Below are 113,857 nucleotides of genomic sequence, written 5' to 3'. Positions count from 1 at the left end.
GACGGAGCGCAGTTCGATCTTGTCCGGGTCACCGAACAGATCGCGCGCGATCTCCCTGGCCAGATCGATGTCGAAGCCCTCCAGCCGTCCGGTGGACGGGTTGCGGAAGCCGAACATGTAGGTGTTCTGGTCGACGCCGACGCGCAGCCTGCCGTTGGCGACGATCGCGGCCATCGACGAACCGGCCGGCATCGCGCCGGGACGCGGTTGCGCCGTCGGCGCCAAAGTCGCCTCGGTGTCACAGGATCCGGTGCCCTCCGCGGCGGGGGCCGCGGTGATGGCCTCCGCGCCGGGGATCGGCGGGGCGACGGCGGTGGCCGGGATGGTCGACGGCGCCGGGGCGTCGCCGCAGCCGGCGACCAGGACGGCCACCGCGGCCAGGACCACGGCCAGAAGGGGACGCCGGGTGCTCACAGGAACTCCTTCAATCGGGGCCACAGGCCGGTGACCACCGCGCCCGCCGCGGCCAGCAGCAGGAGCAGCGTGCCGAACGGGCTGAGCGTGAAGGTGGTTCCCGCGGCGTCGACGCCGTCGCGCAGATCGGTGCGGGCCTGGGCCAGCGCGTCGCGCAGTTCGCGGTCGAGCCGGGCGAAGCTGGTGGCCGAGCTGTCGGGACCGGTGCCGATGGCCTGGGTGACGGCGCCCGCGTAGTCGGCCTTCTCGTAGGCGGTGCGCTGGGCGTTGTGGCCCGCGTTCCAATTGGTCAGTGCCCGAGCCGCTTCCGAGTCGCCCGCACCGGCCGCGGTGAGCCGCTGTTCGAGGTCGCGGGTGTGGGTGTGGAAGGCGTTCTCCGGCGCGGTGATGTCGCCCCGGGTGATCAGGGCGAGTGTCTCGTCGGTACGGGCCTGCTGGGCGAGGATGCGCGCGCTCGCCAGGTTCTCCACCCGCGCGCCCGCCCCGGAGTCGCCGGTCTCGAGCAGTTGCGCGGCGGTCAGGGTGGCACCGGCCGACCACACCAGCGCCAGCAGCGCGGCCGCGGCGGCCAGGGCCACCCCGGGGTTCACCAACCGGTTGGTGCGGCGCAGCAACAGCACCGACCCGGCGCCACAGGCGACGAGGACAAGCAGCAGGAGCACGATCGAGGTCAGCGGCAGCGCGCCGATGCGGTGCTGGTCCTCGCGGACCGCGGCGAAGCGGGCCTGGTTGAGCTGTTCGGCGTTGGGCAGCAACGAGGTCTGCATGAGGTCGGAGGCCTGCCGCAGATACGCCGAGCCGACCGGGAAGCCCTGGCGGTTGTTGGCCCGCGCGGTCTCCACCAGGCCGGTGTAGGTCGGCAGGTCGGCGGCGATGCGGGCCACGATCGCCCTGGTCTGGGCATCGGTGGCGCCCGAGGTCGCTTCCGCCAGTGCGGCAGCGGCTTCGGCGAGCGCCTGCTCGTAGGTGTCGCGCACCTGGGGAGATTCGACGCCGCCGGACAGGAACGCCGTCGCCGCACCGGCGTCGGCGGCCGAGAGCGAGACGTAGAGGCTCTGCGCCGCGAAGGCCAGCGGCTCGGTGCGGTCGAGCACCTGCTCGGTGCGGCCGATCTTGGCGTCGAGCTGCTGTCCCACTGTCGATCCGGCGATCAGGCAGGCCACCGTGGTCACCACGAGGACCGCGCCGATCACACCCGGTGTCGTCGCGGCGAAACGCCGCACCCACATCCCCGCGTCTCGGATGGTCGCCGGTAGGCGAGATCCCACACCGTCCTCCTTCGTCTCCCCGGGCGGTGTCTTCGATCGCGATAGTACGGGAGGCGCTGGAAGTTCGCCCGGGCGACCGAAACCCGCTGCGCGCGAGCGGATCGGGCATCGATCACCGTGACGAAAGAACGGGGTCCGTCACCGTGAAGTGACGGACCCCGTTCGGGTTCGGGTGGTGCCGGAACTCAGGCGCCGACGGCCTGCTCGCCCGGCGCGACGGTCGTTCCGGTCTTGCTGAACCGCAGGACACCGTCCTCGATCGGCGCCTTGTGCATCAGCGTGCGGTCGCGGTAGTAGTTGTTGACCAGCTTCCAGGCACCGCGGGCGCCCTGTCGCGGCATCGCGTCGTTGCCGCGCTGGATGTAGCCCGAGGTCAGGGCGCCACCCATCAGCGACTCGTCGGCGATGTCCTCGGGGTTGGCGTGCACCTCGTAGGTGGTGTAGCCGCGGTCGCGCATGATGTTCAGCACGCGGCACAGGTAGGCGGCGGCGAGGTCGGCCTTGAGCGTCCAGGACGCGTTGGTGTAGCCGATGATCATCAGGAAGTTCGGGATGTCGGAGTACAGCACGCTCTTGTAGGCGACCGTCTCGTTGAACTTCACCGGCACGCTGTCGATGGACATCGTGATGCCGCCGAGCATCTGCACGTTCAGGCCGGTGGCGGTGACGATGATGTCGGCCTCGAGCTCCTGGCCCGACTCGGTCCGGATGCCCTTCTCGGTGAACGTGGCGATGCGGTCGGTGACGATGTCGGCCTTGCCGCTCTTGAGCACCTTGAACAGGTCGCCGTTGGGCACCACGCACAGGCGCTGGTCCCACGGGTTGTAGCTCGGGGTGAAGTGGCGCAGGTCCACGTTCTTGCCGACCTGCAGGCGCACCTGGGCCAGCATCAGCTTCTTGGCCAGCTCGGGGTTGGTGCGGGAGAGCTGGAAGCTGGCCCGCTGCAGGGCGATGTTGCGGGCGCGGCCGATCTTGTAGGCGATCTGGTCGGGCACCCGCGACTTCTTGAGGCCGATGGCGACCGGGTCGTCCGAGGGCAGCGCCTGGATCCAGGTGGGCGAGCGCTGCAGCATGGTGACGTGCGCGGCCTTGTCGGCCATCGACGGGATCAGCGTGATCGCGGTGGCGCCGGAACCGATGACGACGACCTTCTTGCCGGTGTAGTCCAGGTCCTCGGGCCAGTGCTGCGGGTGCACGATCCGGCCCTGGAAGTCGTCCTGGCCGGGGAAGGTGGGCTGGTAGCCCTCGTCGTAGTTGTAGTAGCCGCTGGCGCCGACGAGGAAGTTGGCGGTCCAGGTCTCGGTCTCGCCGGTGGCCTCGATCAGGGCGGTGACGGTCCACAGCGCGGCGGCGCGGTCGAAGTCGGCGGTGACGACCTTGCGGCCGAAGGTGATGTGGTCGGTGACGCCGTATTCCTTCGCGGTGTCCTCGACGTACTGGCGGATGCTGGCGCCGTCGGCGAGCACCTTCGTGCCGATCCACGGGCGGAAACCGAAACCGAAGGTCAGCATGTCCGAGTCGGAGCGGATGCCGGGGTACTTGAACAGGTCCCAGGTGCCGCCGATGTTCTCGCGGCGCTCCAGGATCGCGTAGCTGCGTCCGGTCTGCTCGCGGGTGAGGTGACAAGCCGTGCCGATTCCGGACAGGCCCGCGCCGATGATCAGTACGTCGACATGCCGCGTCATTGAGGAAACTCGTTTCGTAGGGTCGTCGCCGCCCGGGCACCGTCGCCCGAGCCTCCGCCGAGGTTACGTGTTTCGCATGGTTACGTCTAGTTCGGTCGGGCCACGTCATGGCGTGTCGGGTGTTGCGCGCACGGTGATCCGAATCCGTGACGCCGTCGCCTTCGCCGGTCAGAGTCGAGGACGGATTCCCCTCCCTACGACGAAAAGGCGGACATGACCGAGCGCGGACTGTCGTTCCACTGGTTCCTGCCCACATACGGCGATTCGCGCGGGCTGGTCGCCGGCGGACACGGCAGCTTCATGTCCGGTGATCGCCCGGCCACCCTGCGCTACCTCAACCAGCTCACCGCGGCGGCCGAGGACAACGGTTTCGAGGGCGTGCTGACCCCCACCGGCGCCTGGTGCGAGGACGCCTGGCTCACCACCGCCATGCTGGTGCAGACCAGCGAGACGCTGAAGTTCCTGGTGGCGTTGCGCCCCGGCCTGATCAGCCCCACGCTGGCGGCGCAGATGTCGGCGACCTTCCAGCGCCACTCGGGCGGCAGGCTGCTGCTCAATGTCGTCACCGGTGGCGAGCCGCGCGAACAGCAGGCCTACGGCGACTTCCTGGACAAGGCCCAGCGCTACGCCCGCACCGGCGAGTTCCTGCACATCGTGCGCGAGCTGTGGGAATCGACCGAGCCGATCAGCTTCACCGGTGAGCACCTGCGGGTGCGCGACGCGCTGCTCAGCGCTCGGCCCGACCCGATTCCGCCGGTCTTCTTCGGCGGCTCCTCCGGCCCGGCGGGCCCGATCGCGGCGCGCTATGCCGACACCTACCTGACCTGGGGTGAGCCGCTGGACGCGGTGGCGAAGAAGCTGGACTGGATCCGTGGGCTGGCCGCGATCGAGGGCCGCACCGTCGACTTCGGTCTGCGCATCCACGTGATCAGCCGCGACACCGCCGCCGAGGCGTGGGCCGAGGCCGACCGGCTGCTGGCGGGCATCGCGCCGGGTGAGATCGAGCGGGTGCAGGCGAGCCTGGCCAAGAGCGAGTCCGAGGGCCAGCGCCTGATGGCGCAGCTGCACAACGGGCGCACCGACGGCCTGGAGATCGCCCCCAACCTGTGGGCCGGGGTCGGGCTGGTCCGCGGCGGCGCGGGCACGGCCCTGGTCGGGTCGCACGCGGAGGTGGCCGAGCGGCTGCTCGAGTACGCCGCGCTCGGGATCGACCACTTCATCCTGTCCGGGTATCCGCACCTGGAGGAGGCGTACTGGTTCGGCGAGGGTGTGCTGCCGATCCTGGAGCGCAAGGGCGTCTGGCGGCATCCGTCGCGGCCCGCCGCGGTGCCGGTGGTGGCACCGTTCACTGCGGCGGCCAGCAGCTGAGACGGCACGGTCAGCGCGCCGCGCCGAACCAGCGGGGCAGGTGGACCAGCAGGTCGTGCTGGTCCACCCCCGCCCAGGCGACGTGGCCGTCGGGGCGCAGCAGCACCGCGGGGACGTCGAGTTCCGCGCTGACCTCCACCACATGGTCGACCCGGTCGGCCCAGCCCGCCACCGACAGCCGACCGGTCTGATCGAGCAGCACCCCGCGCCCGGCGTGCATGCGGTCGTAGAGGCGCCCGTCCGTCAGCGCGATGTCGCGCAGCCGCTTGCCGAGGAGCTCGTGCCCGTCGCCGACGTCGTAGCGGATCCCGATCGCGACGATCTTCTCGATCAGGTACCGGTTCACCTCCTCGAACTCCATCAGCTCCGCCAGCAGCCTGCGCACAGCCTGCGCGCCGGGGTCGAGCGAGACCAGCGCCATCTGCGCACGGGTGTTGTCCAGGACGTCGGCGGCCACCGGACGACGTTCGGCCTCGTAACTGTCCAGCAGGCCGGTCGGCGCCCAGCCCGCGACCGCCGCGGCCAGTTTCCAGCCCAGGTCGACCGCGTCCTGCAGACCCAGATTCAGGCCCTGACCACCCAGCGGCGGATGGATGTGCGCGGCGTCGCCCGCCAGCAGGACCCGGCCGACGCGATAGCTCTCGGCCAGCCGGGTGGCGTCACCGAAGCGCGACAGCCAGCGCGGCGCGTGTGCGCCGAGGTCGGTGCCCGCGGTGGCCACCAGCTGCTGTCGCAGCTCCTCGAACGACGGCGGAACGGTCCGGTCCGCGGCGACACCGGCCGCGGGCACGACGACGCGGTACACGCCGGCACCGAGCGGCATGGCACCGAAGCGCAGCTGTGTCTTGCGCACCTCGGCGTTCACCGCGGCCAGCGTCTCCGTGGACGCGGTCAGCCGCAGCTCGCCGAGGAGGGTGTCGACCCGGCTGGGTTCACCGGGAAAGGCGACGCCGAGCAGCTTGCGCACCGTGCTGCGGCCCCCGTCGCAGCCGACGAGGTAGCGCGAGCGCAGCCGCGTGCCGTCGGCCAGCTCGACATCGACGCCGTCCTCGTCCTGCGTCAGCCCGACCACCTCGGCACCGCGCCGGAGCTCCGCACCGAGGGCCAGCGCGTGCTCGGTCAGCAGTCGCTCGGTGACCGGCTGCGGGATGCCGAGCACGTACGGATGGGTGGTGTCGAGGCCGGTGGGCTGGGGTTTCCCGATCCCGGCGAAGAAGCCGCCGAGCGGGTGCGTCGTCCCCACGGCGAGGAATCGGTCCAGCAGGCCGCGCTGCCCCAGAATCTCGAGACTGCGAGCGTGCAAGCCCATCGCACGCACCACCGGGGTCGGCGCCGGATCCCGGTCCAGCACCAGCGTCCGGACGCCGTGCAGCCGTAGCTCGCCCGCCAGCATCACCCCGGTCGGTCCGCCGCCCGCGACGATCACGTCGATCATCAATGCCCCCTTGTTTTCGCTGGTCATGACTTCGGCAGGCGATTGTGCAGGAGGACCGGGGTCTTGCCGCAAGCCCCGGGGTGGGTTATAAATTGAGTGTGGCAAGGGGTGGTTTTCCCTCCTTGCCATTGGTTTGTCCGCACCCCGGATGTCTCCCCGGAGCCGTGCGCATCGCCCCCAGCCACCCTCGGCCACGGCACGGTTGCGCCGTCACGATGGCAGTCGATGCATCTTTGCGGCCACTGCTGGTGACCGCTGATTCCTCCTGCCGACACCGCCGAATATGCCCGGGACCGCGCCGACTCTCGTCCACCACGAAACCGCCATACTTCGTGCACTGCCTGCGGCGATACACGCAGTGCATCGCACAATCGCACTCCCCCAAACGTTTTCGGCAGTGAGTGCACGCGGCGTTCCACGTGAATCAGCCCGTCAGCGCGGGATTCGACTGGATCCCGATACGCTCGGCTCGTGACCCTCACCGTCGGTTTCGATCTGGACATGACCCTCATCGATTCGCGTCCCGGCGTCGCCGTCGCGATCGACACCCTGGCGCGGGAATTCGACCTGCCGATGGTGGGCAGCCACTTCGCCGACCACCTCGGACCGCCGCTGGCCACCCTGCTCGCCGACGCGGGCGCGCCCGACGATCTGATCCCCCATCTGGTCACCCGGTTCCGCGCGCTCTACCCCGATGTCGTCCCGCACATCCCCGCCCTGCCCGGCGCGACGGCCGCGCTCGACGCCGTGCGCGCCGGTGGCGGCCGGACGCTGGTCGTCACCGGCAAGTACGAGCCGAACGCGCGGCTGCACCTGGACCACCTCGGCTGGGAGGTCGACCGCCTCGCCGGCGATCTCTGGTCCACAGCCAAGGCCGAGGTCCTGCGCGCCGAGTCCGCGGCGGTCTTCGTCGGCGACCACGCCGGTGACATGCGCGGCGCGAAGGCGGCCGACGTCGTGGCCGTCGGCGTGACGACCGGCCCGTACGACGCCGACGGCTTGCGGGCCGCCGGCGCCGACGTCGTCCTCGACGACCTCACCCAATTCCCCGGCTGGCTGGCCGGTTTCGCGGCCGGTCGGGGCTAGGCCACCGGAACCGCCTGCCCGCGACGGGGTTTCCCGGCCGGAACCCCCGCGTGATCCCGGCCGTTGTCGTGACATGTCGACCGACCCCTACTGGAATCACAACACGCAGTACCACCCCTGGATCCTCGATCAGGTCCCGGCCCACGCCCGCACCGCGCTCGACATCGGGTGCGGCGACGGCCTGCTCGCCCGCAAACTCGCCACCCGCTGCGACGCCGTCCTCGGCGTCGATATCGACGACGAGGTCATCGCCACCGCGCCTGCCGCCCCGAACGTGCATCTCGAACAGGCCGACTTCCGCGATCTCGACGACACCTTCGACATGGTCACCGCCGTCGCCACCCTGCACCATGTTCCCGTCCGCGACGGCGTCGCCGCCCTGCGGCATCTCGTCGCCCCGGGCGGCACCCTCGCGGTGGTCGGCCTCTGGAAGATGCACCCCCTCACCGACATCCACTATCTCCCACTGCTGCCCGCGATCCGCGGGCTGGACTGGTGGCGCCGCGACGCGCTGGGCGGCCCGAACGCCACGGTTCGCGACCCGCGGGAAACGCTGGCCGAGATCCGTGCGGTGACCGGGGAATTGCTGCCGGGCGCGCAGATCCGCCGTCGCCTCATGTGGCGGTACACCCTGGTCTGGCGCAAGCCCGGTCAGCCCCGATAGGCCGCCACCAGACCGCCGTCGACGATGATGTCCTGCCCGGTGACATAGGACGCCTCGGCCGATCCGAGGAAGGCGACCAGGGCGGCGACCTCCTCGGCCGTGCCGAACCGGCCCGCCACCACCCGGCCGGCCGCCACGGCCGCGAAGTCCTCGGTCATCGCGGCCGCGGACATGGGGGTATCGATATAGCCGGGGCTGATCGAATTCACCCGGATCCCGCGCGGACCGAGTTCGGTGGCCAGGGTGCGGGCAAGGTTGTGCACGGCGGCCTTGGTCGCGGCGTAGAGGGTGAGCGCGCTGTCGCCGCGGTGCAGGGTCCACGACGCGTTGAGCACGACCGAACCGCCCGCGGCCAGCAGCGGCAGCGTCTTCTGGACGGTGAAGAAGACGCCTTTGACGTTCACCGCGACCGCGTGGTCGAAGACCTCCTCGGTGATCTCGGCAAACGGCGCGAAGGTGCCTGCGCCCGCGTTGGCGAAGACCAGATCGAGCCGCCCGAAGCGGGCCGTGAGCGTGTCGGTCAGCGCGTCCAGTGCGTCGAGATCAGCCGTGTCGGCGGCGATTCCGGTGGCCCGCGGTCCCAGGTCGGCGGCCGCGGCGCGCACCCTGTCCTCGGTGCGGCCGGTGACGATCACCTGGGCACCTTCGGCGATCAGCCTGCGCGCGGTGGCCAGGCCCATGCCGCTGGTGCCGCCGGTGACGAGGGCGACGCGGTCGGTGTAGCGATTCATGCGAGTCCTTCGGTGAGATGGTCGGCGACGGTGCGCAGCCAGGCCGACCGGTGGTTGCCGACGAGGTGGTCACCGCCGGGAATGCGGAGGTAGCGGCCCTGCGGTGCGGCGCGGGCCAGGGCGGCGCCGTCGGTGACGCCGGGGATCACGTCGTCGGCGCCGTCGACCACCAGCAGCGGGCAGCGCACGCGCGGTGCCAGGTCGGTGAGGTCGACGGTTCCCGCGAAAGCCTTGGCGGCGGTTCGCGATCCGGCCCGGCGGGTCATCAGGTCGCGGACGGGGTCGGGCAGGTGCCGCCAGTCCAGCCGGTAGGGTCCGCTCACGGTGGCGGCCACGACGATGCGTGGGTCGCGGGCCGCAGCCGCCGCGACGTAGAAGCCGCCGAGGCTGAGACCGACGACGCCGACCCGTGCGACGCCCAGGGTGTCGATCGCCGCGGCGACGACCGCCGGGTAGTCCCGGTCCAGCGCCGAAGTGGCGACGGCGGCCCCCTGCGCTGGGCCGTCCATGGCGAGAACCCGGAGGCCGCGGGCCACGAGCGCGTCGGCGAGGACATGGAATTCGTCCTTGCTGGAATCGAGGCCGGGCACCACGATCACCGTGCCGACGGCGGCGGGACCGCGCAGGATGCCCGTGAAACCGGGGCCGCTACACCGCCGGGTGGTCGGATCCAGCAGGGAGTAGCCCTGTTCGGCCGCCGAATCCGCGGCGGCAGCGGCGGTGGCGTGGCCGTCGTCGGGCACCAGCGTGGCCAGGTGCGACCAGCGGGCCGCCAGGAGCAGGTGGTGGCCGCGCGTGATCGCCGAGCCGGGGGCATTCCGGTGGCGGTCGGCGGCCGCTACACAGGTGGGCGCCCAGTCGGCGGGCGTGCCGATATCGGCGCAGATCCGCCGGTAGTCGTGCGGATCGATGCCCGCCGCGGTGGCCCGGCTGAACAGGGCGTCGACCAGTTCGGCGCTCATCGGCCCGCGCTCGTGGTCAGGACGGCCTTGCCGCGTACCCGGCGTTCCCGCAGGTCGACGAGCACGCGCGCGGTTTCGGACCAGTCGGCCACCACGCCGATCTCGGGATGCAACCGCCCCTCGGCGACCAGCCGCACCAGGGTGGCGAGATCGCGCCCGTACGGTCGGCCCGCGTAATGGAAGTGGCGGATCGTCGCGTTCTCCGGCCCGGCGAAGAAGTCGAAGAAGTTCAGCGTGACCGGGGTCCGACTGGCTTGCCCGAACCAGATCAGGGTGCCACCGGGCCGCAGCAGCGCCAGGCTCGCGGCCGTCGCGGCACCGCCGGTCGACTCGAGCACGAGGTCGAACGGGCCTGCCGCGTCGGCGATCTCGTGCACCACCCGGGTCGCGCCGAGCGTGGACAAGTGTTCGCCCCGTTCGGGCGTCGCGGTGAGGACGGTGACGTCGGCGCCCGCGGCGGCGGCCAGCTCGGTGACGTAGTGGCCCACCCCGCCGGAGGCCCCGGTCAGCAGGATGCGCGCGCCCGCCACCGGGCCCGCCGCCCGCAGCAGCCGCAGGGCCGTGATCCCGGCCAGCGGCAGGGCGGCCGCCGTCACGACGTCGAGCGCGTCGGGTAGCACGGCGAGCGCGTCGGTGGGCACCGCTACGTAGTCCGCCCAGCCGCCGAGCGCCGGATGACCGACCACCCTGGTTCCCATCGACGGACCCGAGCCGTCGGCCGCCGCCTGCACGACCAGTCCCGCGATGTCCTTGCCCGGCAACAGCTCCGGTCGCGGATCCTCCAGCAGGAACGTCTCACCCCGGTTCGGGGCGAAGGCCGCGACGCGCACCAGCGCCTCGTCGGGCCGCGGCACGGGTTCGGCCGCCTCGGTGAACGCGACCGGCCGCCCCGGGTCGCCTGTCGGAATCAAACGCTGCATGACCCCAGCGAACCGCCGCCCCGCACCGGCCGACCAACAACCCGGCGACGATCCCGACAACGATCGGTTGTCGCCGCTGGCAGTACAGCTCTCCGGCTAGGGTGGACGACTGTGGATCTGGATCTCGCGACGGTGCGCGCGTTCGTGTTCGTCGCCGAGGAACGGCATTTCGGCCACGCCGCGGCGGCACTCGGGCTGAGCCAGCAGGCGCTGTCCAAACGGGTCGCGCGGCTGGAATCGACCCTCGGCGTGCGACTGCTGGACCGCGACCATCAGGGCGTGCGGCTCACCGAGGACGGCGCGCGCTTCCTGCCGGGCGCGCAGGACACCCTCGACGCCAACGATCGGGCCGTCGCCGCGCTGCTCGACGAGCGGCGTCCCGTGCGTGTGGACGTGTGGGGCCACCTCTACGCACCGCTGCGCACGCTCGCCGGGCTCACGACCGCACCGGGCGCGCCGCCGCTGGAACCCGGGCACGGTCGTGACCTGCCCGCCGTCGCCGCGGCGCTCGCGCACGGCGATATCGACGCGGGATTCGGCCGGGTCCATCCCCCACTGCCGCCCGGCCTGACCCATCGGCTGATCCGCCTCGAACCGGTCGATGTCCTGCTCGGCGCGGACCATCCGCTGGCCGCCGCGCCCGAACTGCGCCCCGACCAGCTGCGCGACAGCGTCCTGCACACGCCGGCGACCCTGGACCGCCTCGATTTCCTGGCCCGCTTCGCCGAGCGTTTCGGGATCGGCGAACACCGCGCCGCCCCGAATCTCGGCCTGGCCCCGCTGCTGTCCGCGCTCGCCGCCGATCCCCGCGGCTTCGTGCTGCTGCCCGCCGACGTCGAGACACCCGAGGTCCCCGGTGTCCGCGCGATCCCGCTGGTCGATCCGACACCGCTCTACGCGTGGTCGCTGATCTGGCGCACCGGCCCCGCATCTCCGCAGGTGGACGCCCTGCTAGCCGCCCTGGTGCGGACGGCGGGCGAGCGCCGCTGGCTGGAATACGATCCGGCCGGCGACTGGCTTCCCGCCGCCGACTGACCAGCGCGCGACGGGCGCAACGGTTTTCGGTGCGCCCGTGCCGGGTGATACAGTCCGCCCAGTTTTTGTACGGGGAGGGTTTCGCACAGCGTGACGATGAATCGCACCAGATGGATCGTGGCGGGGATCTGCGCCGTGGTCGTCGCCGTCGTCGCCGTGATCGTGGTGGTCGTGGTGACCAGGGACGAGAATCCGCGCGAGTTCGTGGCCGAGCGCTATCAGCGGGCCCGCCAGCTCGATCAGGTCAACGACGGCCTCGCCTTCACCGCGGCCGCCGCGCCCGCCGCCGTGGCCGCGGCCATCGCGAAGGCCACCGACCCCCGCGATCGCCGCAATACCGGCGACAACCACTACCTGCGCTTCGACAAGGACCTCGTCGCGGTGTCGCCGCACGCGGGCGGTTCGCTGGTGCTGGTCGACAGCCTCGCCAACGGCACCCGCCGCCATCACACGCACACCAGCACCTACGGCTGGAACAGCGGTTCCGCGGCGGGCGACTTCCGCGGTGGCGGCAGCGACCAGGGCGGCAAGTAGTACATCGTCACACAGCACAGGAGGACACACATGCTCGCCGACCTGGCGGCGGACGCGGGTGCCGCGCTCGCCTACTCCGCGGTGGGAATCGTGTTGATGGCCGTCGGTTTCGGCGTCGTCGACCTGCTCACCCCCGGTGATCTGCGCGCCCAGATCTGGCTCGAGCGCAACCGCAACGCCGCGACGCTGCTCGCGTCGAACCTGTTCGGCGTGGGGATCATCGTGGCCACCGCCATCTGGACCTCCGAGGGCAAGATCCTGCAGGCGCTACTGGCGAGCGCGATCTACGGGGTGATCGGCCTGGCCGCAATGGCACTGGCGTTCGTGCTGCTCGACGCGCTCACCCCGGGCGATTTCCGGGCCGTCGTCGCCGATCCGGAACCGCATCCGGCGGTGTGGGTCACGGCGTCGGCGCATGTCGCGGTCGCGCTGGTGGTGGCCGCGGGCCTGACCTGATGCCGGTGCACCGCCTGGCCAGGGCGGCGCTGCTGGCGACCGTGTTCGTCTGCGCGGCCTGCGGTCTGGTGTACGAGCTGTCGCTGGTCACCCTCGGCAGCTATCTGATCGGTGACACCGCGGCGCAGGCCTCGATCACGTTGAGCGTGATGGTGTGCGCGATGGGTGTGGGCGCGCTGGCCGCGAAACCGCTGCGCCGCCAGGCCGCGGCCGCGTTCGTCGCGGTCGAACTGGCGCTGGCCGTGATCGGCGGGCTGTCGGTGGCGGCGCTGTACGCCAGCTACGCCTGGCTCAATGTCTACACCGGGACCCTGGTGCTGGCGGCGGCGGTGATCGGCATGCTGATCGGCGCCGAGATCCCGCTGCTGATGGAGTTGCTCCAGCAGATCCGCAGGCAGGAGGCCAGCGGCGCGGTCGCGGACCTGTTCGCCGCCGATTACGTCGGCGCGCTGCTGGGCGGGCTGGCGTTCCCGTTCCTGCTGCTGCCGGTGTTCGGGCAGATCCGCGGCAGCCTCGTGGTCGGCGTGGTGAACGCCGCCGCCGGACTGGCGTTGGCGTTCTTCTTCTTTCGCACGCAGATGACCCGCACGGCCCGGCGTGTGCTGGTGGTGGCGACGGTCGTCGTCGCGGGCGGGCTCACGAGCACCTATCTCTACGCCGACCGGTTCGAGGCCACCGCCCAGCAGGCGCTGTTCGCGCATCCGATCGTGTGGCAGACCCGCACGCCCTATCAACAGATCGTGCTCACCGAGTCGTTCTCGCCGTTCGGCACCACCGACACCCGGCTCTATCTCAACGGCGGACTGCAGTTCTCCTCGGTCGACGAGTACCGGTACCACGAGGCGCTGGTGCATCCGGTGCTGGCGGGCGCGCATCGCTCGGTGCTGGTACTCGGCGGGGGTGACGGCCTGGCGCTGCGGGAGATCCTGCGGTACCCCGATGTCGCCGAGGTGACGCTGGTCGAACTCGATCCGGCGATGATCGAGCTCGCCCGCGCCGACGAGCGCCTCACCACGCTCAACCAGCGTTCCTTCGACGACCCCCGGGTGCGGGTGGTCACCGCCGACGCGTTCGCCTGGTTACGCGGTGCCCCCGGTCTTTTCGACGCGGTGATCGTCGACCTGCCCGACCCGGACCAGACCTCGGTCGCCAAGCTGTACTCGCAGGAGTTCTACGCGATGACCGCGAACGTGCTGGCGCCCGGCGCCCGGCTGGTGGTGCAGTCCGGGTCGCCGTTCTTCGCCCCGCGCTCGTTCTGGACCATCGACGCCACCCTCCGCGCGGCCGGGCTGCGCACCACGCCGTACCACGTGGACGTCCCGAGCTTCGGCGATTGGGGCTTCGTCCTCGCCGCCGTCGGCGAAGCCCCGGCCCCGGCCCTGCGCTCCCCCGGCCCGCTCCGCTCCCTCGACGACCGCACCCTCACCGCCGCCACGGTGTTCCCGCCGGACCGCCGGGCGGTCGACCCGCAGGTGTCGACCCTCATGCACCCGGTGATCCTGGATCTCCAGCGCCAGGAATGGCGCTGACACTCAGGCAGTTCCGGAACAGGCCAGGTGGGTGCCAACCACGGCGAGCCCCAGGCCGGCCACCGCCGCCGACAGCGCGGGCAGGGGTTCCCGCACCACGCGCGTCGCCGTGCGCCGTGCCGCGGAGACCATGCACTCGACGCGCTGTCGCACCGGCATCCGCTCGGTGGGCTGCGCCTCACCTGGCGCGCGACCACGCAGGCTCCGGCGGAGGACACCGACGAGGGTGAGGACGAGGGCGGTGATCAGCATCGTCTCCTCCTGCCGCTCACCGGGTTCCGGCCGGTGCGGCGGTTGCCGCCCGGCGCGCACCGGGCGCGGTGACGAGGCCGAAGGCGATCAGGCTGTCGGCGGTGTCGCGGATGGTGTCCTCGATCGGGCGCATGGTCCAGCCCAGTTCGCGCCGGGCCTTGTCGGCGCTGACGTTCTCGGTGCGGCCGAGCACCGGGATGGTCAGCCGGACGCTCTTGTCGAACACCGCGACCAGCCGCACCAGCCAGTTCGGCAGCACCCTGGTCGGCACCCGGAAGCCCTGCGGGGCGAATTGCCGGTCGAGTATCGCGGCCAGCTCGCCCATCCACAACGGCTCGTCCGCGCAGATGTACCGATTGCCCACCGCCGCGGGCACTTCCATCGCCAGCCGGTGCGCTACGGCCAGGTCGCGCACGTCGACCGGGGTCCAGCCGGTGCGCACCGAGCCCGGCACATCGCGGGTGAGCAGCCGGCGGATCGGTTCGTGCGAGGTGCTGGTCGTCGCGTCGAGCAGCGGGCCGAGCACCATGCCGGGATTCACGGAGACGAGTTCGAGTCCGCCGTCGAGTGATGCGACGTAGTCCCAAGCGGCACGCTCGGCGAGGGTCTTGCTCTTCTGATACGCCGGAACCCGCTCGACCACCGACCAGTCGGCCTCGGTCCGGACGGCGTCGGTGTCGTGCCCGTAGGCCACCGCGGCGACCGACGAGGTGAGCACCACGCGGCGCACGCCGGCGGCCGCGGCGGCGCGCAGCACCCGCAGGGTGCCGTCCACGGCGGGGCCGATCAGCGCCTGCTCGTCGTCCGGCGGCGCGGACGGGAACGGCGAGGCGACGTGCAGCACGGTGTCGCAGCCCGCCACCGCCTCGGCCCAGCCCGCGTCGTCGTCCAGGGTGGCGGCGACGAACTCGAGATCACCGCCGGTGCGGCGGGCGAGCTCGGTCAGGTGCGCGCGGCGGGCGTGCGCGTCGAGGTCACGCACGGTCCCGCGGACGGCGTAGCCGTGCTCGAGCAGTTCGGCGATGCAGTGGCCGGCCACGAAACCTGTCGCGCCGGTGACCAATACCCGAGTGGTCATGGTGTTCACCCTTCGTCCTTCGGGGGGCGCCCGCCCATCTGAGCGGTGCTCAAATAATCTAAGCACTGCATAGATTTCCTGTCCAGTGCCGATTCCCGCGAGCGTCTCGCTTACGCTCGGAGGGTGAAGCGCACCCGTTACCACCACGGCGACCTGCGGGCCACGCTGATGGACGCCTGCCTGCGCCTGATCGAGAGCGAGGGCCTGGCCGCGGTCAGCCTGCGCCGCGTCGCCCGCGAGGCCGGGGTCAGCAGCGGCGCGCCGTACCACCACTTCGCCGACCGCGCCGCGCTGCTGTCGGCGCTGTCGGTGGACGGCTTCGAGCGGCTCGCCGCCGACCTCACCGCGACCAAGGCCGCGGCGGGCTCCCCGCTCGACGCGCTCACCGCGCTCGCCGAGGCCTACGTGCGGTTCTCCCGCGACCACCCGGCGCAATTCCGGCTGATGTTCCGGCCCGAGCTGTCCCAGCCCGAGAAACACCCCGACGCGGGCGAGGCGGGCGACACCGCCTTCCACGTCCTGGCCGACACGATCGACGAGGCCGTCGCGGCGGGTGTGCTGCCCGCCGACCGCGCCGAGACCCTCACCGTCGCCTGGTGGGGCCTGGCCCACGGCCTGGCCTCGCTGTGGCTGGACGGGCACCTGGTCAAGCGCAGCGAGCAGATGGGCACCACCGCGCCCGCCCTCGTCGACACCATCATGCGCGCCTTCGCCGACCTCGTCGCCGCCCACTCCGCCGACGGCTGACGCGCCATCGCGTATTCCCCCGGCCGAGCCCGCGCGCTCACCTACAGTGGGGTGCACCGTCATCCGTCGTGTGTCACCCGAGCAGGAGAGCCGATGTCTGCCACCGCGAAACTCGATCCCGTGGTCGAAGCGTTCGTCGACGCACTCAACGCCCAGGACACCGACCGCTTCTACGGCGTGCTGACCGAGGACGCGACCATGTCCGACGACGGGGTCGAACGCGACCTCGCCCAGTGGACCGAGGCCGAGATCTTCAGCAGCAACGGCCGGCTGGCGGTCGAGTCGGTCGACGGTGACGGCCTCGAGCTCACCGCCGACTACACCAACAGCCGCTGGGGCTCGATGCGGACCACCTGGCGGTTCGTCCTGCGCGACGGACTGATCAGCCGATTCGAAACCGGACAGGCGTGAACGACCGACTCTTGCTGACCCCGCGCTACGGCGAGTCCTCCCTCGCCGACCTGCTCCCCTCCGCCCTGGCCTGCCTCGGCGTCGACGGCGAGACCGACCGGCTCGGCCTCGATCTCGACGTCGACCACGTGTGCGTGCTGCTCGTCGACGGGCTCGGCGCGCAGGCGCTGGCCGAGCACGCCGACATCGCGCCGTTCCTGTCGAGCCTGCCGCCCGCCACCATGACCGCGGGCTTCCCGAGCACCACGGCCACCAGCCTCACCACCCTGGGCACCGGACTGCCGCCCGGCGAGCACGGCATCGTCGGCTATCTGCTGCGCCTGCCCGAGGAGCAGCGGCTGTTCAACAGCCTGCGCTGGCAGCTCAACGGCGCCGGCCCCAAGATCGACGCCCTCGCCACCTTCCCGCCGGAACGAATCCAGCCGCACCCCACCGTCTTCCAGCGCGCCGCCGCCGCGGGCGTCGCCGCGATCCAGGTCGCGCCCGGCTACCAGGACGGCTCGGGCCTGACCAGAGCCGGGTGGCGCGGCGGCGGGTTCCGGGCGACCTTCTCCGTCGGCGACCTGATCGACGGCGTGCTCGACGCGCTCGGCTCGGCCCCGAAAACCCTGGTCTACACCTACCATTCGGAACTCGACACGACCGGGCACGCGCGGGGTCCCGCCTCGCGGGCCTGGCGCTTCGAGCTCGCCCACGTCGACCGGATCGCCGCCGAACTGGCCGCGCGCCTGCCCGCCCGCTCGGCGCTGATCGTCACCGCCGACCACGGCATGGTCGAACTCACCGAGCGGATCGACTTCGACACCCACCCGCAGCTGTCCGCCGGCGTCGCCGAGCTCGCCGGTGAACCCCGTGCCCGCCACGTCTACACCGCCGACGGCGCGACCGCCGACGTGGCCGGCACCTGGGCGGACGTGCTCGGCGCCGACTTCCTGATCCACACCCGCGCCGCGGCGATCGAGGCGGGCTGGTTCGGGCCGACGGTCACCGCCGAATCCGCCTACCGGATCGGCGATCTGGTCGTGGCGGCGCGCGGGGACGCCGGGGTGATCCGGTCCGGCGCCGAACCGCTCCAGTCGATGATGGTGGGCCATCACGGCTCGCTCACCGCCGCCGAACTGCTCGTTCCGCTGCGGATCCACCGCGGCTGAGACCGACCGCTTAGGCTGGAGCCCACTCGACGCGCACCCGCGCGGCGCGACCCTCAGGAGGAACCATGCACGCCACCACCCGAACCGGTGCCGTCGCCGTCGGCGTCGCGGTGCTGGCGGCACTGGCGAGCGGCTGCGCCGAGGTCGAGAAGGTGCTCAACCAGGGCGGCGACACCACCTGCCGCGACTACATCAACCAGGAGTCCGACACCAAGCGGATCACCATCGCCAAGGCGATGGAGGAGCGCAACGGCTCCGCACCGTCGGGCGCCCAGGTCGACTCGATGATCGTGCAGGTCGACCTGCTGTGCGCGGGCCAGCGCAATATCGACACCCCGATCAAGAACGCCGACATCCCCGGGCTGTTCCTGAACAAATAGCCGACCACGGCGGCGTCAAGCCGCCACGACAGGGCATGCACCGGCGACCTGGTCGTCCTCCGGGAAACGGTGCACACCGCGGTGGCCCAGCTGATAGACAGGAAGGCGCCACCGACGAGCAGGGAGTGAACGTGGGCGCACACGACGACCCGATCGCCGGCTCGCCCAGGCCGGACCGGCTCTCGGACTATCGCGGCGCGCTCGAGAAGCAGTGGAACAAGCTGGCCGCGCCCTCGCGCCCGCTGCACCTGCCCCGCGACACCGGGCCGGTGCGCGAGGAGGTCGCCAAGTCGTGGCAGCGGTCGCTGCACACCGTCGACCCGGCGCAGACCGTCGCCCCCGGTTTCAACGACATCAGCGATCGCTGGTCGGAGTCGCCGCTGCGCAGGCCGGTCACCGAACTCGCCGGTCAACTGCGCGGCATGGCCGAGGAATCCGGCTATCTGGCCGTCGTCAGCGACGAATCGGGCACCATCCTGTGGACCGCGGGCGATCGGACCCTGCGCCGCCAGGGTGAGGCGGTGAACTTCGCGCCCGGCGGGGTGTGGGACGAGAGCCACATGGGCACCAACGGCCTGTCGCTGGCGCTGCACGACGACAAGGCCGTCACCGTCTTCTCCGCCGAACACCTGGTCGCCGCGCTGCACGGCTGGGTCTGCTACTCCGCGCCGATCCACGGCCCCGACGGCCGACAGGTGGGTGTCCTCGATCTGTCCTCCACCTGGGAACGCTCGCACCCGATGGTGATGACCTCGGTGCGGGCCCTCGTCACCGCGGTCGAGACGATGCTGCGCGCCGAGGCGCCGGCGCCCGCCCCCGGCGTCCGGCTCGAATGTCTCGGCGCCGCACGGTTGTTGCGCGACGGCAGGCCGGTGCCACTACCGCCGCGCCAGCTGGAGATCCTGGCCCTGCTGGCGCTCGAACCCGAGGGCTACACGCCCGAACAACTGCACGCCGCGGTCTACGGCGACCGCGCGGTGTCGCTCAACACGCTCAAAGCCGATGTCTCGCACCTGCGCCGGGCCACCCGCGGCGAGATCGCCAACCGGCGCTACATGCTCACCGGTCCGGTGTCCTGCGACGCGGTCGACCTGCTCGCCGCGATCGAGGGCGGCGACCTCACCTCCGCGCTGTGGCTCTACCGCGGGCCGCTGCTGCCCGGGTCCGACCTGCCCGGCGTCGAACAGTGGCGCGCGCACCTGGACGTGGGCATCCGCAACGCGGTGCTCAACAGCGACCGGGCCGAGCACGCCGTCGCCTTCGGCCAGCGCTGCCCCGGCGACATCGCGATCCACGAGCACGCGCTGCTGCTGCTCCCCCGCGACGACGTCCGCAGGGCCGTCGTCACGGCCCGCCTGTACACCGCGCGCCAGGGCTGACCTGGGCGAACTCGCTCACCAACCTCGTACCAACCTTCGCCGACCATAGTGTGTTCCACCACGCAGAGGTCGCGAGGAGCGAGACGCATGATCTACGGCAAACCCGGATCGGATACCGGCATCGTCAGCTATGCCGCCCGATACGACAACTTCATCGGAGGTGACTGGGCCGCCCCCATCGAAGGCCGCTACTTCGACAACACCTCGCCGGTCGACGGGGAGATCTTCTGCGCGGTGGCCAGGTCGACGGCCGCCGATATCGACATGGCCCTCGAGGCCGCGCACCGCGCCACCGACCGCTGGGCCGCGACGCCGGCCGCCGAACGCGCCGACATCCTCACCAAGATCGCCGACCGGATCGAGAACAGCATCGAGCCGCTGGCGGTCGCCGAGACCTGGGACAACGGCAAGCCGGTCCGCGAGACCCTGGCCGCCGACCTACCCCTGGCCGTCGACCACTTCCGCTACTTCGCCGGCGTCCTGCGCGCGCAGGAGGGCTCGATCTCCCAGATCGACCCCGACACCGTCGCCTACCACTTCCACGAGCCGCTCGGCGTCGTCGGTCAGATCATCCCGTGGAACTTCCCGATCCTGATGGCCGCGTGGAAGCTGGCGCCCGCGCTGGCCGCGGGCAATTGCGTGGTGATCAAACCCGCCGAGCAGACACCCGCGTCCCTGCTGTTGGTCGTCGAGCTGATCGCGGACCTGCTACCGCCCGGAGTCCTCAACGTGGTCAACGGCTTCGGCGTGGAGGCGGGCAAACCGCTGGCGCAGAGCCCGCGGGTGGCCAAGATCGCCTTCACCGGCGAGACCACCACCGGCCGGCTGGTCATGCAGTACGCGAGCGAGAACCTCATTCCGGTCACTCTCGAACTGGGTGGCAAGAGCCCGAACATCTTCCTGCCCGACGTGATGGCGGCCGACGACGACTACCTCGACAAGGCCGTCGAGGGCTTCGTGATGTTCGCCCTGAACCAGGGCGAGGTGTGCACGTGCCCGTCACGCGCGCTGATCCACTCGTCGATCTACGACGAATTCCTCGCCCGCTGCATCGCCCGCACCGAGGCCGTCGTGTCAGGTCATCCACTCGACACCGAGACGATGATCGGCGCGCAGGCCGGCAACGACCAGTACGAGAAGATCCTGTCCTACCTGGACATCGGCAGAGCCGAAGGCGCCCGCGTGCTGACTGGAGGGGAAGCACGCAAGGTCGACGGACTGCCGGGTGGGTACTACATCGAACCCACCATCTTCGAGGGTGAGAACACGATGCGGATCTTCCAGGAGGAGATCTTCGGACCGGTGGTCGCGGTGACCCGTTTCGACACCGTCGACGAGGCCGTCCGCATCGCCAACGACACCCTCTACGGCCTCGGCGCGGGCGTGTGGACCCGCGACATCAACACCGCTCATCGACTGGGCCGCGGCATCAAGGCGGGCCGGGTCTGGACCAACTGCTACCACGCCTATCCCGCGCACGCCGCGTTCGGCGGCTACAAGAAGTCGGGGTTCGGCAGGGAGAACCACGCCATGATGCTCGGGCACTACCAGCAGACCAAGAACCTGCTGGTCAGTTATTCGACCACGAAACTCGGGATGTTCTGATGCAGAACCGGATCCACCGTGTGGAGATCACCGAACGCGCCCAGACCCTGTTGCGCCGGTTGATCGAGGACAACGGCCCGGTGTTGTTCCGCCAGGCGGGCGAGTGCGGTGACGACGACGTCGCGCCGGTGTGCCTGTCCGCCAAGCAGTTCCCGATCGAGAAGGCCGACGTGCTGCTGGGCAGGCTCAGCTGGCACACCGAGTTCTGGATCAGCCCCGAGCAGTTCGAATGCTGGAAGGACACCCACCTCACCGTCGACGCGGTGCGCGGGCAGGCCAGCGCCGAATCGCTGGAAGCGGGCCAGGGCATGCGTTTCGTGCTGCGCGCCCGCCAGCTCACCGCGGCGGAGAACGCGGCCCTGGCGGCCGCCCCGCCCCCGCGAACCGGCGCCGACCGCACGCTGTAGCGGGCGCCCATCGACCTGACCTGGTAGGACCTTCCCGGCGCTGCCAGGTCACGGCGAGCCCCCGCCGACTGGGCCATCGCGGCTCAGCCGGCGGGGTGAGCTCGCCGTCTCCCGTGCCGGTCCGCACATAGCAAACACGTTCCGGCGCAAACCAAATCACGTCTCGCTCAGCGAGACATGCAGGTCAAGACTGCAACGATTCCGTTACGTTATAGCGATGTTCTTAGCGAGACTCGGTGTTCGAACCCGGATTCTGGCGATCGCTCTCATCCCCAGTCTCACGCTGGTGGTGGTCGGCGTCGGAACGGCGGGCTACCTGGTCGACGAGAGCAACAAGGCCGAGACCTGGGCCTCCGAGATGCAGGCGGCGGTTCCCTACACGCGCGAACTGATCGAGGCCGTGCAGTCCGAACGCCAGCTCACCCTGGCCCACCTGGCCGGTGACGAGACCGCCCAGCTCGCGCTCGCGCCCGCACGCGCCCGGCTCGACGCCGCCTTCCGCGGCCTGATCGAGGTCTCGGCGGGCATCCGCGCGGTCGACGATTCCAACATCGGCGACGACAAGGGCGGATTCACCACGCTCGGTACGCATCTGGCCGGTGTGCGCGGTGGCGCCGACGCGGGCGTGCTGCCCGCCTCCGACGCGTTCATGTTCTACAACCGCCTGCTCGACGTCTTCACCGAGGGCACCAAGGTCGCCGAGCGCGCCGCTCCGGACGCCACCGTCGCCTCCGGCGTCGCCGAGGGCTTCCGCATGCTCAATGCCGCCGAGGCGATGTCGCGCAGTACCGCGCTGGCCATGCACATCGCCACCGCGGGCGGCCCGACCACCATCCCGGTCGAGGACTTCATCCGCCTCAGCGGCTTCTACCACGTCGAGGTCGCCAATCTCGCCGCCGAACTCGACGACACCCGGGGCGCCCCGATCACCGCGCTGATGGCCTCGCCGCAGTGGCTGCAGCTCACCGCGCTGGAATCCGCGCTCACCCAGCGGTTCACGACGCCGAGCGGCACCGGCACCTCGGCCAAGCCGGTCTCCACCACGGCGCCGCAGGTGAACATGACCGAATGGCAGACCGCGGCGGCCGACGTGAACCGGGCGCTGCTCGATACGTACGGCACGCACAACCGCTACGTCCAGAAGCTCGCCGAGGACACCGCGCAGCGCGCCGAGGTCACCGCGGCCATCGCCGGCGGCGGCGTGGTCGCGCTCAGTGTGCTGGTGTTCCTGATCGCGGTGATCCTGGCCAACCGGATCATCCGCCGCCTGCGCAGGCTGCGCACCGAAACCCTCGCCCTCGCCGACGAGCAGCTGCCCGCCACCATGCGCGCGCTGCGCGAGGGCGGCGACATCGACGCCGTGCAGACCTCCCCCACCCTGGACTTCGGCAAGGACGAGATCGGTGAGGTCGCCCAGGCCTTCGAGCACGCCGCCTCGGCCGCGCTGCGCGCCGCCGTCGACGAGGCCCGCACCAGGGAGGGCGTGCGCGCGGTGTTCCTCAACATCGCCCACCGCAGCCAGATCGTGGTCCACCGCCAGCTCGAGATCCTCGACGAAGCCGAACGCCGCCAGGAGGATCCGGCGCTGCTGGAGACCCTGTTCCGGCTCGACCACCTGGCCACCCGCGAGCGCCGCAACGCCGAGAACCTGATCATCCTGGGCGGCGGCAGGCCCGGACGCCAGTGGCGCAAGCCGGTTCCGGTGATGGATGTCGTGCGCAGCGCCATCGGCGAGACGCTCGACTACGCGCGGGTGCGCGTCACCAAGCTGCCCGAGGTCGAGGTCGTCGGCACCGTCGTGGCCGACCTCGTGCACCTGCTCGCCGAGCTCGTCGACAACGCGACCGCGTTCTCCCCGCCGCAGTCGCGGGTCGAGGCGGGCGGCAACATCGTCGGCAAGGGCGTGGTCATCGAGATCACCGACCAGGGCATGGGCATGAGCCCCGAGGACCTGGCCCGCTACAACGACATGCTGGCCGATCCGCCGGACTTCGGTGTCGGCACGCTGTCCTCGGATTCGCGGCTGGGGCTGTTCGTGGTCGCCCGGCTGTCGACCTCGCACGGGGTCTCGGTGCGGCTCAGCGAGTCCGACTACGGCGGCATCCGCGCGATCGTGCTCATCCCGCTGTCGCTGCTGGCCGGCGACACCGACACCTCGATGATGCCGCCCGTCACCACCGGTCCACTGCGTCGCGGGCTGCCCGCGCCCACCGCCGAGCCCACCCCGATCGCCGCGATCGAGTCGGCTCCGGCGCCGAGTGCGGTGGCCACGCTGGTCGCCGAACCCCCCGCGCCGCCGCGCCCGGTGGCGACCGAGCCGGAACTGCCGCCGGTGGAGACGCACGACGCCGACGCGCGACCGGCCCTGCCGCGGCGCCAGCGGCAGACCAACCTGGCGCCCGAGCTCACCGAGGAACCGGCGGCGACCGAGCCGCCGCGCGCGCCGGAGCGGCCCCGCTCGGCCGAACAGGCGCGCGACATCATGTCCGCGATCGAGAACGGCACCCGGCAGGGTCGCAAACCACTGTCCACATCGAACAAGGACGAACAGGAAGGCTGAGGTGAACTCTTCCCACCCAGGTGATCTCAACTGGCTGCTCGACGATCTCGTCGACCGGCTGGCCGGGGTCCGCTACGCGGTCGTGCTGTCCACCGACGGGCTGCTGCTCGGACGCTCCTCGCAGATGCAGCGTGAGGACGCCGAACACTTCGCCGCGATGTCGTCGACCCTCTACGGGCTCGCGCGCAGCGCGGGCAGCCGATTCGACGGCGGTGGCGTGCGCCAAGCGGTGATCGAGCTCGACCGCGCCGTCCTGTTCGTCACCTCCGCGGGCGACAACGCGTGCCTGGCGCTGCAGGCGAACGAATCGGCGAACCTCGGCATGGTCGCCTACGAAATGAACCTCACCGTGCAGCGGGTCGGCAGCTACCTGTCGACCGAACCGCGGCACGGACTGGCGGAGCTATAGGAAGCAGCACCATGACTCGACTCGGCGATCCGTGGTTCGACGACGCGGCCGGACCCCTGGTCCGCCCGTACGCGGTGACCCGCGGCCGCACCATGGGTGCGGCGCACGACCTGGACATGCTCACGGTGGTGGTGGCGGTGCATCCCGCCCCCACCCTGCGGCGCCCGGAACCCGAATACGCGACGATCGCACGGTTGTGCAAGCGCGCGCAGACGGTGGCCGAGGTCTCGGCCGTGCTGAAACTTCCTCTGGCGGTGACCAAGATCCTCGTCGGTGATCTCATCGGCGAGGGCCACCTCATCTTCCGGGCTCCGGTGACGGCCGAGGCCGGCGCCGGAGACCTCAACGTATTGCGAGCGGTTCTGGATGGCATCCGAAAACTTTGACCCCACGGCACCGGGCGGGCAGCATCTGGCCGCCTCGGTGAAGATCCTCATCGCCGGCGGCTTCGGCGTCGGCAAGACCACGATGGTCTCCTCGATCAGCGAGATCGCGCCGTTGCGCACCGAGGAGCTGATCACCGAGGTCAGCACCGGCGTCGACGACCTGTCGGGGGTGGAGCAGAAGTCGACGACCACGGTCGCGCTGGACTTCGGCCGCATCACCATCGACCGCGACCTCGTGCTGTACCTGTTCGGCACTCCCGGCCAGGACCGGTTCTGGTTCCTCTGGGACGAGCTGTGCCGCGGCGCGCTCGGCGCGATCGTGCTCGCCGACACCCGCAGGCTGAGCAATTCGTTCGCGGCCGTCGACTTCTTCGAGCGGCGTGGCCTGCCGTTCCTGATCGCGGTGAACTGCTTCGAAGGCGCCCCGCGCTACACCGTCGACGAGGTGCGCGACGCCCTCGACCTCGATCCGAACACCCCCGTGGTGCTCTGCGACGCCCGCGACCGGCCCTCGGCCAAGGCGGTGCTGACCCACCTGGTCGAGTACCTCATCGAACGCGCCACCCGCACCCCGGTGACCACCTAGCGAACAGGTCCACCGGGGGGCGGTCCCGGCCGCTCTCCCGGGACCGCCGCAGCCGGTAGCAGCCGCTCGGCAATCCCCCACCGAACCGCGGTGTTCGATCGAGAGCCCCCGACGACGGCCTCCAGCGCCGCGCGCGCCCGATCCCGCGGCGCGCAGATGTGGTCCGGGCCACTTGGCCGGAAATGCTTCCGCTGCCATCTGGAACGAGTAATAATCTGGAATGTGTCCACCACATCGGACTTCGAGCGCATGCTCCGCGCGGCTTCCCTGCGCGTCACGGCACCGCGTCTGGCGGTGCTCACCGCCGTGCACCAGCATCCGCACGCCGATACCGACACCATTCTGAGCCGGGTCAGGGACACCCTCGGCGCGGTGAGTCACCAGGCCGTCTACGACGTCCTGCGCGCCTTGACCACCGCGGGTCTGCTCCGGCGGATCCAGCCCATGGGCACCGTCGCCCGGTACGAGACCCGGGTCGGCGACAACCATCATCACCTGGTGTGCCGATCCTGTGGCGTGATTGTCGATGTCGACTGCGCAGTCGGCGATGCGCCCTGTCTGACCGCTATCGATGACACCGGTTTCGTCGTCGACGAAGCCGAGGTCATCTACTGGGGCCGCTGCCCCGACTGCACGACATCACCATCACTCTCCTGAAAGGATTCACCGTGCCCGAGGAACATCCACCTATCGCGGAAGCCAACACGGAACCCGGTGACAATGGCTGCCCCGTGACATCGGCCCGACCGTTCGCCTCCGCCGACGCCCGTGGCAGCAACCGTGACTGGTGGCCGCACCAGCTCAATCTCACGATCCTGCAGAAGAACCCGCCGGTGGCGAACCCGATGGACGCCGACTTCGACTACGCGGCCGAGTTCGCGACCCTCGACCTCGCCGCGGTGAAGCAGGACATCGAGCAGGTCATGACGACCTCGCAGCCCTGGTGGCCCGCCGACTTCGGCCACTACGGCCCGTTCTTCATCCGGATGGCGTGGCACTCGGCCGGCACCTACCGCGTCGGCGACGGCCGCGGCGGCGCCGGTTCGGGCATGCAGCGCTTCGCCCCGCTCAACAGCTGGCCCGACAACGCCAGCCTGGACAAGGCCCGCCGCCTGCTGTGGCCGGTCAAGAAGAAGTACGGCAAGAAGCTGTCCTGGGCCGACCTCATCGTCTACGCGGGCAATGTCGCGCTCGAGTCGATGGGCTTCCCCACCTTCGGTTTCGGCGGCGGTCGCGTCGACGCGTGGGAGCCGGAGGAGGACGTCTACTGGGGTCCGGAGAGCACCTGGCTCGGCGACGAGCGCTACACCGGTGAGCGCAACCTGGAGCGTCCGCTCGCCGCGGTCCAGATGGGCCTGATCTACGTGAATCCGGAAGGCCCCAACGGCAATCCGGACCCGATCAAGGCCGCGATCGACATCCGCGAGACCTTCGCCCGGATGGCGATGAACGACGAGGAGACCGCCGCGCTGATCGTCGGCGGGCACACCTTCGGCAAGACCCACGGCGCCGGCGACGCCGACCTGGTCGGACCGGAGCCCGAGGCCGCCCCGCTCGAACAGCAGGGCCTGGGCTGGAAGAGCAGCTTCGGCACCGGTGTCGGCGCCGACGCGATCACCAGTGGCCTGGAAGGCATCTGGAACAGCACCCCGATCACCTGGGACAACAACTTCCTGGAGACCCTCTACGGCTACGAGTGGGAGCTCAGCAAGAGCCCGGCGGGTGCCCACCAGTGGATCCCGAAGGACGGCGCGGGCGCCGGTACCGTGCCCGACCCGTTCGACGCCACCAAGAAGCGCACCCCGGTCATGCTGACCACCGACCTGTCGCTGCGCTTCGACCCGATCTACGAGCAGATCACCCGCCGCTGGCTGGCGAACCCGGCCGAGCTCACCGACGCGTTCGCGCGCGCCTGGTACAAGCTCACCCACCGCGACATGGGTCCGGTCGTGCGCTACCTCGGCCCGCTCGTCCCGTCCGAGGAACTGCTCTGGCAGGACCCGGTGCCCGAGCACACCGGCGCGCTGATCGGTGACACCGAGATCGCGACCCTCAAGAGCCAGATCCAGGCCTCGGGGCTCACGGTCGCGCAGCTGGTGTCGACCACCTGGGCGGCGGCCTCGTCGTTCCGTGGCAGCGACAAGCGCGGTGGCGCCAACGGCGGTCGGCTGCGGCTGCAGCCGCAGGCGGGCTGGGAGGTCAACCAGCCCGACGAGCTCGCGCAGGTCGTGCGGACCCTCGAGGGCATCCGGGAGACGTTCAACGCCACGGGCGGCGCCCAGGTGTCGTTCGCGGATCTGGTCGTCCTCGGCGGCGCGGTCGGCGTCGAACAGGCCGCGCAGGCCGCGGGCTACGACGTGACGGTGCCGTTCACGCCGGGCCGCACCGATGCCACCCAGGAGCAGACCGACGTCGAGTCCTTCTCGGCGCTCGAGCCCAAGGCCGACGGTTTCCGCAACTACCTGGCCAAGGATGCCCGCATCCCGGCCGAGTACCTGCTCGTCGACAAGGCGAACCTGCTCACCCTGAGCGCGCCGGAGATGACGGTGCTGATCGGTGGTCTGCGGGTGATCGGCGCGAACTACCAGCAGTCCCCGGTCGGCGTGCTGACCGCGGCGCCGGGCACGTTGACCAACGACTACTTCGTCAACCTGCTCGACATGGGCACCGAGTGGGCGCCGTCGGCGTCCGACGACAACGTCTACGAGGGCAAGGACAGCGCGACCGGCGCGGTCCGCTGGACCGGTAGCCGCGTCGACCTGGTGTTCGGCTCGAACTCGCAGCTGCGCGCCGTGGCCGAGGCCTACGCGACCGACGACGCGAAGGAGAAGTTCGTGCGCGACTTCGTCGCCGCGTGGACCAAGGTGAGCAACCTGGACCGGTTCGACCTGGCCTGATCGCTTCCGGCAGCACACCCCGCGACCCGCTCGGGTCGCGGGGTGTGCTGTCGCGGGATCAGGCCGTTTCGGCGACCTCGGCCAGCCGGTCCACCGACGCCAGCAGCTTGTCCGAGGTGGTGGCCTTGGCCCTGACCTCACGCAGTTCGTCGTGCAGCCGCGTCCAGTCGTAGGTGTGGGTCACCCGGGTGGTGGTCTCGTCGATCGGCTCCAGCTCCCAGCGCCACAGGTGCCCGGGCGGGGTCTTGCCGCGCTCGGAGGGGTTCCACGCGATGCGACGGCCCTCTTCGAACTCGACGATGTGGTTGTCGCGGTCGGCGCCGTTGGTCAGCGTCGTGGTGAACACGTCGCCGACGGCCGTGACCCGCTGCCCCGCCGCGGCTTCGGCGAGATTGTCGTTGCCGTCCCAGCGCGGTTGCTGGGCGGGGTCGGCGATCAGTTCGAAGAGGGCGGCGGCGCTCGCCGCGATCTCGCGGGAGGCGTGGACGATGCGGGGCGCGTCGGTGGTTTCGGTCACGGAGCCGATGAAACCAGCAGCTCACCCGCCCGGGCAAGGATTCGGCTCGAGCCCACGCCTAACTCACGCGCGACACCGTGAACACCGGGATCACCCGGCTGGTCTGCTCGCGGTACTCGGCGAACCCCGGCATGATCTCGACCATCCGGTCGAACAGCGCGGTGCGCTCCGGGTCGTCGACGAGTTCGGCCTTGCCCGTGAAGGTTTCGGTGGGCAGCTCGACGGTCAGCTCCGGATTCGCGACCAGGTTGTGGTACCAGGCGGGGTGCTTGTCGGCGCCGCCGTTGGAGGCGATCAGCACGACGCGGTCGCCGTCGGGCAGGAACACCAGCGGATTGGTGATCGCGCGACCCGACTTCGCGCCGGTGGTGGTGATGATCACCATGTTGTCGCGGCCCTCGAACATGCCACCGACCCGGCCGCCGTTCGCCCGGAATTCGGCGATCACCTGGTCGTTGAATGCGCTCATCGTCGTCCTTTCGTCGCTGCGGTCCCCTGCCCCAACCATCCTGGCGCGCCCCGCATTCCCGCCCGTCCTCGGCATATGCGCCGAGATGGTGACCTCGACTAACGTTGCGGAGTGCTTGGACATTCACACGCGACCAGTGGGGCGCTGGCCTGGGCGGGAACCGCCGCGGCGCTCCCGCTCACGGTCGCCGCTTTCCCCCTGTTCGACAGCGACACAACACGATTCGGGATCGCCGAACTGATCATGGGCACCCTGCTGACCGCGGGTGCCGCGCTGCTGCCGGACGCGGATCATCCGAGCGGAACCATCTCGCATGTACTCGGCCCGGTGTCACATCACCTGTGCCGCTTGATCTCCTGGCTCTCCGGTGGACACCGGCACGGTACCCACTCGCTGCTGTTCGTCGTCGTCGCGGTCGCCGCCACCTGGGCGGGCGAGCACTACCTCGGCAGGCCGTTCACCCTGGGCCTGGTGTTCTTCCTGCTCGCGCTGGCGGTGCGGTCACTGCACCTGTGTCCGCCGGGGAAGAGCGTGCGAACCTACGGCACCGTGATCGTGCTGGCCACGGCGGGCACCTTCGCCGTCGACCACTGGATCGTCGACCGGCCGGCCTGGCTGCCGATCTGCGTCGGCCTCGGCTGCCTCGCGCATCTGCTCGGCGACTGCCTCACCGATCGGGGCTGCCGCCTGCTGTGGCCGTTCCCGCTGCGGACCCGGGTGCCGCTGATCGAGCGGACCGGCAACCGGGTCGAGACCTGGGTCATCTCACCGCTTTTCGTGCTCGGCACGATGGGCGCGCTCTGGTACGCGATCATGCATCGACCGTGAGCTGATCCGTCGCGAGGACGGCGGGACCCCTCCCCGCCGTCCTCGCCTTTCTTTCAGCGGTATCGCTTCCCCAAATACATGTTTTGATGCGCATATCGACGTATCAGCATGCAGATTGTGACAAGTGAGCACGGCGAGCCCCGGCTACTGGCGTTCCTCCCGAATCGGCCCCACGCGCGGCACATTTCAGTGCACAGTTGTACTCTCAATCCCGTGACCGAGCAGCTCCCCCAACCCCAGGCCGAGGTACAGGCGCTCACGCGCCTGGCCGGCGACGAATTCGTCGGTGCCGTCGACGGCATCGCGGCCATCCACCGCGCCATCTCCGACCGCGTGTTCGCGGCGGTGCGGCTCGGGGTCGGTCCCGCCGCGGATCCGGTGAAGGTGGTGCACGACGCGATCACCGACGGCGTCTACGCGGTGGTCGGCGGGACGGGATTCGTGGTCGGCGAGGTGGCGAGCGCGGTCCAGGTGCCCGGCGTCACCGCACCCTCGCGGACCGTCTGGGGCGCGGGCGTCCTGGCCGCCCTCCAGGGCCTGATCGGGGACACCCTCGAGGACGAGGCGCCGATCCTGGCCTCCCCCATGACCTTCCGCGTCGACGGCGCGCCCGTCCCGCCGGAACAGCTGGCCGCCCACGTCGCGGTACCGACGACCCGGCTGGTCGTGCAGCTGCACGGACTCGTGGAGACCGAGCACGCCTGGCGGCTCGGCGGCCGCCCCACCTACGGCGACCGGCTCGAGGACGACCTCGGCTACACCCCGATCCTGGTGCGCTACAACACCGGCCTGCACATCTCCGAGAACGCCGCCCAGCTCAGCGCGCTGCTGGCCCGGCTGGTCGCGGCCTGGCCGCTGCCGGTGCACGAGATCTGCCTGCTCGGTCATTCGATGGGCGGTCTGGTCGCGCGCGGGGCCTGCCACCTGGCCGACGCGGCGGACGAGGCCTGGGTGCGCGCGGTCCGGCAGGTGGTCTGCCTCGGTTCCCCGCATCTGGGCGCCCCATTGGAGCAGCTCGCGCACTACGCCGCGGCGGCGTTCGACCTGCTGCCGGAGACCCGTCCGCTGGGCAGGCTCCTGCGCAGGCGCAGCGCGGGGATCCGCGACCTGCGCCAGGGTTCGCTCGTCGACGAGGACTGGCGCGACCTCGACACCGACGCGCTGCGCGCGCGGGCGGTCCGCGAGGTGCCGTTGATCGCGGGCGTCGAGCACTACTTCGTCACCGCGACCGTCACCCGCAGCCCCCAGCACCCGCTGGGACGGGTCATCGGTGACGGGCTCGTGCTCACCGGCAGCGGGTCGGGCCGCGGCCGGACCCGCCGGATCGGCTTCGACGGGGTCAACGGCCTGCATGTGCCCGCGGCCAACCACTTCAGCCTGCTCAACCACGACGCGGTGTACGAGGCGCTGCACAGCTGGCTGACGAGCACGCCCCGCAGAGCGGCGCGGGTGGATACGCTGTGGCCATGACTCTCGACCACGGCGACCCCGGCGACGCACCCTCCATCCCGCTGCCGACCGCTCCCCTGGCCAACGAGGCCCGCCCCTCGGCGGCCGAGGAGGCCAGAACCATCGCGGCGGCCACCAACACCGGCACCCTGGCCAGTCTCACCGCCGACGGCGCGCCGTGGGCGTCGTTCATCACCTACGGACTGCTCGACGGCGCGCCCGTCCTGAGCGTCTCGCGACTGGCAGAACACGGCCGCAACCTGGCCGCCGACCCGCGCGCCAGCATCGCCATCGTGACCCCGGACATCCCGGCCGATCCGCTGGCGGGCACCCGGATCACCCTGGCCGGCGTGGTGGAGCGACCGGAGGGCGCCGAGGCCGAGGCCGCCCGCGCCGCCCACCTGGCCGCCATCCCGGCCGCGAAGTACTACATCGACTACAGCGATTTCACCCTCTGGGTGCTGCGCGTGCAGCGGGTGCGCTGGGTCGGCGGGTACGGCCGGATGGACTCCGCGTCGGCGCAGGAATACCTGGCCGCACAGGCCGATCCGATCGTGCCGCTGGCCGCCCCCGGCATCGCCCACCTCAACGCCGACCACGCCGATGCCCTGCTGGCCATGGCCACCCGGCTCGGCGGCTTCCCCGACGCGACCGCCGCCGCCTGCGAACGCGCGGATCGCTACGGCCTGGACCTGCGGGTCGAGACGCCGCGCGGCGTCGCGCGCACCCGGGTCGGCTATGCCGCGCCGCTGTCGGAGATCGGCGAACTGCGCTCGGCGACGGTCGAATTGACGCGGCGGGCGCGCGCCACCGACTAGGCCTCGTACAGCTCGAGCGGCAGATCGTCGGGATCGAAGAAGAAGGCCATGTGCTTGCCGGTGTACTCGTCGGTGCGCAATTCCTCGGTGCGGACGCCGCGTTCACGCAGGGCGTCGAGCGCGGCGGGCACATCGGCGACCACGAAGGCGAGATGACGCAGCCCCGCCGCCTCGGGCCTGCTCGGGCGCGCGGGCGGATCGGGGAACGAGAACAGCTCGATCCGGCAGCCGCCCGGCAGCGCGACATCGAGCTTCCAGGAATCCCGGTCGGCCCGGTAGTGCTCGGCGAGCACCGTCCCGCCGAGGGTTTCGGTGTAGAAGCGCTTCGAGCGGTGGTAGTCGGTCGCGATGATCGCGACATGATGGATCCCGAGAAATTCCATCCTCAGGTCCAGAGGGCGGCGACGAGCACGTTGACGATGGCGAGGCCACCGGCGGCATCGGTCATCCAGTCGACCTGCTTGCCGCGCTTGGCGTCGGCGCGGCCGATCTCGGCGAGCGCGACGACGGCGACCGAGATGGCCAGCTTCACGGCCAGCTTGGTCGTGTCCGGGTCCTTGCCCAGCGAATCGACGGCCGAGGCCAGACCCGCCAGGACCAGGCCGGTGATGAGCTGGGCGCGCGCACCCCACACCATCAGCTCCGAGACGACCGGCCGGGACGCCGCGAAGCCGCCGACCACGGCCGCCATGCCGAGCAGATGGGTGACAACCACCAGGTTGTAAACGAATTCCATGAATGGCGAGCGTAGTTCACACGAATGCGGCCGGCGCCCGAAGGCACCGGCCGTTTCCCGACGAACTTTTCCCCGTGTGTATTACAGCCCCTGTTCCTCCAGCACCTTCGAATCCTTGCGGACGCCGAAGGCGGTGATGATCTCCATGATGCCGATGACGATCAGGAAGATGCCGACCACCAGGGTCAGGGTCGCCAGCGACTCGATCGGCCACACGATCAGGATGATGCCGGCGATCGCGCTGATGATGCCGTAGAAGATCTGCCAGCCGCGCCCCGGCACGCCCTTGTCCGACATCGCGGCGAACAGCACCGCGACGCCACGGAACAGCCAGCTGATGCCGATCCACAACCCCAGCAGGAAGATCGAGGTCAGATCGTCGCGGAAGCAGAAGATGCCGATGATCAGCGACAGCACGCCACTGATGAAGGAGAGCACCCGGAAACTGGTGCTGGGCAGATGGGTGAAGGCGGCGATCAATTGGAAGATGCCGCTGACAACCATGTAGATACCGAACAGAATGCCCGCCACGAGCAGTGACGGACCGGGCCACACCAGCACGATGATGCCGAGGACCACCGCGAGGAGGCCGGTGACCAGAATTGTTTGCCAGGTTTTCTTGGCAAGAGCCGCAACGGGACTCTCCAGCACGGTATTTGTCGTCATGACGAGATGTTATGCCCGGTCGCTCTCGTTTTCCCGACATTAGCTGGAGCCGTGATCGTGTCGCGATCACCCGCTGTGCGACGACCTGGGCCGAGACCACTCCGCGTGACGACCGACACGTCGTTGCATGCGCGAACGTTTGGTCCACACAGGACCCGGGTAGGTCAAGAAGGTGTCGGTTGTACTCGTGCTGCAAGCTCGGGGCCTCGGTGATGTGCTCGCCGCGGTCCCGGCTCTGCGTGCTCTGCGTCGGGCCGAACCTCGCAGCAAGATCGTGCTGGCGGCGCCGCATCGATTGGAGCGGATCGTCGACCTGATCTCCTCGGTCGACGAACTGGTGCCCACCGCCGATCCGGCCGCCTTGATCTGGGACGGGCCCGCGCCCGAGCTGGCGGTGAACCTGCACGGCGCCGACGGCGCCAGCGCGCGGGCGCTCGCCGACACCGGCGCCGCGCGGATCATCGGTCACCGGTCCCCCGCCTCGCCCAAGCCCGCCGGTCCCCGCTGGGACCCGGAGGCCCACGTCGTGGATCGGTGGTGCCTGCTGCTGGAAGCCGAGGGCATCGCGGCCGATCGCCGCAATCTCGGGCTGGTGCCGCCGGTGGCGTCGATCAGCCGCCGCGACTGTGTCGTCGTGCATGTCGGCGCCGGCGCGCCGGCGCGTCGCTGGCCGCCGGAACGGTTCGCGGCGGTGGTCCGGCATCTGCTGGTGCTCGGCCGCGACGTCGTCCTGACCGGCGACCCGTTCGAACGCGAGATCGCGGTCCAGGTCGCCGTCCAGGCCGGGCTGCCCGACGATCGCGTGCTGGCGGGCAGGCAGAACCTCACCGATCTGGCGGCCACGGTCGCCGAGGCCGCCCTCGTGATCAGCGGCGACACCGGTGTCGCGCACCTGGCGACCGCGTTCGGCACCCGCACGGTGCTGCTGTTCGGCCCGACCCCGCCGCGTCGCGGTGGACCGCCCGCCCACCTGCTCGGCAGGCACGCGGTGCTGTGGGCGGGCCAGGTGGGCGACCCCGAGGGCCGGGTCCCCGACCCGGGGCTGCTGCGGATCGGCGTGCCCGAGGTGGTCGCCGCGGTCGACGCGCAGCTGGACAAGCAGGACTGGGCGGAGTCGACCCGGTTGCGTTACCGCCGGGTGGGCTGACCGGGCTCCGCGGCCGCACGCAGGGCGGCGGCGTGCGCGGCCAGCGCGCTGGGCCAGAACTGCTCGAGGTAGTCGCGGGCGTCGCTGAGACCCCGCGGGTCCAGGGAGTAGAGGTGCCGGTTGCCGTCGCGGCGCATGCTCACCAGGTGCGCTTCCCGCAGGACGCGCAGGTGCTGGGAGGCCGCCGAGCTGGTGATTCCGGCGGCCGCGGCGAGGTCGGCCACCGACCGTGGCCCCGACGGCAACGCCTCGAAGATCACGCGCCGGGTGGGGTCCGCGAGCGCGGCGATAGCCCGAACTCCGTTAGCGTCCACTGAATCAGTGTCCCTGGGAAGCCGTGGTTCGGCAATGATCTTGCGTCCTGGGGATTCCCCCCGGTCGCCCCTCGGAATTTCCGCATTCGTTATGGTGTCGTTATAGATCAACTGGCGTTATAGCGCATCGTGATCGCAGCCACATCAGTCGCCGTCGAGATCACGGTTTCGCTACGTTCGAAACATGTTCGTGACCAACCCGTTATCCGCTCGAGTCTCCGACGCCCTCGCCGGCCGCTGGGGAGGCGTTGTCGCGGGTGCGGTGGCTTTGTCCGCACTCGTGGGAACCTCGGCCGCCGCCTTCGGCGGACCCGAGACCCCGGTTTCCGACACCAGTATCACCGCCAGCGCCACCGAAGGCGTGCACGCGGGCCAGTCGCCGTACCGCTTCACCGCCTACACCCCCGCCGAGGCCCAGGGCCCGCAGGGCGAGACCCCCGCGTCCGCCCCGATCCCGTGGGAGGAGCACCGCGAGGCCGTCGCGCTCGCGCTGCCTCCGCTGCCGACCCTCGCCCCGCCCCCGCCGCCGCGCCCGCACACCGTGCGCCCGGTCAACGGCCGGTTGACCTCGTACTTCGGCGCCCGCTGGGGTGCCGCGCACAACGGCATCGACTTCGGTGACCCGATCGGCGCGCCGGTCTTCTCGGTCACCGACGGTACCGTCATCGAGACCGGCCCCGCCTCCGGCTTCGGCCTGTGGGTCCGTGTCCTGCAGGACGACGGCACCATCGGCGTCTACGGTCACGTCAACGAGATCCTCGTGCAGACCGGTCAGCACGTGAACGCCGGTGACGTCATCGCCACCGTCGGCAACCGTGGCCAGTCGACCGGCCCCCACCTGCACTACGAGGTGCACGTCCAGGACGGCTCGCTCTACGGCGCCCCGATCGACCCGCACCCGTGGCTCGCCGCCCGTGGCGTCGACGCCGGTGTCGCCCAGGACTGACCCGCTCTACCACCCGAGTCGCGCCGTGTGCGCGATCAGGAAATCCCGTAGCCGCGCGACCGCGAGTGTCGGATCATGGTCTCCCGAGACCAGGCCGATCTCGCGGTCGCGTTCGCCATCGATCGGCACGACCGCCAGATCGGGGTGCGGAATCTCGGCCGCGGGCAGCAAGGCCACCCCGAGCCCGAGCGCGACCAGTTCTCGCAGCGTCTCGAACTCGGTGATCTCGAACAGCACCCGCGGCAGGAAACCCGCTGCGGCGCACCAGCTGTCGAGCAGTGCGCGCAGCTGGTAGCTGGGCGGATTGGCGATGAACGCCGCGTCGGCCAGCTCGGTGAGATCGATGCGGGCGCGCCCGGCCAGCGGATGGGTGCGGGCCACGTGCAGGGCGATGCGCTGCCTGCCCAGCGGCACCGTCGGCAGGTCGGCGGGCGGCGGGATCATCACCGCCAGGTCGAGCGCGCCCGCGCGCACCTGCTCGGCCAGCGCCTCGCCGTGTGCCTGCACCAGGTGCAGCCGGACTCGCGGCGCCCTGGTGTGGAACTGGGCCAGCAGCGACGGAATACTCACCGGGCCGAGGGTGAGGGGGAACCCGAACCGGACCAGCCCGCTGTCGGGGTCGGCGTCGGCGCGCACCCGGCGCACCGCGTCGTCGAGCGCGCGCACCAGGCCGCGCGTGCGTTCGTGCAGCTCACGACCCTGCGGCGTGAGCGTCACCCCGCGACCGGCCGGCTGGAACAGCGCCACGCCGAGCGTCTGCTCGAGCGTCCTGATCCGTCGGCTCACCGAGGACTGCGGCACACCGAGACGCTGCGCGGCCTTGGTGATGTGGCCGTCGCTCGCCGCCGCGTCGAACGCGGCCAGCAGCGGCGCGAGCGCCTGCGCTCCCCCGTCGCCTGAATCATCCATATCCGGATCATATCTCCGTTGATTCCGTATTGGACGGATCACTCCCTGCGGCGTGACGATAGCCGTACACAGCTCACGGGAGGTTCGACGATGACCGAGACGACACCCCGCCGACCCGAATCCGGTGGCGGCGACGACATTCTCGACGCGGTGCTGATCGGCGGCGGCATCATGTCGGCCACGCTCGGCGCCCTGCTCAGCACGCTCGCGCCGGACTGGTCGATCGCGCTGTTCGAGCGGCTCGGCGAGCCCGCCGCGGAGAGCAGCCATCCCTGGAACAACGCGGGCACCGGGCACTCCGGCCTGTGCGAACTCAACTACATGCCCGATCCGCGCGACGGCGAGCGCGCGGCCGGGATCGCCGAGCAGTTCCAGCTCACCCTGCGGTTCTGGGCGGCGCTGGCCGCCCGTGGCGAACTCGACCCGGCGACCTTCGCCACCCCGACCCCGCACGTCACCGTGGTGTTCGGCGACCGCGACATCAGCTACCTGCGGCAGCGCTACGCGACGCTGCGCGAGCGGCCCGCCTTCGCCGCGATGGAGTACACCGAGGACCGCGCCGTCATCGCCGAGTGGGCACCGCTGCTGGTGCGCGGCCGGGCCGACGGCGAGGCCATGGCCGCCACCCGGCACCGCGCGGGCACCGATGTCGACTTCGGCGCGCTGACCAGGTCGCTGCTGTCGACGATGACCGCGGCGGGCAACGCGGTCCGGCTGCACCGCGAGATCACCGGACTCACCCGCGACAGGGACGGCCTGTGGACCGTGCGCGGCCGGGACCTGGACAGCGGCAGGCGTTTTCGGGTGCGCACACGCTTCGTGTTCGTCGGCGCCGGCGGCTACGCCCTGCGGCTGCTGCAACGAGCGGGACTGCCCGAGGTGCGCGGGTACGGCGTGTTCCCGCTGGGGGCGCAGTTCCTGCGCACGACGAACCCCGACGTCGTCGCCGAGCACACCGCGAAGGTCTACAGCCAGGCCGCGCTCGGCGCGCCGCCCATGTCGGTGCCCCACCTGGATCGTCGCGAGGTCGACGGGTCGGCCGCATTGCTGTTCGGCCCGTACGCCACTTTCAGCACCCGCTTGCTGCGGCACGGCAGGCTCACCGATCTGTTCACCACGCTGCGACCGCACAACATCGTGCCGCTCGTGGCCGCGGGCCTGCGGAACCTGGATCTGGTGCGGTACCTGGTCACCGAGCTCCTCGCGTCGCCGCGCCGCAAGTTCCGGCAGCTGCAACGCTTCTATCCGACCGCCGACCCGGCCGACTGGGAGCTGATCCCGGCCGGGCAGCGCGCCCAGCTGGTCAAGCCCGACCCCGAGCGCGGCGGCGTGCTCGAGTTCGGCACCGAACTGGTGACCGGCGCCGACGGCACCGTCGCCGGGCTGCTCGGCGCGTCCCCCGGCGCCTCGATCGCACCGTCGATCATGCGGGACCTGCTCGACCGCTGCTTCCCCGAACGGCGCTACGAGTGGTCGCCGCTGCTGGCCGAGCTGCTGCCCGAGGACCCGCGGGTGATCAGCGCGGCGCGTTGACCAGGGCCCCGATCAGGCGGTGGCTGCGGGCACTCATCTCGCCCGCCGTCTGCTCGGGGTGGCGCAACCACCACAGCACCAGCGAGGTCACCGACCCCATCCAGACGTCGGTGAACGCCGACAGGTCGTCGGGGTCGGTGAGCGCGAGCGTGCTCAACGCATCGGCGACACCGCGCGCGGCCTGGGCGGCGATCCGCCTGCGGGCCGCGCGCACCGCGTCGGCGGCCGGGCCGGCGTCCGGGTGTGAGCGATCGAAGACGACGGTCCAGTCGTGCGGACGCGGCGCGAGGGCGACGAAGAGCGCGTCGAGAGTCCGCTCGGCCTTGGTCAGACCGCTCGCCCCGGTGATGGCGGTTTCGATCGCGTCGTAGATGACGGTGGCCGCGCGCTCGACACAGGCGATGTAGAGCCCGTCCTTGGACTGGAAATAGGTGTAGACCAGCGGCTTGGACACCCCCGCCCGCTGCGCGACCTCGGCGGGCGAGAGCCCCGCGTAGCCGACCCGCCCGATCTCGGCGACGGCGGCGTCGAGGATCTGCTGCTCGCGCTCGGGGCGCGGGACACCCTTGGTTCCGGCTGTGCTCACCCGGCCCATCCAACCATCGCGGCGACTCCTGTTGACACTCAATTGACTGATTTGTAATTTACTAGATAGTAAATTCATTCGTCCCCTCGACGCCAGGAGTCACCGTGCTCGACCGCCTCGCGCAGTCACTGCTGCTCAACCCGCCCGCGTTGCCGCGCACCGTGGCGCGGCTCGTGCTCGGCGAACGGCACGAGATCGCCGGCAAGACCGTCCTGCTGACCGGCGCCTCCTCCGGCGTCGGCCGGGCCGCCGCACTCGCGCTCGGCCGCGACGGCGCGCGGCTCGTCCTGGTCGCCCGGACCGCCGAACCGCTGCTCGAGGTCCGCGACGCGGTGCGCGCGGCCGGTGGCCGGGCCGACAGCGTCACCTGCGATCTGTCCGACCCCGGCGACACCGACGACCTGGTCAAGACCGTGCTCGAGCAGTACGGGACGATCGACGTGCTGGTGAACAACGCGGGCCGCTCGATCCGCCGCCGCGCGAGCGATGCCACCGACCGGTTCCACGACTACGAACGCACCATGGCGCTGAACTACTTCGGCGCGGCCCGGCTCACCATGGGCGTGCTGCCCTCGATGCTCGAGACCGGCGACGGGCACGTCGTCAATGTCGCCACCTGGGGCGTCGCCGCGGGCACGATGCCGATGTTCACCGCCTACCACGCGTCCAAGGCCGCGCTCGGCGCGTTCGGGCGCAGCCTGGGCGCCGAGACCAGGGCGCGCGGCGTGCACGTCACCACCGTCGGCTTCCCGCTGGTGCGGACCGAGATGATCGCCCCGACCGGCGCCTACGACGAGTCGGCGGCGCTGACCGCCGAGCAGGCCGCGGACTGGATCCGCACCGCGATCCGCACCCGGCCGATCGAGCTGTACCCCCGCTACACCCGGATCCTGCAGGCCGTCGCGACCGTCTCCCCCCGCGCGGTCGACGCCGTCATCTGGCGCCTGGGGATCTGATCGACGCCCAGGTGACCGCACCGGAGTAGGGCCTTCCCCCTACCCCGGTACGGGTAGCGAACCGTTCCGCAGCGGGAGGTGTTGCGGCGCACCGGATTTCTACCGTCGAGACATGGCGACGATCGATCTCTCCCACACCCTGTCCCGCATCCGGTTCCACGCCGCGCCCGCACGCGGGGTCGGCACCGACCGCGCGCCCTGGCACGGCCCGCTGCTGGTGAACTCCGCGCTGATGAGCGCGCTCGTGCTGGTCTCGGTCGTCGGCATGCTGGTCGACGACCGGACGCTGCTCGGCGAGTCGGTCTGGCTCAAACCCGCCAAGTTCGGGCTCGCCTTCGCCCTCTACGGCGTGACGCTGGCCTGGATCCTGCGGCTGCCGCACCGGGGCAGGCGGGCCACCTGGTGGCTGGGCACCGTCTTCGCCGTCACCGGGATCGCCGACGTCGGGTTCATCGCGCTGCAGGCCGCGCGCGGCACGTTCAGCCACTTCAATACCGCCGAGGATTCCGTCAACCAGATCGGCCAGCAGGTCTTCGCCTCCGGGGTGCCCGGCCTGTTCCTCGCCAATCTCGTCCTGGCCGTGATCATCTCGTGGCAGAAGCTGGCCGACCGGCCGACCCGGATCGCGCTGAAGGCCGGACTGTGGCTGGCGGTGGCGGGCATGATGCTCGGGTATCTGATGGGCTTCACCGGCCCGCAGCTGGTGCGGCAGTCCGACGGCACCGTCGTCGGGCTGATGGCCGGGCACACCGTGCGCGCGGGTGGCCCGCACGGTGACGCGGTCCGCGACGGGGTCGGCGCCATGCCGCTCACCCACTGGAGCACCACCGGCGGTGACCTGCGGATTCCGCACTTCGTCGGGCTGCACGGCATCCAGGTGCTGCTGCTGTTGGCCGTCGTGCTGGTCGCGCTGGCACCCCGGTACCGGTGGCTGCGCGAGGAGACCGTCCGCGCGGCACTGCTCGGCGTCGCGGTGCTCGGCTACTTCGGGTTGCTCACCCTCGTGCTCTGGCAGGCACTGCGCGGTCAACCGCTGACCAGCCCCGACCTCGCCACCGCGGGCGCGGCGACGGCACTCGCGCTGCTCGTCGCGGGTGGGGTGACCGCGGTGTACCTGCGGGCCCGCGACGTCGTCGAGACCCGCTGACCGCGCTCACCCGGCCGGCCCATCGCACCGAGGTGCGGTGGGCCGCACGAGGTTTCAGCGCAGCCGCTCGGCTTCCCGCGACAGCTGCAGCAGGGTGGCGCTGAGCTGTGCCAGCTCCGCGTGCTCGGCCCCCTCGGCCACCGCCGTCGCCACGTCCTCGGCGGCGCATCGGGCCGCGAACCAGCGATCGGCCAGATCCGCGGCTTCCTGGGCGGACAACACCACGGCGTCCTCCGGAATACCGGTTCCCTTGAGACTGGTGCGGTGCTCGTACGCCCGTTGACGGCACGACTGGCGGCAATAGCGGCGACGGCGCCCCGACTCGGAATCCACGATCTCCCGCCCGCACCACAGGCAGGACAGCAGGCGACTGCGCGACATGCTGCGAAACCCTATCGGTCCGGCGCCCGATCGGGCGGCTCAGGTCTCGCTCAGCGGGCACGGACCCCGCCGTCCCCGCTCAGGGGCCACCCGGCCGATTCACCGTTGCGACTACAATGGAACAGTTCAGAGGTCCCGTGCGTTAACGGTAGGACCACGATCGGCGCCAGCCGCCAAAGACAGGGAGCACACATGGCAGATCGCGTACTCCGAGGCAGTCGGCTCGGAGCGGTGAGCTACGAGACCGACCGCGACCACGACCTGGCCCCCCGCCGGATCGCCCGCTACCGCACCGACAACGGTGAGGAATTCGACGTCCCGTTCGCCGATGACGCGGAGATCCCGCCGACCTGGCTGTGCCGTAACGGCCAGGAAGGTCAGCTCATGGAGGGCACCACGGTGGAGACCAAGAAGGTCAAGCCGCCGCGCACCCACTGGGACATGCTGCTGGAGCGTCGCAGCAAGGAGGAGCTCGAGGAGCTGCTCAAGGAGCGCCTCGAACTGCTCAAGACGCGCCGGCGCGGATAGCGCTCAGTGCGATACGGCGAAGGCCGCCTCCCGCTCGGGAGGCGGCCTTCGCCGTTCTTCTGTCGTGGCCGGTCAGTGACTGGCCACCTTGCGGTACTGGAGTAGCGCCGCGGGCATCGCGATCGCCAGGATGACCACCGAGCAGATGATCGCGTAGAGGATGCAGTTGTCGGCGGCCCAGCCGGTGGCCGGAGCGAACGACGGCGGCGCGTCGTTGTCGAACAGCTCGCGACCCGCGGCCGAGACCGCGGTGATCGGGTTCCACTCGGCGATGGTGCGCAGCGGGCCCGGCAGGGTCTCGGCGGAGATGAACGCCGAGGAGATGAACGACAGCGGGAACATCCAGATCAGGCCCGCGCTCTGCGCGACCTCGACGGTCGGCGAGATCAGACCGGTCAGGGCGCCCACCCACGACATCGCGAACGCGAACAGCAGGATGATGGCGAAGGCCAGCGCCGCGTCGGCGACACTGCCGTGGATACGCCAGCCGACGATGTAGCCGCAGATCACCATCACGCCCAGGCTGAGCACATTGACCACCAGGTCGGACAGCGTGCGGCCCATCAGCACCGCCAGCCGCGACATCGGCAGCGTCCGCATCCGGTCGATGATGCCCTTCTGCAGGTCGCCCGCCAGGCCGACCGTGGTGAACGCGGCGTTGAACGCGACCGTCTGGGTGAAGATGCCCGCCAGCAGGAACTCGCGATACTGGTCGCCGCCCAGCGAGGCGCCGAAGATGTAGGCGAACAGGAACACGAACATCAGCGGCTGGATCGTCGCGGTGACCAGCAGGGTCGGCACCCGCAGGATGGTCAGCAGGTTGCGGTGCGCCACGATCGCGCTGTCCCGGATGAACCGGGCCCGTGGCGGCGCCTCGCCGGGGGCGGCGGGACGCGGTGGACTCGTCTGAATCGGCAGGTCGCGGGTCTCGTACTCGTCGACCTCCGGTGCCACACTCACGAGAGAATCTCCTCTTGCACGTCGTCGTTTTCGATGTCGGCGGCCGGCTCGGCCGGGGTGCCGGTGAGGGAGAGGAACACGTCGTCGAGGGTCGGGCGCACGACGACGGCGTCGACGACGCACACGCCCGCGTCGTCGAGGCGGCGCAGCGCTTCGACCATGGTGCGCGAGCCGTTGCCCACCACCACCGACACCTCGTCGCTGCCGGGCTCGTGGATCGGTTCGCCGACCCCGACCTGGTGCAGCACCTGGACCGCGGGGCTCGGGTTCTGTCCCGGCGCGAGGGTGACGGTGAGCCGGTCGCCGCCGATGGAGGTCTTCAGTTCGTCGGCCGAACCACGCGCGATGACCGTGCCCTTGTCGATGACCGTGATCCGGTCGGCGAGCAGGTCGGCTTCCTCGAGGTACTGGGTGGTGAGCAGCACGGTGGTGCCGTCGTCGACGAGGTCGCCGATCACCTGCCACATGTCCAGGCGCCCGCGCGGGTCAAGGCCGGTGGTGGGTTCGTCGAGCACCACCACGGGCGGCCGGGCCACGAGCGCCCCGGCCAGGTCGAGCCGCCGCGCCATACCACCGGAATAGGTGCCGGCCCGCCTGCCCGCGGCGTATTCGAGGCCGAGCGCGGCGAGCAGCTGTTCGGCGCGCGCGACGGCCTGCTTGCGCGACATGCCGTACAGCCGCGCCACCATCCGCAGGTTCTCGTAGCCGGTCAGGTTCGCGTCGACCGCCGCGTACTGACCGGACAGGCCGATCCTGGTGCGCGCGGTGGCCGGGTCGGCCAGCACGTCGACACCGGCGACCCGGATCGAGCCCGCGTCGGGCCGCAACAGCGTGGTGACGACCCGCACGGTGGTCGTCTTGCCCGCGCCGTTGGGACCCAGCAGGCCGAGGACCGTGCCCGCCGGGATCTCCAGATCGATCTCCTTCAGCACGCGCACCTTGCCGTAACTCTTGGCCAGGCCACGTACTTCTACCGCCAAACTCACGGACGCATCTCCTTCTGGCCGCCGCCGCACACGGTGATCTCCGGGACCGCGTCGAGGTGGCGATGCAGCACGGGGCCGATCGCCGCCAGCGATTCCGGCGTGGTCATCGCCGCATGCCTGCAGGGCAGGTCGTGGTTGTGGATGTTGCCGGTGACGAACGGCTGCCACGCCTCGGCGCGCCTGGCCGGATCGGCGGCGTTGATCTCGTCCGCCGCCGCCGTGAAGAACACCAGGTCACCGTCGAAGGTGCGGGGCCGGAACCGGTTCGCCATCACCGTGCCGTCGGCGTACCCGGTGTAGAGCCGTTCGAGATTCTCGACCGAGAGCGCGGCGAACGGGCCCGGCTGTGCCCGCAGCAGTTCCGCCGCGTCGTGCAGGTCGATGTCGGCGGGCAACGTTGCCCCACCGAGGATGTCGGCGCCGAACTCGCCGAGGACATCGGCCACGCTCGGCATCGCGGTGTCGAGCCAGCGGTCGCCGAGCTGGTAGCTGTCCATCATGGCCAGCAGCGCGACGTCCTCCCCCGCGTCCTGCAGCTGCACCGCCACTTCCTGCGCGATCAGCCCGCCGAGCGACCAGCCGAGCAGGTGGTACGGACCGTGCGGCTGGATCGACTTGATGTGTGCCACATAGTGTCCGGCCGCCTCGGGGATGGAGGTGAACCGGTCCTCGCCGGAGACGTGCGGCGCCTGCAGGCCGTACATCGGGCGCTGGGGCGCGAGGTGGGCGAGCAGTCCGGCGTAGCACCAGGCCAGGCCGATCGCGGGGTGCACGCAGAACAGCGGGGTGTCGTGCGGGCCGGTGGACGGCCGGATGGCCAGCACCGGACCGGTCGCCGCCGCCATCGCCGCGCCCGGGTCGGCGCCGTCGAGCCGGGCCGCGATGCCGGACGGGGTGGCATCGCCGAACATCAGCTGCACCGGCATCTCGTAGCCCTGCTCACGCAGTGCCGCCACGACCTTGGTGGCCAGCAGCGAGTTGCCGCCGAGTTCGAAGAACCCGTCGTCGGCGCCGACCCGCTCCACCCCGAGGACCTCGGCGAACACCGCGCACAGCGCCACCTCGGCCGGGGTCACCGGCGCGCGGTAGCCCTCGGACGCCAGGAACACCGGCTCGGGCAGCCGCGCCCGGTCCAGCTTGCCGACGGGGCTGAGCGGCACCTCGTCGAGCAGCATCACCGACTGCGGGACCATGTAGTTCGGCACGTGCCCGCCGACATGGTCGAGCAGTTCCCGCACCGTCGGCGCGGTCCCGGTCCTGGCCTTCACATACGACACGAGCGCGGTGACGCCCGCCGGGGTGGTGTGCCCGATGGTGAGCGCGAACTCGACCTCGGGATGCCTGCCGAACGCGACGTCGATCTCGCCGAGTTCGATCCGGAAACCGCGCACCTTCACCTGGTGGTCGGTGCGGCCGACGTACTCGACGTCGAGCGCCGACTTCGCGCCGTCGCGCCAGCGCACCAGGTCGCCGGTGCGGTACATCCGTTCGCCCGGCGCGCCATAGGGATTGGCGACGAACCGCTGGGCGGTCAGGCCCGGCCGGTTGTGGTAGCCGCGGGCCAGCGCCGAGCCGGCCAGCTGCAGTTCACCGGTGACGCCGATCGGGGTCGGATGCAGCCGCCGGTCCAGCACGGTGGCGCTGACGCCGCGGATCGGGCCGCCGATGGTGATCGGGCCCCGCGGGCTCATCGGCTGCGGCATCAGGGTGACGATCGTCGTCTCCGTCGGGCCGTACACGTTGTAGAAGTTGCGGCCCGGCGACCACCGGGCCAGCAGGTCCGGCGGCAGCGCCTCGCCGCCGACGAGCACGTGCGCCAGCGAGTGCACGCCCGCCGGGTCGACGGTGCCGATCGCGGCGGTGGTGATGAACGCGTGGGTGATCCGCTCCCGGATGAACAACTGGCGCAGATCCTCACCACCGACGATCCCGGGCGGGGCGATCACCAGGGTCGCCGCGCCGCCGAGCGCGAACAGGATGTCGAGCATCGACCCGTCGAAGCTCGGCGTGGCGAAGTGCAGGACCCGGCTGCCGGGCCGCACGTCGTACCGGTCGGCGCACTCGGCGGCGAAGTTCGAGATGCCGCCGTGGGTCACCACCACGCCCTTCGGCGTACCGGTGGAGCCGGAGGTGTAGACCACGTACGCCGGGTTGGCCACGCGCAGCGGCCGGATCCGGTCGGCGTCGGTGACCGGCGCGTCGTCAGTGCCGAGCACGGTCGCGCGGGTGTGCGGATCGTCGAGCACCAGCCAGCGGCAGTCGCCGGGCAGCCGGTCCCGATGCGCCAGCAGGGTCAGGCCGACGGCCGCACCGGAGTCGGTGAGCATGTGGCTGATCCGCTGCGCCGGATAGTTCGGGTCGACCGGCACGAACGCCGCACCGGCCTTGGCGACCGCGAGCATCGTCGCCACCGACTCCACCGAGCGCGGGATGCCCAGGGCCACCAGGCTTTCCGGGCCGATGCCCTGACCGATGAGGACCCGGGCGAGCCGGTTGGTCCAGCGGTCGAGCGCGTCGTAGGTGACGACGGTGTCGCCCGCGCACAGCGCCACCGCGTCCCTGGACCGGGCGACGGCGGCACCGAACACCGCGGCGAAGCTGACCGGGGTGTCCGCGCGGGTGCCGTGCACCGGCGCGAGCGCGGTCCACTCCACGGCGTCGAGCAGCGCGAGATCGCCCACGGCCGTGTGCGGGTCGGCCGCGACGGCGGTGAGCAGCCGCACCAGCCGGTCGCCCAGCCTGCGCGCGGTGACCTCGTCGAACAGGTCCGCCGCGTAGTTCACCGCCAGCGTGACACCGTCACCGACCCGCTCGGCGGTCTCGGTCTCGGTGAAGGTGAACTGCAGGTCGAACTTGGCGATGCCGGCGTCGGCGTCGACCGCCTCGATCCGCAGTCCGGGCAGTTCCAGCATCCGCACCGGGGTGTTGCGCACCGACAGCATCACCTGGAACAGCGGGTGATGGGCCTGCGAGCGAGCCGGATTGAGCACCTCGACGAGCCGCTCGAACGGCATGTCGGCGTTGGCGAACGCGTCGAGGTCCCGGTCGCGCACGGAACGCAGCAGGTCGACGAACGCCCGATCGTCGGTCACCTCGGTGCGCAGCACCAGGGTGTTGACGAACATGCCGATCATCGCGTCCAGGGCCGGGTGCCCGCGGCCCGCCGTCGCGGTGCCGACGGCGATGTCGTCGTCGCCGGTGACCCGGTGCAGCAGCACGGCCAGCGCCGCGTGCAGCACCATGAACATGCTGACGTTGTTGGCGGTGGCGATGCTGCGCAGCGCCCGGTGGGTGGCCGCGTCGACCTCGCAGTCGACGGTGCCGCCCCGGTAGGAGGGCACCGGCGGGCGGGACCGGTCGGCCGGGACGGTGAGCAGTTCGGGCAGGCCGTCGAGCGCGCCGCGCCAGTGGGCGAGCTGCTTGCTGATCAGCGAGTCGGGGTCGTCCTCGGTGCCGAGGAGTTCCTGCTGCCACAGCGTGTAGTCGGTGTACTGGATCTCCGGGATCAGGTCACCGAACGGCGCGCCCTCGCGGATGCCGCGGTAGGCGGCGGCCACCTCCCCGGCCAGGGGTTCCAGCGACCAGCCGTCCATCGCGATGTGGTGCACGACGAGCACCAGCACGTGCTCCTTCGACCCCGCGACGGCCAGCTTGGCCTGCGTGGGTACCGGCAGACCGGAGTGGTCGACGGTGATCAGCGCGGCCCGCATCGGCACCGAGGACGACAGGTCGAAGCCCGGCGTGACGAAGCGGGTCACCGCGGCGCCCACCTCGTCGGGGGTGGCCGTCGCGTGGAACAGGGTGACGGCGGCGACCTCCGGATCGAGCACGAGCTGCTCGGGCTCGCCCGCGCTCTCCGGGAACACCGTGCGCAGCGTCTCGTGCCGACGTTGCACCGTGTGCAAGGACGCGATCAGCGCGTCCAGGTCGATCGGGCCGTGCAGGCGCAGGACGACCGGGATGTTGTAGGCGCCCGCCGACTGGCTCTCGCCCTCGGTGCCCGCGTTGAACCGGTTCAGGAACCACAGCCTGCGCTGGGCCGCGGACAGCGGAATCCGCTCCGGGCGTTCCTGTTTCACCAGGTCGGGGCGGCCTTCGTCGCCGGACGGCCCGGACTCGATGAGCGCGGCCAGCTCCTCGACGGTCGGCGCGGCGAACACGGTCCGCACCTCCAGCCGCACATTGCTGGCCGCGGCCAGCCGCGCCACCAGCTGGGTGGCCAGCAGCGAGTTGCCGCCGATGTCGAAGAAGCTGTCGGTGGCGGAGACCTCGGTGCCGCCGACCAGCTCGTGGAAGACCCGCGCGACGAGCCGCTCGGACGCGGTCTGCGGCGCGCGGCCCGCGGTGGCGGTGAACTCCGGTTCCGGCAGCGCGCCCCGGTCCAGCTTGCCGACCGGGGTGAGCGGCACGCGGTCGATCAGGGTCAGCGACGCGGGCACCATGTGCCCGGCCAGCCGGGCCGCCGCGTGGTTGCGGACGCGAGCCAGCTCGGTCGGGTCGGTGCCCTCGGCGAGCTGCACCCAGGCGACGATGCGGTCGTCGCCGGCGATCCGCCTGACCTCGGTGTGCGCGAAGCGGACCTCGGGGTGGCTGCCGAGCACGGCGCTGATCTCTCCGAGCTCGATCCGGAAGCCACGCACCTTGACCTGGTGGTCGCTGCGGCCGAGGTAGTCCAGTTCGCCGTCGGCGGTCCAGCGCACGACGTCACCGGTGCGGTACATCCGGCTGCCCGCGGGCCCGGCCGGATCCGCGACGAAGCGCCCGGCGGTGAGGCCGAATCGCTCGTGGTACCCCCGCGCGATGCCCGCGCCGCCGAGGTACAGCTCGCCGGGCACGCCGGTGGCGACCGGGCGCAACCGCTCGTCCAGCACCAGGACCTGCGCACCACGCACCGGCGTGCCGATGGTCACCGGAACGCCGACGCGCAGGTGCGACATCGCCGCGATGACGGTGAATTCGGTGGGCCCGTAGGCGTTCACGAACCGCCGGCCCGGCGCCCAGTTCTCCACCAGGTCCGGCGGCACCGCCTCGCCACCGGCCATGAGCCCGCGCAGCCGCGGCAGCGGCCAGCGGGTGGCGTCGATCGAGGCGAGCACCGCGGGGGTGAGGAAGGTGTGCGTGATGTCCTCGCGCTCGAGCAGCGCGCCGAGCTCGTCGCCACCGTAGATGTCGATCGGGCCGATCACCATCTCGGCGCCGGACCAGACCGCCAGCAGCATGTCGAGCACGGAGACGTCGAAACTCGGCGTGGAGAAGAAGAACGTACGGGCGAACCGGTCCAGGCCCATCCGTTCCTGCAGGTCCACCGCCAGGCTCACCAGACCGCTGTGGGTGACGGTCACGCCCTTGGGCAGGCCCGTCGAGCCCGAGGTGTAGATCTGGTAGGCCAGGTCGGCCGGGCGCACCGGGCGGACCCGCTCGGGGTCGGTGATCGGCACGCTGTCGTAGCCCGCCAGTTCGGCCTGCAGTTCCTCGTCGTCCACCAGCAGCCACTGGGTGTCGAGCGATCCGGCCGCCTCGCGCAGGGACTCGGCATCGGCGGTGGTGGTGATGACCGCGCTCGCGCCGGAGTCGGTGAGCATGTGCCGCACCCGGTCGGCCGGGTAGCGCGGGTCGACCGGAACGAACGCCGCACCGCTGGCCGCGACGCCGAAAATGGCCAGCGCGCAGTCCAATCCACGGGTCAGGCCGACCGCGACGCGGTCGCCGGTGCCGATCCCGCGGGCGATCAGCGCGCGCCCGAGCCGGTGCGCCCGGAAACCGACCTCGTCGTAGTCCAGCTCCCCCACCGCGCCAGCGACACTGCCGTCGGCGAACCAGCGCAGGGCCGGTCGATGCGCGAAGGTGGTGGCCGCGCGTTCGATGATGTCGGCCAGCACGACCGGGGTCACCGGGGCCGGTCCCTGTGCAGGCACCAGGGCGCGGCGTTCGGGCACCGTGAGGGCGTCGACCTCGCAGACCAGCTGTCGCGGATCGGCCGTCACCTGGGTGAGGATCTCGACGAACCGGGTCGCCATGGTCTCCACCGTCGCGGCGTCGAACATCTCGGCGGCGTAGACGAAGTCGAACCAGCGGGTCTCGCCGTCGCCGGGCGTCACCCGCAGTTCCAGATCGAACTTGGCGCGGGCGATGTCGAGTTCCTCGGCGGCCAGCCGCAGGCCGGGCAGGTCCAGTTCCGGCGTGCGGTCGTCCTGCATGCTCAGCGCGACCTGGAACAGCGGGTGCCGGTTGCTCGCCCTGCTGTCGCGGCCGAGCGCGTCGACGACGCGTTCGAACGGCAGGTCGGAGTTGGCGATCGCGGCCAGTTCGTCGTCGCGGTCGGCGTGCAGCAGGTCGACGAAGCTGCGGCCCGGGTCCACGTCGGACCGCAGGACCAGGGTGTTGACGAACATGCCGACCAGCTCGTCGAGCTGGATATCGGTGCGGCCCGCCACCGGGGTGCCGATCGGGATGTCGCGGCCACCGGTGACGCTGCGCAGCAGCACCGCCAGCGCGGAGCGGACCACCATGAACAGGCTGACGCCCGCCTCGGCCGCCAGCTCCCGCATGGCCTGCTGCAGCGGCGGCGAGATCTCGCACCGCACGCTGCCCGCCACCCCGGTGGGTTCGGCCGGACGCGGCCGGTCGAACGGCAGCGGCAGTTCGTCGGGCAGCTCGGCCAGCGCCGTCCGCCAGTGCGCGAGCTGGGTGGCGGCGATGCTGTCCGGGTCGTCCTCGGCGCCGAGCACCGTGCGCTGCCACAGGCTGAAGTCGGCGTACTGCACCGGAAGTGGCGCGCGCACCGGCTCGGTGCCTGCCGACCTGGCCACATACGACAGCGCCAGGTCCCGGGTGAGCGGGCCGAGCGACCAGCCGTCGGCGGCGATGTGGTGCACGACGACGCCGAGCAGGTGCTCCTGCGGCCCGACCCGCAGCAGCCGCGCGCGCAGCGGCGGCTGGCTCGTCAGGTCGAATCCCTGGCGCGCCAGCGCGGTCAGCACCTCGAGCGCCCGGTCGGCATCGGTGTCGACGGCCTCGATCGCGGGAGCCGCCGCGACGACCGGCAGCACAATCTGCTGGGCGCCGGACAGGTCCTCCGGGAAGATCGTGCGCAGCACCTCGTGGCGCTCCACCAGATCGGTGAGTGCGGATCGCAAAGCACCGATGTTCAGATCTCCGCCGATTCGCAAGACGAATGCGATGTTGTAGGCGCTGGATTCGGGGGACAATCTGTTGAGGAACCACAGCCGCTGCTGCGGCAGCGACAGTGGTATGCGTCCCGGACGTGGGGTGTGTACCGCCAGCGCCACCCGCTGCGTCCGGGGCGCTTCCGTGATCAGCCGGGCGATGCCCGCCACGGTCGGCGCCTCGAAGATCTGCCGGACCGGCAGGTCCACACTGAAATCCGCGTGCACGGCCGCCGCGAGCCGGGTGGCCAGCAGCGAGTTGCCGCCGATCTCGAAGAAGCTGTCCTCGGCGCCCGGTACCGGCCGGCCGAGGATCTCGGTGAACACCGCGGCGACCCGCATCTCCAGGTGCGTGCGCGGGGCGCGCGACCCGGTGGCGACGGCGAACTCCGGTGCGGGCAGCGCCTTTCGGTCGAGTTTGCCCGCCGGGGTCACCGGCATCCGGTCGAGCACGGCCAGTGCCGCGGGCACCATGTAGCCGGGCAGCCTGCCGCGCGCGGTGTCGAGCACCGCGGCCGGGTCGACCGGGCGGTCGGCGGTGACGTAGGACGCGAGTCGCTGCTGGCCCTGCTCGTCGACGTGCACGACGGTCAGCGCCGAGCGTACCCCCGGGTGTTCCCGCAGGACGTGGTCGATCTCGCGCAGTTCGATCCGGAAGCCGCGGATCTTGATCTGATCGTCGGCGCGGCCGAGGAAGCGCAACCGCCCGGCGGCGTCGGAGACGACGAGATCGCCGGTGCGGTACATGCGTTCGCCGACCCGGCCGTGCGGGTTGGCGACGAACCGCTGCGCGGTCAGCCCGAGCTTGCCCAGATAGCCGCGCGCGACACCGGGTCCGGACACGTAGAGCTCACCGGGCGTCCCCGGCGGGACCGGGTGCAGGCGGCCGTCGAGGACGAACAACCGCATGCCGCGCACCGGCGCGCCCAGCGGCACCGGCTCCCCCGCCACCATCGCCGCGCTCGCGGTGACCGCGACGGTCGCCTCCGAGGGGCCGTACATGTTGTGCATCCGGTAGTCGCTCGCCCAGCGCTGCACCAGCTCGTCCGAGCAGGCCTCGCCACCGACGATGACCGTGCCCAGGTCGGGGAAGTCGCCCGCGGGCACCGTGGCCAGCGCGGCGGGAGTGATGAACGCGTGGGTGATCCGCTCCGAGCGCAGGAAACCCGCCAGTTCCGTGCCGCCGTACAGATCGGCGGGCGCGACGACGATGGTCGCCCCCGCGGCGAAGCCGAGCAGCAGCTCGAGCACCGAGGCGTCGAAGCTGGGCGAGGAGAAGTGCATGGTCCGCGCCGCGTCGGTCACCTTGAACAGCTGCGTCTGCTCGCTGGCGAGCGAGGCGATACCGGCGTGGGTGACGACGACGGCCTTGGGCGTGCCCGTCGACCCGGAGGTGTAGATCAGGTATGCGGGCTGACCGGCGCGCATCGGATGCCTGCGGTCGGCGTCGGTGAGCGGGGTGGCCGAGCGGCGCGCGCAGTCGGCCTCGAAGTCGGCCGTGCCGAAGACCAGCCACTCCGGCGCCTTCCGGTGCTTGCCCGTGGTGGTGGGCAGCCCGGCGAGATGCTCGGGCAGGGTGAGCCCGAGCACGGCGCCGGAGTCGCCGATCATGTGCGCGATCCGCTCGGCCGGGTAGGCCGGATCGACGGGCACGTACGCGGCGCCGGACTTGGCCACCGCCCAGATGGCGACGATCGATTCCAGGCTGCGCGGCAGCGCGACCGCGACCACCGATTCCGGCCCCGCACCGTGCGCGATCAGGCTGCGCGCCAACCGGTTCGAGCGTTCGTCGAGCTCGCGGTAGGTGGTGTCGAAGCCGAGGTAGCGCACGGCGACGGCGTCGGCCAGCCGCTGCGCCGTCTCGCCGAGCAGCCGGGCCAGGGTGCCCGCGGGCTCGGCAGGCGCGCCCGCCACCGGCGCCAGCCGCGCGATCTCGCGACGCTCCAGCAGATCGAGATCGCCGATCGGGCGCGTCGGATCGGCCACCACGGTCGCCAGCAGCGTGGTGAACCGGCGGGCGATGGCCTCGACCGTCGCGCGATCGAAGACATCGGTGGCGAAACCGAATTCGGCGTCCAGCGGACCGTCGTCGTGGTTGTCGCGCACCTCGAGCTGCAGGTCGAACTTGGCGACCCCGGCCTCCACCGGCACGAGCTCGGCACTGACGCCGGGCAGTTCGACGCGCAGTTCCGGCGTGCGGTCATAGGACAGCATGACCTGGAACAGCGGGTGCCGGGCGGTCGAGCGTTCCGGATTGACGAGGTCGACCAGCCGCTCGAACGGCACGTCGGGGTTGGCGAAGGCGTCGAGGTCGGTCTCGCGGACCTGGTCGAGCATCCGGTCGAAGCCGGCGCCCAGGTCGACCTCGGTGCGCAGCACCAGCGTGTTGACGAACATGCCGACCAGCTCGTCGAGCGCCGGATCGGAACGGCCCGCGATGGGCGTGCCGATGGTGATGTCGCTGCTCGCGCAGATCCGGGCCAGCAGGGTCGCCAGGACCGCGTGCAACACCATGAACATGCTGACGCCGTGGCTGTGTGCGAGTTCGGCGACCGCTCGGCGCATCGCGGCGTCGATGGTGAAGCCCACCGTGTCGCCGCCGGTGCCCCGGCGCAGCGGACGCGGCCGGTCCAGCGGCAGATCGAGCTGATCGGGCAGGCCGGCCAGCGCGTCGCGCCAGTGGCCGAGCTGCTTGCCCAGCGGCGCCTCGGGATCGGTCTCGTCGCCGAGCAGTTCGCGCTGCCACAGCGCGAAGTCGGCGTACTGCACGGGCAGCGGGGTCCACTGCGGCGCGAGGCCCTCGGCCCGCGCGGCCACGGCCGACATCAGGTCCCTGGCCAGCGGGGCGATCGACCAGCCGTCACCGCTGATGTGGTGCAGCACGACCAGCAGGACGTGGTCGTCGGCGCCGACCCGGTACAGCGCGACCCGCAGCGGTGTCTCGGTGCGCAGATCGAAGCCGCGCGCGGTCTCCTCGGCGACGAGGGCGGTGAGGTCGGCGGCGATGACGTCGACCGGCGCCAGGTCCGGTTCCACCGCGGCCGCGGGATGGATCAGCTGGTAGGCGCCGTCCGGCCCCTCCGGGAAACTGGTCCGCAGGCTCTCGTGCCGATCGAGCACGTCCCGCAGGCCCGCCCGCAGCGCGTCGAGGTCGAGGTGCCCGGTGAGCCGCAGCGCGAGCGGCATGTTGTAGGCGGCGGCGTGCTCGGCGAACCGGTTGAGGATCCACAGCCGCTGCTGGGCCAGCGAGAGCGGCACCCGCTCGGGCCGGACCGCGGGAACCAGCTTGGGCGTGGAGGTTTCGGGCTTGTGGGTGCTGATGTACCCGGCCAGGGCCGCGATGGTCGACGCCTCGAACAGTTCCCGGATGGTGAGGTTCGCGTCGAGAGTGGTGTTGATCCGGGCGACCGCGCGGGCGGCGACCAGCGAATTGCCGCCGAGGTCGAAGAAGCTGTCCTCGACGCCGATCGCGGTGCCGTCGAGGGCGAGTACCTCGGTGAAGATCTCGGCGAGGGCGCATTCCAGCTCGGTCTGCGGTGCGGCGGCGCCGGTGGTGACCCGCACGCCGACGGTCGGCTCGGGCAGCGCCTTGCGGTCGACCTTGCCGTTGGCGCTCAACGGCAGTTCGTCGAGCACGACCAGCGCCGAGGGCACCATGTAGGAGGGCAGGCCGCGGCGCAGCCCCGACAGCAGCACGGCGGGCTCGGGCGCCGCGCTGCCCGGTGTGGCCACCACGTAGGCGACCAGTTCGTCGTCGCCGGTGCGCCCGGCCCGCGCCACGCAGACCGCACGCGCGATGTGGTCCTGGGCGAGCAGTGCCGATTCGATCTCGCCGAGTTCGATGCGCAGGCCGCGGATCTTGACCTGGAAGTCGGTGCGCCCCAGGTATTCCAGGACCGGCCGGTCGAGCTGCCAGCGGGCCAGGTCACCGGTGCGGTACATGCGCTGACCGGGGGTGAACGGATTGGCGACGAATCGGTCGGCAGACAGGTCGGGACGGCCGAGGTAGCCGCGCGCCAGCTGCGTCCCCGCCAGATACAGTTCGCCGACGACCCCGGGCGGGACCGGCCGCAGCTGCGGGTCGAGCACGTAGGTCTGGGTGTTCCAGACCGGCGAGCCGATCGGCACCGTCGTCGCCTCGGCCGGGCACGGCCAGTAGGTGACGTCGACCGCGGCCTCGGTGGGCCCGTACAGGTTGTGCAGCTCGGGACCGCCGGTGGGGCCGTGCAGCGCGGCGTGGAAGTCGGCGACGGTGGCGCCCGGCAGCGCCTCCCCACTGCAGAACACCCGGCGCAGCCCGGCACCGCCGGCCACGCGCGGGTCGGTGACGAACAGCGACAGCATCGAGGGCACGAAATGCGCTGTCGTGATGGATTTCTCGGTGATGATCCGGGCCAGGTAGGCCGGATCCCGATGACCGTCCGGCGCGGCGACCACCAGGCGGGCACCGACCTGCAACGGCCAGAAGAACTCCCACACCGACACGTCGAAGGTGGCCGGCGTCTTCTGCAGGACGGCGTCGGTGTGGTCGAGCGGGTATTCGGCCTGCATCCAGCGCAGCCGGTTGACGATCGCCGCGTGCGTCACCCCGACGCCCTTGGGCTTGCCGGTCGAGCCGGAGGTGAAGATGACGTAGGCGAGGTGCTCGGGGCGCAGCGGTGCGCGCCGGTCGGCGTCGGTGATCGGCGCGACCGGGTGCCCGGTGACGTCGAGGGTGTCCAGATCCACCCGCGCCGTGCCCTCGGGCAGCCGCACCATGTCGCGCGCGGCGGTGAGCACGCACACCGGCCGGGCCTGCGTCACCACGGCGTCGATGCGGTCGGCCGGGTGCTCCGGGTCCAGCGGCAGATAGGCGGCGCCGGTGGCGAGCACCGCGTACATGCCGATGACCATCTCGATACTGCGGTGCAGGCACACCCCGACCGTGGTCTCCGGCCCCGCCCCGCGCGCGATGAGCTCACGGGCCAGCTGGTTCACCCGGTCGCCGAGTTCGGCGTAACCGACGGCGCGGTCACCGAATTCGAGGGCGACGGCGTGCGGGCTGCGCCGCGCCTGGTCGGTGAACAGCGACACCAGCGTGGCGGTCGGCACCGGCATCTCGGTGGCGTTCCACCCGCGCAGCACCGTGTCCTGCTCGTCGGCGGTGATCGCGGTCAGCGTGCGGGTGGGGGTGCCGGGCTCGGCGGCCAGGAAGCGGGCGAGGAAGTCCAGGTAGCGACCGTGGTGGGCGGCCACCTCGGCCTCACCGTAGAGCTTGGGGTTGGCTTCGAAGTCGAGCTGGATGCGGCCGCCGTCACCGTTGTAGATGTTGATCGAGAGGTCTTCGACCGGGCCGGTCGCGAGCACGTGCAGCTGGCCGGCGATGTCGCCGAACTTCAGCTCGTCGTGGAACAGCATGATGTTGACCATCGGCCCGAAGAAGCCACGGGCGTCGCGCGAGTAGCCGCAGTCGCGGCGGATGTCGTCGGAGCGGTAGCGCTGATGCCGCAGCGCGCCGGTGATCTGCAGCTCGGTCTGGCGCACGACGTCGGCGACGGTGGTGTGCTCGTCGAAGCGCACCCGCAGCGGCACCACGTTCGACACCACGCCCGCCGACCGGCGCAGCGCGACGGTGGTGCGGGCCGAGACCGGAAGGCTCAGTACGACATCGGAGTCGCCGGTGACCGAACGCACGTAGGCGGCCAGCGCCGCGACGATGAGGGCCGAGTTGGCCGAGCCGTGCGTGGTGATCGCGTCGGTGAGCAGGCTGTCGAGATCGGGGTCGAGGACCGCGGTGGCGCGATGACGGCCCGGATCGTGGGTGTCGCCGGTGGCGGTCACCGCGGACAGGGTCATCGGCTCGCCGACGCCGGAGAGCTGCGCGGTCCAGTACTCGCGGTCGGCGGTGCAGCGGCTGGACTCGCGGTAGCGGGACTCGTCGGCGTAGAGGTCGACCAGCGCGGCGGCGCGCGAGACCGACGGTTCGCGCTGTTCGCCGACGGCGGTGTAGATCTCGGCCGTGCGGGTCAGCGCGTTCATCGCACCGTAACCGTCGATAACGATGTGGTGTCCGCGTTCGTACCAGAGCCAGTCCTGGTCACCGATTCGCAACACGACATTGATGGTGAGCGGCTCGCGCTCCATGTCGATCGGGGTGCTGGCGTGGTCGTTCATCCAGCGCAGCGCGGCGGCGCGCGGGTCGGGCTCGCCGCGCAGGTCGATCCGGGCCCAGCCCGGCCGCCAGGCCAGGTCGACCCGCTGATGCGGCACGCCGTCGACCTCGAGTAGGCGGACATGGCCCACCTGGGATTCGGCGCCGAAGCGCTCGACCGCGTACAGCAGCCTGCCGACGTCGAGATCACCGTGGAGTTCGACGTAGTGGGCGATGGTGAGGGGGATATCGGGCCGGATCCGTTGCGCGTACCACAGGGCCGTCTGACCGGGCGAGAGAGCGAACGGTTGGCCCGGATCGTCGTCGGTGACGCATGAGCTGACGCGGTCGGTGGCCAATGAACTCATCAAGCACTCCGTTCTGCCTTTGTGTCACAACTCCCCGAGCAGCGCCCGGGCACACGACGGCCCAGGGCGTGGCTATCCACGCCCATTGATTCGGAGTACTCCGGCAGCCGGATGGCTACCGATGTGGATTTGTTTCGAGCTCTATGTATTACGCCCCTGTAGCAGCTACTTACTGCTGCTTCCCCCGGGTTGAAACAAACCGCTTATTCGGAATTCTGCGAGCTCCGCGAAACCTGCGTCTGATTTGCCCGCCGGCGCCGGAAAAATACCAGCGCCACGCCGATCGCGGTCAGAATAACGGACGCCACTTCCGGCGCCGCGCCGATCCGGGTCGCGATCGTCGTCGTGTCGCGCAATGGTAGCTGGGCGACCAGCGCGGCGGGGACGACTTGTTCGGACTGCTGTGCGATCTCGCCGTTCGCGGTGATGATAGCGCTGACCCCGGTGGTTGCTGCGATCACCAGGGCCCGGCCGTGCTCGACCGCCCGCACCCGCGACATGGCCATCTGCTGGTAGGTCATCTCGCTCGTGCCGAAGGTCGCGTTGTTGGTCGGCACCGTCAGCAGTTCGGCACCCGCGGCCAGCGACTCCCGGAAGGCCCGGTCGAACGCCACCTCGTAACAGGTGGCGACGCCGACCCGCACCCCGGCCGCCGTGACCGTTCCGTCACCGTCACCCGGCACGAAATGTCCGGCTTGGTCGGCATACGACGAGAACAATCGGAAGAAACTCCGCATCGGCAGGTATTCACCGAACGGCTGGATGATTTTCTTGTCGTGCCGATCGGACGGGCCGTCCGCGCCGTTCCACACCATCACCGAGTTGGTGGTCGTGCGGTCGCCGTTCACCAGGACCGCGCCGACCAGGATCGGCGCGCCGATCCGCTGGGCGGCCCTGCTGATCTCCGCGGCGGCGTCGGCATTGCGCAACGGGTCGATATCGGAGGAGTTCTCCGGCCAGATCACGATGTCGGGCCGAGGCGACTGCCCGCGGTCGACGGCGTCGGCGAGTTCCTCGGTGCGCCGGACGTGGTTGTCCAGCACGGCCCGCCGCTGGGCGTTGAACTCCAGGCCCAACCGCGGCACGCTGCCCTGGATCGCGGCGACCGTGATCGTCCGGTCACCGTCGTCCGGGGCGGGCAGCGTCGGCCGGAGGATCACTCCGGCGAGGGGCATGACAGCCACGGTGACGGCAGCCGTGGCAAGTCCCAGCCGGGTGGCCCGGCCGGTCGCGCGCGGCGCAGGCTGGCGCACCCAAGCCACTAGGCGCAGCGCGAGCGCGGCCAGGCCGGTGCCGGTCAGGGCGACGGCGAACCCGATCAGCGGCGCGCCGCCGTAGGCGGCCAGCGGCAGGTACCAGCCATCGGCCTGGCCGAAAGCGACCCGCCCCCACGGGAATCCGCCGAACGGGAAACTCGACCGCGCCCATTCGGTGGCCGTCCACGCGAGAGCGAGCCAGACCGGCCAGCCGGGCAGGCTGCCGAGCCACCGGGCGAGCACGCCCCACAGGCCGAAGAACACCGCGCACGCGGTCGACAGCGCGAGCCAGGGCACCGGTCCGACGTAGATGCCCGTCCACGGCAGCAGCGGGACGAAGAACGCCAACCCGCCGAGGAATCCGAGGCCGAAACCACCGCGCAGCCTGCCCGGCCCGCGCACCGCGACGGTGAGCAGGGCCAGCGCGATCGGCGCGAGGAACCACCACGGCCGGGGCGGGAAGCTGCCGAACAGCAGCAGGCCACCCGCGACGGCCGTGGCCATCCGGGCCAGGACCCCGAACCGGTCACCGCCCGCCGCGCCGGCCGGTGTCGCGGGGTCGGTCGGGCCCGCCCCGGCCGCGTCGGCGGTCGTGGCGTCGGGCCCTGGTTCGGTGGCGGGGTGGATCATGGTGTCCTGCTCCGTGATTCGTGTGCCGGCGCGGTCGTGGTCAGGCGCGGTAGATGGTGGTGCCGTTGTGCACCGTGCGCAGGCAGGTCGGCAGGTCGGCGCCGGGATCGAGCCGGGGCAGACCGGGGACGCGCGAACGCGGGTCGGTCGACCAGCGCTGCACGGTGTCGGCGGCCGCGGCGACGACGAGCTCGCCCGCGTCCCACACGGCGTAGGAGGCCGGGGCGCCCGGCACCAGGGTGCCCGCCATGCCGTCGCGCACGCCGCCCGCCCGCCAGGCACCCCGCGTCGCGGCCGCGAACGCGGCGCGCGGGGACAGGCCGTGGCCGGGCGTGCGGTGCTGGACCGCCGCGCGCACCTGCTCCCACGGATTCAGCGTGGTCACCGGCGCGTCCGAGCCGATCGCCAGGGAGATGCCCGCCGCGGCCATCGCCGCGAAGGGGTTCAGGGTCGCGGCGCGCTCGGCGCCGAGGCGGGTGGCGTACATGCGGTCCGGTCCACCCCACGCGGCGTCGAAACCCGGCTGCACGGACAGGATCACGCCCAGCGCCGCGAGCTGCTCGATCGCGGCGGCGTCGGTCATCTCGGCGTGCTCGACGCGGTGGCCGCGCGCGGCGACCGCCGGACCGCCGAGTTCGGCGGCGACCGTGGCGAATCCGGCGACCACGAGATCCATGGCGGCGTCGCCGATGGCGTGGAAGCCGGCCTGCACACCGGCTTCGGTGCAGGCGCGGATGTGCGCGGTGACCGTCTCGGCGTCGAGGAAGTTCTTGCCGCAGCCGCTCGCGTCGGCATAGGGCGCGCGCAGCAGCGCGGTGTGCGAGCCGAGCGAACCGTCGACGAACAGATCGCCGCCGAGCGCGGCGACGCCCAGCTCGTCGATCAGGGCGCGCGCCTCGGCCGCGGTGCGCACGGCCTCGCCCCAGTAGGCGCGCACCTCGACGCCGTGCTCGAAGGCGAGCAGCTCGCGGACGTCCTCGCGGCTGGAGATGTCGGGGCCCGCGCACTCGTGCACGGCGACGATGCCGTGCGCGGCGGCGGCGTCGAGGGCGGCGGTGCGGGCCCGATCACGGTGCGCGCGACCGAGTTCCGCGAGGGCGACGGCGCGCACCCGGTGGTGGGCGTCGGCGCGCACCGGCTCCCCGCGGCGGTAGCCCTCCCCGAGCTCGCCCGCGGCGTCGAGCAGTGCCGAGGAGGCGACGGCGGAGTGGGCGTCGACCCGGGCCAGGTACACGAGCCTGCCCGCGCCGGCGGCCTCGTCGAGTTCGGCGACCGTGGGCGGGCGCTGCTCGGGCCACGCCGTGTCGTCCCAGCCCTCGCCGATGATCACGCCGTCGGGCTGCGCGCTCGCGTACGCGCGCAGCGCGGCGAGCAGCTCGGCCAGCGACCCGGTGCCGCTGACGTCGAGCCCGGTCAGCTGCAGGCCCAGCGCGGTGACGTGCACGTGCGGGTCGACGAAGGCGGGCGCGACGAAGGCGCCGTCGAGGTCGACGATCTCCGCGTCGGGATGCATTGCCCGGCCGGGCGCTTCGGCCCCCAGCCACACCACCGTGCCGTCGGTGACCGCCATCGCGGTCGCGTCCGGGGAGCTGGAACTGTAGAAACGACCGCCGATCAGCAACTGGGTACTCACGGTCCCCCAGTCTGCCGTATCGGCGAATCGTCAGGTCGGCAGGGACAGGACCGCGCGGACGTCGGCGTCGCACAGCCCCGCTGGAGTGTGTCCGCCCGCCTCGACGGCGATGAGTTCGAGTCGCCACGCGGCGACCGTGAAATCCGACATGGACTGTCCGGCAGCGGCACTCGCCCTACGCACCGCGTCGGCCAGTTCCGCGCTCACCGTGACGGTGATCTGCTCGGTGGCCATCGGCACACTGTAGACCTTCCGGCCGCCGGGCGGAATCCTCGGTTCAGGCGGAGCCGAGCGCGCGCGGCCCGGCGGTGTGCCCGTCGTCGTACCACTGCCCGACGACGACGCCGTCGACCACGTCACCGCTGTCGGCGTCGACCACCATGCCGCGATACGGCGACGGCGCGAAGGAGGGCAGCGGACCGAACCGCCGGGTGCCGAGCTTCTCGAGCACCGGCCGGATCAGCGCCCTGGTGGGCGGGAACAACGCGAGCAGGCCGACGAGTCCGGTGACCAGGCCGGGCACGAACAGTAGCACCGAGCCGGTGGCCACCAGCAGCCCGTCGGCGACCGCGCTCTCGGCGGTGACCTCGCCGCGCGCGGCCCGGCGGAACCGGTCGAACACGCGCCTGCCCTGGGCGCCCAGCAGCAGCAAGCCGACCCCGGACACCGCGATCAGCGCCAGCAGGGCCCAGCCCGCGCCGATCAGCTGGGCGAGGCCGACGAACGCGGCGATCTCGACGACGAGGTAGAGGACGAACAGCACGGCGGTCATGGCGATCCTTTCGGACGATCTACCGAGTCAACGCACGGGAGCCCGATTTTTCTCCCGGCCGCCTCAGCCACCCGGCCGGACGAGACCGGTCTCATAGGCCAGCACCACCGCCTGCACCCGGTCACGCAGCCCGAGTTTGGTGAGCACCCGGCCGACGTGCGTCTTCACCGTGGCCTCCGACAGGAACAGCGCCCCGGCGATCTCGGCGTTGGAGCGGCCCGCGGCGATCTGTTCGAGCACCTCGCGTTCGCGAGCGGTGAGCACGTCGAGCACGCCCGGGTCGCGCAGGCCCGCCGGGTCCTCGGCGACGAGCCGGTCGAGCAGGCGCTTGGTGACCTTCGGGGAGACCACCGCGTCGCCTGCGGCGACACTGCGGATAGCGGAGATGAGGTCTTCGGGCGGGGTGTCCTTGAGCAGGAATCCGCTGGCGCCCGCGCGCAGCGCGCCGAGGGCATGTTCGTCGAGATCGAAGGTGGTCATCACGAGCACGCGGACGCCGTCGCCCGCCGCGACGATCCGGCCGGTGGCGGTGACCCCGTCGACGACCGGCATCCGCACGTCCATCAGGACCACGTCGGGCCGCAGCTCCCCCGCGCGCCGCACGGCCTCGTCCCCGTTGCCCGCCTCGCCGACGACCTCGATGTCCGGGTGCGCCCCGAGGACCATCTTCAAGCCCATCCGCATGAGTTCCTGATCGTCCACCACGAGCACGCTGATCGGCATTTCCCAACCTTAGCGGGCGGATCAGTCGCCTTCGGCGCGCAGCGGGAGGGTGGCAAGGACCCGCCAGCGACCGTCGGCGGTCCGGCCCGCGGACAGGGTGCCACCGAGGACAGCGACCCGTTCGCGCATACCGACCAGGCCCATGCCCGCGCCGGGGATCTCGGTGGTCGGCGGCCGCTCCGGCAGGCCGCCGCTGTCGGTCACCTCGACCAGGATGTCGTCCTCGCGGCGGTGCACGCGCACGGTCGCCTTCGGGCTCGCGCCGGCGTGGCGCAGGGTGTTGGTCAGCGATTCCTGGACGATGCGGTGCACCCCGAGGCTGACCTCAGGGGTGATGTCGTCGAGTTCCCCGGTCAGTTCGAGGTCGACGGCCACACCGGCGTCGCGCATCAGCTCGGCCACGGTCGCGATGCCCGCGCTGCCGTGCTGGGGCAGCAGTTCCGGCGCGTGCTCGGTGCGCAGCAGTGCCACGGTGCGGCGCAGTTCGCGCAGCGCCTCGCGCCCGGTGCCCGCGATGGTCGCGAGCGCGCGTTCGGCGGTGTCGGGGTCGTGACGCAGGGCGTACTTGGCGCCGTCGGCCTGCACGATGATGACGCTGACCGCGTGCGCGACCACGTCGTGCAGTTCCCGGGCGATGCGGGTGCGTTCGGCGGCGACGGCCTCGTGGGCCCGGCGTTCCTTGTCGTAGTCGGCGACCGCGAGCCGCGCCGCGACCTCGGCGTCGTAGGCGTGGCGGGCGCCGTTGAACTCGGCCAGCGTCCAGCACAGCGCGTAGATCACGCCGACCAGCGCCAGATCGCCGCCCGCTGGTTCGCGCAGCACCAGCATCGACAGCGTCAGATCGATCGCCAGGAAGCCCAGGTAGATCAGCCCGTCCCGCCTGCCGACATAGGCGACGAGGGTGTAGAGCATCACGCCGAGCCCGATCAGCGCGACGTGACCGGAGGTGTCGTCGCCCACCAGATACCCGACCAGCGTGCACAGCACCGAGAGCACGAACAGCACCGCGGCCACCGCCCGCGGATAGATCCGGCGCAGGATCAGCGGCAGCGGCAGGATCAGGGAGAAGACCAGGTAGGAGGCCTTGTGGTGTTCGTCGCCGACGCCGAGCACGTCGAGCACCATCAGGAACAGCGCGAGGACGGAATCGGCGACGACGGGTCGGCCGCGGAGCCACAAGCTGAACCGGCGCACCGGCCCAGCCTAGTCGCCGGGCGCGGCCGGACCCGGTTGGCTTTCCGGGCGCGATCTTGATTGCCTGGTCCGGTGCAACTAGGAGACTGGACGGTCCTACTGGTGGCCGCTGCCGCGGCGGGGTGGGTCGACGCGGTGGTCGGCGGCGGCGGATTGATCATCCTGCCGACGCTGTTCCTGGTCGCGCCGGGCATCGCCCCGCAGACGGCGCTGGGCACCAACAAGCTGGCCGCGTTCTCGGGCACGGCGACCGCGGTGATCACCTTCGCGCGCCGGGTGCCGATGCAGTGGTCGGTGCTGATTCCGGGCGCGGTGATCGCCGCGATCACGGCGGCCTGTGGCGCGGCCGCGGTCTCGCTGATCGACCGCGACCTGTTCATCCCGCTGGTCATGGTGGTGCTGGTCGGCGTCGCGCTGTTCGTCACGCTGCGGCCATCGATCGGCATGACCATGGCCACCCATCCGCCGACCCGGCGCAAGGTGATCCTCGTGGTGGCGCTGGCCGCCGGGCTGATCGGCCTCTACGACGGTCTGCTCGGCCCGGGCACCGGTACATTCCTGATCATCACCTTCGCGACGCTGCTCGGCACCGAGTTCGTGCGGGCCGCGGCCATGGCGAAGGTGATCAACTGCGGCTCGAATCTGGGCGCGCTGCTGTACCTCGGCGCGACCGGACACATCCTGTGGGGCCTCGGCGCGGGCATGGCGGTCGCGAATGTGGCGGGCGCCCTGGTCGGTTCGCGGATGGCGCTGGCCAAGGGCGCCGGCTTCGTGCGGATCGTGCTGCTGGTGGTGGTCGTGGTGATGGTGATCCGGCTGGGCTGGCAGCAGTTCGGCTAGCGCGCCGGTTCGACCGGGGCCGAGGCGGCCAGCCACGGCTGCAGCACCCGCGAGGTGGTCTCGTGGATCTTGCGGTGTAGTCGCTCGCCGTCGTCGATGCCGTGCTGGGGCTGCTGGAACAGCACCGTCAGCGCGCCCGAGACGGCGCCGACGACCGCACCGACCAGCGCGGCGGCGCCGACCTCGTCGAGTTCGTGCGGGAACGCGCTGTGCAGCTGCCGGGCGATCTCGCGCTGGGCGACGAGCTGGGCGTGCGCGGCCCGGCCGCTCACCGCGGGCACCGTCCGCGAGACCCGCGCGCGCAGCGCCGCCACCCGGGAGTTCAGATCGTCGACGAGATGCTCACCGGGGTTGTCGCCCGCCGCGCGCAGCGCGCGCAGCAGCACCTCCACCGGCCGCTCCCCCGGCCGCCGGGTGGCGATGGCCGCGACGGCGGCGCGCACCCGTTCGTCGGGTTCGGGGAAGAGCAGTTCTTCCTTGCTCGCGAAGTAGTTGAAGAAGGTCCGCGTGCCGACCTCGGCCTCGGCCGCGATCTCGGCCACGGTCGTTTCCTCATAGCCTCTGGCCTCGAACAATCCGACGGCGGCCACGAGGATCGCACGACGGGTTCGTTCCCTTTTTCGATCGCGGAGGGCGGATGGCGGCACGGCGGGCACCCTACGGCATCGGGGCCCACCGCCGCGGGAGGACCGGGGTCAGCGCGTCACGGTTGTGACTGCCGGAACCGGGTTTTCGCGGAATCGCGGGCACGGCTCCCGCGTGTCGGTCCCACCGGCTAGCGTAGGCCGGGTGACTACCGCGACTTCCGGAGAAGTGGACGAGGAGTTCCGCGCACTCGGCTTGCGCGCGCTGGCCGAGGCCGCCCTGTCGGCGGCGCGGGCGGCCGGGGCCGAGCACGCCGATCTGCGGGTGCAGCGGCTGGTGACCCAGTCGATCCGCTTGCGCGACGGGCGGGTCGAGGCCGTCACCGACTCGACCGAGCTCGGCCTGGCCGTGCGCGTGATCGTCGACGGCACCTGGGGTTTCGCCTCGCACGCCGCGCTCACCCCCGACACCGCCGCCGAGGTGGCCCGGCGCGCGGTCACCGTCGCGACCGCCCTGCGCTCGCTCAATCGGGAGCGTGTGGAGCTGGCCGATGAGCCGCGCTACGCGGACGTGTCCTGGGTGTCGGCCTACGACCTCGACCCGTTCGCGGTGCCGACCGCCGACAAAGTGGCGCTGCTGCAGGACTATTCGGAGCGGCTCTCGGCCGCCGACGGCGTCGACCACGTGACCGCGTCGGTGCTGCAGGTCAAGGAGCAGGTGTTCTACGCCGACACGGCCGGATCGGCGATCACCCAGCAGCGGGTGCGGCTGCATCCGCAGCTCGAGGCGATCACCGTCGACGCGGCCTCCGGGGTCTTCGAGACCATGCGCACCCTGGCCGCGCCCGCGGGCCGCGGCTGGGAGTACGTCACCGGCGCCGACGGAACCTGGGACTGGGCGGGCGAACTCGCGCGGATCCCGGAGTGGCTGGCCGAGAAGGTGAAGGCGCCCAGCGTCGTCGCGGGCCCGACCGATCTGGTGATCGACCCGACCAATCTGTGGCTGACCATCCACGAGTCCATCGGCCACGCCACCGAGTACGACCGGGCGATCGGCTACGAATCCGCGTACGCGGGTACCTCGTTCGCCACCCCCGACAAGCTGGGCACGCTGCGCTACGGTACGCCGATCATGCACGTCACCGGGGACCGCACCCAGGTCAACGGGCTGGCCACGGTCGGCTACGACGACGAGGGCGTGGCGGGCCAGCGGTGGGATCTGGTGCGCGACGGCGTGCTGGTCGGCTACCAGCTCGACCGGGTGTTCGCCCCGCGCCTCGGGCTGGCGCGGTCCAACGGCTGCTCCTACGCCGATTCGCCGCATCACGTGCCGATCCAGCGGATGGCGAACGTGTCGCTGCAGCCGGACCCGGAACGCGACACCACGACCGCCGAGCTGATCTCGCGGGTCTCCGACGGCATCTACATCGTCGGCGACAAGTCGTGGTCGATCGACATGCAGCGCTACAACTTCCAGTTCACCGGTCAGCGGTTCTTCCGGATCCGCAACGGAGAACTGGCCGGACAGCTGCGCGATGTGGCCTATCAGGCCACCACCACCGACTTCTGGGGTGCGATGGAGGCGGTCGGCGGGCCGAGCACCTGGCAGCTCGGCGGCGCGTTCAACTGTGGCAAGGCCCAGCCCGGTCAGGTGGCGGCGGTGAGCCACGGCTGCCCGTCGGTGCTGGTGCGCGGGGTCAACATTCTCAATACCCGGACGGAGGGCGGCCAGTGAGCGCATCGGGTGTGTTCCCCGCGGGCGCGGTGGTCGAGCGCGCGCTGGCGGCGTCGAAGGCCGACGAGGCGATCGTGATCGTCACCGACGCGCACGAGGCGTCGCTGCGCTGGGCGGGTAATTCGATGACCACCAACGGGTCGTCGGTGTCGCGGGACTGGGCGGTGATCTCGGTGTTTCGGGACGGCCCCAACGCCGCCCGCGTCGGCAGCATCAGCTCCACCAGCGTGGACCCGGCCGAGATCGAGGCCGTGGTGCGCGCCAGCGAGGAGGCCGCGCGCACGGCGACCCCGGCGCGCGACGCGATGCCGCTGCTCGAACCCACCGTCGACGACACCGCCACCTGGGACCACGCGCCCGGTGCCACCGAGATCGACGTGTTCGCCGGCCTGGCCCGCGATCTGTCGACCGGTTTCGACGGCACCGACCGGCTCTACGGTTTCGCCCACCACCAGCTGCACACCACCTGGCTGGGCACCTCCACCGGGATCCGCCGCCGGTTCAGCCAGCCCACCGGGTCGGTCGAGATCAACGGAAAGCGGGGCGAGGGCGCCGATCTCGCCAGCGCCTGGGTGGGTGTCGGCACCGCCGACTTCACCGACGTCGACACCCCGGGCCTGCTGGCCGAGCTGTCCCGGCGGCTGGACTGGTCGGCCACCCGCGTCGACCTGCCCGCGGGCCGCTACGAGACGCTGCTGCCGCCCTCGGCGGTGGCCGACCTGATGATCTACCTGGCCTGGACGATGGAGGGCCGTGGCGCGCACGAGGGCCACACCGCCTTCTCCCGCGCGGGCGGCACCCGGATCGGGGAGCGGCTCAGCGACATTCCGCTGACCCTCTACTCCGACCCGAACGCGAGCGGTCTGGAATACCGGCCGTTCGTGGCGACGCCGTCGTCCTCGGAGTCGCTGTCGGTGTTCGACAACGGCCTGCCCGCCCAGCGCGTCGACTGGATCGGCGCCGGCGTCATCGAATCGCTGGTCTACCCGCGCGCCACCGCCGCCGAATTCTCCGCTCCGGCCACGGTTCCCGGCGAGAACCTGCTGCTCACCGGCGGCTCCGACGCGTCACTGGACGACATGATCGCCCGCACCGAACGCGGCCTGCTGCTGACCTGCCTCTGGTACATCCGCGAGGTCGACCCGGCCACCCTGTTGCTCACCGGCCTCACCCGCGACGGCGTCTACCTGGTCGAGGACGGCCGGGTCACCGCCGCGGTCAACAACTTCCGCTTCAACGAGAGCCCCCTCGATCTCCTGCGCCGCATCAGCGAAGCCGGCGCCACCGAGATCACCCTGCCCCGCGAATGGAAGGACTGGTTCACCCGCACCGCCATGCCACCGCTGCGCATCCCCGACTTCCACATGTCCTCGGTGAGCCAGGCGACGTAGTCGTCCGGGCAGGTGACCCGGTGTGGATCACCTGCCCGTCGTGCTCACACGGCTTCGAGCACAGCGGAGGCGCCGATGCCGCCGGCGGCGCAGATGCCGAGCAGGGCGGTCTGTTTGCCGGTGCGGGCCAGTTCGTTGGCCATGGTGGTGACCATCCGTGCGCCGGTGGCGCCGAAGGGATGGCCCAGCGAGATCGAGCCGCCGTGGACATTGAGTCTGTCGATGTCCACGGCGCCGACCGGCTCGTCGCGGTCCAGGCGGGACTTGGCCCAGTCGGGGCTTTCCAGCATGCGCAGGACCGAGAGGGTCTGGGCGGCGAAGGCCTCGTGGATGTCGACGAGGTCGATGTCGGCCAGCGTCATGCCCGCCTTGTCGAGGGCGCGCGGCATGGAGATGGCCGGGCCGATGAGGACCTGATCGGCGGGGTCGACGCTCACGAAACTCCACGAGCGCACGGCCGCGAGCGGGGTGAAGCCGAGGGCGCGGGCCTTCTCCTCGCTCATCAGTAGCACTGCCGACGCGCCGTCGGTGAGCGGGCTCGCATTGCCCGCGGTGACCGTGCCGCCCTCGGCGAACACCGGCCGCAGGGTGGCGAGTTTGTCGACGCTGGTGTTCGCCCGGACCAGACCATCGGTGTCGACGCGCTTGCCCGACGGGGTGGTCACCGGAACCACTTCGTCGTCGAAGCGACCCGAGGCGATCGCGGCCGCGGCGCGGTGGTGCGAGCGAGCGGCGAACTCGTCCTGGTCGGCGCGGGAGATGCCGTTGATCCTGGCCATCTTCTCGGCGGACTCGCCCATCACCTCGCCGGTGGTGCGCTCGGAGATCTTGGGCTGCCGCGGCAGGACATCGGTGAACGGCGCGAGCTGACGGACCAAGTCGAGGTAGTCCTTCGGCTTCGGCTTGCCCAGCGCCACCGGCGCGACGGCGTGCACGACCTTCTGCGGGAGCTTGATCTCGGCATTGCTGGTGGAGTCGCTGCCACCGGCGATCATGATGTCGTACTCGCCGCGTTCGATGGCCGCGGCCGCCGAGGTGACCGCCTGCAGACCGGACGCGCACGCCCTGGTCACCGTGTAGCCCTCGCACCCGAAATCCAGCTTCAGATCGAGGGCCACTTCGCGGGCGATGTTCGGCGCGTGACTCGGCAGGATGACGCCACCCCACACGATCGACTGGATCTCGCCCGGCGCGATCCCGGTGCGCTCGATCAGCCCGCGGACGGCGGCGCCGGCCAGGGCGATGCTGTCGAGGCGGGTGAAATCGGTGAACGCGCGCACGAACGGCGTGCGCGCGCCCGCGACGACGACGGCGCGGGTGCGTTTCTCGGCCATGTGAGTCCCTTCGGAGGTTCCGCTGAGCCCACGTTATCCGATACCCCGGGTACTGGGTACCGCTTCGGGTGAACCGTCAGGCGGGGGTGATCTCGATGCCGATGGTGCCCGCCTTGCCCCGGCGCAGGTTGCTGCCGAGGATCACCAGCGGGCCGGTCAGCCAGTACTTGCGCCGCAGCCAGGAGCGGACCTGTTCGGTCTCGGTGGCGTCGAGGAGTCGGGCGGTGCCGGTGACGACGGCACCGTGCGCCTTCCCGCGCGCGTCACAGGGCTGCAGCGTCACCTCGGGATTGCGGCGGATCCGCTTCACCTTCCAGCTGTCGGTCACGGTCCACACGAACAGCTTGTCGTCGCGGGCGACAGCCCACACGGCGGTACCCACCGGGGTGCCGTCCTTGCGGAAGGTGGTGAGGAGGACGAAGTTCGCGGTCTGCAGCTCACCGAGAGGGTTGGTCATGCTCGCAGCCTAATGCCCTCCGGCGCGTGCGGCAGCGGCCGCCGATCGCGCTTCCCCTTTCATTGTCTACCGGCGAACGGGGCTTGCCGCAAGGGCGGGGCGGGGGTGCAGAATCGCTGTTCGCGCGCCGAGATCCGGGCGCAGGACGGGGTGTGACATGCGGGTTCTCTTGTCGACGATCGGGTCACGCGGGGAGGCGCAGCCGATGTTCGCCCTCGCGGTGCGGCTGCGCGCGCTGGGGCACGAGGCGGTGCTGTGCGCGCCGCCCGATTTCGCCGACCGGGCGCGGGAATTGGGTGTCGAATACATCCCGGTGGGGCCGGAGGTGCGCGGCACGGCGAAGCCGAACGGCGTGCCGACGCCGGAGCAGCGGCAGCGGATGGTCGAGGACACGGTGGCGGCCCAGTTCGCGGCGGTCGGTGCGGCGTCGGCGGGCTGCGGCGCGGTGGTCGGCGGGGGCGGGTTGGCGATCGCCGCGCGTTCGATCGCGGAGTCGCTGGCGGTCCCGTACGTGTACGCGGCGTTCGCCCCGATGACACTGCCGTCACCGCGGCTGGCGCCGCCGGTCTTCGGCATGGCCCCCACCGGCGACATCGCCGCCCGCTGGGAACAGGATCGGCAGCTGTGGAACGGCGTCTGGCGGGCGCCGCTGAACGCCGCCCGCGCCCGGCTCGGACTCCCCGACGTCGAGGACGTGCGCGCGCACCTGTTCACCGATCGGCCGTGGCTGGCCGCCGACCCGCTCCTGGCACCCTGGCCAGGGGCACCGGATCTGGACGTCGTCCAGACGGGCGCGTGGATGCTCGACGACACCCGCCCGCTCGACCCAGCGCTGGCGGACTTCCTCGAGGCCGGCGATCCCCCGGTCTACGTCGGGTTCGGCAGCGTCCGTGCTCCGGAAGCTATGGCGCACAGGATGATCGAGGCCGCACGGTTGCTCGGCCGTCGCGTCGTCGTGGGCCGGGGCTGGGCGGATCTGCGACCCGTGGACGACGGCCCGGATTGCCATACCGTCGGCGAGGTCGCCCATCAGGTGCTGTTCCCGCGCGTCGCCGCGGTGGTCCACCACGGTGGCGCGGGCACGACCCACGCGGCAGCGCGGGCCGGGGTGCCGCAGGTGGTCGTGCCGCAGATGTTCGACCAGTTCTATTACGCCGGGCGGGTCGCCGAGCTGGGCATCGGCACCGCTCCGGCCGCCACCGACGACCCGCGCGCGGCACTGGAGGGCGCGCTCGACGCCGCGACCACGGCCCGCACGGTCGGCGAGCGGATCGTCCGCGACGGTGCCGCGGTCGCCGCCGACCGGCTGCTGAGCTCGCCCGACGAGTTATGGGCGGTTTCGCGAAAGTCTTCCTAACCTCGGATCCGACCGACCCGCGTTCTCCGGAAGGACACCGATGACCGATACCGCCGTGCCGCTGCTGTGGAGTGGCGAGCTGCCGACCACGCTGGCCTTCTACCGGGCACTCGGCTACACCGTCATCTACGAGCAGACCAGGCCCTATGTCTACGGCGCGGTCGAAGGGCACGGGTGCGCACTGCATTTCGCAGCCGCGCCGCCCGGGGTCACGCTGCCCACCGAGCATGTGGGCGCGCTGGTGATGGTCGACGACGTCGCCGCCCGCCACGCCGAATTCACCGCGGCTCTGCGCGCGGCGTACGGCCGGGTCCCCGCCAAGGGATTGCCGCGGATCACCCGGTTCCGGCCGGGGCAGTCGCGGTTCTCCCTCGTGGATCCGGTCGGCAACACCCTGCTGGTGATCCAGCGCGACGAGCCGATGGAGCTCGAATACGGCGGCTCCCGTGCGCTGACCGGGCTGGCCAAGGTCCTCGACAATGCCCGCATCCTGCGCGATTTCAAGAACGACGACAAGGCGGCGGCCCGCGTCCTGGAAACCGGGCTGCGACGGTTCGCCACGGCCGCGTCGGCCCCCGACCGGGCCCGCGCCTACGCCGCGCTGGCCGAGATCGCGGTCGCGACCGAGGATTCCGAACGGCTCGCCCGCTGGCGGGCCGAGCTCGACGCTGTCGAGCTGACCGCCGCGGAGCACGCCGCCCTGTCCGCCGACACCGCCGCCTCCGATCTGCTCGCCACCTGGCTGACCACCACGGCACCCGGCTGACCCGGCGCGGCGCGGCCGGGCGACGGTCTAGGCTTCGGCCATGGATCGACGCTCCGGCACGCGCTACATCCGCTGTCTCGCAACGACACTCGCGGCGGTGGTGATCACCGGGCTCGGGCCGGTGGCGGCGGCGCGGGCCGAGGCGGGATGCGGCGGCGGGTGGCAGGCCGAGGTGCTGGCCGCCGACCTCGGTGGCCTGGAGAACCTGGAGTACGACGGCGCGGGAGGCTTCTACGTCTCCGGCATCGTGCGCGGCGAGTTGCGGCACGTCGCCGCCGACGGCCGGGTCACTACGCTGCTCACCGGGCTCGACAATCCCGCCGGGCTGCGCCGCTCCGGCGCCGACCTGTACTTCGTCACCGGCGACGGCACCACCCCCGACGGTGGTGGCACGCTCCGGCGGTTGCACCTGCCGAGCGGCGAGGTCACCGTGCTGCTGCCCGATCTGGTGCAGCCCAACGGCCTGCTCCTGCTCCCCGACGGCGACCTGCTGCTGACCCAGCTGTCGATTCCGTGGCCGCCGGTCGGCATCAGCCGCTATCGTCCCGCCACCGGCGAATTCACGCTCGGCTGGTCACCGGCGCCCCGCCCCAACGGCCTCGCCCTCACCGCCGACCACCGGGCCGTCCTCACCGAGGACGTGGCCACCTCCCAGATCCTGCGCGTCCCCCTCGACGCCCCCGACCGCCCCACTCCGATCGCCGCGATCCCCGACGGCCTGTTCCCCGGACTGGACGATCTCGACACCGCCGCGAGCGGACTCGCCTTCGTCGCGGGCGACTACTCCGGCAGCGTGTACCAGGTCGACACCGCGACCGGCCGCTGGTGCACCCTCGCCACCGGCTGGACCACCCCGCCCACCGGCCCGCTCCCCGCCCGACCCCCGATCGGCCCCACCTCCGCCCGCCTCGCCCCCGACGGTCCCGCCTGGTCCCTCTACGTCACCAGCATCGACGGCACCCTCCGCCGCCTGCGCCCACCCACCGACCTCGACCTGACCCCGGCGTTCGTTCGCTGACTCCGCCCCTGTCCCGCACCGCCGCGCAGTCCGCTCCGGTGCTCCCGAACCACGATGACGCCTCCCTTCCGGCTCAGCACAGGCGGAGGGACGCCATGTCGCCCACCGTCATGCCGAGCTGACTCGCGCTCCACGCCGAGAATCTCCGATCGTGGTCGGTCGATTCGTCGTCGAGCCACCCGAAGGTCCGTCCGGTCCGTCCTCGTCCGGTGGTGATCGCCGCCGGTGAGCATGTCGGCGGCAGGCCCCGCCCGATCGAGCAGCTGACCATCCGCGACGGCCTGGTCACGGGTCCCCGGCGTCTCGTGACCGATGGCGCACGGCGCGAGCGGAAGACTGGAGCCGCGTGGATCCGTATGGTGCACTGGTGGATTCGCCGGTCGAGTCGAGGAGGGGCGGGGTGCATTCAGCGCCGGAGTGGTCGCGGCAGCGCGGGTTCGGGATCAGGGTGGACTGGGGTAGGTCGGGCGCGGCGGCGATCGGGCCGGGGGCCGCGGCCGTCGTGGTGGTCGACGTGTTGTCGTTCACGACCTCGGTATCGATCGCGACCGGAGCGGGGACGGCCGTGTTCCCGTATCGGTGGCGAGACGCGACGGCGCAAGAGTTCGCCGATCGGCACGGAGCGGCGCTGGCAGTTGGGCGGCGCCAGGCGGACGCTGCGCAACCATGGTCCTTGTCGCCCGCCGCGATCCGACGAGCGCCGTTCACCGAGCGGTTGGTATTGCCGTCGCCGAATGGGTCCGCCATCGCGGCCACCGTCGACGGCGGCGCGGTCATCGCGGCGTGTCTGCGCAACTACAGTGCCGTCGCCGACTGGCTGATCGCTCAGGGGTGGGGCACGCCCGAACAGCCGATCGCGATCGTCGCCGCGGGCGAACAGTGGCCGGGCAGCGAAGCCCTCCGGCCCGCGCTGGAGGACTGGGTCGGTGCGGGCGCGCTCGCCGCGGCCCTCATGGACCGGGGCGCCACCGCCGCCTCACCCGAGGCACAGTCGACGGCAACCACTTTCGCCGCCACGCCCGACGTGCCCGCGCTGATCGCGTCCAGCGCGTCCGGCCGGGAGCTCGCCGCGATCGGGTTCGCCGACGACGTCGCGATCGCGATCGACCTCGACGCCGACACCACCGCGCCGGTCCTCACCGACGGCGCGTTCACCGACCGCTCCGGCAGCTGAGCGCCGGATGCGGGCGCCCGCCTCCCCTCCGGCACGTCAGCGACGCCGGGCGGCGCGGTGCCCGCCTCTGGGCGGTCGCGTCCCGCGGAATCGCGGCACTCGACGAGCCCGGGCAGCGATGCTCGGCACCGAACAGCGGCGGGTGGCCGACCGACCACCCACCGCGCGCCTCCCGGCCACCCCTCGGAACCTCGGCGACGCCGGGTGGCCCGGTGGGCCGCCTCCGGGCGGTCGCGTCCCGCGGAATCGCGGCACGCGACGAGCCCGGGCAGCGGTCCTCCACACAGCACAGCGGCGGGTGGCCGACCGACCACCCGCCGCGCGCCTCCCCTACTGGTTCGCGCCGATGATGCCGCCGATCACCGCCCCGATCACACAGCCCGGGATGGCGGAGACGACCAGGAAGATCAGCCCGATCAGCGCCCCCACCACACAGCCGATCGCGATACCGGCGACGATATTGCCGGTCTGATCGATCTGCTGCAGCGCCACCGGGTTCAGCGCGGGCGCGCCGACCGGGGTGAGCGTCAGCGTGGTGGCCGCGGCGTCGACCTCGGGGATCACCCGCACCGCGGGCCCGGCGACCGGCTGCACCGTCGTCGGGATGAGGCCGATCCGGCTGCCGTCCGGGGCGAACACGGCGACCGAGGCGTCGGGCGTGAGCTCGAACCTGCCCGCCGCCAGTTCCACCGTCGCCGTGGAACCGTCCTTCGCCACCGCCGCGGTGTACGCGACGGCCCCGTCGACACCGGCGACCGAGGGGCCGGTGACCGGCGCGCCGTACGCGGTGGCCGCGGCGACACCGGTCGCCGCCACGGTGAGGACACCGGCAGCCAGCAACTGCTTGAACTTCATGGGTTTCCCTCCGACTTGCCGAGCCCGTCCAACCCCGGTCCCGGCGCGATACCCACTCATGATGCGCCATGGCTATAGTGCATAACACCACTTCCGCGAGATCCGGATAGTGCTGCCCCACAGCGGAATTCACACCATCTGGGCGTACCGACCGGTCGCCCCCGGCACGCCCGCCGACACGCCGACCCGCGTCGGACCGATACGCTCGCGGAGTGACTCGGGGACAGCAAGGCGGCCGGGCGGCCCAGGCACAAGCGCGGCGTGCGGCCATCATCGACGCCGCGACCACCCTCATCGCCGAGCGCGGATACCAGGGCACCTCCCTGGCCGCCGTCGCCGACCGCGTCGGCCTCACCCAGGCCGGCGTTCTGCATTACTTCCCCAGCAAGGACGCCCTGCTGAGCGGCGTGCTCGAAGCGCGCGACCGCTGGGATTTCGCGGCGTTCGTCGCCCGCCTGGCCGACGCGCGACTGTCGCATCTCGAGCAGATCGTCGAGTACAACGCCGAACGCCCGGATCTGGTCCAGGCGTTCACCGTCCTGGCCGGGGAGTCCATCACCGAGGCGCACCCGGCGCGGGAGTTCTTCACCGAGCGCTACGCCAAGGCCCGCGCCGACTTCGCCGCCCTGCTGAGCACCGAATTCGGCGATCAGCTGCCCGGTGGACTCACCCCCGAACAGGCGGCGCCGCTACTGCTCGCGGTCATGGACGGATTGCAGGTCCAATGGCTGCTGGCCAGGGACGATATCGACCTGACGGCCGCCTATCGGGACTTCGTTTCGCTGCTTTCACCCACTCAGCGGGAGCAAACATAACGTTTACATAACTTCACCAACCTAGCGCTCGGTAGGGTCACATACTCCGAGTCGGAAGTCGTGCGATCTACGTCACACCCGATCGCGCGGCGCTCCACTCCCTCTCGAAGTAATTCCCGAACAAACGGAGCGTGGCATGTCCACCATTCCTGAAGATCCGAAGGTGTCGAGTCCTGTCACGACCGACCCGGACACCAACGACACCGGCCGGCTGGACGGCGCGTCACGGGCCCGCATCTTCACCGTGCTCGCGGTGATCGTGCTGTTCACCGAGATCGCGCCGATGCAGTACACGATCGTGTCGGCGGCACTGCAGAAGATCGCGCCGACCTTCCCCGGCGTCGGCGCGAACATCAACTGGGCCATCATCGTTTTCGGCCTGATCGGCGCCGCCGCCTCGCCGCTCATCGGCAAGATGAGCGACGTCTGGGGCAAGAAGCGGATGTTCCTCATCTGCGGCGTGCTGTTCATGATCGGCTGCGTGCTCGACGCGACCACGTCGAACTGGGGCATCTTCCTGCTCGGCCGATGCCTGCAGGCCACCGCCATCGCGACGGCGGTCATCGCCTACGGCCTGATCCGGGACCTGATGCCGCGCAAGTACGTTCCGCTCGGCCTCGGCGTCACCGCGACCGGCCTCGGCGTCTCCGCCATCGCCGGACCGCTGCTCGGCGGCTTCCTGGTCGACAACTACAGCTGGCGCGCGATCTTCTGGTGCCTGGCCGCGTTCACCCTGGTGATGCTGCCGCTGGTGTACTTCGTCGTCCCGGAATCCAAGCTGCGTGTGCGGGAACGGATCGACTATGTCGGCGCGCTGCTGCTCGCCGGTGGTGCCGCGCTGATCCTGATCTACCTCGACAAGGGCCACGACTGGGGCTGGGCGAAGCCGACCACGCTGGCCTGGGTGATCACCGGCGTCGTGCTGCTGCTGCTGTTCGTCCTGGTGGAAACCCGGGTGGCACAGCCGATCATGGATATGAAGCTGCTGTTCCACCCGCGCGTCGCGCTGGTGCTGGCCGGTGCGCTGTTCGCCTCGCTGCAGATCGGCGTCGTCTCCTACGCGATCGCCTACATGTCGCAGACGCCCGACGAGGCGACCGTCACCGCGGGCGCACAGCAGGGCATTCTCGCCAAGGTGCAGGCCATGACGGGGCAGCCGCTGCCGCCCGAGGCCGTCCAGGTGACACTCGATCCGGGCTACACCTACGGCAGCGGGTACACCCTGCTGGAGTTCGCGGTGCGGATCGCCCTGCTCGGCGCCGTGGTCACCATGGTCTGCGGCGCGCTCGCCGGCGTCATCGCGCGACGGATGGGCGCCCGGATCCCGCTGGTCATCGCGCTGGCGATCTTCGTCTGCTCGGCCGCGGCCTTCGCCGTCCTGCCGCATACCAGCACGGTGTTCCTGCTGGTGAACGCGGTGTTCAGCGTCGGCTTCGGGTTCTACTACGCGGCCATGCCGATTCTCATGGTGGAGGCGGTGCCGCAGGAGCAGCAGGGCATCAGCCTGGGCATGCTCGGCGTCATGCAGTCGATGGGTGTCGCCGTCGGCCTGGCCATCGTCACCGCCTTCCTGCACGCCAACGGGATGACCGCGCTGATCAGCGTGGGTGGCCAGGCGCAGCCCCCGGCCCCGATCCCGGATGTGTTCGGTGATCGCGGATACGAGCTGGGCTTCTGGGTCTGCGGCGCCGCGGCGGCCGTGGCCCTGGTGCTGGCCGTGATCATGCGGCACGGGCGCACGCCCGCCACCGGCGGCACCGCGCACTGAGCCCCGCCGTGGACGGGCCGGTGATCGTCAGACGATCACCGGCCCGTCCGCGGCTTGCGGTATTTAAATACCCCACCTACCCTCGGAGCCATGGTGCGCCTCCCCCTCAGCCCGGCCCAAGTCGAAGCAGGTCGTCGCCTCGGCCGCCGTCTGCGCACGGCGCGCGGCGACCGCGATCTGGCCGAGGTGGCGCGCGCGGCGGGCATCTCCCCCGAGACCTTGCGCAAGATCGAATCCGGCCGCCTGCCCTCCCCCGCCTTCGGCACCGTCGTCGGCCTGGCCGAGGCGCTGGCGATTCCACTGACCGACCTCGCCGAGGTCTACCGCACCGAGCAGATCGCCGAATCCGCCTGAGCGGCGCGGGATCTCCGCGCCGCCGCGCACCATGAGCCTGCCCGGCCACGCGGCATGACGATGCTCAGCCGCGCAGCGTGAGGACACTCGGCCCGTCGGCCGTGACCGCGATCGTGTGCTCACTGTGCGCGCACCGGGAGCCGTCGGCGGAGCGGATCGTCCACCCGTCGGCGTCGGTGACCACCGTCGCGGTGCTCGCCGCGAACCAGGGTTCGATGGCGATCGTGAGCCCGGGACGCAGCCGGAACCCCCGCCCGGCGCGCCCGGTATTGGACACATGCGGGTCCTCGTGCATGGTCCGGCCGATGCCGTGCCCACCGAACTCGGTGTTGACCGGGTAGCCGTACGCGCGGGCGACCGTCGAGATGGCCGCGGAGATGTCGCCGATGTGGTTGCCCGGCTGGGCGGCGGCGATGCCGGCCGCGAGGGCCTCCTCGGTGGCCCGCACCAGGCGCTGGTCGGCCGGGGCGGGCGTGCCGACGATGGTGGTCACCGCGGAATCGGCGGCCCAGCCGTCGATGGTGACGGCCAGATCGGCGGTGAGCACATCACCGTCGCACAGCACGTAGTCGTGCGGAAGCCCGTGCAGCACAGCGTCGTTGACCGCCAGGCAGACGGTGTTGCGGAACGGCCCGCGACCGAACGAGGGCGCGTAGTCCCAGTAGCACGACACCGCGCCGCGCTCGCGAATCCGTTCCCGCACATACTCTTCGAGCTCGAGCAGGTTCACCCCGACGGCAGCCTTCGCGTGGACACCGGCCAGCACGTCGGCGACGAACGCACCGGTCACCCGCATCCGCTCGATCTCCGCGGGCGTCTTCAACTCCACCATCACGCCTCCATTGGTATTTTCATACCGACCCTAGCGGCGTCGGTATAAAAATACCAATTCGGCGGTGTGCTCAGCGGTTGAGGTTGCCCATGTCCACCGGGATCTGCGCGCCGGTGACCTGCCCCGCCTCGTCCGAGCACAGCCACGCGACGGCGGCGGCGATATCGGCGGCCTCGGTGATGTAGGTCGGCAGGGCGTTCATGAAGATGGGCGCGAGCGTGGCCGCGTGCTGCTCGAACAGCGGGCCCATCTCCGCCATCTGCATGCCGGTCGCCACCCCCGCCGGATGCACGGTGTTGACCCGGATCTTGTGCTGGCCCAGCTCGTTGGCCATCGTCTTGGCCAATCCGGTGATGGCGTGCTTGGTGGCCACGTAGTGAGCCGTGAACGGGATGCCCTTGAGGCCCGCGACCGAGCTGGTGAACACCATCGCGCCACCCTCACCCTGCTCGATCAGGTACGGAATCGCGGCCTTGGCGGTATGGAAGACGCCGGTCAGATTCACATCGACCGTCTCCTGCCACTGCTCGGCGGTGATCTCCCAGGACATCGCCGCCGAACAGATTCCGGCATTGGCGACGACCACGTCGAGCCGGCCGAACTGCTCGATCCCCGCCGCCAGCGCCGCCGACAGACCCGCGAAATCGCGGACGTCGGCCTTGCTCGCGGCGATCTTGCCACCCGCGGCCTCGACCAGCCGGACGGTCTCGGCCAGGTCGTCCTCGGTGGCGCCCGGATAGCTGGTGCTGGCGAAATCCACGCACGCGTCGATCGCGATGATGTCGGCGCCCTCCTCGGCGAAGCGAACCGCCTCGGCCCGGCCCTGACCGCGGGCCGCCCCGGTGATGAAGACGACCTTGCCCTCGTATCGTCGCGCCATGTCCTACCTCCGAACGTCGATGTGCACTATGAACACCTCACCATCGCGCGCCCCCGCGCGGTGCGGAATCAGAGGTTTTCCACCTGGGAGTCCGCACCCAGTGGACGGGTCAGCGACCACAGCTGGGTGAACGTGCAGCGCGCGATCTTCCAGCGGCCGTCCTCGACCCGGTACTCGTCGGCGTATTCGCCGGTGGCCACGGTCTCGGTGCGCGCCAGCAGGTTCAGCTGCCGGAAACGCAGCGTCCACCGGCCGCTGGCGGTGGTGTCGTCGTGCACGGTGATGTCGGGATGCACGCCGTGGTGCATGTCGAGCACGACCGGCTTGCCGTCGACCCGGCGCAGGGCGATCGAGGTGAACACCGCGGCCATGCCGTCGGCGTCGTGGGTGCCCAGGCTGCCGTAGTCGAGCTCGGCCCCCGCCGCGAGGAAGCACTCGCGGAAGCCGACCGCGTCCTTGGCGTCACAGGCGCGGAAGTAGCGGTGTTTGAGGGCGATGATCGCCTCGATCGTCTCCAGCCGGGCGATCCGGGCGGCGAGGTCGGGGGCGGTGTCGGTCATGGTGCTCCTGCTCGGCGGGGTCAGTCGCGGGCGAAGGTCGCCCACGCGCGGACGACGACCTCGCCCGCGGCGTCGGTCCCGGACAGGGTGACGTCGACGCGCGCTTCGCCGTCCTGCGTGTAACTCTGCGTGATGTGGCCCGCGCAGGTCATGACTTCGCCCGACGGCAACGCGCGCACGACCCTGGTGCGGAAGCGCCGGATGTTCTCCGCGCCCAGCCAATCGGTGGCGTAGGTGGCCAGCAGCGCGGTGGCCTGCGGCGAGACCGGTTCGCCCAGTGCGGGTTCGGCGGCGGCCCAGGACTCGGCGACGAGTCCGCCGGTGCGGTCGAAGTAGCGGGTCAGCGATTCGGCGGCACTGACCGCGGGCGCGCCGGGACTGCCTGCCCGGATCGCGGTCAGCTGGTCGCCCGCGCGCGGCGGCGGGCCGAAGAACCGGTGATCGGTCTCCGCCCGGCCGGCCGCGGCGCCGAACCCGTCGGCGGGCAGGAAGGTCGGCGGGACCACGGGCCGGTCGGCGAGGCGGTAGGCCGGATTGTGCGAGTGCGCCGCCTCGGCGAACATCCGGATGGCGGCGGTCTCCAGAACCATCGCGACGGTACCCATGGTCATTCCTCTCGTCCGGCGGATGTGGTCACGGTAGGGCGGCCCGCGCGCTTGTGATCGGTTCCTCTCCCGCTGATCGGGACGCCGACGCGGCACGGCGAAAACATGTCCGCTGACCGGGAACCGACCAGCCCGGACCACCACCGGCAGCGTGACCATCGACACAGCTCATCCCGCTCCGTCCGATACATGGAGGTTTCGATGCCGGAGAACTCGCCGAACGGCCGATCACAGGACGCCGACTACCGTCAGATCGAGGCCGCCGCCGCGCCGACCCGCTTCGCGCGCGGCTGGCACTGCCTCGGCCTGCTCTCGTCGTTCCGCGACGGCAAGCCGCACGAGGTGAAGGCGTTCGGCACCACACTGGTGGTGTTCCAGTCGGAGTCCGACGGCGCGCTGCACGTGCTCGACGGATTCTGCCGCCACATGGGCGGCAACCTGGCGCACGGCACCGTCAAGGGCGACTCGATCGCCTGCCCGTTCCACGACTGGCGCTGGGGCGGCAACGGCAAGTGCACGGCGATCCCCTACGCGCGCCGGGTGCCCCCGCTGGCCAAGACCCGCTCGTGGCCGACCCTCGAGCGCAACGGCCAGCTGTTCGTCTGGAACGACCCGCAGGGCAGCAAGCCCACCGACGAGGTGACCATCCCCGAGATCGAGGGCTACGGCACCCCGGAGTGGACCGACTTCACCTGGAACTCGATCCTCATCGAGGGCTCGCACTGCCGGGAGATCGTCGACAACGTCGTCGATATGGCGCACTTCTTCTACGTGCACTACTCGTTCCCGCGCTACTTCAAGAACGTCTTCGACGGCCACGTCGCGACCCAGTACATGCGCTCGACCCCGCGCCACGACATCTCCGTCGGCACCAGCTACGACGATCCGAACTCCACCCTGCGTTCGGACGCCTCGTACTTCGGCCCGTCCTACATGATCGACTGGCTCTGGAGCGAGGCGCAGGGCATGACGATCGAGACCGTCCTGATCAACTGCCACTACCCGGTCGACGAGAACTCCTTCGTGCTGCAGTACGGCGCGATGGTGAAGAAGCCCGAGGGCATGTCCGACGCCGACGCCACCGCGATGGCCGAGCAGTTCGCCGCGGGCGTGCAGGTCGGCTTCGAGCAGGACGTGGCGATCTGGAAGAACAAGGCGCCGATCGACAACCCGCTGCTCTCGGAGGAAGACGGGCCGGTCTACCAGCTGCGCCGCTGGTACAAGCAGTTCTACGTCGACGTCGAGGACGTCACCGAAGACATGACCAAACGCTTCGAATTCGAGATCGATACCGACCGCGCGGTGACGAGCTGGGAAGCCGAGGTGGCCGACAACATCGCCCGCGGCGCCATCGTCGACACCATGTCCTGACCTCTCCCACCCCGAACAGAAAGCACCACCTGCGATGACCAAGGTTCTCGACAACATCGCCGCGATCGCCGACCAGCTGCGCGATCAGGCCCCGGAGGCGGAGCGGCTCGGGCAGCTGCCCGATGCCACGGCCCAGCTGCTCAAGACGGCGGGCCCGATCCGCCTGCTGCAGCCCAAGAAGTACAGCGGCTTCGAGGCGCATCCGCGCGAGTTCGCCGAGACGGTGATGGCCACCGCCGCGCTCGATCCGGCCAGCGGCTGGATCACCGGCATCGTCGGCGTGCACCCGTGGCAGCTGGCCTTCGCCGATCCGAAGGTCCAGGACGAGGTGTGGGCCGACGACCACGACACCTGGATGGCCTCGCCGTACGCGCCCACCGGCATCGCCCGCCCGGTCGACGGCGGCTACATCTTCAACGGCCGCTGGCAGTTCAGCTCCGGCACCGACCACTGTGACTGGATCTTCCTGGGCGCCATGCTCGGCAACCCCGACGGCTCGATGGCGCTGCCGCCGACGATGCTGCACATGATCCTGCCGCGCGAGGACTACACCATCGTCGAGGATTCCTGGAATGTGGTGGGCCTCAAGGGCACCGGCTCCAAGGACATCATCGTCAAGGACGCGTTCGTGCCCGACTACCGGGTGATGAACGGCGACCACGTCATCGACGGCACCGCGCAGAAGGAGTACGGGGTCACCGAGACCCTGTACAAGATGCCGTGGTCGACGATGTTCCCGCTGGGCATCAGCTCCGCGGTGGTCGGCATCGCCGAGGGCGCGCTGGCCGCGCACCTGGACTACCAGCGCGACCGGGTCGGCGCGCAGGGCACCGCGGTCAAGGACGATCCGTACGTGCTGTTCGCCATCGGCGAGGCCGCCGCCGACATCAACGCCGCCCGCCAGGAACTGCTGGCCAACGCGGACAAGATCTTCGACGCGGTCGACGCGGGCAAGGAGATCAGCTTCGCCGAGCGGGCCGCGGTGCGGCGCACCCAGGTCCGCGCGGCCTGGCGCGCGGTCTCGGCCGTGGACCAGATCTTCGCGCGGTCCGGCGGCAACGCCATGCGGACCGACAAGCCGCTGCAGCGCTACTGGCGCGACGCGCACGTCGGCCTCGCCCACGCCATCCACGTGCCGAGCACCGTGTACCACGCCTCGGCCGTCAGCTCCCTCGGTCTCGAGCCCGCGGACAACCTCCGCTCGATGATCTGATCCGAAAACCACGAAGGACTACGAGAACATGACCGACATCAAAGGCCTCGGCTACGTCAAGATCCAGACGGCCGACATGGACCGCTGGCGCACCTTCGCGTTCGACGTGCTCGGCTTCGCTCAGGGCAGCGGCCCGGACGAGAACGCGCTGTACCTGCGGATGGACGAGCGCGCGGCACGCATCACCGTCGTGCCGGGCGACAGCGACGCCGTCGTGACCATCGGCTGGGAGGTCCGTGACCACGCGGCCCTGGTCCGGGTGCAGGAAGCCGTCACCGCGGCCGGCATCGCCGTCAAGCCGCTCTCGGTCGAGGAGGCCGACGCGCGCCGGGTCGAGGAGGTCATCACCTTCCAGGATCCGACCGGCGCGACGCTCGAGATCTTCCACGGCGCGGTGCTCGACCACAGCCCCGTGGTGACGCCGTTCGGCGCGAAGTTCGTCACCGGCGCGCAGGGCCTGGGCCACGTCGTGCTGCCGACGATGGACCCGAACGGGGCGTTCGACTTCTACACCGACGTGCTCGGCTTCCTGCCGCGCGGCGCGTTCCGGATCCCGGCGCCGCCGGAGTTCGGGCCGATGCGGGTGCGCTTCATGGGCGTCAACGAGCGGCACCACAGCCTCGCGCTGTGCCCCGCGCCGCATGGTGGCGCCCCCGGCCTGGTGCACATCATGGTCGAGGTCGACACCCTCGACGCCGTCGGCCAGGCGCTGGATCGCGTCACCAAGGACGGCTTCTCGGTGTCCTCGACGCTGGGCAGGCACACCAACGACAAGATGGTGTCGTTCTACGTGCGCGCGCCCGGCGGCTGGGATGTCGAGTTCGGCACCGAGGGCATGCGGGTCGACGAGACCTATTACACCGCTGAGGAAATCACCGCCGACAGCTACTGGGGCCACGACTGGTCCGGCAGCGAGCCGCTGGCGGCCATGTAACCGCGCACAGCCCTTCGACGGCCCCCGTACCGAGCACTCCGCTCGGTACGGGGGCCGTCGTCGTTGCACGCGATTCGGGGATTCATGTGACAACGGCCACAGAGGATGGTATGAATAGGTATATGCCTAATCGAAATATGCGACTGGGCATCAGCACGTAGATCCGAAATGGAGCACTCCATGGTCATCCAAGCCGAGGCCACCACCCCCAGTGCGATCCTCGATCGCGCGTCCCTGCTGCTCGACGCCTTCGACGGTCCGGGCAGGCTCACCCTCGCCCAGATCGTCCGGCGCACCGGGCTACCCCGGTCCTCGGCGCACCGCATGCTGGAACGGCTGGTGCAATTGCGCTGGCTGCGCCGCGAAGGGCGCGATTACGAGCTCGGGATCCGGTTGATGGAGCTCGGCTCGCTGGCCGTGCACCAGGACCGGCTGCATCGCGCCGCGATGCCGTTCCTGCACGAGCTGCACCGGGTCACCGGGTTCGTCGTGCACCTGGCCGTCCTCGACGGTCCCGACGTCGTGTACCTGGACAAGGTGGGCGGCGACCTGGCCGCCGCGGTCCCGACCCGGGTCGGCGGCAGGCGGCCCGCGCACTGTACGGCGGTCGGCAAGGCGATCCTGGCCTACTCCGACGAGCGCCGCCTCGCCGAGGTCGTCACCGGGCAGGCCACGGCCCGCACCAAGTACTCGCTGACCACCCGGGCCCAGCTCGACAACGAACTGCACAAGGTGCGCGCGCACGGCATCGCGGTCGAGCGCGAGGAGTCGCTGGCCGGCTTCGGCTGCATCGCCGCGCCGATCGGCGATCTCGGCGAGTCCGCCGTGGCCGCGGTGTCGGTGTGCGGGCCGGTCGACCGGATGGTCTTCGACCACCGGCTCAGCGCGCCGGTGCGCACGACCGCGCTCAACATCTGGCGCCACGTCGACGACGGCCGGGTGCGGGTGCGCCCCACCCTGCAGCAGCATCCGCGGCCGCTGGGCGTCGGTCCCGCGTCCCGGGTCGCCACCGAACACCGCGCGCCCCGCTACGCGTGATCCGGTGGTACGCCGCCCGGCGGGAGCGGGCGGCGGCCGGGATCAGGCGGGATCGTTCTCGCAGAAGCTGTGGCAGATGCGGTCGTGCACGATCACGTCCGGGCATTCCGGATCGAACCACCGGTCGACGTGCGCCCAGTGCACCGGGTGCATCAGGTACGGGCCGTCGAGCCCGTCGAGATCGGTGAACTCCTGCTCCCAGACGTGGGTCCACGGCACGGATCCGATGCCGCGACGCACCCGGCTCAGCCGCCAGGACAGCATGGTCGGGATGTAGCGCGGCATGCGCAGCAGGTCCGCCTCGAAGCGGTCCACCGTCGCGTCCGGCGTCTGCGGCGCGACCCGCAGCAGCAGCACCCGGTACACCGAACCGGGCGCCCGGGGTTCCGCGAAACCACCGGTGCCGCCGTCGTATTCGGCACCGTCGACATGCGTCACGCCCGGGTCGGCGAGCACCGCGTCGACCGCGGCCGCACAGGCCTGCCAGTCGGCGGCCTCGGCGAACCGCAGGTGCGCGAGCACGTCCCCGCCGTTGCGCACCCCCGGCAGCGTGGGCTGGACCAGCACCCGGCGCGCCACCCCGGACACCGCCGCGGTCAGGTCGGTCATGAGCTGCTCGGCGGCCGGACCGCCCACCGCCGACAGATGCACCAGCCGAACGACATCAAACATCGGCGAGCCTCTCGATCTCGGACGCCTCGGCCCCGGTCGAGCGCGTGCGCTCGGCGACCAGGTCGTCGACGCCTGCCCACCATCGCCGCACCGCCGGATCGGAACGTCCCTGCCAGGTCATCGCCCACCACCCCTCGGCCCCGTCGAGGACCCAGGTCGCGGTGACGGTGTTGGATTCGTCGGGAAACCAGATCGGCGGACTCACCACGATCCGCTCCAGCGTCATCCCCCGCTCGCGGGCCCCCGGCGCGTACTCACGCAGATACGCGTCGACGAAGTCCCTGGCCCGCCCGGGTTTCGTCACAACGGTGTCGGTCACGTAGACCTTCGCGGTGTTCATGTGCCGACGGTAGGCACCGCGCGCGTCGCGTCGACCAGGGGTTTCCGCCCAGCGGGAGAACGGGGTCCGAACCGTACCGGACCGGCCCTACGGTGGGCCGACGACCGGTTCGACCGTCGAACCCCGTCGCGAGAATTCCAGGAGGGTCAGTGACTGTCCGCGTCTATCCCACCACCGGACCGGGTGCGGTGCCGGACCCCGAAGTCGCGGCGATGCTCGCCACGCTCGACGCCGGGTTCCCCGATATCGCCACGATGCGCGCGGCCGACGTGCGGGCCGCGATCCTCGGCAGGCGGGCGCCACTGAAATATCTGCCCGAGATGCGCGAGGCGCGCGATGTCGTCGTCGCGGGGCCGGGCGGCGGTGACCTGACCCTGCGCGTCTACCGGCCGCACCGCGACGGGGCGACGCTGCCGGTGATCGTCTTCGCGCACGGCGGCGGCTTCGTGTTCTGCGATCTAGACAGTCACGACGAGTTCTGCCGGTCGATGGCCGAGGGGGTCGGCGCGGTCGTGGTCGCGGTCGACTACCGGCTCGCGCCCGAGCACCGGGCGCCCGCCGCGCACGAGGATGTGCTCACCGCGCTGCGCTGGGCCGCCGAGCACGCGGGTGAGTTCGGCGGCGATCCGGCACGGATCGCGTTGGCCGGCGACAGCGCGGGCGGCAACCTCGCCGCCACCGTGGCCATCGCGGTCCGCGACGGCGGCGGCCCCGAGGTCGCGGCGCAGATCCTGTTCTATCCGGTGATCGACGACGACTTCGAGACCGAGTCCTACCGGCGGTTCGGCACCGGCCACTACAACACGACCAGCGCCATGCGCTGGTACTGGCAGCAGTACGCCCCGCACGGCACCCACGACGTCCGCCTGGTGCCGACCAGGGCCGAGTCGCTGGCCGGGCTGCCGCCCGCGGTGGTGATCACCGCCGAACTCGATCCGCCGTGCGCGGCGGGCGACGCCTACGCGCGCCGCCTCGCCGACGACGGCGTCGCCGTGCGGCACCGCCGCTACGACGGGCTGTTCCACGGCTTCCTCACCATTCCGTCGCTGGCGGCGACCACCGCGGCACGCACCGAGATCTGGGCCATGGTGCGCGAGGTGCTCGGCACAACCGATCGCTAGGACCGGTGCCGCTGCGGCACGATCATCGGCGACCCGGTCAGCGGGTCGTCGATGACCACGCAGTCCAGATCGAACACCGCCCGGACGAGCTCCGGGGTGATCAGCTCCCCCGGACTCCCCTGCCCGATGATCCGGCCGTCGCGCATGGCGACGAGGTCGGTGGCGTAGCGGCAGGCCAGGTTCAGGTCGTGCAGGACGGCGACGACGGTGCGGCCGTGCTCGCGGTACAGGCGCTCGCACAGGTCGAGGACATCGAGCTGGTGGCTGATGTCGAGATAGGTGGTCGGCTCGTCGAGCAGCACGATCGAGGTGGCCTGGGCGAGCACCATGGCGATCCAGACCCGTTGGCGCTGACCGCCGGACAGTTCGTCGACGCGCCGGTGCCGCAGGTCGGTGGTGCCGGTGGCCGCGAGTGCCTCGGTGACGGCCGCGGCGTCGTCGTCGGACCACTGCCGCAGCAGCCCCTGGTGCGGGTAGCGGCCGCGGGCGACGAGATCGCCGACGACGATGCCGTCCGGGGTACCCGGCGTCTGCGGCAGCAGACTCAGCCTGCGCGCGGTCTCCTTGGTGGAGTAGCGGTGAATCGCCTTGCCGTCCAGCACCACCGAGCCGTCGGCCGGGCGCAGGATCCGGCCGAGCGCGGCGAGCAGCGTCGATTTCCCGCAGGCGTTGGGCCCGATGATGACGGTGAACCGGCCGTCGGGCACCGCGAGGTCGACGCCGTGCAGCACGGCCCGCTCGCCGTAGGCCACGCGAATCGACTCGCCGCGCAACCGCGAGCGCTCCGTTCCGATGGATTCGGCGGTCCCGGTGGATGTTTCAGACACGGTGACGCAGACCCTCTCGTACCAGCAGCCAGAGCAGGAAGACTCCACCGATGCTCACCGTGACGACGCCGACGGGAACCGGTGCGGGAAAGGCGTGTTCGGCCACCAGGTCGCTGACGCCGAGCAGGAGCGCGCCGGTGCACGCGGCCGCGAAGATCCCGGCGCCGGGCGTGCGGGTGATGCCACGGGCGAGGTGCGGCGCGGCGAGGGCGATGAACGCGATCGGGCCCGCCGCCGACACCGACAGGCCGACGAGGATCGTCGCGCCGAGCATCAGCCCCAGCCGGGCCCGCCCGCTGCGCACGCCCAGCGTCGTCGCCACCGTGTCCCCGAGATCGAGGGCGTTGAACGACCGATTCAGCACCGCGATCAGCGGGCCGACGAGCACGAGCCCGACGGCCACGATCGCCACCTGACCCCACCCGCGCCCGCTGAGCGAGCCGATCAGCCACGCGTTGGCGACCGCCGCGGACGGCAGGTACGCCTGGCTGAGCACGTAGTACGTCGCCGCGGTGAAGATCGCCTCCAGGGCGATCCCGACCAGCACCAGCCGCGCACCCCGCAGCCCGCCCAGCACCGTGAGCACGCCGATGATCGCGAAGGTGCCGAGCGCGCCCACCGCGGCGCCGAGCGCGGCCGTCGACAGGGTGCCGCCGAGGGTGAGCAACACGAAGACCGCGCCCAGCGACGCGCCGTTGGTGAAGCCGATGACATCCGGGCTGGCCAGCGGATTGTGGTACAGCCGCTGGAAGATCGCGCCCGCGGCGGCCAGGCCGGCGCCCACCCCGACGGCCACCAGGACCCGGGGCAACCGCCGGTCCAGGACGAAGAACCGGTCGAGCCTGCGCCGCGGATGCCCCGTGAGCGTGTCCCACAGCGCGCCGGGACCGACCCGGTATTCGCCGACCATGAGCGAGACCGCGATCATCGCCAGCACCAGGACCACCAGGATCGCGGTGGTCACGACGGCGCGGCGGTCGAACCGCAGGGTGGACCGGCCCGCGCGCACCACCACGTCGCCCGGCGTGATCCCGGTGCGCGTGACGAGTCCGGCGCCCGGCCCCGACAGAATGCTCACGACTCCGCCCCCATCCGGGGACTCCACACGATGAGCGCGATCAGCGCGGGCCCACCGAGAAACGCGGTGAGCACCCCGACCGGCACCGGTTCGCCACCGGCGATCACCCGGCCCAGCACGTCGGCGGCCAGCAGCAGCACCGGCGCGAGCACCATCGACACCGGCACGAGCACCCGGAAATCGGAGCCGACCAGGTACTGCGCGATGTGGTACACCAGCAGCCCGACGAAGGCGATCGGCCCCGCCAGCGCGGTGGCCGCCCCGCACAGGACCGTGACGACGACGAAGCCGAGCAGCCGGACCCGGCCCAGGTGCACGCCCAGCGCCGTGGCGGTGCGATCACCCAGGCTCAGCGCGTTCAGCGACCGGCACAGCGCCAGCGCCAGGACGGCGGCGCCGAGCACGTACGGCACTAGCAGCAGGGTGTCGTGCAGGTCCCGGGTGGCCAGGGAGCCGATCCGCCAGAAGCGATAGGAATCGAGCACGTCCTCGTCCAGGAACACCAGCAGCTGGGTGACCCCGGACAGCACCGCGGCCAGCGCCACCCCCGACAGCGCCAGCCGCAGCGGCGACGCGGTCGCCCGGCCGACCATCGAGAGCAGATACACGACCACCGCGGCGATGCCCGCGCCGGCGAAGGCGAACCAGGTGTAGCCCGTGACGCCCATCCCGCCGGTGACGGTGAGCCCGACGACGACGCCGAGCGCCGCACCCGCGTTCACCCCCAGCAGTCCCGGATCGGCGATCGGATTGCGGGTCAGCGCGCCGATGACCACGCCAGCCGCGCCCAGCGCGACCCCGCAGACCAGCCCGACCACCGTCCGGCTCAGCCGCCAGTCACCGATGATCACCCGCACGCTGTCCTCGCCCCGCCCGAACAGCGCGGCCACCACGTCACCCATCGGAATCGACTTGGCGCCGATGGCCAGACTGGCCACGCACACACCGAACAGCACGACCGCGGCGAGCAGCAGGACCACGCCGCCGCGGGCGAGCGGGGCAGAGCCGTGGCGTGCGGTCACGGCGTCACGACTCGAAGGCACCGGCGAACCTTACCCGGACTAATTAGGGTAGGACAACCTTGGTTAGGTTAGGCTAATGTCGCTGCTCGTGCAGACCGTGAGAAGTAGTAGACACCGGCTGACCACCGCCTTCGGCGCGCTGGTCGCCACCGTGGGCCTGGTCCTGACCGGGTGCAGTTCGACCGATGCCGAGGTCGAGAACGGCCGCGTCATCGCCCACGCGATGGGTGAGACGACCGTGCCCGCGCAGCCGCAGCGCATCGTCGTCCTCGATTCCCCGCACCTGGACGCGCTCGTATCGCTGGGCATCACGCCCGCCGCGATCACCGAGCGGGCGATGGGCTACGGCGCGCCGAAGTACCTGGCGGACAAGCTCACCGGGGTGAAGACCGTCGGCACCATCCAGGAGCCCGACCTCGACGCCATCGCCACCCTGGAGCCCGATCTGATCATCGGCACCAAGGTGCGCCACGAGGCGCTCTACACCCAGCTCAGCGGCATCGCCCCGACCGTGTTCTCGACCAGTTCGGGGACCAACTGGCACGAGCAGGCGCGGCTGACCGCGTCGGCCGTCGGCAAGTCGGCCGAGATGGAACAGCTGCTCACCCAGCTCGACGGTCGCGCCAAGGCGGTCGGCAAGGAGATCGGCGCCGCGGGCAAGACCGTGTCGATGGTGCGCTTCACCGAGGACCGCTTCCGGCTCTATGGGCCCGAGACCTTCTCCGGTTTCATCCTGGCCCAGGTCGGTTTCACCCACCCGGCCCGCACCTGGAACACCTACTCGATGGCCGAGCTCGACCCCGAGCAGTACGAGCAGATCAACGGTGACGTGGTGTTCCACGCCGACTACACCGGCAGCTCGAAGGGCACGACCAAGAGCCGGGTCACCGCGCTCTGGGGCGCGCTGCCCGCGGTGGCGGGCAACCACGCCTACGAGGTCGCCGACGACACCTGGATGCTCGGCATCGGCGTGATCGGCGCCAACAAGATCATCGACGACATCGCGCGGCTGAGCGCGAAGTGACCGGTCGTGGGGGCGCCGGGCGCGCCCCCACGCCTACTCCGCCGCGTCGTGCTGCATCTCCTCGCGCAGCACCCGCTGTTCGATCTCGCGCCAGCGTCCCGGCGTCGGATGTGGGTAGTCCGCGCGATCGTCGTGTTCGGCGCCGGACAGTATCGTCGCCGCGTTGTCGATGTCGTCGATCAGCTGCTGGGCCAGTTCCCGCTCGGCCGCGTAGTGACGCTGTGCCCACTGCAGCACGATCTGCGAATACGCCCAGCCCGGTTCGGATTTCGCGGCCTCGGCGTCGATCGCGGCCCGCTGCTCGAGCTGGTCGACGTCGTCGATGTGGTCGCGCAGGATCTGCTTGAGCCGGTCCGGCGAGCCGAGATGACCGAACATGACCCGCACCAGTACATGGTGTTTGAGCACCGACGGATCGACCGGCGCCTTGTTCCACCACAGCGTGACCGCGGCGCGGCCCGCGTCGGTGATCTGGTAGAGCCGCTTGCCACGCATGGCGTTGTCGTGGTCGAGGCGCGAACTCGCGAAGCCGTGCTGCTCGAGCTTCTTCAGCTCGGCGTAGATCTGGCTGTAGGACGGCGTCCAGTAGAAGTAGCGCAGGCTCCAGTCGGCCCACTTCTTGAGGTCGTAGCCGGAGACCTCTTCCTCGTAGGAGAGCATGGCGAGAACCGCCCAGCTGGTCGGCGGCAGGTTGGGCACGCCGGGATCGGGGTCGGGAGTCGCCATCGCTGCATGTTAGCAACCGCGAGTACCACCTTTCGCCCGCCGACAACCGCTGACCGGGAGAACGTCTTGAGCCGGTCACCGCTCACCCCGGATCGTGGGGGCAACGAATTCCGCTCGGGAGGACCCCTATGAATGCAGACAACGTCGTCGTCGACGCAGGTATCCCTGCCCCCGCCGACCTGCGCAGAGTGCTCGGTCATTTCGCGACCGGCGTCGCGGTGATCGCCGCTCACGACGGGACGCGGCCGCTCGGCTTCACCTGTCAGTCGGTGGTGTCGGTGTCGCTGGACCCGCCGTACGTGTCGTTCTGCCCGGCCAAGAGTTCCACCAGCTGGCCGCTGCTGCGCGCGACGGGCGCCCTGTGCATCAACATCCTGGCCGAGGAGCAGAGCGCGCTGTGCCGCCAGTTCGCGGTCAGCGGTGCCGACAAGTTCGCCGGCGTCGAGTGGGACCGCGCGGGCAACGGCGCGCCCGCGCTGGCCGGGGCGCTGGCCCACATCGAGGTCAGCGTCGAGCTCGAGCACGACGCGGGCGACCACACTGTGGTGCTGGCCCGGATCGCCGATCTGCGCGCCACCGAGGGCGCCAAGCCGCTGCTGTACTACCGCGGCGGCTTCGGCGGCTTCGCGGCCTGACACGACGACGGCGGGGTGGGTCCGATCGGACCCACCCCGCCGTCGTGTCTCACGCCTCCAGGACGTCGAAGCCCTTGTATCCCGCGGCCGCGACCTCGGCGATGATCTCGCCGTAGACCCCGAAGCCGCCGACGAAGGGCATGAACACCCGCGGCCTGCCCTCGATATTGGCGCCCAGGTACCACGAATTCGCCTGGGTCATCAGCGTTCCCGCCGCCCTGGTCGCGCATTGGCCGACCCAGTCCGCCACCGCGTCCGGCCTGGCCTCGAGCGCCACCGCGCCCCGGCCGTCGAGGAAGCCGATGGCCTCGGCCACCCAGTCGACGTGCAGCTCCGAGTGCAGCACCATGTTGGCCAGCACCGACGGGCTGCCGGGGCCGGTCAGGTTGAACAGGTTCGGGAAGCCCGTCATGCCCAGGCCCAGATAGGTCTTCGGCCCCTCCGCCCACGCCGCGTTGAGCGATTCGCCGCCGCGGCCGACGATGTTCATCCGCGACACCGAGCCGGTCATCGCGTCGAATCCGGTGGCCAGCACCAGGGTGTCGAGCGGGTAGTGCGCGCCGGTGGTGTGCACGCCGGTGGCGTCGACGCGGTCGATCGGGGTCGCCCGCAGGTCGACCAGCTCCACGTTGGCGCGGTTGTAGGTCTGGTAGTAGTTCGTGTCGGTGCAGATGCGCTTGGTGCCGATCGGGTGATCACGCGGCACCAGCAGGTCGGCCACCCGCGGGTCGTCGATCACCGCCCGCACCTTCTCCTCCCAGAACTCGCGCGCGGTGTCGTTGGCGGCCAGGGTCACCAGCTGATCGGGGAAGGTCTTGCTGAACAGCACGCCGCCCAGCGCCCAGCGCTGCTCGTAGGCCTCGCGCAGTTCCCGCTCGTCGACGTCGAGCGCGGACTGCGGGTGCGCCTGGTGCGGGGAGCCGCCGCCGCTGGCCATCGACAGCCGCCTGCGCTCGGGGTAGTTCGCCTTCTGGGCCCGCCGGTCTGCCTCGCTCAGCGGCGTATTGCCCGCGGGCACACTGTAATTGGCGGTGCGCTGGAACACGTGCAGCTGCTCGGCCTGCTCGGCCAGGCACGGGATGGTCTGGATGCCGGAGGAACCGGTGCCGATGACGCCGACCCGCTGCCCGGTGAGGTCGACGCCCTCGTGCGGCCAGTGCGAGGTGTGCAGCACCCGGCCGGCGAAGGTGTCGAGACCGTCGATGGCCGGGGTGTTCGCGTTGGACAGCGGACCGGTGGCCAGCACGACGAAGCGGGCCGACACGGCGCGGCCGGTGTCGGTGTCGACCTGCCAGCGCAGGGTCTGCTCGTCGAGCACGATATCGGTGACGCGGGTACCGAATTCGATGTCGCGGCGCAGGTCGTAGCGGTCGGCGACATGCTCGAGGTAGGACAGGATCTCGGGCTGGGTGGCGTACTTCTCGCTCCAGTTCCACTCCTGCTGCAGCGCGTCGTCGAACGAGTACGAGTAGTCCACGCTCTCCACGTCGCACCGCGCGCCCGGGTAGCGGTTCCAGTACCAGACGCCGCCGACGCCCTCGCCTGCTTCGAACACCCGCACGGTCAGGCCGCTGCCGCGGAAGCGGTGCAGCGCGTACAGGCCGGCGATGCCGGCACCGACGACGACCACGTCGACGTCGGCCTGGCCCTTCACTGATGCCGATGGGGTCTCGGGGTTCACAGTGCCTACCTTTCGATGGAGACCGGTTCTCTGCCAGCGACGCTAAGGACGCGCGGGCCGCGTGAGCAGATGTCCTTCCCGCTGACCGGCACGTTCGCGCATCGATCGCCTCCCGGTGATCGGGACGGCCCGCACCGTGACCGGCGTCACCGCACCTACCGTCATCGGCACTACGAAGCGGTACCAGGAGGAAACAGTGGTGGACTGGAACGACGAGGTGGACGTGCTGGTCGCGGGCTCGGGCGGTGGCCTGGCCGGCGCCTACACCGCCGCCCGCGAGGGGCTCAGCGTCGCGGTGGTCGAGGCGACCGACAAGTTCGGCGGCACGACCGCGTACTCGGGCGGCGGTGGCGTCTGGTTCCCGTGCAACCCGGTGCTGGAACGGGCGGGCACCGACGACACCCTCGACGACGCGCTCACCTACTACCGGGCCGTCGTCGGCGACCGCACGCCCGACGAGTTGCAGCAGACCTACGTCCGGCGGGGTCGCGACCTCATCGCATACCTCGAAGCCGACAACCATTTCGAGTTCCAGATGCTGCCCTGGCCGGACTACTTCGGTAAGGCGCCCAAGGCCCGGCTCGACGGGCAGCGCCACATCATGCCGAGCCCGCTGCCCGCCGCCGAACTGGGCGAGCTGCGCGAGTCGCTGCGCGGACCGCTCGACACCGACCGGCTCGGCGCTCCCCTGCCGGAGCTGCTGATCGGCGGCCAAGCGCTGATCGGGCGCATGCTGCGCGCGCTGTCGACCTACCCGCACGCCAAGCTCTACCTCGAGTCGCCGCTGGTGGAACTCGTGGTCGAGGACGGCGTGGTGACCGGCGCGATCGTCGAGCGCGAGGGTGGCCGGTTCGCGATCCGGGCCCGGCGCGGCGTGGTGCTCGCGGCGGGCGGCTTCGAGCAGAACGCGGAACTGCGCGCGCAGTACGGCGTGCCGGGCGAGGCCCGCGACACCATGGGTCCCTCGGGCAATCAGGGGCTGGCGCACCAGGCGGGCATCGCGGCGGGCGCCGACACCGATCTGATGGATCAGGCGTGGTGGTCGCCGGGCCTGACCCACCCGGACGGGCGCTCGGCGTTCGCGCTGTGGTTCACCGGCGGCATCTTCGTCGACCAGGAGGGCAACCGGTTCGTCAACGAGTCAGCGCCCTACGACCGGCTCGGCCGCGACGTGATCCGGCAGATGACCGAGCGCGGCCTGACGCTGCCGTTCTGGATGATCTACGACGACTCCGAAGGCGAGGTGCCGCCGATCAAGGCCACCAACGTGTCCATGGTCGAGACCCAGCAGTACGTCGACGCGGGCCTGTGGCACACCGCCGACACCCTCGCCGAGCTGGCCGCGAAGATCGGCGTGCCCGCAGCGGCGCTCGAGGCCACCGTGGAGCGGTTCAACGGCATGGTCGCCACCGGGGTCGACCCGGACTTCGGGCGCGGCGACGAGGCCTACGATCGCGCCTTCTCGGCCGGCGAACCGCCGCTGGTGACCATCGAGAAGGGCCCGTTCCACGCGGCCGCGTTCGGCATCTCCGACCTGGGCACCAAGGGCGGTCTGCGCACCGACAGCGCGGCCAGGGTGCTCGGCCGCGACGGCGCGCCGATCCAGGGCCTGTACGCGGCGGGCAACACCATGGCCGCGGTCAGCGGCGAGGTCTACCCCGGCGGCGGCAACCCGATCGGCGCGTCCATGCTGTTCAGCCACCTCGCCGTGCGGCACATGCTGGGCGAATGAGCCCACCCGGGTCCCTCCCGCTGGCCGGGAGGGACCCGTCCCCCTCGACCACCGAGTGTGGTTCGGTTCACATATCCCCTCTTCTCGACATTTCAGGAGCAACACGATGGCTTCAGCGGACGACATTCGCGCGACGGTGCGCAAATATGTGGAGGCCGTCGGCAGCGGGACGGCTGCCGACATCGTCGCCCTCTACCGCGAAGACGCGACGGTGGAGGACCCGGTCGGCACCGAACCGCATGTCGGCCACGCCGCGATCACCACGTTCTACGAGGCCATCGAGCCGCTGAAGCGGTCGGCGGAACTGTTCACCGTGCGCGTCGCGGGCAACAGCGCCGCGTTCAGCTTCCGGGTGGTCACCGAGTTCAACGACCAGAAGTTCACCCTCGATCCGATCGATGTCATGACCTTCGACGAGGACGCCCGCATCACCAGCATGCGCGCGTTCTGGTCCCAGGACGACATGGTCGTCGGCTGAGCGGGGCGAGAGTGACTGCGACCGAACAACACTGGGATCACGAAGTCGGCTTCCTCGTCGTCGGCAGCGGCGCGGGCGGGCTGACCGGCGCGCTCGCCGCCGCCGATCGCGGGCTGGACACCCTCGTCATCGAGAAAGCCTCGGTGTACGGCGGCAGCACCGCGCTCTCCGGCGGCGGCATCTGGGTGCCGAACAACCCGACGCTGCTGCGCGAGGGCCTCGGCGACTCCCGCGCGGACGTGCGGGCCTACCTCGACGCCGTCGTCGGCGACCGGGTTCCCACCGCGAACCTGGACGCCTTCATCGACGAGGGCCCGCGCATGCTCGCCTTCCTCGAGACCAGCCCGCACCTGCGGTTCCAATGGTGCACCGGCTACTCCGACTACCACCCCGAGGCGCCGGGCGGACGGCCAGCAGGCCGCTCCATCGAGCCGCTGCCGGTGGACCTCAAGCAGCTCGGCGAGGACGAGGATCTGCTGCGCCCGGCCGCCCTGGCGACCCCGCCCGGACTGTTCATCACCTCCAAGGACTTCGTCCAGCTCAACATGGTGACCCGCACCTGGAAGGCGCGCTGGACCGCGCTGCTGACCGGCCTGCGGGCGGTCAAGGCGATCCTGCTGCGCAGGCACATGGACACCCTCGGCCGGGCGCTGATCGCGCGGCTGCGGCTGGCCCTGCGCGACGCGGGCGTGCCGCTGTGGCTGAACACGCCGCTGCGCTCGCTGATCACCGACGAGACCGGGGCGGTGCTCGGCGTCGTCGCCGAACGCGACGGCCGCGAGATCCGGATCCGTGCGCGCGACGGTGTCCTGCTGGCCACGGGCGGTTTCGAGTACAACCAGGCCATGCGCGAGCGCTACCTGCCCGAGGGCGGCAGCGACAACTTCAGCGCGGCCTCGGCCGACAACACCGGTGACGGCATCGTCGCGGGCGAGCAGGTCGGCGCCGCTGTCGATCTGATGGACGACGCGTGGTGGATGCCGTCGTTCCAGCGGCCCGACGGCATCAACCAGGTGCTGGTCTCGGAGCGGTCGATTCCGCGCTCGATCATCGTCGACAGCTCGGGGCAGCGCTTCACCAACGAGGCGTCGCCGTATGTCACCTTCGTGCACGCCCAGCTCAAGGGCAGCCACGATCCCGCGTGGCTGATCTTCGACACGAAGGCCAAGAGCCGCTACCCCATCGGCGGCATCGTGCCTGGGCAGAAGTTCCCCAGCTCGTGGACCTCGAGCGGGCTGGTGCGCAGCGCCCCCGACATCGAGGGCCTGGCCACCGAGATCGGTGTTCCGGCCGCCACGCTGCGGCAGACCCTCGACCGGTTCAACGGATTCGCCCGCGACGGGCACGACGCCGACTTCGGTCGCGGTGTCAGCGCCTACGACAACTACTACGGCGACCCGACGCTGTCGGTGCCCGCGCTCGACGTCCTGGACAAGGGCCCGTACTACGCGCTGCGCGTGCGCATCGGCGACCTCGGCACCAAGGGCGGTCTGGTCTACAACGCCGACGCCCAGGTGCTGCGCGCCGACGGCTCGGCCATCCCCGGCCTCTACGCCGCGGGTAACACCTCGGCCGCCGTGATGGGCAACGACTACGCCGGCGCGGGCGCGACCATCGGCCCCGCGATGGTGTTCGGCTACGTCGGCGCGCGGCACGCCGCCGGTGAGCGCTGAGGCGGGCACAATGCATCCCGTCGAATGCGCGACCTGCGGAAACAAGGTGCTGGCCGAGAAGTTCAGTCCCAGCCACACCAGCGTCCAATGGCTCGACGACGCAGAGTCCGCGTGCCCGGAGTTCGCCCGGCGCGCGGCCCTCGGCGAGCCGAGCAGCTGGATCCCCACCTGCGCGGCGCTGCGCGATTCGATCGAGAACGCGGTCCGCAAGGGCGAATTGGCGACCGATCAGTTGCGGCACGAGCCGGTTCCCGGCCGGCTCGGCTGACCCCACACACCTAGGAGAAGACGACTCATGAACAGACTCGACGGCCACCGAACACTGGTCACCGGCGCCGCGTCCGGTATCGGGCAGGCCACCGTGCTCCGGCTGCTCGACGAAGGCGCCCGGGTGGTCGCCGCCGACGTCTCGGCGGACGGGCTGGCGGCCACCAAGGCCCAGGCCACCGAACGCGGCACCGCCGACCGGCTCACCACCCTGACCATCGACATCGGTGACGAGCAGTCGGTGATCGACGGCGTCCGGTCCTCGACCGAGACCCTCGGCGGCCTCGATTCGCTGGTGAACGCGGCGGGCATCCTGCGCGCCTCGCACACCGAGCAGACCTCGCTGGAGCTGTGGGACCTGATCCTGCGGGTCAACCTGACCGGCACCTTCCTGGTGGTCCGCGAGGCGCTGCCCGCGCTGCTGGCCAACCCGCGCGCGACCGTGGTGAACTTCAGCTCCACCTCGGCCGCGTTCGCGCACCCCTACATGGCGGCCTACGCGGCGAGCAAGGGCGGCATCCAGTCCTTCACCCACGCCATCGCCCTCGAGTACGGCGGCAAGGGCCTGCGCGCGGTGTGCGTCGCGCCGGGCAGCATCAAGTCCGGCATCACCGACGCCACCCCCGGTTACGTCCCCGCCGACGCCGACTGGGCCCTGTTCTCGAAGCTGTCCCCCGCCCTGCCGACCGACCTCGAGTCCGGCGGCGCGGGCATGGGTGACCCGACGGCGGTCGCGGGCGTCATCGCGATGCTGGTCTCCGAGGACGGCGCGTTCATCACCGGCACCGAGATCCGCATCGACGGGGGCACGCACGCATGACCGACCTGAGCTACGAGGGCACGCTGCGCGAGATCCGCACCGACGCGGGCGTGCTGCGCTACCACGAGGCGGGCGACGGTCCGCCGCTGCTGCTCCTGCACGGATCGGGCCCGGGCGTCACCGGGTGGCGTAACTTCCGCGGCAATCTCGCGACGTTCGCCGACCGATTCCGCTGCCTGGTCCTGGAATTCCCCGGCTTCGGGGTGAGCGACGACTTCGGCGGGCACCCGATGGTCACCGCGCTCGACGCGGTGGTCCGCTTCGTCGACGCGCTTGGCCTGGACAGCGTCGACATCATCGGCAATTCGATGGGCGGCGGCGTCGCGCTCAACTACGCGATCGCGCACCCGGAGCGGGTGGGCAAGCTGGTGACGATCGGCGGCATCGGGCGCAACCTGTTCAGCCCGGGCCCCGGCGAGGGCATCAAGCTGCTGCAGGAGTTCACCGAGGAGCCCACCCGCGAGCGGCTGGTCCAGTGGCTGCACTCGATGGTCTACGACCCGGCCATGGTCACCGACGAACTCATCGAGGAGCGCTGGACCCAGGCCACCGATCCGGCGACGCTCGACAGCGCGCGCCGGATGTACAGCAAGGCCGCGTTCGCGATGATGGTGCGGGCGATGGAGGCCTCGGACGCGCCCCCGCCGTGGGCGATGCTGCACAAGGTGGCTGCACCGACGCTGATCACCTGGGGTCGCGACGACCGGGTGAGCCCGCTGGATATGGCGCTGATCCCGATGCGCACGATCCCGCGCGCCGAACTGCACGTGTTCCCGAACTGCGGGCACTGGGCGATGATCGAGCGCAAGGACGAATTCGAGTCGGCGGTCCTGGCTTTCCTGACCCGGAAGGATGCCGACGGGACGGCGTGAGCGCCGGTCCTGAAACCCCCTGTGCGCTGGACGGGAGGAGTCCTCACTCCCCTTCCGTATCCAACATATAGCGCACAGGGGGTCTTGCCGCAAGGCCCCGGTGCTGCCGCATAATCGTCCGCCGAAGCCAGAAGCTGCGGAAACGAGTGTGATCGACGCGCTCCGCCGGGATCGGTGAACCGGGAAAGTGAGGGCAGGTGTCAGCTCAGGAGTATCAGGACGAACTGCGGTCCGAGCAGCAGTACGTGGACGGGCTCTACGCGCGGCTCGACGCCGAGCGGGCCCGGGTGAAGGGCCGCTACAGCGCGACGCTGCGCGGCAAGGGCGTCTCGGCGATGGACCGGGATGCCGAGGCACGCGCGCTGGCCAAGGAGGCCGCGCGCCTGGACGTGGCCGACAACGGGCTGTGCTTCGGCCGGCTCGACGCGCTCTCCGGCGCGGTGTCCTACATCGGCCGCATCGGCCTGTTCGACGAGGCGAACGAGTTCGAGCCGCTGCTGCTCGACTGGCGCGCGCCCGCCGCGCGCGCGTTCTATGTCGCGACCGCCGCCACACCGGAGGACATGCGCAGACGTCGCCAGTTCCACACCCGCGGCCGCCGGGTGACCGACTTCACCGACGAGGTGCTCGGCAGGCCCGACGGCGACGCGCGGGGTGACGCGGCACTGCTGGCGGCCGTCGACGCGCCCCGCGGGGCGGGCATGCGCGACATCGTCGCGACGATCCAGGCCGAGCAGGACGAGATCATCCGGCTCGACCATCCCGGTGTCCTGGTGATCGAGGGCGGGCCGGGCACCGGCAAGACCGTGGTGGCGCTGCACCGCGTCGCCTATCTGCTCTACACCCAGCGCGCGCGGATGGAACGCCAGGGCGTGCTCGTGGTCGGGCCCAATCCGGCGTTCCTGCACCACATCGCGCATGTGCTGCCGTCGCTGGGCGAGACCAATGTGGTGTTCACGACCACGGGAGACCTCGTCCCGGGGCTGCACGTCACGGCCGAGGACGCGCCCGAGGCGGCACGACTCAAGGGTTCACTCCGGATCCTCGACGTGCTCGCGGCGGCGATCGCGGACCGGCAGCGACTGCCGGTGGACCCGATCCCGATCGAGCTCTCCGATGTCACCGTGCGCATCGACGCCGACACCGCGCAGTGGGCGACCGAGGAGGCCCGCGCGAGCGGACGGCCGCACAACGAGGCGCGCGCGGTGTTCCGCGAGATCGTCACCTATGTCCTCACCGAGCGCGCGATCGGCCGGATCGGCCAGGGCTGGCTCACCCGTGACGACCGCGAGGCGTGGGAGCAGCTGCGCGCCGACCTGGTCGCCGAACTCGCCGACAACACCGCGTTCACCGCGGCACTGGACGACCTGTGGCCGATCCTGACACCGGAGACGCTGCTGTCCCAGCTGTATTCGTCGCACGATCGGCTGCGGGCGGCGGGCGCGGATGCCGCGCTCTATCGCGCCGACGGCGCCGCCTGGACCGTGTCGGACGTGCCGCTGCTCGACGAACTCGTCGACCTGCTCGGCAGGCACCAGCCCGTCGACGACACCGCCGAGCGGGCGGCGAAGGCCGAGGCGGCCTATGCCGCACGGGTGCTCGAGAACATGGTGAACCGCGAAGACCACATGGACGACGAGGACCACCTGTTCGCCCAGGACATGCTCTTCGGCGAGGACCTGGCCGAGCGCTTCCTCGAACGCGACACCAGGGAGCTCGCCGAACGCGCCGCGGCGGACCGCGAGTGGACCTACCGGCACGTCGTCGTCGACGAGGCGCAGGAACTGTCGGAGATGGACTGGCGGGTGCTGATGCGCCGCTGCCCGGGCAAGTCCTTCACGATCGTCGGCGATCTCGCGCAGCGCCGCTCGGCGGCCGGGGCGAGTTCGTGGGCCTCGATGCTGGAGCCGTACGTCCCGGGCCGCTGGGCCTATCGCGCGCTGACCGTCAACTACCGCACGCCCGCCGAGATCATGGCCGTCGCCGCGGCGGTGCTCGCCGAGTTCGCGCCGGAGGTGCGGCCGCCGGAATCGGTGCGCGCGTGCGGCGTCGCGCCGTGGTCGCGCCGGGTGGACGCGGACGAACTCGGCACGGCCATCGAGGAATTCGTGCGCGCGGAGTCCACCAGGGCGGGCACGAGTGTGGTGATCGGTCCGCCCGGGGTGCCCGGCACGGTCACCGCGTCGGAGACCAAGGGCCTGGAGTACGACGCGGTGCTGGTCGTCGAGCCGGCGCGGATCCTCGCCGACGGACCCCGGGGCGCGGCCGAACTCTATGTCGCCCTCACCCGGGCCACCCAGCGCCTCGGCGTCCTGCACCACGGCGAACTCCCCCGGTCCATGACGGGGCTCGCCGGGCTCGTGCCGACTCGCTGAGATCCGCGGAAGAGCCGGGGCGACAGTCGCTGTCGCGGTGGTGCGGCCCCGTGTCGAGGACCGCACCACCGCGCCGTTCAGCGCTGGGTCGAGCCCGCGTCGACGGGCAGCGTCACCGCGGTGATGTAGCGGGCCTCGTCGGAGGCCAGGAACAGCGACGCGTTGGCGATGTCGACGGGATCGACCCACGGGATCGGCAGCATGTTCATCGTCACCGCCGCCTCGGCGAACTCCTCGCGCGTCGGATGCTCGCGGTCGGGACGGAACACCTTGCGCACCATGTCGTTCTGGATCATCGGGGTGTCGACATTGGTGGGGTGCACCGAGTTGACCCGGACATGGTGCGGCGCCAGCTCTTTGGCGAGCGAGCGCATCAGGCCCACCACACCGTGCTTGGCGGCGGTGTAGTGCGCGACGCCGACCAGCCCGCGCAGGCCCGCGATCGAACTGGTCAGGATCATTGCGCCGCCGCCGCGGGTGAGCAGGTGCGGGGTGGCGGCCTTGCAGGTCTGCCAGACGCCGGTCAGGTTGATGTCGATCATCGTCTGCCACTGCTGTTCGGTCAGCTCCAGCGCACCCGCGCTGGAGCTGATCCCGGCGGTGGCGCAGACGATGTCGAGGCCGCCCAGCTCGGCGACGGCGGCGTCGACCGCCGTCCGCAGCGCGGCGCCGTCGCGGACGTCGACGGTGGCCGCGACGATCCGGGCGCCTGTCGCCTCGACCGCGCGCACGGTCTCGGCGAGGTCGTCGGGCGTCGCGCCCGGCGACACCACGGTCTCGACCGGTCCGCAGATGTCGACGGCGACGATGTCGGCGCCCTCCTCGGCCAGCCGGATGGCCTGGGCGCGACCGATGCCGCGCGCGGCGCCGGTGATCAGCGCGATCTTGCCGGAAACCCGTCCCATGTCACACCTTCTGAGTCAGTCCGGCATCCACCACGAGCTGGGTTCCCGTCACGTAACGGGACTCGTCGGATGCGAGGAAGAGCACGGCATTGCTGATGTCGACCGGGTCGACCCACGGCACGGGCAGCACCGTGCGCTGGGCCAGGGCCTCGGCGGCGTCGGCCTGGGTGGGGTTGGCCAGGTCGGGGCGCAGCTTGGCGTACACGGCGTCGTTGAGGATCATCGGCGTCGCCACCGAGCCGGGGTGCACGGTGTTGACCCGGATGCCGCGCGGGCCGAGTTCGTTGGCCAGGGTGCGGGCCAGGCCGACCACGGCGTGCTTGCTCGCCGAGTAGTGCGAGGCGGTGGCCGCGCCGGTGATGCCGTTGGTGGAGCTGACGACGACGATCGAGCCGCCGTCGCTCAGCGCCGGGACACCGGCGCGCACGGTGTGCCACATGCCGGTGAGATTGATGTCGATGGTGCGCTGCCAGGCCTCGTCCGTCAGCTCCCAGGACAGGGCGAGGTCGCTGTAGATGCCGGCGTTGGCGACGATCACGTCCAGGCGGCCCAGCGCGGCGACGCCGTCGGCGACCGCCACGTCCAGCGAGGCCTGATCGCGGACGTCGGCCGCGGCGGTGACGCACACCCGGCCGAGGGCTTCCACCTCGGCGGCCGTCTGCGCCAAGCCCGCCGCGGCGGCCTCGATGTCGACGGCGATGATGTCGGCGCCCTCCTCGGCCAGCCGACGGCAATGGGCGCGGCCCATTCCCCCGGCCGCGCCGGTCACCAGCGCGACGGTGTTCTGCATGCGGTTCATCGGGCGCCCCCGGGAGATCGAGTGTCCACGAGCCCGACGCTAGGTTCGCCGCCGCGACCACCGGCCCGGTTCTTCCCGGTCAGTGGACAGTGCGCGGTGATCTCCCGGCCACCGGGATCGGCGGCCCGCGCGGTACGCCTGAGCTGCGACGGTGGCCACGCAAGACCGGCTCTGTGATCGAGGAGGACACCAGTGACGAGGGCGACTGTCGACGTTCCGCGTGGCTCGCGGGTGGTGACGCTGCGCGTGGCGGCGGTGATCGAGGAAACCGCGGACGCGCGCTCGCTCGTGTTCGAGGTTCCCGACGACGCCGCCGACCGGTTCGCCTACCGGCCGGGTCAGTTCCTGACCCTGCGGATCCCGAGCGAACGGCCCGAGCCGGTCGCCCGCTGCTACTCCCTGGCGAGCTCACCGTTCACCGGCGAAGCGCCGCGGGTCACGGTCAAGCGCACCGCCGACGGCTACGGCTCGAACTGGTTGTGCGACAACGTCTCCGTCGGCGACACCCTCGACGTGTTACCGCCGCAGGGCGCCTTCACCCCGGCCTCGCTCGACACCGATCTGCTGCTGTGGGCGGCGGGCAGCGGCATCACGCCGGTGATGTCGATCCTGCGCTCGGCGCTGGCGCGCGGCACCGGCCGGGTGGTGCTGTTCTACGCCAATCGCGGGCAGGAGTCGGTGATCTTCGCCGAGGAACTGCGCGAGCTGGTGGCGCGGCATCCGGGCCGGGTGCACGTGGTGCACTGGCTGGAATCGGTGCAGGGTCTGCCCACGGCCGCCCAGCTGGCGGAGTTCGCGGCGCCGTACGCGTCCTACGAGTCCTTCGTGTGCGGGCCCGGCCCGTTCATGGCGGCGGTGACCGAGGCGCTGTCGGGCGCGGGCTGGCCGCGGGAGCGGATCACCACCGAGGTGTTCGTCTCGCTGTCCGGTGATCCGTTCGCCGACCCCGAGCCGATCGCCGACGCCGACGCGGCCGACGCCGCGCAGGTCGAGGTGGAGCTCGACGGCACCGTGCACGCGCTGAGCTGGCCCCGGTCGCGCACCCTGGTCGACGTCATGCTGGCCGACGGTCTCGACGTGCCCTACTCGTGCCGCGAGGGCGAATGCGGGTCGTGCGCCTGCACCGTCGTTGACGGCGCGGTGTCCATGGGCCCCAGCTCGATCCTCGATCAGGAGGACATCGACGCCGGCTACACCCTGGCCTGCCAGGCCAGGCCGACCACCGATTCGGTGCGCATCCGCTTCTGACCGAGAGGTGCTCTGTGGCAACCGATACCGCGCGCTCCGAGGTCGGGTTCGGCTCGGAGCGCGGCCCCGTGCTCGCCTCCCTCATGCTGGCCACCGGCCTCGTCGCGCTCGATTCGACGATCCTGGCGACCGCCGTGCTCTCGATCACCGACAGTCTCGGTGACTTCGCGCTGTTCCCCTGGCTGTTCACCAGCTACCTGCTCGCCCAAGCGGTCACCGTGCCGATCTACGGCGCGCTCGCCGACACCTTCGGTCGGAAACCGGTGATGCTGTTCGGCGTCGCAGTGTTCGCGCTCGGCTCCCTGCTGTGCGGGGTGGCGACCAGCATGGTGGCGCTCATCGTGTTCCGCGCGGTGCAGGGCATCGGCGCCGGGGCCATCCAGCCGACCACCATGGTCATCGCCAGTGATCTCTACACCCTCGCCGAACGGGCCACCGTGCAGGGCTATCTGGCCGGGGTGTGGGCGGTGACTTCGGTGACCGGCCCGCTGCTGGGCGGGATCTGCGCCGACTATCTCGGCTGGCGCTGGATCTTCCTGATCAATCTGCCGCTGGCCGCGCTGGCCGCCTGGATGCTGGTCCGCAACTTCCACGAGTCCGCGCCGCGCCGTCGCCGCAGCATCGACTACGCGGGCGCGGTGCTGCTGACACTCGGCGCCGGGGCCCTGGTCCTCGGTCTGCTCGAAGGCGGTCACGCCTGGGCGTGGGGATCGCCGACCGGGCTCGCGGTGTTCGGGCTCGCCGCACTCGCGCTCGTCCTGTTCGTCGCGGTCGAATCCCGGGCCGCGCACCCGATTCTGCCGCTGTGGGTGTTCACCCGGCGGGTGGTGGTGGCGAGCAGTGTCGCGGCCATGCTCGGTAGCGCCCTGCTGTTCGGGTTCACGACCTATGTGCCGATGTTCAATCAGGGTGTGCTCGGCACCAGTGCGCTGGTCGCCGGGCTCGTCACCGGTGGCCTCACGCTGGGCTGGCCGCTGGCCGCCGCGCAGGCCGGAAAGGTCTACCTGCGCTTCGGTTTCCGCACGTGCGCGGTGCTGGGCAGTACGGTGGCCGCGCTCGGCACGGCCACGATGCTGCTGCTCGGCGAGAATTCGCCGCTGTGGCAGGTGGCCCTCTCGTGCTTCGTCGTCGGCGCGGGCATGGGCCTGGTGGCCACACCGTCGTTGATCGCGGCGCAGACCAGCGCGCCGTGGTCCGACCGCGGCGTCGTCACCTCGGCCACCATGTTCGCGCGGTCGCTGGGCAGCGCGGTAGGGGTCGCGGTCTTCGGCGCGATCGTCAACGCGCGGCTGGCCGGTGTCGGCGCGCCCTCGCCGCAGACGTTGTCCGCCGCCGTGCATCTGGTGTTCGCGACCATCGCGGCCATGACGCTGGTGCTGGTCGCCGCGTGCGCGTTGATTCCCCGCCGGATCACGCAATTTCCTGCCCATCCAGCGGGAACACCCGAGTTCGCCGAGCCGGTGGACGGCGAGCATGGGTGGGCATCACCAGAGGAGAAGAGGGAGCCAGGATGCTGACAACCAGCGTGCGCGCCGAGCTCGCCGCCGAATTGGCGCGGGCGGAGCTGGATCGGGTGGCCGTGTCCCCCATCGCCGACCGGTATCCGGCCATCGATGTGGTGGACGCCTATGAGATCCAGCTGCTCAATATCCGGCGCAGGCTGGACGACGGCGCGAAGATCGTCGGCCACAAGGTGGGGCTGTCGTCGAAGGCGATGCAGGAGATGATGGGCGTCGACGAGCCCGACTACGGCCACCTGCTCGCCGACATGGAGGTCTTCGAGGACGTCCCGGTCGACACGTCGAAGTTCCTGCTGCCCCGCGTGGAGGTCGAGGTCGGGTTCGTGCTCGGCGCCGACCTGCCCGGCGAGGACTGCACCGAGGACGATGTCCTGGCCGCGACCGTCGCCTACGCGCCCTCGATCGAACTGATCGACTCGCGGATCAAGGACTGGCGGATCGGCCTGTGCGACACCATCTCCGACAATGCCTCCTCCGCCGGGTATGTCCTCGGCAAGGAACGCGTCGCACCCGCCGATATCGATATCAAGGCCATCGACGCCGTGCTCACCCGCAACGGCGAGGTCATCGCCGAGGGCCGCAGCGACGCGGTGCTCGGTGACCCGGTGATCGCGGTGGCCTGGCTGGCCCGCAAGGTCGCGACCTTCGGGGTGCGGCTGAAGGCCGGTGACGTGGTCCTGCCCGGTTCCTGCACCCGCGCCATCGACGCCCGCCCCGGCGACGATTTCCTCGCCACCTTCACCGGACTCGGTTCGGTCCGTTTGTCTTTCGCCTAGCCAAGGAGGCTCGACGTGTCCAACGGGACAGTCACCGCCGCGATCGTCGGATCCGGCAATATCAGCACCGACCTGCTCTACAAGCTGCTGCGCTCGGACAAGATCGAGCCGCGCTGGATGATCGGCATCGACCCCGACTCCGAAGGACTCAAGCGGGCGCGCGGACTCGGTCTGGAGACCTCCGCCGAGGGCGCGGACTGGCTGCTGGCCCTCGACGAGAAGCCCGACCTGCTGTTCGAAGCCACCTCCGCCTACGTCCACCGCGCCTACGCGCCGAAGTACGAGGCCGCGGGCATCCGCGCCGTCGACCTCACCCCCGCCGCGGTCGGCCCGGCCGTGATCCCGCCGGTCAACCTGGACTCGCTGCGCGACGCGGCGAACGTCAACATGATCACCTGCGGTGGCCAGGCCACGATTCCGATGGTCAACGCGGTCTCGCGGGTCGTGCCGGTGTCCTACGCCGAGATCGTGGCCTCGGTGTCGTCGGTCTCGGCCGGACCCGGTACTCGCGCGAACATCGACGAGTTCACCAAGACCACCTCCAAGGGGGTGGAGACCATCGGTGGCGCGCAGCGGGGTAAGGCGATCATCATCCTGAACCCGGCCGAGCCGCCGATGATCATGCGCGACACCATTTTCTGCGCCATTCCCGAAGACGCCGACCGCGACGCGATCTCCGAGTCGATCTTCCGGATGGAGAAGTCCATCCAGGAGTACGTGCCCGGCTACCGCCTGCTCAACGACCCGCAGTTCGACGACCCGTCACTGGTGTCCGGTGGCCTGGCGAAGGTGTCGATCTTCGTCGAGGTCGAAGGCGCGGGCGACTTCCTGCCCCCGTACGCGGGCAACCTCGACATCATGACGGCCGCCGCCACCCGCGTGGGTGACGTGCTGGCCGACCAGATCATCTCGGCTCGGGTGTAAGGAGTTCACATCATGGTTTTCTCAGCTGATCTCGACATCCGCGTCACCGATACCTCCCTGCGCGACGGCTCGCATCACAAGCGTCACCAGTTCACCACCACCGAGGTCCGTGACATCGTCACCGCCCTCGACGGCGCCGGCGTCCCGGTCATCGAGGTCACCCACGGCGACGGCCTCGGCGGTTCCTCGTTCAACTACGGGTTCTCGAAAACCCCTGAGCAGGAACTGATCAAGGCTGCCGCCGAATCGGCCAAGCAGGCCAAGATCGCCTTCCTGATGCTGCCGGGCGTCGGCGTGAAGGAAGACATCAAGATCTCTCAGGACAACGGCGCCTCGATCTGCCGTGTCGCGACGCACTGCACCGAGGCCGATGTCTCCGTGCAGCATTTCAAGTTCGCCCGCGACCTCGGCCTCGAGACGGTCGGCTTCCTGATGATGTCGCACAGCCAGCCGCCGGAGGCGCTGGCGAAGCAGGCCAGGATCATGGCCGATGCGGGCTGCCAGTGCGTCTACGTCGTGGACTCGGCCGGTGCCCTTGTCCTGGAACAGGTCTCGGACCGCGTGGCCGCGCTGGTCGCCGAACTCGGTGACGACGCCCAGGTCGGCTTCCACGGCCACGAGAACCTCGGCCTCGCCGTCGCCAACTCGGTCTACGCCGTCCGCGCCGGCGCCACCCAGATCGACGGCTCCGCCCGCCGCTTCGGCGCAGGCGCGGGCAACCTGCCCGTCGAAGCCTTCATCGGCGTCTGCGACAAACTCGGCATCAAGACCGGCGTCGACTTCTTCGCCGTCACCGACGCCGCCGAAGACGTCGTCCGCCCCGCCATGCCGTCGGAATGCCTCCTCGACCGCCAAGCCCTCATGATGGGCTACGCGGGCGTCTACTCCAGCTTCCTCCGCCACGCCGAACGCCAAGCCGAACGCTACGGCGTCTCCGCGGCACACCTGCTCGTCCGCGCGGGTGAGCGCAAGCTCATCGGCGGCCAGGAGGACCAGCTCATCGACATCGCGCTGGAACTCCAGCGCGAAGCCACCGCGTAACCCCCGGGTGCCGCGGGGCAATCCCCCGCGGCACCCGGCTCAGCGCTGGTGCAGGGACTCCTCGGTGTCGTAGCCCAGGGTGACGTCGTGGGTGATCTCGCCGCGGGTCACCGAGACCTGGCTGGCGACCGGGGGGTAGCCGCGGGCGACGACGGTGTACTCGCCTTCGGGCAGGTCGGGGACCAGGTACTGGCCCTTCTCGTCGGTGCGGGTGGTGGCGGCCGGGTCGCCGCCGGCGTCCAGGACGGTGATCTGCACGTCGGCGACCGGGCGGTCGCCGTCCACCCAGGCGGAGCCGACCAGGATGGCCATCGGCTCCAGGTCGATGTCGTGGTGCAGTGAGCCCGTCTCGGGGACGGTCAGCGCGACCGCCGACGGGCGCATGTGGTCGGCGACCGCGACCAGCGTGTAGGTCCCACTGACGACGTCACGGCACACGTACGCGCCGTCCTCGCCGGTGATCGCGGCGCCGACGACGTCGCCCTCGGGATCGGTGAGCGTCACGGTCGCGCCGAGCAGTGGTTCGCCGCGCCGGGCCGAGCGCACGATGCCGGTGAGTTCGCCCGCGCCGACGAGCATCAGGTCGACGTGCAGGGCCCGCTCCCCCATCGACACGCTCACCGCCTCGGGCTGGTGACCGGCCGCCGCGGCGATCAGGACGTAGTTGCCGGGCTGGGGCGCTTCGATGACGTAGGCGCCGTCGGCGTCGCCGTTGCCGCGCGCCACCTGATGCCCGTGCTGATCGATGAGGGTGAGCGTGGCCGAGGGCACCGGACGGGAGTCGTCGCGGCGCAACAGTCCCGCGATGACCCGACCGGTCGCGGCGGGCCGCAGCGAATCGACCATCTCGTGCGCGTCGTGCAGGCTCACATCCCGCAGCAGGGTGCCGTCGGAACCCTCCTCGGGCACCGGATCCTCGCGCAGCGGAATCTCTTTCATGAACACCAGCACCAGGCAGGCGACCACCGCCAGATCGGCGGCGAGCAGGAACACGCCCTGCATGGCGTCGGTGAATCCGGTGAGGATCGGCACCCGCAGCGCGTCGGGCAGCCCCGCGATCCCGGAGGTGTCGCGTTGCAGGGCGTCGAGACCGGCGGCGTCGAGGCCCGGCGGCAGGCTGCCGCCGAAGGCCGCCAGGATCGAGCCGGGCAGCCGGTCGAACAGCACGGTCAGGAAGACCGCGACGCCCAGCGTGCCGCCGAGCTGCCGGAAGAAGGTGGCCGCCGCCGTCGACACGCCCATCTCGGTGCGCGCCACCGCGTTCTGCGCGGCGATGATCAGCGTCTGCATGCAGCCGCCGAGGCCGAATCCCATGATCGCGCTGTAGGCCAGGGGCTGCCACAGCGGCCCGTCGTAGCCGACCCGGGCGAACAGGGCGCAGCCGATCGCCAGGATCAGCGCACCGAGGACGGGCAGCACCTTGTAGCGCCCGGTGGCCTTGGTGATCAGCCCCGACAGCTGCGCGCCGACCATGATCCCCAGCACCAGCGGCAGCATCAGCAGACCCGCCTCGGTCGGCGAGAAACCACGGACCACCTGCAGATACTGCGGCACCATCGTGATCGCGCCGAACATCGCGACGCCGACGAGGAACCCGCCGAGGATGGCGATGCTGAACGTCCGGCTGCGGAACAGGCGCAGCGGGATCAGCGCCGCGTCCTTCATGACGAACTCGACGATCAGGAACAGCAGCAGCCCGCCCGCGCAGATTCCGTAGCACAGCAACGACTTCGGCGAGGTCCAGCCCCACATCCGGCCCTGTTCGGCCACGATCAGCAACGGCACCGCCCCGACGACGAGGGTGAGCGCGCCGAACCAGTCGATCCGGCTGGGCCGGCGGACGTGGCGCACGTTCAGCACCTTGGCGACCACGACGAACGCCAGGACCCCGACCGGCACGTTCACCAGGAACACCCAGCGCCAGCCCTCGATCCCGCCGAGACTCTCGTAATCGGACAGGAATCCGCCGACCACCGGGCCGAGCACCGTCGCGATGCCGAACACCATGAGGAAATAGCCCTGGTAGCGGACCCGTTCCCGGGCGGGCACGATATCGCCGACGATGGTGAACGCCAGCGACATGAGCCCGCCGGCGCCCAGCCCCTGGAAGGCGCGGCAGGCCGCCAGCTGATACATGGTGGTCGCGAAGCAGCAGGCGGCCGAGCCGAGCACGAACAGCGCGATCGCCAGCAGATAGAACGGTTTGCGGCCGTAGATGTCGGCGAGTTTGCCGTAGAGCGGTGTGGTGACCGTGGCGGTGATCAGATAAGCCGTTGTCGCCCAGGCCTGTTCGTCGAATCCGTCGAGGCTGTTCGCGATCCGGACGATCGCGACGCTGACGATGTTCTGGTCGAGCGCGGCGAGGAACACCCCGAGTAGCAGGCCGGACAGAATCGTGAGCGTCTGGCGATGCGTGAGGCGTGGTTCGGCAACGACGGTATCGGTCATGGAAAAGCCCTGGTTCTGATCGGCTGGCAAGTTGGGGGTCGATCATGCGGCCCACACGAGGGCCGACAACCCCGCTGCGAGGAAAACTTTGCGCCGCGGGTGGAACTCTTCATGCACTGGTGGGCAGAGCTTACCCACGTCGAATCCGCCGCCGTCAACGAGGGATCAAGTGACCGATCATTTCGCACCGAAACGATAGGCCGCGGCGATCAGAACTCGCAGTTCCCGGGCCCGCGCTTCGGCCAGGGAATGCACGACGACCAGGTGATTCCACCGCGCCCGGCCGACCTGATTCACCCGATACACCGGTGGGCCCGCGATTTCGGCATCGATCGCGAGCATGATTTGCACGGTGCCTTCCGGATTCCGCCCGGTGACGTTGTAGAGCGATACCCACGCGAACTTGCGCGCGACCCCGAACCCGATCTGCGAAGCCACCGACAGTTCCGCGGGACCATTGGCCGCGATCAATTCCCGCAGCACCGTGAAGATCTCGTGGGAATGCGGTTTGCCCGCGAAGAAGGTGGCGATCGCGTCCTCGACGGAATCGCTCATCAGCTCGCGGGCACGGCGAGCCGTTCGGCGAAGGCGCGCAAGGTCTCCGAGCAGCCCGCGTGGATGCGCACGGCGGCCAGCTCGTCGCCGCGGGTAACGCCCCGATTGACGATCACCACCGGCACACCGTTTTTCGCCGCCCGGCGCACGAAGCGCAGCCCCGACATCACCGTCAGTGACGATCCGGCGACGAGCACCGCCCCCGCCTCGTCGATCAGGGCGTAGGCCGCGGCCACCCGCTCGGCGGGCACGGTTTCCCCGAAGTAGACGATGTCGGGCTTGAGCAGGCCGCCACAGCGCGCGCAGTCGAGCATCCGGAAGCGGTCGGTGTCGG

The 113,857-nt window shown here is 71.0% G+C and carries 105 protein-coding genes (2 of these 105 only partly in view); 58 read left to right on the top strand and 47 right to left on the bottom strand.

Annotated features, from left to right (window positions below; genetic code table 11):
• The 3 genes from ACFYWJ_RS19475 to ACFYWJ_RS19465 form a co-directional block, all read right to left on the bottom strand.
• On the bottom strand, window positions 1-414 hold the beginning of the coding sequence (locus tag ACFYWJ_RS19475) for a glutamate ABC transporter substrate-binding protein (RefSeq protein ID WP_355280329.1). It extends 561 nt beyond the left edge of the window; 414 of the gene's 975 nt are visible here — the first part of the coding sequence; it begins with the start codon at window positions 412-414; its stop codon lies off the left edge, out of view.
• Window positions 411-1,682 (bottom strand): hypothetical protein, encoded by a 1,272-nt coding sequence (locus ACFYWJ_RS19470; protein ID WP_355280327.1) that lies wholly within the window; start codon window positions 1,680-1,682, stop codon window positions 411-413. The genes ACFYWJ_RS19475 and ACFYWJ_RS19470 overlap by 4 nt, the downstream gene beginning before the upstream one ends.
• A 185-nt stretch (window positions 1,683-1,867) precedes the next feature.
• Window positions 1,868-3,367 (bottom strand): NAD(P)/FAD-dependent oxidoreductase, encoded by a 1,500-nt coding sequence (locus ACFYWJ_RS19465; protein ID WP_355280326.1) that lies wholly within the window; start codon window positions 3,365-3,367, stop codon window positions 1,868-1,870.
• A 213-nt stretch (window positions 3,368-3,580) separates the two neighbouring features.
• Between ACFYWJ_RS19465 and ACFYWJ_RS19460 the strand changes: the two genes are divergently transcribed.
• Window positions 3,581-4,735, top strand: a complete 1,155-nt coding sequence (locus tag ACFYWJ_RS19460) for an LLM class flavin-dependent oxidoreductase (RefSeq protein WP_355280324.1) — start codon at window positions 3,581-3,583, stop codon at window positions 4,733-4,735.
• A gap of 10 nt (window positions 4,736-4,745) precedes the next feature.
• Here the strand turns inward: ACFYWJ_RS19460 and rox are convergent, their stop codons facing one another.
• Window positions 4,746-6,170 (bottom strand): rifampin monooxygenase, encoded by a 1,425-nt coding sequence (gene rox, locus ACFYWJ_RS19455; RefSeq protein ID WP_355280323.1) that lies wholly within the window; start codon window positions 6,168-6,170, stop codon window positions 4,746-4,748.
• A 471-nt stretch (window positions 6,171-6,641) separates the two neighbouring features.
• On the opposite strand from rox, the gene ACFYWJ_RS19450 reads away from it, so the two are divergent.
• Together ACFYWJ_RS19450 and ACFYWJ_RS19445 are read left to right on the top strand one after the other, a co-directional pair.
• Window positions 6,642-7,256, top strand: a complete 615-nt coding sequence (locus tag ACFYWJ_RS19450) for an HAD hydrolase-like protein (RefSeq protein ID WP_355280321.1) — start codon at window positions 6,642-6,644, stop codon at window positions 7,254-7,256.
• 73 nt (window positions 7,257-7,329) lie between these two features.
• Window positions 7,330-7,920: a class I SAM-dependent methyltransferase gene (locus ACFYWJ_RS19445; RefSeq protein ID WP_355280319.1), complete on the top strand. Its 591-nt coding sequence runs from the start codon at window positions 7,330-7,332 to the stop codon at window positions 7,918-7,920.
• On the opposite strand, the gene ACFYWJ_RS19440 is transcribed toward ACFYWJ_RS19445, so the two are convergent.
• The 3 genes from ACFYWJ_RS19440 to ACFYWJ_RS19430 are packed head-to-tail and all read right to left on the bottom strand — an operon-like array spanning window position 7,908 to window position 10,533.
• Window positions 7,908-8,651 (bottom strand): glucose 1-dehydrogenase, encoded by a 744-nt coding sequence (locus tag ACFYWJ_RS19440; protein WP_355280318.1) that lies wholly within the window; start codon window positions 8,649-8,651, stop codon window positions 7,908-7,910. The two genes, ACFYWJ_RS19445 and ACFYWJ_RS19440, sit on opposite strands and share 13 nt — an antisense overlap.
• Window positions 8,648-9,613, bottom strand: a complete 966-nt coding sequence (locus ACFYWJ_RS19435) for an alpha/beta fold hydrolase (protein WP_355280317.1) — start codon at window positions 9,611-9,613, stop codon at window positions 8,648-8,650. Before ACFYWJ_RS19435 ends, ACFYWJ_RS19440 begins: the two co-directional genes overlap by 4 nt.
• Window positions 9,610-10,533: a zinc-binding dehydrogenase gene (locus ACFYWJ_RS19430; protein ID WP_355280315.1), complete on the bottom strand. Its 924-nt coding sequence runs from the start codon at window positions 10,531-10,533 to the stop codon at window positions 9,610-9,612. The genes ACFYWJ_RS19435 and ACFYWJ_RS19430 overlap by 4 nt, the downstream gene beginning before the upstream one ends.
• 111 nt (window positions 10,534-10,644) lie before the next feature.
• Here ACFYWJ_RS19430 and ACFYWJ_RS19425 point away from each other — a divergent pair, with 111 nt between their 5' ends.
• From ACFYWJ_RS19425 to ACFYWJ_RS19410, 4 genes are all read left to right on the top strand, one after another.
• Window positions 10,645-11,568 (top strand): LysR family transcriptional regulator, encoded by a 924-nt coding sequence (locus ACFYWJ_RS19425; RefSeq protein ID WP_355280313.1) that lies wholly within the window; start codon window positions 10,645-10,647, stop codon window positions 11,566-11,568.
• A 96-nt stretch (window positions 11,569-11,664) separates the two neighbouring features.
• A complete protein-coding gene (locus ACFYWJ_RS19420) occupies window positions 11,665-12,102 on the top strand; it encodes a DUF4247 domain-containing protein (RefSeq protein WP_355280311.1) in 438 nt (145 codons plus the stop codon).
• Window positions 12,103-12,132: 30 nt separating this feature from the next.
• Window positions 12,133-12,558: a DUF350 domain-containing protein gene (locus tag ACFYWJ_RS19415; RefSeq protein ID WP_355280310.1), complete on the top strand. Its 426-nt coding sequence runs from the start codon at window positions 12,133-12,135 to the stop codon at window positions 12,556-12,558.
• Entirely contained in the window at window positions 12,558-14,087 is a 1,530-nt protein-coding gene (locus ACFYWJ_RS19410; RefSeq protein WP_355280308.1) for a polyamine aminopropyltransferase, read from the top strand. The genes ACFYWJ_RS19415 and ACFYWJ_RS19410 overlap by 1 nt, the downstream gene beginning before the upstream one ends.
• A 3-nt stretch (window positions 14,088-14,090) precedes the next feature.
• Here ACFYWJ_RS19410 and ACFYWJ_RS19405 read toward each other — a convergent pair whose 3' ends face one another.
• Window positions 14,091-14,339, bottom strand: coding sequence for a hypothetical protein (locus tag ACFYWJ_RS19405; RefSeq protein ID WP_355280306.1), 249 nt, complete (start codon window positions 14,337-14,339; stop codon window positions 14,091-14,093).
• Between the two features lie 16 nt (window positions 14,340-14,355).
• On the bottom strand, window positions 14,356-15,417 hold the full coding sequence (locus ACFYWJ_RS19400) for an NAD-dependent epimerase/dehydratase family protein (protein ID WP_355280304.1): 1,062 nt from the start codon (window positions 15,415-15,417) through the stop codon (window positions 14,356-14,358).
• Window positions 15,418-15,540: 123 nt separating this feature from the next.
• On the opposite strand from ACFYWJ_RS19400, the gene ACFYWJ_RS19395 reads away from it, so the two are divergent.
• From ACFYWJ_RS19395 to katG, 13 genes are all read left to right on the top strand, one after another.
• On the top strand, window positions 15,541-16,164 hold the full coding sequence (locus ACFYWJ_RS19395) for a TetR/AcrR family transcriptional regulator (RefSeq protein ID WP_355280303.1): 624 nt from the start codon (window positions 15,541-15,543) through the stop codon (window positions 16,162-16,164).
• A gap of 93 nt (window positions 16,165-16,257) precedes the next feature.
• Window positions 16,258-16,575 (top strand): nuclear transport factor 2 family protein, encoded by a 318-nt coding sequence (locus ACFYWJ_RS19390; protein ID WP_355280301.1) that lies wholly within the window; start codon window positions 16,258-16,260, stop codon window positions 16,573-16,575.
• Entirely contained in the window at window positions 16,572-17,726 is a 1,155-nt protein-coding gene (locus ACFYWJ_RS19385) for an alkaline phosphatase family protein (RefSeq protein WP_355280299.1), read from the top strand. Before ACFYWJ_RS19390 ends, ACFYWJ_RS19385 begins: the two co-directional genes overlap by 4 nt.
• A 65-nt stretch (window positions 17,727-17,791) precedes the next feature.
• On the top strand, window positions 17,792-18,106 hold the full coding sequence (locus tag ACFYWJ_RS19380; RefSeq protein WP_355280297.1) for a hypothetical protein: 315 nt from the start codon (window positions 17,792-17,794) through the stop codon (window positions 18,104-18,106).
• A 125-nt stretch (window positions 18,107-18,231) separates the two neighbouring features.
• Entirely contained in the window at window positions 18,232-19,485 is a 1,254-nt protein-coding gene (locus ACFYWJ_RS19375; protein ID WP_387162317.1) for a transcriptional regulator, read from the top strand.
• 87 nt (window positions 19,486-19,572) lie between these two features.
• Window positions 19,573-21,090: an aldehyde dehydrogenase family protein gene (locus ACFYWJ_RS19370; RefSeq protein WP_355280294.1), complete on the top strand. Its 1,518-nt coding sequence runs from the start codon at window positions 19,573-19,575 to the stop codon at window positions 21,088-21,090.
• Window positions 21,090-21,497, top strand: coding sequence for a DUF779 domain-containing protein (locus ACFYWJ_RS19365; protein WP_355280293.1), 408 nt, complete (start codon window positions 21,090-21,092; stop codon window positions 21,495-21,497). The genes ACFYWJ_RS19370 and ACFYWJ_RS19365 overlap by 1 nt, the downstream gene beginning before the upstream one ends.
• A 217-nt stretch (window positions 21,498-21,714) precedes the next feature.
• Entirely contained in the window at window positions 21,715-24,057 is a 2,343-nt protein-coding gene (locus tag ACFYWJ_RS19360) for a nitrate- and nitrite sensing domain-containing protein (RefSeq protein WP_355280291.1), read from the top strand.
• Between the two features lies 1 nt (window position 24,058).
• The gene (locus ACFYWJ_RS19355) at window positions 24,059-24,466 is read left to right on the top strand and encodes a roadblock/LC7 domain-containing protein (protein WP_355280289.1); all 408 of its coding nucleotides are present in this window, start codon (window positions 24,059-24,061) and stop codon (window positions 24,464-24,466) included.
• Window positions 24,467-24,477: 11 nt separating this feature from the next.
• Window positions 24,478-24,852: a DUF742 domain-containing protein gene (locus tag ACFYWJ_RS19350; RefSeq protein ID WP_355280287.1), complete on the top strand. Its 375-nt coding sequence runs from the start codon at window positions 24,478-24,480 to the stop codon at window positions 24,850-24,852.
• The gene (locus tag ACFYWJ_RS19345) at window positions 24,833-25,438 is read left to right on the top strand and encodes an ATP/GTP-binding protein (RefSeq protein WP_218722350.1); all 606 of its coding nucleotides are present in this window, start codon (window positions 24,833-24,835) and stop codon (window positions 25,436-25,438) included. The genes ACFYWJ_RS19350 and ACFYWJ_RS19345 overlap by 20 nt, the downstream gene beginning before the upstream one ends.
• Window positions 25,439-25,660: 222 nt before the next feature.
• Entirely contained in the window at window positions 25,661-26,095 is a 435-nt protein-coding gene (locus ACFYWJ_RS19340) for a Fur family transcriptional regulator (RefSeq protein WP_355280285.1), read from the top strand.
• Between the two features lie 11 nt (window positions 26,096-26,106).
• Entirely contained in the window at window positions 26,107-28,335 is a 2,229-nt protein-coding gene (gene katG, locus ACFYWJ_RS19335; RefSeq protein WP_355280284.1) for a catalase/peroxidase HPI, read from the top strand.
• 58 nt (window positions 28,336-28,393) lie between these two features.
• Here katG and ACFYWJ_RS19330 read toward each other — a convergent pair whose 3' ends face one another.
• Window positions 28,394-28,852, bottom strand: a complete 459-nt coding sequence (locus ACFYWJ_RS19330) for an SRPBCC family protein (protein ID WP_355280283.1) — start codon at window positions 28,850-28,852, stop codon at window positions 28,394-28,396.
• A 58-nt stretch (window positions 28,853-28,910) separates the two neighbouring features.
• Window positions 28,911-29,321: a nitroreductase family deazaflavin-dependent oxidoreductase gene (locus ACFYWJ_RS19325; RefSeq protein ID WP_355280281.1), complete on the bottom strand. Its 411-nt coding sequence runs from the start codon at window positions 29,319-29,321 to the stop codon at window positions 28,911-28,913.
• 111 nt (window positions 29,322-29,432) lie between these two features.
• Between ACFYWJ_RS19325 and ACFYWJ_RS19320 the strand changes: the two genes are divergently transcribed.
• From ACFYWJ_RS19320 to ACFYWJ_RS19310, 3 genes are all read left to right on the top strand, one after another.
• On the top strand, window positions 29,433-30,149 hold the full coding sequence (locus ACFYWJ_RS19320; protein WP_355280280.1) for a metal-dependent hydrolase: 717 nt from the start codon (window positions 29,433-29,435) through the stop codon (window positions 30,147-30,149).
• Window positions 30,150-30,362: 213 nt separating this feature from the next.
• Window positions 30,363-31,619: an alpha/beta hydrolase gene (locus ACFYWJ_RS19315; protein ID WP_355280278.1), complete on the top strand. Its 1,257-nt coding sequence runs from the start codon at window positions 30,363-30,365 to the stop codon at window positions 31,617-31,619.
• A complete protein-coding gene (locus ACFYWJ_RS19310) occupies window positions 31,616-32,416 on the top strand; it encodes a DUF2470 domain-containing protein (RefSeq protein WP_355280276.1) in 801 nt (266 codons plus the stop codon). Before ACFYWJ_RS19315 ends, ACFYWJ_RS19310 begins: the two co-directional genes overlap by 4 nt.
• Here ACFYWJ_RS19310 and ACFYWJ_RS19305 read toward each other — a convergent pair.
• The 3 genes from ACFYWJ_RS19305 to ACFYWJ_RS19295 all read right to left on the bottom strand — a co-directional run bounded on the left by ACFYWJ_RS19305 (window position 32,413) and on the right by ACFYWJ_RS19295 (window position 33,818).
• Entirely contained in the window at window positions 32,413-32,799 is a 387-nt protein-coding gene (locus ACFYWJ_RS19305; RefSeq protein ID WP_355280275.1) for a VOC family protein, read from the bottom strand. The genes ACFYWJ_RS19310 and ACFYWJ_RS19305 overlap by 4 nt on opposite strands.
• 2 nt (window positions 32,800-32,801) lie before the next feature.
• Complete coding sequence (locus tag ACFYWJ_RS19300; RefSeq protein ID WP_355280274.1) at window positions 32,802-33,152, bottom strand: hypothetical protein; 351 nt, start codon at window positions 33,150-33,152, stop codon at window positions 32,802-32,804.
• 81 nt (window positions 33,153-33,233) lie between these two features.
• Window positions 33,234-33,818 (bottom strand): HdeD family acid-resistance protein, encoded by a 585-nt coding sequence (locus tag ACFYWJ_RS19295; RefSeq protein ID WP_355280272.1) that lies wholly within the window; start codon window positions 33,816-33,818, stop codon window positions 33,234-33,236.
• Between the two features lie 172 nt (window positions 33,819-33,990).
• Between ACFYWJ_RS19295 and ACFYWJ_RS19290 the strand changes: the two genes are divergently transcribed.
• Complete coding sequence (locus ACFYWJ_RS19290; RefSeq protein ID WP_355280270.1) at window positions 33,991-34,965, top strand: glycosyltransferase family 9 protein; 975 nt, start codon at window positions 33,991-33,993, stop codon at window positions 34,963-34,965.
• Here ACFYWJ_RS19290 and ACFYWJ_RS19285 read toward each other — a convergent pair.
• Window positions 34,947-35,279, bottom strand: coding sequence for a metalloregulator ArsR/SmtB family transcription factor (locus ACFYWJ_RS19285; RefSeq protein ID WP_355280268.1), 333 nt, complete (start codon window positions 35,277-35,279; stop codon window positions 34,947-34,949). The genes ACFYWJ_RS19290 and ACFYWJ_RS19285 overlap by 19 nt on opposite strands.
• Window positions 35,280-35,541: 262 nt before the next feature.
• Between ACFYWJ_RS19285 and ACFYWJ_RS19280 the strand changes: the two genes are divergently transcribed.
• On the top strand, window positions 35,542-36,225 hold the full coding sequence (locus ACFYWJ_RS19280; protein ID WP_387162328.1) for a M23 family metallopeptidase: 684 nt from the start codon (window positions 35,542-35,544) through the stop codon (window positions 36,223-36,225).
• Between the two features lie 6 nt (window positions 36,226-36,231).
• Here ACFYWJ_RS19280 and ACFYWJ_RS19275 read toward each other — a convergent pair whose 3' ends face one another.
• The gene (locus ACFYWJ_RS19275; protein ID WP_355280265.1) at window positions 36,232-37,134 is read right to left on the bottom strand and encodes a LysR substrate-binding domain-containing protein; all 903 of its coding nucleotides are present in this window, start codon (window positions 37,132-37,134) and stop codon (window positions 36,232-36,234) included.
• A gap of 90 nt (window positions 37,135-37,224) precedes the next feature.
• On the opposite strand from ACFYWJ_RS19275, the gene mqo reads away from it, so the two are divergent.
• Entirely contained in the window at window positions 37,225-38,667 is a 1,443-nt protein-coding gene (gene mqo / locus ACFYWJ_RS19270; protein WP_355280263.1) for a malate dehydrogenase (quinone), read from the top strand.
• Here the strand turns inward: mqo and ACFYWJ_RS19265 are convergent.
• Window positions 38,651-39,262, bottom strand: a complete 612-nt coding sequence (locus ACFYWJ_RS19265) for a TetR/AcrR family transcriptional regulator (RefSeq protein WP_355280261.1) — start codon at window positions 39,260-39,262, stop codon at window positions 38,651-38,653. The genes mqo and ACFYWJ_RS19265 overlap by 17 nt on opposite strands.
• 95 nt (window positions 39,263-39,357) lie before the next feature.
• Between ACFYWJ_RS19265 and ACFYWJ_RS19260 the strand changes: the two genes are divergently transcribed.
• The gene (locus ACFYWJ_RS19260; RefSeq protein ID WP_355280259.1) at window positions 39,358-40,209 is read left to right on the top strand and encodes an SDR family oxidoreductase; all 852 of its coding nucleotides are present in this window, start codon (window positions 39,358-39,360) and stop codon (window positions 40,207-40,209) included.
• Between the two features lie 112 nt (window positions 40,210-40,321).
• Entirely contained in the window at window positions 40,322-41,356 is a 1,035-nt protein-coding gene (locus ACFYWJ_RS19255; RefSeq protein WP_355280257.1) for a hypothetical protein, read from the top strand.
• Between the two features lie 54 nt (window positions 41,357-41,410).
• Here the strand turns inward: ACFYWJ_RS19255 and ACFYWJ_RS19250 are convergent, their stop codons facing one another.
• Window positions 41,411-41,737 carry a hypothetical protein gene (locus tag ACFYWJ_RS19250; protein WP_355280256.1) on the bottom strand — a complete coding sequence of 109 codons (327 nt, stop codon included), beginning with the start codon at window positions 41,735-41,737 and terminating at the stop codon, window positions 41,411-41,413.
• A 192-nt stretch (window positions 41,738-41,929) separates the two neighbouring features.
• Here ACFYWJ_RS19250 and ACFYWJ_RS19245 point away from each other — a divergent pair, with 192 nt between their 5' ends.
• Complete coding sequence (locus ACFYWJ_RS19245; protein WP_110040609.1) at window positions 41,930-42,265, top strand: RNA polymerase-binding protein RbpA; 336 nt, start codon at window positions 41,930-41,932, stop codon at window positions 42,263-42,265.
• Between the two features lie 72 nt (window positions 42,266-42,337).
• Here ACFYWJ_RS19245 and ACFYWJ_RS19240 read toward each other — a convergent pair whose 3' ends face one another.
• The 9 genes from ACFYWJ_RS19240 to ACFYWJ_RS19200 form a co-directional block, all read right to left on the bottom strand.
• The gene (locus ACFYWJ_RS19240; protein ID WP_355280438.1) at window positions 42,338-43,117 is read right to left on the bottom strand and encodes an ABC transporter permease; all 780 of its coding nucleotides are present in this window, start codon (window positions 43,115-43,117) and stop codon (window positions 42,338-42,340) included.
• Window positions 43,118-43,221: 104 nt separating this feature from the next.
• Window positions 43,222-44,211, bottom strand: coding sequence for an ATP-binding cassette domain-containing protein (locus ACFYWJ_RS19235; protein WP_355280254.1), 990 nt, complete (start codon window positions 44,209-44,211; stop codon window positions 43,222-43,224).
• The gene (locus tag ACFYWJ_RS19230; protein ID WP_355280253.1) at window positions 44,208-57,875 is read right to left on the bottom strand and encodes an amino acid adenylation domain-containing protein; all 13,668 of its coding nucleotides are present in this window, start codon (window positions 57,873-57,875) and stop codon (window positions 44,208-44,210) included. Before ACFYWJ_RS19230 ends, ACFYWJ_RS19235 begins: the two co-directional genes overlap by 4 nt.
• Window positions 57,876-58,078: 203 nt before the next feature.
• On the bottom strand, window positions 58,079-59,635 hold the full coding sequence (gene lnt / locus ACFYWJ_RS19225) for an apolipoprotein N-acyltransferase (protein WP_355280436.1): 1,557 nt from the start codon (window positions 59,633-59,635) through the stop codon (window positions 58,079-58,081).
• Between the two features lie 166 nt (window positions 59,636-59,801).
• Window positions 59,802-61,394, bottom strand: a complete 1,593-nt coding sequence (locus ACFYWJ_RS19220) for an amidohydrolase family protein (RefSeq protein WP_355280251.1) — start codon at window positions 61,392-61,394, stop codon at window positions 59,802-59,804.
• Between the two features lie 30 nt (window positions 61,395-61,424).
• A complete protein-coding gene (locus tag ACFYWJ_RS19215; protein WP_355280249.1) occupies window positions 61,425-61,628 on the bottom strand; it encodes a hypothetical protein in 204 nt (67 codons plus the stop codon).
• Window positions 61,629-61,671: 43 nt separating this feature from the next.
• Window positions 61,672-62,166, bottom strand: coding sequence for an FxsA family protein (locus ACFYWJ_RS19210; protein ID WP_355280248.1), 495 nt, complete (start codon window positions 62,164-62,166; stop codon window positions 61,672-61,674).
• Window positions 62,167-62,229: 63 nt separating this feature from the next.
• Window positions 62,230-62,889 carry a response regulator transcription factor gene (locus ACFYWJ_RS19205; protein WP_355280246.1) on the bottom strand — a complete coding sequence of 220 codons (660 nt, stop codon included), beginning with the start codon at window positions 62,887-62,889 and terminating at the stop codon, window positions 62,230-62,232.
• A gap of 21 nt (window positions 62,890-62,910) precedes the next feature.
• A complete protein-coding gene (locus ACFYWJ_RS19200; RefSeq protein WP_355280244.1) occupies window positions 62,911-64,083 on the bottom strand; it encodes a histidine kinase in 1,173 nt (390 codons plus the stop codon).
• 72 nt (window positions 64,084-64,155) lie between these two features.
• Here ACFYWJ_RS19200 and ACFYWJ_RS19195 point away from each other — a divergent pair, with 72 nt between their 5' ends.
• Window positions 64,156-64,923: a TSUP family transporter gene (locus ACFYWJ_RS19195; protein ID WP_355280243.1), complete on the top strand. Its 768-nt coding sequence runs from the start codon at window positions 64,156-64,158 to the stop codon at window positions 64,921-64,923.
• Here the strand turns inward: ACFYWJ_RS19195 and ACFYWJ_RS19190 are convergent.
• Window positions 64,920-65,513 (bottom strand): helix-turn-helix domain-containing protein, encoded by a 594-nt coding sequence (locus ACFYWJ_RS19190; protein WP_355280242.1) that lies wholly within the window; start codon window positions 65,511-65,513, stop codon window positions 64,920-64,922. The genes ACFYWJ_RS19195 and ACFYWJ_RS19190 overlap by 4 nt on opposite strands.
• 199 nt (window positions 65,514-65,712) lie before the next feature.
• Here ACFYWJ_RS19190 and ACFYWJ_RS19185 point away from each other — a divergent pair, with 199 nt between their 5' ends.
• Both ACFYWJ_RS19185 and ACFYWJ_RS19180 read left to right on the top strand, forming a co-directional pair.
• Entirely contained in the window at window positions 65,713-67,242 is a 1,530-nt protein-coding gene (locus ACFYWJ_RS19185) for a TldD/PmbA family protein (RefSeq protein WP_355280240.1), read from the top strand.
• An 11-nt stretch (window positions 67,243-67,253) separates the two neighbouring features.
• On the top strand, window positions 67,254-68,633 hold the full coding sequence (locus ACFYWJ_RS19180; protein ID WP_355280434.1) for a TldD/PmbA family protein: 1,380 nt from the start codon (window positions 67,254-67,256) through the stop codon (window positions 68,631-68,633).
• 44 nt (window positions 68,634-68,677) lie between these two features.
• Here the strand turns inward: ACFYWJ_RS19180 and ACFYWJ_RS19175 are convergent, their stop codons facing one another.
• Together ACFYWJ_RS19175 and ACFYWJ_RS19170 are read right to left on the bottom strand one after the other, a co-directional pair.
• Window positions 68,678-69,967, bottom strand: a complete 1,290-nt coding sequence (locus tag ACFYWJ_RS19175; protein ID WP_355280239.1) for an acetyl-CoA C-acyltransferase — start codon at window positions 69,965-69,967, stop codon at window positions 68,678-68,680.
• Between the two features lie 76 nt (window positions 69,968-70,043).
• Entirely contained in the window at window positions 70,044-70,424 is a 381-nt protein-coding gene (locus ACFYWJ_RS19170; protein ID WP_355280237.1) for a PPOX class F420-dependent oxidoreductase, read from the bottom strand.
• 157 nt (window positions 70,425-70,581) lie between these two features.
• On the opposite strand from ACFYWJ_RS19170, the gene ACFYWJ_RS19165 reads away from it, so the two are divergent.
• From ACFYWJ_RS19165 to ACFYWJ_RS19150, 4 genes are all read left to right on the top strand, one after another.
• The gene (locus ACFYWJ_RS19165; protein ID WP_355280235.1) at window positions 70,582-71,781 is read left to right on the top strand and encodes a glycosyltransferase; all 1,200 of its coding nucleotides are present in this window, start codon (window positions 70,582-70,584) and stop codon (window positions 71,779-71,781) included.
• A gap of 40 nt (window positions 71,782-71,821) precedes the next feature.
• Window positions 71,822-72,547, top strand: coding sequence for a glyoxalase (locus ACFYWJ_RS19160; protein ID WP_355280233.1), 726 nt, complete (start codon window positions 71,822-71,824; stop codon window positions 72,545-72,547).
• Between the two features lie 40 nt (window positions 72,548-72,587).
• Window positions 72,588-73,565 carry a hypothetical protein gene (locus ACFYWJ_RS19155; RefSeq protein WP_355280231.1) on the top strand — a complete coding sequence of 326 codons (978 nt, stop codon included), beginning with the start codon at window positions 72,588-72,590 and terminating at the stop codon, window positions 73,563-73,565.
• Between the two features lie 400 nt (window positions 73,566-73,965).
• Complete coding sequence (locus tag ACFYWJ_RS19150; RefSeq protein ID WP_355280230.1) at window positions 73,966-74,739, top strand: 2-phosphosulfolactate phosphatase; 774 nt, start codon at window positions 73,966-73,968, stop codon at window positions 74,737-74,739.
• 330 nt (window positions 74,740-75,069) lie between these two features.
• Here ACFYWJ_RS19150 and ACFYWJ_RS19145 read toward each other — a convergent pair whose 3' ends face one another.
• On the bottom strand, window positions 75,070-75,594 hold the full coding sequence (locus ACFYWJ_RS19145; protein WP_355280228.1) for a hypothetical protein: 525 nt from the start codon (window positions 75,592-75,594) through the stop codon (window positions 75,070-75,072).
• Window positions 75,595-75,806: 212 nt separating this feature from the next.
• Between ACFYWJ_RS19145 and ACFYWJ_RS19140 the strand changes: the two genes are divergently transcribed.
• From ACFYWJ_RS19140 to ACFYWJ_RS19130, 3 genes are all read left to right on the top strand, one after another.
• Window positions 75,807-76,409, top strand: a complete 603-nt coding sequence (locus ACFYWJ_RS19140; protein WP_355280227.1) for a TetR/AcrR family transcriptional regulator — start codon at window positions 75,807-75,809, stop codon at window positions 76,407-76,409.
• A 136-nt stretch (window positions 76,410-76,545) separates the two neighbouring features.
• Complete coding sequence (locus tag ACFYWJ_RS19135; protein WP_355280225.1) at window positions 76,546-78,177, top strand: MFS transporter; 1,632 nt, start codon at window positions 76,546-76,548, stop codon at window positions 78,175-78,177.
• Between the two features lie 90 nt (window positions 78,178-78,267).
• Window positions 78,268-78,531: a helix-turn-helix transcriptional regulator gene (locus tag ACFYWJ_RS19130; RefSeq protein ID WP_355280224.1), complete on the top strand. Its 264-nt coding sequence runs from the start codon at window positions 78,268-78,270 to the stop codon at window positions 78,529-78,531.
• 64 nt (window positions 78,532-78,595) lie between these two features.
• Here ACFYWJ_RS19130 and map read toward each other — a convergent pair whose 3' ends face one another.
• The 4 genes from map to ACFYWJ_RS19110 form a co-directional block, all read right to left on the bottom strand.
• Entirely contained in the window at window positions 78,596-79,363 is a 768-nt protein-coding gene (gene map / locus ACFYWJ_RS19125; RefSeq protein WP_355280222.1) for a type I methionyl aminopeptidase, read from the bottom strand.
• 70 nt (window positions 79,364-79,433) lie between these two features.
• Window positions 79,434-80,243: a mycofactocin-coupled SDR family oxidoreductase gene (locus ACFYWJ_RS19120; protein WP_355280220.1), complete on the bottom strand. Its 810-nt coding sequence runs from the start codon at window positions 80,241-80,243 to the stop codon at window positions 79,434-79,436.
• Window positions 80,244-80,311: 68 nt separating this feature from the next.
• Complete coding sequence (locus ACFYWJ_RS19115; protein WP_355280219.1) at window positions 80,312-80,803, bottom strand: nuclear transport factor 2 family protein; 492 nt, start codon at window positions 80,801-80,803, stop codon at window positions 80,312-80,314.
• A 20-nt stretch (window positions 80,804-80,823) separates the two neighbouring features.
• Window positions 80,824-81,408, bottom strand: a complete 585-nt coding sequence (locus ACFYWJ_RS19110) for a hypothetical protein (RefSeq protein WP_355280217.1) — start codon at window positions 81,406-81,408, stop codon at window positions 80,824-80,826.
• Between the two features lie 189 nt (window positions 81,409-81,597).
• On the opposite strand from ACFYWJ_RS19110, the gene ACFYWJ_RS19105 reads away from it, so the two are divergent.
• The 4 genes from ACFYWJ_RS19105 (at window position 81,598) to ACFYWJ_RS19090 (ending at window position 85,964) form a co-directional block, all read left to right on the top strand.
• On the top strand, window positions 81,598-82,779 hold the full coding sequence (locus tag ACFYWJ_RS19105; RefSeq protein WP_355280215.1) for a Rieske 2Fe-2S domain-containing protein: 1,182 nt from the start codon (window positions 81,598-81,600) through the stop codon (window positions 82,777-82,779).
• A gap of 34 nt (window positions 82,780-82,813) precedes the next feature.
• Window positions 82,814-83,992, top strand: coding sequence for an acyl-CoA dehydrogenase family protein (locus tag ACFYWJ_RS19100; protein ID WP_355280213.1), 1,179 nt, complete (start codon window positions 82,814-82,816; stop codon window positions 83,990-83,992).
• A 28-nt stretch (window positions 83,993-84,020) separates the two neighbouring features.
• Window positions 84,021-84,926 carry a biphenyl-2,3-diol 1,2-dioxygenase gene (bphC, locus tag ACFYWJ_RS19095; RefSeq protein ID WP_355280212.1) on the top strand — a complete coding sequence of 302 codons (906 nt, stop codon included), beginning with the start codon at window positions 84,021-84,023 and terminating at the stop codon, window positions 84,924-84,926.
• 180 nt (window positions 84,927-85,106) lie between these two features.
• The gene (locus tag ACFYWJ_RS19090) at window positions 85,107-85,964 is read left to right on the top strand and encodes an IclR family transcriptional regulator (RefSeq protein ID WP_355280210.1); all 858 of its coding nucleotides are present in this window, start codon (window positions 85,107-85,109) and stop codon (window positions 85,962-85,964) included.
• A 42-nt stretch (window positions 85,965-86,006) separates the two neighbouring features.
• Here ACFYWJ_RS19090 and ACFYWJ_RS19085 read toward each other — a convergent pair whose 3' ends face one another.
• Window positions 86,007-86,636: a Dabb family protein gene (locus ACFYWJ_RS19085; RefSeq protein WP_355280208.1), complete on the bottom strand. Its 630-nt coding sequence runs from the start codon at window positions 86,634-86,636 to the stop codon at window positions 86,007-86,009.
• Window positions 86,629-86,976, bottom strand: a complete 348-nt coding sequence (locus ACFYWJ_RS19080; protein ID WP_355280206.1) for a hypothetical protein — start codon at window positions 86,974-86,976, stop codon at window positions 86,629-86,631. The genes ACFYWJ_RS19085 and ACFYWJ_RS19080 overlap by 8 nt, the downstream gene beginning before the upstream one ends.
• Before the next feature lie 149 nt (window positions 86,977-87,125).
• On the opposite strand from ACFYWJ_RS19080, the gene ACFYWJ_RS19075 reads away from it, so the two are divergent.
• Complete coding sequence (locus tag ACFYWJ_RS19075; protein WP_355280204.1) at window positions 87,126-88,097, top strand: alpha/beta hydrolase; 972 nt, start codon at window positions 87,126-87,128, stop codon at window positions 88,095-88,097.
• Here the strand turns inward: ACFYWJ_RS19075 and ACFYWJ_RS19070 are convergent.
• Genes ACFYWJ_RS19070 through ACFYWJ_RS19060 form a run of 3 tightly spaced genes read right to left on the bottom strand, consistent with a single transcriptional unit; the run spans window position 88,094 to window position 91,045 of the window.
• Window positions 88,094-88,924: an ABC transporter ATP-binding protein gene (locus ACFYWJ_RS19070; RefSeq protein WP_355280202.1), complete on the bottom strand. Its 831-nt coding sequence runs from the start codon at window positions 88,922-88,924 to the stop codon at window positions 88,094-88,096. The two genes, ACFYWJ_RS19075 and ACFYWJ_RS19070, sit on opposite strands and share 4 nt — an antisense overlap.
• Window positions 88,917-90,002, bottom strand: coding sequence for an iron chelate uptake ABC transporter family permease subunit (locus ACFYWJ_RS19065; protein WP_355280200.1), 1,086 nt, complete (start codon window positions 90,000-90,002; stop codon window positions 88,917-88,919). The genes ACFYWJ_RS19070 and ACFYWJ_RS19065 overlap by 8 nt, the downstream gene beginning before the upstream one ends.
• Window positions 89,999-91,045, bottom strand: a complete 1,047-nt coding sequence (locus ACFYWJ_RS19060) for an iron chelate uptake ABC transporter family permease subunit (protein ID WP_355280198.1) — start codon at window positions 91,043-91,045, stop codon at window positions 89,999-90,001. The genes ACFYWJ_RS19065 and ACFYWJ_RS19060 overlap by 4 nt, the downstream gene beginning before the upstream one ends.
• A 55-nt stretch (window positions 91,046-91,100) precedes the next feature.
• Here ACFYWJ_RS19060 and ACFYWJ_RS19055 point away from each other — a divergent pair, with 55 nt between their 5' ends.
• A complete protein-coding gene (locus ACFYWJ_RS19055) occupies window positions 91,101-92,048 on the top strand; it encodes an iron-siderophore ABC transporter substrate-binding protein (RefSeq protein WP_355280196.1) in 948 nt (315 codons plus the stop codon).
• A gap of 33 nt (window positions 92,049-92,081) precedes the next feature.
• On the opposite strand, the gene ACFYWJ_RS19050 is transcribed toward ACFYWJ_RS19055, so the two are convergent.
• Window positions 92,082-92,774 (bottom strand): PadR family transcriptional regulator, encoded by a 693-nt coding sequence (locus ACFYWJ_RS19050; protein ID WP_355280195.1) that lies wholly within the window; start codon window positions 92,772-92,774, stop codon window positions 92,082-92,084.
• 128 nt (window positions 92,775-92,902) lie between these two features.
• Between ACFYWJ_RS19050 and ACFYWJ_RS19045 the strand changes: the two genes are divergently transcribed.
• Window positions 92,903-93,409, top strand: coding sequence for a flavin reductase family protein (locus tag ACFYWJ_RS19045; protein ID WP_355280193.1), 507 nt, complete (start codon window positions 92,903-92,905; stop codon window positions 93,407-93,409).
• A gap of 49 nt (window positions 93,410-93,458) precedes the next feature.
• Here the strand turns inward: ACFYWJ_RS19045 and ACFYWJ_RS19040 are convergent, their stop codons facing one another.
• Window positions 93,459-95,090, bottom strand: a complete 1,632-nt coding sequence (locus tag ACFYWJ_RS19040; protein ID WP_355284498.1) for an NAD(P)/FAD-dependent oxidoreductase — start codon at window positions 95,088-95,090, stop codon at window positions 93,459-93,461.
• A gap of 196 nt (window positions 95,091-95,286) precedes the next feature.
• Here ACFYWJ_RS19040 and ACFYWJ_RS19035 point away from each other — a divergent pair, with 196 nt between their 5' ends.
• The 7 genes from ACFYWJ_RS19035 (at window position 95,287) to helR (ending at window position 103,307) form a co-directional block, all read left to right on the top strand.
• A complete protein-coding gene (locus ACFYWJ_RS19035) occupies window positions 95,287-96,822 on the top strand; it encodes an FAD-binding protein (protein ID WP_355284501.1) in 1,536 nt (511 codons plus the stop codon).
• Window positions 96,823-96,928: 106 nt separating this feature from the next.
• Window positions 96,929-97,300 (top strand): nuclear transport factor 2 family protein, encoded by a 372-nt coding sequence (locus ACFYWJ_RS19030; protein WP_355284503.1) that lies wholly within the window; start codon window positions 96,929-96,931, stop codon window positions 97,298-97,300.
• Window positions 97,301-97,311: 11 nt separating this feature from the next.
• On the top strand, window positions 97,312-98,973 hold the full coding sequence (locus ACFYWJ_RS19025) for an FAD-binding protein (protein ID WP_355284506.1): 1,662 nt from the start codon (window positions 97,312-97,314) through the stop codon (window positions 98,971-98,973).
• A 10-nt stretch (window positions 98,974-98,983) separates the two neighbouring features.
• Window positions 98,984-99,241: a hypothetical protein gene (locus ACFYWJ_RS19020; protein WP_355284508.1), complete on the top strand. Its 258-nt coding sequence runs from the start codon at window positions 98,984-98,986 to the stop codon at window positions 99,239-99,241.
• A 27-nt stretch (window positions 99,242-99,268) separates the two neighbouring features.
• Window positions 99,269-100,060 carry an SDR family oxidoreductase gene (locus ACFYWJ_RS19015; protein WP_355284511.1) on the top strand — a complete coding sequence of 264 codons (792 nt, stop codon included), beginning with the start codon at window positions 99,269-99,271 and terminating at the stop codon, window positions 100,058-100,060.
• Window positions 100,057-100,932 carry an alpha/beta fold hydrolase gene (locus tag ACFYWJ_RS19010; RefSeq protein WP_355284513.1) on the top strand — a complete coding sequence of 292 codons (876 nt, stop codon included), beginning with the start codon at window positions 100,057-100,059 and terminating at the stop codon, window positions 100,930-100,932. The genes ACFYWJ_RS19015 and ACFYWJ_RS19010 overlap by 4 nt, the downstream gene beginning before the upstream one ends.
• 197 nt (window positions 100,933-101,129) lie before the next feature.
• Window positions 101,130-103,307, top strand: a complete 2,178-nt coding sequence (gene helR / locus ACFYWJ_RS19005) for an RNA polymerase recycling motor ATPase HelR (protein ID WP_355284515.1) — start codon at window positions 101,130-101,132, stop codon at window positions 103,305-103,307.
• 77 nt (window positions 103,308-103,384) lie between these two features.
• Here the strand turns inward: helR and ACFYWJ_RS19000 are convergent, their stop codons facing one another.
• Both ACFYWJ_RS19000 and ACFYWJ_RS18995 read right to left on the bottom strand, forming a co-directional pair.
• On the bottom strand, window positions 103,385-104,212 hold the full coding sequence (locus tag ACFYWJ_RS19000; RefSeq protein WP_355284518.1) for a mycofactocin-coupled SDR family oxidoreductase: 828 nt from the start codon (window positions 104,210-104,212) through the stop codon (window positions 103,385-103,387).
• Window position 104,213: 1 nt separating this feature from the next.
• The gene (locus tag ACFYWJ_RS18995) at window positions 104,214-105,011 is read right to left on the bottom strand and encodes a mycofactocin-coupled SDR family oxidoreductase (protein WP_355284521.1); all 798 of its coding nucleotides are present in this window, start codon (window positions 105,009-105,011) and stop codon (window positions 104,214-104,216) included.
• Between the two features lie 192 nt (window positions 105,012-105,203).
• Between ACFYWJ_RS18995 and ACFYWJ_RS18990 the strand changes: the two genes are divergently transcribed.
• From ACFYWJ_RS18990 to dmpG, 5 genes are read left to right on the top strand one after another with little or no spacing between them, the layout of a single operon-like run.
• Window positions 105,204-106,259 (top strand): ferredoxin--NADP reductase, encoded by a 1,056-nt coding sequence (locus tag ACFYWJ_RS18990; protein ID WP_355284524.1) that lies wholly within the window; start codon window positions 105,204-105,206, stop codon window positions 106,257-106,259.
• Window positions 106,260-106,273: 14 nt separating this feature from the next.
• Entirely contained in the window at window positions 106,274-107,776 is a 1,503-nt protein-coding gene (locus ACFYWJ_RS18985; RefSeq protein ID WP_355284526.1) for an MDR family MFS transporter, read from the top strand.
• Window positions 107,770-108,555, top strand: coding sequence for a 2-keto-4-pentenoate hydratase (locus ACFYWJ_RS18980; protein ID WP_355284529.1), 786 nt, complete (start codon window positions 107,770-107,772; stop codon window positions 108,553-108,555). The genes ACFYWJ_RS18985 and ACFYWJ_RS18980 overlap by 7 nt, the downstream gene beginning before the upstream one ends.
• A gap of 15 nt (window positions 108,556-108,570) precedes the next feature.
• Entirely contained in the window at window positions 108,571-109,479 is a 909-nt protein-coding gene (locus ACFYWJ_RS18975) for an acetaldehyde dehydrogenase (acetylating) (RefSeq protein ID WP_355284532.1), read from the top strand.
• A 12-nt stretch (window positions 109,480-109,491) separates the two neighbouring features.
• On the top strand, window positions 109,492-110,520 hold the full coding sequence (dmpG, locus tag ACFYWJ_RS18970; protein ID WP_355284535.1) for a 4-hydroxy-2-oxovalerate aldolase: 1,029 nt from the start codon (window positions 109,492-109,494) through the stop codon (window positions 110,518-110,520).
• A 39-nt stretch (window positions 110,521-110,559) separates the two neighbouring features.
• Here dmpG and ACFYWJ_RS18965 read toward each other — a convergent pair whose 3' ends face one another.
• The 3 genes from ACFYWJ_RS18965 to ACFYWJ_RS18955 all read right to left on the bottom strand — a co-directional run.
• Window positions 110,560-112,968 (bottom strand): MFS transporter, encoded by a 2,409-nt coding sequence (locus ACFYWJ_RS18965; protein WP_355284538.1) that lies wholly within the window; start codon window positions 112,966-112,968, stop codon window positions 110,560-110,562.
• Window positions 112,969-113,145: 177 nt separating this feature from the next.
• A complete protein-coding gene (locus tag ACFYWJ_RS18960) occupies window positions 113,146-113,523 on the bottom strand; it encodes a DUF5655 domain-containing protein (RefSeq protein ID WP_355284541.1) in 378 nt (125 codons plus the stop codon).
• Window positions 113,523-113,857 carry the final stretch of an NAD-dependent protein deacetylase gene (locus tag ACFYWJ_RS18955; protein WP_355284544.1) on the bottom strand. Its footprint extends 523 nt past the window's final position, so the window shows 335 of its 858 coding nt (coding positions 524-858); its start codon lies beyond the right edge, outside the window — the gene reads right to left on this strand; the stop codon is at window positions 113,523-113,525. The genes ACFYWJ_RS18960 and ACFYWJ_RS18955 overlap by 1 nt, the downstream gene beginning before the upstream one ends.

Source organism: Nocardia sp. NPDC003269 (assembly GCF_042888005.1).
Lineage (GTDB): Bacteria > Actinomycetota > Actinomycetes > Mycobacteriales > Mycobacteriaceae > Nocardia.
The sequence above is the reverse complement of the archived record's forward strand: the minus strand, read 5'-3'. Positions and strand labels throughout refer to the sequence as shown.

What these genes read in the sequence shown, in the direction of transcription:
- ACFYWJ_RS19365 (WP_355280293.1), top strand. Translation starts at nt 21,090, where the DNA reads ATGCAGAACCGGATCCACCGTGTGGAGATCACCGAACGCGCCCAGACC.
- ACFYWJ_RS19255 (WP_355280257.1), top strand. Translation starts at nt 40,322, where the DNA reads ATGGCGACGATCGATCTCTCCCACACCCTGTCCCGCATCCGGTTCCAC.
- ACFYWJ_RS19465 (WP_355280326.1), bottom strand. Translation starts at nt 3,367, where the DNA reads ATGACGCGGCATGTCGACGTACTGATCATCGGCGCGGGCCTGTCCGGA.
- ACFYWJ_RS19155 (WP_355280231.1), top strand. Translation starts at nt 72,588, where the DNA reads ATGGATCGACGCTCCGGCACGCGCTACATCCGCTGTCTCGCAACGACA.
- ACFYWJ_RS19415 (WP_355280310.1), top strand. Translation starts at nt 12,133, where the DNA reads ATGCTCGCCGACCTGGCGGCGGACGCGGGTGCCGCGCTCGCCTACTCC.
- ACFYWJ_RS18995 (WP_355284521.1), bottom strand. Translation starts at nt 105,011, where the DNA reads ATGAACCGCATGCAGAACACCGTCGCGCTGGTGACCGGCGCGGCCGGG.
- ACFYWJ_RS19310 (WP_355280276.1), top strand. Translation starts at nt 31,616, where the DNA reads ATGACTCTCGACCACGGCGACCCCGGCGACGCACCCTCCATCCCGCTG.
- dmpG (WP_355284535.1), top strand. Translation starts at nt 109,492, where the DNA reads ATGGTTTTCTCAGCTGATCTCGACATCCGCGTCACCGATACCTCCCTG.
- ACFYWJ_RS19000 (WP_355284518.1), bottom strand. Translation starts at nt 104,212, where the DNA reads ATGGGACGGGTTTCCGGCAAGATCGCGCTGATCACCGGCGCCGCGCGC.
- ACFYWJ_RS18980 (WP_355284529.1), top strand. Translation starts at nt 107,770, where the DNA reads ATGCTGACAACCAGCGTGCGCGCCGAGCTCGCCGCCGAATTGGCGCGG.
- ACFYWJ_RS19175 (WP_355280239.1), bottom strand. Translation starts at nt 69,967, where the DNA reads ATGGCCGAGAAACGCACCCGCGCCGTCGTCGTCGCGGGCGCGCGCACG.
- rox (WP_355280323.1), bottom strand. Translation starts at nt 6,170, where the DNA reads ATGATCGACGTGATCGTCGCGGGCGGCGGACCGACCGGGGTGATGCTG.
- ACFYWJ_RS19110 (WP_355280217.1), bottom strand. Translation starts at nt 81,408, where the DNA reads ATGGGTACCGTCGCGATGGTTCTGGAGACCGCCGCCATCCGGATGTTC.
- ACFYWJ_RS19030 (WP_355284503.1), top strand. Translation starts at nt 96,929, where the DNA reads ATGGCTTCAGCGGACGACATTCGCGCGACGGTGCGCAAATATGTGGAG.
- ACFYWJ_RS19230 (WP_355280253.1), bottom strand. Translation starts at nt 57,875, where the DNA reads ATGAGTTCATTGGCCACCGACCGCGTCAGCTCATGCGTCACCGACGAC.
- ACFYWJ_RS19295 (WP_355280272.1), bottom strand. Translation starts at nt 33,818, where the DNA reads ATGACGACAAATACCGTGCTGGAGAGTCCCGTTGCGGCTCTTGCCAAG.
- ACFYWJ_RS19055 (WP_355280196.1), top strand. Translation starts at nt 91,101, where the DNA reads ATGTCGCTGCTCGTGCAGACCGTGAGAAGTAGTAGACACCGGCTGACC.
- ACFYWJ_RS19020 (WP_355284508.1), top strand. Translation starts at nt 98,984, where the DNA reads ATGCATCCCGTCGAATGCGCGACCTGCGGAAACAAGGTGCTGGCCGAG.
- ACFYWJ_RS19115 (WP_355280219.1), bottom strand. Translation starts at nt 80,803, where the DNA reads ATGACCGACACCGCCCCCGACCTCGCCGCCCGGATCGCCCGGCTGGAG.
- ACFYWJ_RS19325 (WP_355280281.1), bottom strand. Translation starts at nt 29,321, where the DNA reads ATGAGCGCATTCAACGACCAGGTGATCGCCGAATTCCGGGCGAACGGC.
- ACFYWJ_RS19145 (WP_355280228.1), bottom strand. Translation starts at nt 75,594, where the DNA reads ATGAAGTTCAAGCAGTTGCTGGCTGCCGGTGTCCTCACCGTGGCGGCG.
- ACFYWJ_RS19135 (WP_355280225.1), top strand. Translation starts at nt 76,546, where the DNA reads ATGTCCACCATTCCTGAAGATCCGAAGGTGTCGAGTCCTGTCACGACC.
- ACFYWJ_RS19360 (WP_355280291.1), top strand. Translation starts at nt 21,715, where the DNA reads ATGTTCTTAGCGAGACTCGGTGTTCGAACCCGGATTCTGGCGATCGCT.
- ACFYWJ_RS19090 (WP_355280210.1), top strand. Translation starts at nt 85,107, where the DNA reads ATGGTCATCCAAGCCGAGGCCACCACCCCCAGTGCGATCCTCGATCGC.
- ACFYWJ_RS19015 (WP_355284511.1), top strand. Translation starts at nt 99,269, where the DNA reads ATGAACAGACTCGACGGCCACCGAACACTGGTCACCGGCGCCGCGTCC.
- ACFYWJ_RS19165 (WP_355280235.1), top strand. Translation starts at nt 70,582, where the DNA reads ATGCGGGTTCTCTTGTCGACGATCGGGTCACGCGGGGAGGCGCAGCCG.
- ACFYWJ_RS19305 (WP_355280275.1), bottom strand. Translation starts at nt 32,799, where the DNA reads ATGGAATTTCTCGGGATCCATCATGTCGCGATCATCGCGACCGACTAC.
- ACFYWJ_RS19440 (WP_355280318.1), bottom strand. Translation starts at nt 8,651, where the DNA reads ATGAATCGCTACACCGACCGCGTCGCCCTCGTCACCGGCGGCACCAGC.
- ACFYWJ_RS19205 (WP_355280246.1), bottom strand. Translation starts at nt 62,889, where the DNA reads ATGCCGATCAGCGTGCTCGTGGTGGACGATCAGGAACTCATGCGGATG.
- ACFYWJ_RS19300 (WP_355280274.1), bottom strand. Translation starts at nt 33,152, where the DNA reads ATGGAATTCGTTTACAACCTGGTGGTTGTCACCCATCTGCTCGGCATG.
- ACFYWJ_RS19050 (WP_355280195.1), bottom strand. Translation starts at nt 92,774, where the DNA reads ATGGCGACTCCCGACCCCGATCCCGGCGTGCCCAACCTGCCGCCGACC.
- ACFYWJ_RS19380 (WP_355280297.1), top strand. Translation starts at nt 17,792, where the DNA reads ATGCACGCCACCACCCGAACCGGTGCCGTCGCCGTCGGCGTCGCGGTG.
- ACFYWJ_RS19265 (WP_355280261.1), bottom strand. Translation starts at nt 39,262, where the DNA reads ATGGGCCGGGTGAGCACAGCCGGAACCAAGGGTGTCCCGCGCCCCGAG.
- ACFYWJ_RS19370 (WP_355280294.1), top strand. Translation starts at nt 19,573, where the DNA reads ATGATCTACGGCAAACCCGGATCGGATACCGGCATCGTCAGCTATGCC.
- ACFYWJ_RS19390 (WP_355280301.1), top strand. Translation starts at nt 16,258, where the DNA reads ATGTCTGCCACCGCGAAACTCGATCCCGTGGTCGAAGCGTTCGTCGAC.
- ACFYWJ_RS19430 (WP_355280315.1), bottom strand. Translation starts at nt 10,533, where the DNA reads ATGCAGCGTTTGATTCCGACAGGCGACCCGGGGCGGCCGGTCGCGTTC.
- ACFYWJ_RS19275 (WP_355280265.1), bottom strand. Translation starts at nt 37,134, where the DNA reads ATGGATGATTCAGGCGACGGGGGAGCGCAGGCGCTCGCGCCGCTGCTG.
- ACFYWJ_RS19250 (WP_355280256.1), bottom strand. Translation starts at nt 41,737, where the DNA reads ATGTCGCGCAGTCGCCTGCTGTCCTGCCTGTGGTGCGGGCGGGAGATC.
- ACFYWJ_RS19460 (WP_355280324.1), top strand. Translation starts at nt 3,581, where the DNA reads ATGACCGAGCGCGGACTGTCGTTCCACTGGTTCCTGCCCACATACGGC.
- ACFYWJ_RS19130 (WP_355280224.1), top strand. Translation starts at nt 78,268, where the DNA reads ATGGTGCGCCTCCCCCTCAGCCCGGCCCAAGTCGAAGCAGGTCGTCGC.
- ACFYWJ_RS19045 (WP_355280193.1), top strand. Translation starts at nt 92,903, where the DNA reads ATGAATGCAGACAACGTCGTCGTCGACGCAGGTATCCCTGCCCCCGCC.
- ACFYWJ_RS19215 (WP_355280249.1), bottom strand. Translation starts at nt 61,628, where the DNA reads ATGGCCACCGAGCAGATCACCGTCACGGTGAGCGCGGAACTGGCCGAC.
- ACFYWJ_RS18965 (WP_355284538.1), bottom strand. Translation starts at nt 112,968, where the DNA reads ATGACCGATACCGTCGTTGCCGAACCACGCCTCACGCATCGCCAGACG.
- ACFYWJ_RS19010 (WP_355284513.1), top strand. Translation starts at nt 100,057, where the DNA reads ATGACCGACCTGAGCTACGAGGGCACGCTGCGCGAGATCCGCACCGAC.
- ACFYWJ_RS19445 (WP_355280319.1), top strand. Translation starts at nt 7,330, where the DNA reads ATGTCGACCGACCCCTACTGGAATCACAACACGCAGTACCACCCCTGG.
- mqo (WP_355280263.1), top strand. Translation starts at nt 37,225, where the DNA reads ATGACCGAGACGACACCCCGCCGACCCGAATCCGGTGGCGGCGACGAC.
- ACFYWJ_RS19160 (WP_355280233.1), top strand. Translation starts at nt 71,822, where the DNA reads ATGACCGATACCGCCGTGCCGCTGCTGTGGAGTGGCGAGCTGCCGACC.
- ACFYWJ_RS19245 (WP_110040609.1), top strand. Translation starts at nt 41,930, where the DNA reads ATGGCAGATCGCGTACTCCGAGGCAGTCGGCTCGGAGCGGTGAGCTAC.
- ACFYWJ_RS19410 (WP_355280308.1), top strand. Translation starts at nt 12,558, where the DNA reads ATGCCGGTGCACCGCCTGGCCAGGGCGGCGCTGCTGGCGACCGTGTTC.
- ACFYWJ_RS19085 (WP_355280208.1), bottom strand. Translation starts at nt 86,636, where the DNA reads ATGTTTGATGTCGTTCGGCTGGTGCATCTGTCGGCGGTGGGCGGTCCG.
- ACFYWJ_RS19170 (WP_355280237.1), bottom strand. Translation starts at nt 70,424, where the DNA reads ATGACCAACCCTCTCGGTGAGCTGCAGACCGCGAACTTCGTCCTCCTC.
- ACFYWJ_RS19420 (WP_355280311.1), top strand. Translation starts at nt 11,665, where the DNA reads ATGAATCGCACCAGATGGATCGTGGCGGGGATCTGCGCCGTGGTCGTC.
- ACFYWJ_RS19105 (WP_355280215.1), top strand. Translation starts at nt 81,598, where the DNA reads ATGGAGGTTTCGATGCCGGAGAACTCGCCGAACGGCCGATCACAGGAC.
- ACFYWJ_RS19345 (WP_218722350.1), top strand. Translation starts at nt 24,833, where the DNA reads ATGGCATCCGAAAACTTTGACCCCACGGCACCGGGCGGGCAGCATCTG.
- ACFYWJ_RS19435 (WP_355280317.1), bottom strand. Translation starts at nt 9,613, where the DNA reads ATGAGCGCCGAACTGGTCGACGCCCTGTTCAGCCGGGCCACCGCGGCG.
- ACFYWJ_RS19100 (WP_355280213.1), top strand. Translation starts at nt 82,814, where the DNA reads ATGACCAAGGTTCTCGACAACATCGCCGCGATCGCCGACCAGCTGCGC.
- ACFYWJ_RS19400 (WP_355280304.1), bottom strand. Translation starts at nt 15,417, where the DNA reads ATGACCACTCGGGTATTGGTCACCGGCGCGACAGGTTTCGTGGCCGGC.
- ACFYWJ_RS19350 (WP_355280287.1), top strand. Translation starts at nt 24,478, where the DNA reads ATGACTCGACTCGGCGATCCGTGGTTCGACGACGCGGCCGGACCCCTG.
- ACFYWJ_RS18960 (WP_355284541.1), bottom strand. Translation starts at nt 113,523, where the DNA reads ATGAGCGATTCCGTCGAGGACGCGATCGCCACCTTCTTCGCGGGCAAA.
- bphC (WP_355280212.1), top strand. Translation starts at nt 84,021, where the DNA reads ATGACCGACATCAAAGGCCTCGGCTACGTCAAGATCCAGACGGCCGAC.
- ACFYWJ_RS19120 (WP_355280220.1), bottom strand. Translation starts at nt 80,243, where the DNA reads ATGGCGCGACGATACGAGGGCAAGGTCGTCTTCATCACCGGGGCGGCC.
- lnt (WP_355280436.1), bottom strand. Translation starts at nt 59,635, where the DNA reads ATGGCCACGGCCGTCGCGGGTGGCCTGCTGCTGTTCGGCAGCTTCCCG.
- ACFYWJ_RS19405 (WP_355280306.1), bottom strand. Translation starts at nt 14,339, where the DNA reads ATGCTGATCACCGCCCTCGTCCTCACCCTCGTCGGTGTCCTCCGCCGG.
- map (WP_355280222.1), bottom strand. Translation starts at nt 79,363, where the DNA reads ATGGTGGAGTTGAAGACGCCCGCGGAGATCGAGCGGATGCGGGTGACC.
- ACFYWJ_RS19080 (WP_355280206.1), bottom strand. Translation starts at nt 86,976, where the DNA reads ATGAACACCGCGAAGGTCTACGTGACCGACACCGTTGTGACGAAACCC.
- ACFYWJ_RS19210 (WP_355280248.1), bottom strand. Translation starts at nt 62,166, where the DNA reads ATGACCGCCGTGCTGTTCGTCCTCTACCTCGTCGTCGAGATCGCCGCG.